The following is a 109,813-nucleotide window of genomic DNA, read 5'->3' on the forward strand; positions in this document are numbered from 1 at the left end:
TCCAAAGGAATCCCACCAGCCCAAACGGGCCGGACAGGGTTCAAAAAAATGGCATTGAACATAGTGCACGCTATTGAGTTCTCAAGGAACGGACGCTCCTCAGGTTCAGCCTCTCGACTTCCCCTCAGGGCAACCTCTCTACTGTATCACCCCTCGGCATCAGGCACAAACCGGCCTGATCCCTCTTCCAGGCGCAGCCTGAAGTGTCGCGGACCTAGAGGACCGCGGCGGTCGAGGTGATCGAATAGACATCCTAGGCGCTTCGAGAACGCCCGACAAGTGCCGGTCTTCGTTGCGCTGGATGGTCCCGCTTGAGGCCGGGAGGCTCTGCCGCTCTCCCGCACCTTTGGGGTGACGAGTAAGAACATTACGTGGCGCTCGGCGCTTCGCCAAAACGAGCGCGCAGGCCGGGCGTGTCGCGCGTGGCGACCTCGCCCGGCCGCGCATCGAAGGCGCTGTTCAGGGCGGGAATCAGGCCCCGACGGTCATCGGATCGGCGTGCTCGCCCGTCGGCGGCAGCGCGTCGAGCTGCGCGACCTCGGTGGGAGCCAGCTCGAACCCGAACACGTCGAGGTTCTGCTCCATGCGCTCGCGCGACGTCGTCTTCGGGAACACGATGTACCCGTGCTGGAGGTGCCAGCGCAGCAGCACCTGCGCCGGGCTCACGCCGTGCTGCTCGGCGATGCCCACGACCGCCGGGTCGCCGAGGAGGTCGGTCTTGCCCTGGCCGAGCGGCCCCCACGCCTCGACCGCGATGCCCTGCGCGGCGCAATACGCCGCCACTTCGCGCTGCTGGTGGTACGGGCTCAGCTCGATCTGGTTGACGGCCGGCGTCACGCCCGTCTCGGCGGCGAGCCGCTCGAGGTGCGGCACCAGGAAGTTCGAGACGCCGATCGAGCGCGCGCGCCCCGATTCCCGGATCGACTCGAACGCCGCCCACGTCTCGACGTACCGGTCCTGCGGCGGCACCGGCCAGTGGATCAGGTAGAGGTCGACGTACTCCAGGCCGAGTCGCTCGAGGCTGGCCTCGAACGCGGGCGCCGCGGTGTCGGCGCCCTGGTCGTCGTTCCAGAGCTTCGTCGTGATGAACAGTTCCTCGCGCGGGATGCCCGACGCGGCGACCGCGCGGCCGACGCCCTCCTCGTTGCCGTAGATGCGGGCGGTGTCGAGGTGCCGGTAGCCCGCCTCGAGCGCATCGGTCACGATGCGCTCGGTCTCGACGGGGTCGACCTTGAAGACGCCGAAGCCGAGCTGCGGGATGTCGCGCCCGTCGTTGAGGCGGACGCGAGGGACGAGTGAATCAGTCATGCGTCCATCCCATCACGCGTGCCGCACGCCGTCACCCGACCGGGGCGGGCTCCGCGCCCGCGTCGGCGCCCGGCGCACGGGTCCGCCCCTGCGCGTAGCGCTGTCGTGCGCGGTCGGCGTGCGACCCCACGGGCACGCGCTCGGTCGCGGCGGCGAGCCCGAACGCCGGCATGCCCACGTACAGCGTCTCGGCGCGCTCGACCTGGAAGGTCTCGTGCCAGATGCCCACGGCGCCGGGCGCCCGACGTGCCCGCCGGTTGAACGCCGCCCAGGCGGGACGGTGCTCCCCCGAGGCATCCGACGCGTACGCGTACAGGTGCTCGTGGCTGCTCCAGTACTGCACCACGTACGGCCCGTTCGCGCCGGCGAGCAGCCGGTACCCGAGGAACCCCGAGTCGGGCGTCGTCGAGAGCTCCCGGAGCATGCGCGGCATCGCCAGGAACGCGGGCAGCCAGAGGTCGGGCCGCCACCAGCGATTGACGCGCATGCCGATGAGGAACACGACGAGCTCGCCGTCGTACCGGTGGGTCATCCGACCCGGGGTGATCGTCGCCACGATGGCCTCCGTCTCCAGCATTGGATAGTTGCGATATCCAATACTAGATATCTGCACTATCCAACGCAAGGGCGAGCGGATGCCTCGAGCCGACCACGGCCCCGCGCGCCGCGTCGTACGATGGAGGGCTGTGCTTCCCACGATCACCTACCCCGCCGAGCTGCCGGTCTCCGGCATGCGCGACGAGATCGCGCGCGCCGTGCGCGACCACCAGGTCGTGATCGTCGCCGGTGCCACCGGATCGGGCAAGACCACGCAGCTGCCGAAGATCTGCCTCGAGCTGGGCCGCGAGTCGATCGCGCACACCCAGCCGCGCCGCATCGCCGCACGCACGATCGCCGAGCGCATCGGCGAGGAGCTCGGGTCCGAGGTCGGCGACCTCGTCGGCTACCAGGTGCGCTTCACCGACCGGGTGAGCGAGTCGACCCGCATCAAGGTCATGACCGACGGGATCCTCCTCAACGAGATCCACCGCGACCGCATGCTCCGCCGCTACGACACGATCATCATCGACGAGGCCCACGAGCGCAGCCTCAACATCGACTTCCTGCTCGGCTACCTGAAGCAGCTGCTGCCGAAGCGCCCGGACCTCAAGGTCATCGTGACCAGCGCCACGATCGACCCCGAGAGCTTCGCGAAGCACTTCGCGGATGCCTCGGGCGAACCGGCGCCCGTCATCGAGGTGTCGGGACGCACCTACCCCGTCGAGATCCGCTACCGCCCGCTCGTCGGCGAGGCCGGCGACGACGAGGAGGACGAGGGTGCCGCGGCCGACGACAAGGACGTGCAGCAGGGCATCCTCGACGCGCTCGACGAGCTCGAGCGCGAGGCGCCCGGCGACGTGCTCGTCTTCCTCTCGGGCGAGAACGAGATCCGCGACGCCGAGGAGGCGGTGCGCGGCCACGCCGCCCGCCGCGGTGGTGCCGGCGCGACCGAGGTCCTCCCCCTCTACGGGCGCCTGTCGGCCGCCGACCAGCACCGCGTGTTCGAGCCGTCGAAGGTCGCCGGGCTTCGCCGCCGGGTGGTGCTCGCGACGAACGTCGCCGAGACGAGCCTCACGGTGCCGGGCATCCGCTACGTCGTCGACGCGGGCACGGCGCGCATCAGTCGCTACTCGACCCGCGCGAAGGTGCAGCGGCTGCCGATCGAGCCGATCTCGCAGGCCTCGGCGAACCAGCGCTCGGGCCGGTCGGGCCGCACGAGCGACGGCATCGCGATCCGGCTCTACGCCGAGGACGACTACGGGAAGCGGCCCGAGTTCACCGACCCCGAGGTGCTGCGCACGAACCTCGCCGCGGTCATCCTCCAGATGGCATCGCTCGGCCTCGGGGCGGTCGAGGACTTCCCGTTCCTCACCCCGCCCGACGTGCGCGGCATCCGCGACGGGCTCGACCTGCTGCGCGAGCTCGGCGCGCTCGAGGACCGCGAGTCACAGGACGGCCCACGACTGACCCGCATCGGCCGCCAGCTCTCTCGCCTGCCGATCGAGCCGCGCTACGCGCGCATGGTCATCGAGTCGAAGGCGCAGGGCGTCTCGCGCGAGGTGCTCGCGATCGTGGCCGGCATGACCATCCAGGACCCGCGCGAGCGACCGCTCGAGAAGCGCGAGCAGGCGAACGCGATGCACGCGCGCTTCGTCGACCCGACGAGCGATTTCCTGACCCTGCTGAACCTCTGGAACCACCTCGAGGAACAGCAGCAGCAGCTCGGTTCGAGCGCGTTCCGGCGCATGTGCCGCACCGAGTTCCTGAACTACCTGCGCGTGCGCGAGTGGCAGGACCTCTACCGCCAGCTCGTGCGCCTCGCGAAGCCGCTCGGCCTGCACGTCGGCGAGCCGCGCATCAACGCCGACGGCATCCACCGGGCGCTCCTGTCGGGACTCCTCTCGCACATCGGGCTGCGCGACGACACCGCGACGGATGCCGCGCGCGGGCGCGGGAAGGGCCGCCCCGAGGCATCCGGCCGCCGACCCAGCCGCGAGTTCGTCGGGGCGCGCAACACGCGGTTCCAGGTGTTCCCGGGCTCGGCGCTCGCGAAGAAGCCGCCGGCCGCGATCATGACCGCCGAGCTCGTCGAGACGAGCCGCCTGTTCGCCCGCACCGTCGCGGCGATCGACCCGGCGTGGGCGGAACCGCTCGCGGGCTCGCTCGTGAAGCGCAGCTACGGCGAGCCGCGCTGGGACCCGAAGCAGGGCTCGGCGATCGCCGACGAGAAGGTGCTGCTGTTCGGCGTGCCGATCGTGCCGAAGCGACGCATGCAGCTGGCGAGGGCGGATGCCCCGCTCGCGCGGGAACTCTTCATCCGGCACGCGCTCGTCGACGAGGAGTGGGACACGTCCCGCCTCGACCGCCGCGTGTTCGGGTGGGTGCGCGCGAACCGGGCGCTGCGCGCCGAGCTCGGCGACCTCGAGGCGCGCACGCGTCGCCGCGACATCCTCGCCGGCGACGAGGCGGTCGTCGCGTTCTACGAGGCGCGCGTGCCGGCCGATGTGTCGACCACCCGCGGCTTCGAGAAGTGGTGGCGCACCGAGCAGCGCACCCGGCCCGAGCTGTTCACGATGCGGCGCTCCGACCTCGTCGGCGACGAGGCCGACGGGCGCGGCGACGGGTTCCCCGACCAGTGGCGGCAGGGCGACCAGACCATCCGCCTCGCCTACCGGTTCGACCCCGGCGCCGCAGACGACGGCGTGACCGCGACCGTGCCGCTCGTGCTGCTGCCGCGGCTCTCGCCGGTCGGGTTCGACTGGCAGGTGCCGGGGCTCCGCGACGAGCTCGTGCAGGCGATGCTGCGCACGCTGCCGAAGTCGATCCGCCGGTCGGTCGTGCCGGCCGCCGAGTGGGCGGCGCGCATCGGCGAGGAACTGCCCGCGGGCCCCGAGGACGGCGCGGAGCGCGAACCGCTCGCCGAGGTGGTCGCCGCGACCATCAAGCGACTCACGTTCACGCCCGTCACGGCCGACGACTTCGACCTCGAGCGCGTGCCCGCGCACCTGCGCATGACGTTCCGCGTGGTCGACGAGCGCGGCCGCCCGGCCGGCTCGGGCACCGACCTGGCCGAACTGCAGCGCCGGCTCGCCGACCGCACGCGCGCCGCCGTCGCGAACGCCGTCTCCGCCCCCGCACGACCGGGACGCTCGCGCGGGACGGGCAGCACCCCGGAAGACCGGGCGACGGATGCTCCGAGCCGGGCGAGCGCCGGGCCGTCGATCGCCGAGCGCTCGGGCATCACGGCCTGGGACTGGGACGAGCTGCCCCGGCACGTCGACACCCGGCAGGCCGGCAACGTGATCCGCGCCTACCCGGCGATCGTCGACGAGGGCGACCGGGTGGCGCTGCGGCTGGTCGCGACGGCGGCCGAACGCGACCGGGCGTCGCGGCGCGGCATCCGTCGCCTGCTCGTGCTGGCCACGCCCTCGCCCGTGTCCTACGTGCAGGAGCACCTGTCGAACCAGGAGAAGCTGCTGCTCGCGGCGAGTCCGTACGGCGGCACGCGCGCCCTGCTCGACGACTGCCTCGCGGCGTGCGTCGACGCCGTGCTGCGCGAGCGCCACCCCGACGGGCTGCTGTTCACGCGGGCCGAGTTCGAGGCGGCGCGCGACGCCGTGTCGGCGAGCGTCATGCAGCGCCTCGACGAGACCGTGGCGCTCGTCACCCGCGTGCTGCAGCGCTGGCGCGAGGCCGACAAGGCGATCCGCGGCGCGACCAGCCTGCCGCTCATGCATGCGCTGGGCGACGCCCGGGCGCAGCTCGACGGGCTCGTGCGGCCGGGGTTCGTGCTGGCGACAGGGCTCGAGCGCCTGGTGCACCTCCCCCGCTACGTCGAGGGCATCGTGGTGCGGGTGCGCAAGCTCCAGGAGGCACCGGGACGCGACCGGCAGTGGATGAACGAGCTCGAGAAGGCGACCGCCGCCTACGAGTCCGCAGGCGGGACCATCCCGCTCGCCGACGACTCCCCTGCCGAACTCGTGCGCGCCCGCTGGCTGCTCGAGGAGCTGCGGGTCAGCCTCTTCGCCCAGGAGCTGCGCACGGCCGAGCCGGTCTCGGTGCAGCGCATCGCCAAGGCGCTCGCCGGCTGATGGGCGAGGATGGAGGGATGACCACTCGATCCTCCGTCGCCATCGTCCACGGCACCGTGGTGCCCGTCGCCTCCGCGCCCCTCCAGGACGCCACCGTGCTCGTCGTCGACGGCCGCATCGCCGCGGTCGGCACCGACGTCGAGGTGCCGGACGGCGTGCCCGTCGTCGACGCGGGGGGCCGCTGGGTGCTGCCGGGCTTCATCGAGGCGCACGCCCACATGGGCGTCTCCGAGGAGGCGCAGGGCTGGGCCGGCGAGGACACCAATGAGATGACCGACCCGAACGGGGCGGCGCTGCGCGCGATCGACGCGATCAACCCCGAGGACGAGGGGTTCCGCGACGCGCTCCTCGGCGGCGTCACGAGCGCGGTCGTGAAGCCCGGCTCGGGCAACCCGATCGGCGGGCAGACCGTCGCGATCAAGACCTGGGGCGGCCGCACGGTCGACGAGCAGGTGATCCGCGAGGCGGTGTCGGTGAAGTCGGCCCTCGGCGAGAACCCCAAGCGCGTGTACGGCGACAAGAAGCAGCTGCCGTCGACCCGGCTCGGCGTGGCGAACGTGATCCGCAGCGCGTTCGTCGACGCGCAGAACTACGTCGCCCGCCGCGACGCCGCCGCCGCGAAGGGCGAGCCGTTCGACCGCGACCTCGCGAAGGAGACCCTGGCGCGCGTGCTCGCGGGCGAGCTCGCCTGGGACCAGCACGTGCACCGCGCCGACGACATCGCCACCGCGCTGCGCCTGGCCGACGAGTTCGGCTACCGGCTCGTGATCAACCACGGCACCGACGGCGCAGCCGTCGCCGACGTGCTCGCCGAGCGCGACGTGCCGGTGATCTTCGGGCCGATGCTCACCTCGCGCTCCAAGGTCGAGCTGCGCGACCGCGACATCGCGAACCTCGGGGCGCTCGCCCGGGCCGGCGTGCGCGTCGCGATCACCACCGACCACCCCGTCGTGCCGATCAACTTCCTCGTGCACCAGGCGTCGTTCGCGGTGAAGGAGGGCCTCGACCGCGAGACCGCCCTGCAGGCGCTCACCGTGCACCCGGCCGCGTTCCTCGGCCTCGACGACCGCATCGGCGCGCTCGCGCCGGGGCTCGACGGCGACGTCGTGATCTGGTCGGGCGACCCGCTCGACGTCACCTCGCGGGCCGAGCACGTCTACATCACGGGCACCGAGGTGTACCGCTGGGACGCCGCGGCGAACCACGGCCGCGGCGCCGGCCGCGTGACCGAGCGCCGGGAGCGCTTCGCCGGCTGAGGCATCCGTTCGGGTGCCCGGGGGACGGAGCGGATGCCGTCGCGGCGCGGCCGCATCGGGGTGCCGCTCGTCAGATCCGTCACGGCCGCAGCGCCGTCACGGCCGATGTGATTCGCACGCACTCCGCGGAAACGTAGAGTTCTCCTGTGAACCGCTACGCCGACCTGCTCCGCACTCCCGGAGTCGCTCGGATCATCGCGGCGCAGCTCACGGCCCGATTCCCGTCGGGCATGCTCTCGCTCGCGTTCCTGCTGCACGTCGAGCGCGAGACCGGCTCCTACGGGGCCGCAGGTCTCGTGCTGGCCGCCACGTCGATCGGCCAGGCCGTCGCCGGACCGCTGACGAGCCGCTTCATGGGGCGCTGGGGCATGCGACCGGTGCTCGTCACGACGCTCGTCATCTGCGCCGCATCCGTCGTCGCCATCGGCCTGCTCCCGCTCACGGTGCCGCTGTACATGGCCATCGGCCTCGTCTGCGGCCTCGCGACGCCACCCGTGCAGCCCGCCGTGCGCACGATCTACCCGAAGATGGTGAACTCGCGGCAGCTGACGCCCCTGTTCTCCCTGGACGCATCGGCGCAGGAGATCATCTGGGTCGTCGGCCCGGTGATCACCACGTTCATCTCGACCCAGGTCGGCACGACCTGGGGCATCCTCGCCGCGGCGGCGCTGATGATCGGCGGCGGCATCTGGTTCATCTCCTCCCCGGAACTCGGGCGGGTGCGCATCCCTCGCTCGAAGCGCCGGTTCGGCGTGGTGCTCGCACGGCCCGCAGTGCTGCTCGGCACGGTCGTCGGGTTCCTCCTGATCGGCGCGTGCGCCGCGGTGGAGGCGGGCGTCGTCGCCGTCTTCGGCCACGACGGCGCCGAAGCCGGCATCGTGCTGGCGATCTTCGCGATCGGCAGCCTCGCCGGCGGGCTGTTGTTCGGGCACATCCCGATCGGCCCGTGGGCGCTCGCCCGCCGCATGCTCATCGTGTTCGTCGGTGTCGCGGTGGCTGCGGCCGCGATGGAGTTCTGGTGGCTGTCGGTCACCCTGTTCGTCGCGGGCATCGGCATCGCCCCCGCACTGGCGGTGATCTTCGCGATCGTGTCGGCGAGCGTGAAGTTCTCCGACACCGCGGAGGCCTACGGCTGGGTCGGCACCGGCCAGCTCATCGGCGCGGCGCTCGGGTCGGCGCTCGCGGGCTTCCTGATCGACGGCTACGGCCCGGTCGGCGCGTTCGCGGCCGCCGCGGTGCTGGCGCTCGTCGGCTTCCTCGTGCCCACGATCGCGCGACGCTGGCACCCCGACCTGCGCGGCCGCGACGCGAGCCCGATCCCCGACACCGAGCCCGTGCAGATCACCCCGCACTGACCCCCTCGTACCGCGCTCGCGGCCCTCGCGAGACGCGCGTCGGGTCCAGAACGTTGTGCCGCCCCGGGAACCCGCCGGAAGTGCAATGCGATCGTGACCGGACTCCCAGACCGCTCGCAGTCACGGGACTCGCGCGCGCCGCTACCGTGTGTGCCATGAGACGCGTCGTGGCCGCCGCAGCCGGCATCCTGTTCACCGCCCTGGCCCTCACCGGGTGCTCCTTCGCCCAGAACGACCAGGCGTCGTCCGAGCCCGACATGTACGTCACCGACGGCGAGATGGCGACCCGGGACGGCGACATGATGGCTCCCGGCGACGACATGATGGCCGAGGAGTTCGCCGAGGAATCCGCGGGCGGCGCCGACGCCGTCGCATCCGACCGGGCCATGATCACGCAGGGCTCGCTCTCGATCACCGTGGACGACCCGATCGCCGCGGCGCAGCAGGCGACCGGCATCGTGACCGCCGCCGGCGGCCGCGTCGACAGCCGCAACGAGTACCCCGAGGCCGACGACCGTCGGGCGAGCGCCTCGCTCGTGCTGCGCATCCCGTCGGAGCGCGTCGACGCGACGATCACCGAACTCAAGGACCTCGGCACGGTCAACACCGTCTCGATCGGCTCCACCGACGTCGACATGCAGGTCGACGACCTCGACGCGCGCATCGGCGCACTCCAGACGTCGGTGAACCGCCTCACGCAGCTCCTCGCCGAGGCCGACGACATCTCCGACCTGATCACGATCGAGTCCGAGCTCACCACGCGCCAGGCGCAGCTCGACTCGCTCGTCAGCCAGCGCGCGGCGCTCGGCGACCGCGTCGCCTACGCCACGGTGTACCTCGAGCTCTACGCGCCGGGCATCGTCGCGCCGGCCGAGCCCGACACCTTCTGGGACGGCGTGGTCGCGGGCTGGAACGCGCTCTGGGGCTTCCTCGGCGGCCTCATGGTCGCGCTGGGCGTGCTCGCGCCGTGGCTGCTGTTCCTCGCCGTCATCGCGGCGATCGTGGTGGCGATCGTGGTCGTCTCGGTGCGTGCCGGACGGAAGCCGCAGCGAGCGCGGGCAGCGGATGCCCCGCAGGCACCGGATGCCCCGCAGGCGCCTCCGGCGGACGGCGGTGACGACTCCCGGCAGGCGTAGTCTGGCGGCGTGACCCCCACCGTCGACGACGTCCTGACCGACGAGTTGCTCACCCGCATCCGCGACCGCGCGGACGGGTACGACCGCGAGAACCGGTTCTTCGACGAGGACCTCGCCGAGCTCCGGGCCGCCGGGTACCTGCGGGCCCTCGTGCCCGAGGCACAGGGCGGGCTCGGCTGGAGCCTCGCCGACGCGGTCCGCGCCCAGTCGCGCCTCGCCGGAGCGGCGCCCGCGACCGCGCTCGGCGTGAACATGCACCTGGTCTGGACGGCGGTGGCGAAGATCCTCGCCGATCGCGGCGACGACGTGCTCGCGTTCCTCCAGCGGGAGGCCGCCGCCGACGAGGTCTTCGCGTTCGGCATCAGCGAGGGCGGCAACGACCTCATGCTGTTCGGGTCGCGTTCCGAGGCCCGGCCGCAGGACGACGGCGGCTATCGGTTCCACGGCCGCAAGATCTTCACGTCGCTGTCACCCGCGTGGACGCGCCTCGGCACGATGGCGCTCGACACCCGGTCGGCCGACGGCCCGAAGATCGTCTACGCGTTCATCGATCGCGAGGACCCCGACGTGTCGAGCCTCGACGACTGGGACACGATCGGCATGCGCGCCAGCCAGAGCCGCACGACGGTGCTCGACGGCGCGTACGCTCCGGCCGACCGGGTGGTGCGCCGGCTCGACCCGGGCCCGAACGCCGACCCGTTCGTGTTCGGCATCTTCGCGGCGTTCGAGCTGCTGCTCGCGGCCGTCTACACGGGCATCGGGGCCCGCGCGCTCGACCTCGCGGTGGCGGCGGCCCACCGCCGCACCTCGATGAAGTTCGACGGCCGGCCGCTGGCGCACGATCCGGACATCCGCCATCGCGTGGCATCCGCCGCCATCGCCCAGGACGCGCTGGCCCCCCAGCTGGCGGCACTGGCGCACGACGTCGACGCGCTGGCCGACCACGGCCCGCTGTGGTTCCCGAAGCTGTCGGGCATGAAGGTGCGCGCGACCGAGACGGCACGGATCGTGGTCGACCAGGCGGTTCGCGTCGCGGGCGGATCGAGCTACTTCGCCGGCAACGAGCTCGGCCGGCTCTCGCGCGACGTCGTCGCGGGCATCTTCCATCCGTCCGACGACGAGTCGGCGCACGCGACGGTGGCCAACGCCTGGCTCGGCCCGCTGCCCTCCTAGGCGCCGCCGCGCGGCCGACCGCTCGCTAGACTCGGGACGACCGCGCCCGCCGCGGCGGACCGACGACTCGAAGCTGAGAGGCCCCACCCATGAACGTGTTCGCATTCGTCATCGCCATGCTGCTCTTCCTGCTGGGCATGCTGGCGTTCGGCATGGCGTTCGTCGCCACCGGGTTCCAGGCCTTCGTCTTCGGCGGCGGCATCCTGCTCATCGCCCTCTCGCTGGCGATCCCCTTCCACCTGCTGGGTCGCGCAGACGGCGCCTGATGCACCGGTCGTGCAGCGCCTCGAGCCCCTCCCGCGCGGCTAGAGTCATATCGTGGGCGTGAGAATCGAGAAGGTCGACCTGCCGGGCATCGGTGTCCGGCACGACCTCGTGACCGAGGCGGGGCGGCGCATCAGCATCGTCTCGCTGCGCGACGGCGAGCACGACCTGGGCGTGTTCGACCGCGATGACCCCGACACGTGCCGCGACACGGTGGCCCTGAGCGATGACGAGGCGTCGGCGCTGGCCGACCTGCTGGGCGCTTCGGTGATGATGTCCCGCCTCACGAGCTTCGCCGACGGATCGACGGGCGTGTTCACCGAGCAGCTCGAGCTGCCGACCGACTCGCCCTACCTGAACGAGAAGCTCGGCGCGACCCAGATGCGCACCCGCACTGGTGTCTCGATCGTGGCGATCGTCCGCGACGGCACCGTGGTGCCCTCGCCGACGCCGGCAGAGGTGCTGCGGGCACGCGACGTGATCGTCGCCGTCGGCACGCGCGAGGGCCTCGACGCGGCATCCCGCCTCATCGCTCACGGTCCCGGCTGATTCGGGGGCGCCGATGCACGAGACCACGCTGATCCTCATCGAGGTCGGCGCGCTCCTGCTCGGCATGAGCCTGCTCGGGCGGCTGGCGATGCGCATCGGCATCAGCCCCATCCCGCTCTACCTGCTCGTCGGCCTGCTCTTCGGCGAGGGCGGGTTGCTGCCGCTCGAGGCGAGCGAGGAGTTCTTCCAGATCGGCGCCGAGATCGGTGTGATCCTGCTGCTGACGCTGCTCGGCCTCGAGTACACGGCGGAGGAGCTGTTCACCAACCTGCGCCAGTCGAAGTACGCGGGGCTCCTCGACGCCGTGCTGAACGCGACGCCGGGCGCGGTCTGCGCACTCCTGCTCGGCTGGAGCCCGGTCGCGGCGGTCGCGCTCGCGGGCGTGACCTGGATCTCCTCGTCGGGCGTGATCGCGAAGCTCATGCGCGACCTCGGTCGCCTGAGCAACCGCGAGACCCCGACGATCCTCGCCATCCTCGTGATCGAGGACCTCGCGATGGCCTTCTACCTGCCCGTGCTCTCGGCGCTGGTGGTCGGGGTCAGCCTGCTCGAGGGGGCCATCGCGGTCGCGGTCGCGGTGACGGTGGTCACGGTCATCCTCTACGTCGCGTTCCGCCACGGGCACGTCGTGTCGCGGTTCTTCTCCACCGAGCACGCGGAACCGCTGCTGCTCGGCGTGCTCGGGCTCACGATGCTCGTCGCGGGCCTCGCGGCACAGGTGAACGTCTCGGCGGCGGTCGGGGCGTTCCTCGTCGGCATCGCGCTCTCGGGGCGCGTCGCCCACTCGGCCTCGCAGCTGCTCACGCCCCTGCGCGACCTGTTCGCGGCGATCTTCTTCGTCTTCTTCGGCCTCGCGACCGATTCGAGCGAGCTGCTGCGGATGCTCCTGCCGGCCACGCTGCTCGCCGTCGCGACCATGGCCACCAAGACCCTGACCGGCTACCTGGCCGCCAAGCGCGCGGGCATCGGCCCGCTGGGGCGCTGGCGCGCCGGGTTCTCACTGACCCCGCGCGGGGAGTTCTCGATCGTGATCGCCGGGCTCGCGATCTCCGCGGGTGTGGCACCCGACATCGCACCGCTCGCGACGGCGTACGTGCTGATCACGGTGATCGGCGGCACGATGCTCGCCCGCCTGCCCGACGCGAACTGGTTCCGCACGCTGGTGCGCGCCGGAGCCTCGCGGGCGGCGGCGCGATAGCGTTCGACTCAGCCGGCGGCGGGCTGCTCGGCGAGCAGCTCGCGCACGCGCGGCACGACCGCCGTGCCGTAGCGCTCGATCGAGCCCATCATGAGCTCGTGCGGCAGCGTGCCGTTGGAGTACTTCAGGTCGAACCGGGCCGCGCCGATGGCGCGCACGGCGGCGGCGATCTTCTGCGCGACGGTCTCGGGGCTGCCCACGTAGAGCGCGCCGTGCGGGCCGGCCTCCTGCTCGAAGTGCTCGCGGGTGATCGGTCCCCAGCCGCGCTCGCGCCCGATGCGTCCCATGATCGCCGCGTAGTGCGGCCAGAGCTCGTCGCGCGCCTGCGCATCGTCGTCGCCGACGTAGCCGGGCGAGTGGACGGCGACGGGCAGCTCGGGCCGGCCGAACTGGCCGAGGGCCTTGCGGTAGAGGTCGGCGAGGGGTGCGAAGCGCGCGGGCGACCCGCCGATGATCGCGAGCACGAGCGGCAGGCCGTAGTGGGCGGCGCGCACGACCGACTCGGGGCTGCCGCCGACGCCGATCCAGGTGCGCAGCGGCGCGTGCTCCACGTGCGGGTAGACCGTGATGCCGTCGATCGACGGGCGGAGCGTGCCCTCCCACGTCACCGGTTCCTGCGCGAGCAGGGTCGTGAACAGCTCCACCTTCTCCTCGAAGAGGGCTTGGTACTGGCCGAGGTCGTAGCCGAACAGGGGGAACGACTCCGTGAACGAGCCGCGCCCGAGAATGACCTCGGCCCGCCCGCCGGTGAGCCCGTCGAGGGTGGCGAAGCGCTGGAACACGCGCACCGGGTCGTCGGAGCTCAGCACCGTGACGGCGCTGCCGAGGTGGATGCGCTCGGTGCGCGCGCCGATCGCGGCGAGCACGACCTCCGGCGCCGAGACGGCGAAGTCCTCGCGGTGGTGCTCGCCGACGCCGATGAAGTCGAGGCCCACGCGGTCGGCCAACACGCCCTGCTCGACGACGTTGCGCAGCACCTCCGCCTGGCTGAGCGGCGTGCCCGCGGCATCCGTCGTCACGTCGCCGAACGTGTCGACCCCGAACTCGACCTGCGTGTCCATCGTGCTCCCCTCCGCCGCGCGGGCGTTCCATGCGTATGCATATGACGGGAACGCCGCCCGCCCCGCGTCGTATTCCATCGTGGCAGGCGGGAGCCCGGGAATCACGGCAGGCACTCCACACCGCGCGGCCGATCGCCTACCGTGGAGTCGGGGGCACTCGTGCGCGACATCGTCATCTTCGCTCCCTCGCCGCTGCTCACCGTCACGGTCGAGGAGGACGAGGGCACCGACATCCACCTGCATGCCGGCGGGCAGGGGGTCTGGCAGGCGCGGATGCTGCGGGAGCTGGGCTGCTCCGTCACCCTGTGCGCCGTGCTCACGGGCGAGGTGGGACGAGCGCTCGGACACCTGCTGGAGGACGAGGGCATCGAGGTCGACGCCGTGGTCCGCGAGGGCAGCGGCGCGGCCTACGTGCACGACCGCCGCGAGGGCACCCGCACCGTCGTCGCGGAGACCGGTGGCGACGCCATCGATCGGCACGAGCTCGACGAGCTCTACGGACGCACGCTCACCGCCGCGATCGACGCCCGCGTCGTGCTGCTGAGCGGACCGCACGGCGAGGGCGTGGTGCCCGACGACGTGTACCGGCGCCTCGCGGCCGACGTCCGCGCCACGGGCGGCACCGTCGTCGTCGACCTCGCCGGCGGCAGGCTCGACGCCGCGATCGCGGGCGGCGTCGCCGTCGCGAAGGTGAGCGAGGAGGAGCTCCTGCGCGACGACCGCATCCCCGGCACCGATCGCGACGCCCTCCTGCGGGCGATGCGCGAGCTGCACGCCGCGGGCGCCGAGCGGGTCATCGTGACGTGCGCGGAACGTCCGGCGCTCGTCCTCCGCGACGGCGCGATCGCCCGCGTGGAGGTGCCGCGCATGGAGGTCGTCGACGCGGCGGGCTCCGGCGACTCGTTCGTCGCCGCCACGGTCGCGGCCCTCGCCCGGGGCGAGGAGTTCGACGAGGCGGTGGCGCTCGGGGCCGCCGCCGGTGCGATGAACGTCACCCGGCACGGGCTCGGCACGGCCGACGCGGCGGCGGTCCGGGCGCTGCGCCGCCGGGTGCGCATCGCCGAGTTCGCCGACATCGACGAGCACGCGATCACCACGTCGCCCGACGAGCTCGCCGCGGGCGTCCGGGACGGCGCATGACGACCGCACTCATCACGAACGACGACGGCATCGCCTCGCCCGGACTGCTCGCCCTCGCCCGCGCCGCCGTCACGGCGGGCCTCGACGTCATCGTGGCCGCCCCCGCCGGCGACGCGAGCGGCACGAGCGCGGCCATCACGGCGGCGCTGATGCCCGGTGCCGCGCACTCCGATGCGGTGCGCGTCGAGCGTCGACCGCTCGACGGGCTCGACGCCCCCGCGTACGCCGTGCACGCCGCACCCGCACTGATCGCGCTCATCGCCGCGCACGGCGCGTTCGACCGATCGCCCGACGTCGTGCTCTCGGGGGTCAACCGCGGCGCGAACATCGGCCACGCCATCCTGCACTCAGGCACCGTGGGTGCGGCGCTCACCGGCGGCGCGAGCGGCGCACGCGCCATCGCCGCGTCGCTCGACGTCGGCATGCGCCCCCGCCGCTACGCCTGGGACGAGGCGGCGGCCGCCACCGTCGCGCTCGTCCCGGCGCTGCTCGACGAGCCCGCCGGAACGGTGGTCAACCTCAACGTCGCCAATCGGCCGGGCGTGATGCCCACGGTGCGCGCCGCGACGCTCGCGCCGTTCGGCATCGTGCACACGACCCTGACCGAGCGGGGCGAGCACGAGGTCGAACTCACCGTCGCCGAACTCCCGGCGTCGCCCGATCCCGGATCCGACGCCGCCCTCCTGGCCGAGGGCTACTCCACCCTCACCGGGGTGACGGCGATCGCCGACTCCGGGGTCGCGTCGCGGCTCGTGGGATGACCGGGAATCCGGCGCCACCCGGTCCGGTTGCACCTCGTGTGCAGGAACGTCCCACCCCCCACTCCGCGTTCGGCCGCCGCGTCGTCGGCATCTTCGGCGTCGGCAAGGTCGGCAGCGCGCTCGCGCGCCTGGCACTCGCCGCGGGCTACGAGGTGCTCGTGCGCGGCTCGTCGCGCCAGCTGGCCCTCGACCTCCTCGTCGACACGATCGCCCCCGGCGCCCGGGTGGTGGATGCCGCGGAACTCGCGCGCCGCGCGGACCTCGTGATCGTTGCGGTGCCGTTCGGCAAGGTCGACACGGTGGAGTGGGAACTGCTCGACGACGTGGTCGTGGTGGACACGACGAACTACTGGCCGCCGATCGACGGGCACCTCGCCGACGTCGAGGCCGACGGCCGGTCGACCGCCGAGCAGCACGCCGACCTGAACCCCGCCGCGCGCGTGGTGAAGTCGCTGAACCACCTCGGCTACCACGACATGGAGGAGGACGAGCGCCCGGCGGGCGACCCCCTCCGACGCGCGATCGCGGTCGCGGGCGACGACGCCGACGCCCGGCGCGTCGTCGCCGACTTCGTCGACGCGATCGGCTTCGACCCGGTCGACGCCGGCCCGCTCGCATCCGGTCGCCTGCTGGAGCCCGGCCACCTCGTGTTCGGCCGCGAGCTCGACCGCGGCGAGCTCGAGCGCGCGCTCGCAGCGGAGTCCGCCCGCGCCTGACCCCGCCCGCCTGCCGAGACCCGTCGATCTCCTGCGTTCCCAGCGCTGGGAACGCAGGGAATCGACGGGTCTCGCGGCGGGACGGATGGTGGTCAGGCGGCTGGATTAGGGTGTGCAGGTGCCCGCAGCATCCGTCGACCCGCGCCCCGGCGCCGCCGAGCGGCTCGCCCGCATGATCGCGCTGCCGACGGTGTCGGCCGAGCTCGAGACGGTCGGGCGCGAGCCATTCCGGGCGTTCGAGCAGCTGCTCGCCGAGGAGTACCCGCTGGTGCACGCGCACCTCGAGCGCGAGCAGCCCGCCGAGTTCGGGCTGCTCTACCGCTGGCGCGGGCGCAGCGGCGAACGACCGACCGTGCTGATGGCGCACTACGACGTGGTGCCCGCGCGGGCCGGGGACGGCTGGACCCACGACCCCTTCGCGGGCGTGATCGCCGACGGCCTCGTGCACGGGCGCGGCGCGCTCGACGACAAGGGCCCGCTGCTCGTGGTCCTCGAGGCCGTCGAGAACCTGCTGGCCGCCGGGTTCGCGCCCGACCACGACCTCTACCTGTCGTTCGGCGGCAACGAGGAGTCGTACGGCGACGCGGCCCCGATCGCCTCGGACCTGCTGCACGCCCGGGGCATCCGCCCCTGGCTCGTGCTCGACGAGGGCGGCGCGGTCGTCGACGCGCCGCTGCCGTGGGTGCCGGTGCAGGCCGCCATGGTCGGCGCGGCCGAGAAGGGCATCATGACGGTGGTGCTGCGCGCCGACGGCGTCGGCGGGCACGCGTCCGCGCCGACCGGCATGACCGCGACCGCCCGCATCGCGCGCGCCGTGCGCCGCCTCGAGCGCAACCCGTTCCGGCCGCGGCTGCCGCGCTCGGCCCGGGACATGCTCGCCGGGTTCGCGACCCGCACGACCGGGTGGCCGCGGCTGCTGCTGCGCGTGCTCGCGGCCGTCCCGTGGCTCACCGCACGCGTGTTCGCGCGTCTCGGCGGCGAACCGGCCGCGATGGTGCGCACGACCCTCGCCGTGACGATGCTCTCCGGCGGCACGGCGCCGAACGTGCTGCCCGCCGGCGCGAGCGCCACCCTGAACCTCCGCCTCGCCCCCGGCACGACGACCGACCGGGTGCTCCGCACCCTGCGCCGGGCGATCCGCGACCGTGCCGTGCGCCTGGAGGTGCCCGAGGCGAGCGACCCGTCGCCCGAGTCGCCGACCGACGGGCCGCAGTTCGCGGCCGTCCGCGACGCCGTCGCCGAGGCGTACCCCGATGCGGTCACCGTGCCGTACCTCATGATGCAGGCGACCGACGCGCGCTGGTTCCACCGCTACGCGCCCGCGACGTTCCGCTTCGCGCCGCTCGCGATGGATGCGGCGCAGCGCGCGAGCATCCACGGCGTCGACGAGCGGGTGTCGATCGACAGCCTCGAGCGCGGAGAGCGATTCCACAGGGCGCTCATCACCGCGTTGCAGGATCGGACCGGTTCCGGACTAGGGTGATCGCACCCGATCCCCCAGCACACGCACAGGAGCACCGATGGCACGCGCCGTGAAGTTCGGACCCGTCGCCGCCGTCGTCGGCTTCCTCGCCTTCGTCGAGTTCACGAGCGGCATCATCCAGGGCTACTACACGCCGCTGCTGACCGACATCGCGCGCCACCTCGGCATCCACGACGCCGACGTGAACTGGCTCGAGGGCTCGCAGCTGATGCTCTCGGCGCTCGTCGTGCCGGCGCTCGCGAAGCTCGGCGACATGTTCGGGCACAAGCGCATCCTGCTCGTGTCGACCGCCGTGACCGCCGCCGCGAGCCTCGCGCTGGCGTTCACGAGCGACTTCGGCGTCTTCCTCGTCGCCTGGGCGCTCCAGGGCTTCTACGTGGTCTGGCTGCCGCTCGAGATCGCCCTCATCTACTCGCGGAGCCGCGGGCGCGACGCCCCCGCCGCGCTCACCCGCCGCGCCGCCGGCCTGCTCGTCGCCGCGCTCGAGCTCGGTGCCATCGCCGGCGCGCTCTCGGCCGGAGCGCTCGCCGACAGCGGCATCCCGATCCAGGTGCTGCTGCTCATTCCGGCGCTCGCGGTCTGCGCCTGCTTCTTCGTCATCCTCTTCGGCGTGCGCGAGTCGCCCGACCTCGCGGGCGGCCGCTTCGACACGGGCGGCCTGGTGCTCATCACGCTGGCGCTGCTCGCCTTCACCGGCGGGCTCAGCCTGCTGCGCCTCAACGGCCCGGGCGACCTGCTCTCGTGGGGCGTGGTGCTGCTCGGCCTCGTGCTCGTGGTGCCGTTCGTGCGCTACGAGTTGCGCCGGGACGACCCGCTGATCGACGTGCGCCTGTTCCGCTCCCCCGCACTCTGGCCGGTGTTCCTCACCGCGGGCCTGTTCGGCGTCAGCGTGCTCGGCGCGCAGGCGCCGCTGTCGACGTTCGCCCGCACCGACCCCGCGGAGGTCGGCTACGGCCTCGGCGCCAGCACGGGCGAGACGTCGATCCTGATCGGCGCCTACGTGCTCTCACTCGTCGTCGGCGCCCTGCTCTTCCCGCTCGTGACCCGGTGGGCCGCGCCGCGCCTGGCGCTCATCGGCGCGAGCCTCATGGTCGCGCTCGGCTACCTGCTGTTCCTGCCGTTCCACGACGGCTACGCGCAGGCCCTGACGAACATGGTCATCGCCGGCATCGGCTCGGGCGCGCTCGTGGCGGCGCTGCCCGCGGCGGCCGCGGCCGCAGCCCCGGCGCACCAGACGGGCGTCGCCACCGGGCTCACGAACTCGGTGAAGACGGTCGGCGGCGCCGTGGCATCCGCCGTCTTCGCCATCGCGCTGATCCAGCACCTCGGCGGCTCGGCGGGCGGGGGCACCGCGGGCAGCTTCTCGGGCTACGTCACGGTGTGGCTCGTGTGCGGGCTCACCGCGCTCGTCGCGGCCGTCAGCCTGTGGTTCGTGCCGAAGCTCGCGTTCTCCGACGCCCCGGAGGCCGTCGAGCCGACCGTGCGCTGACGCCGGGCGGCCCGGGCCTCCTCAGGCGTGCCCGCTCCCGAAGTCCTCGTCCTCCGTCCCCGCGTCGGGGTCGTCGCCGTTCGCACGTCGGACGCGCCGCGCCCGCACGCGTGCACCGAGGTCGACCACGCCGACGGTGAAGGCGAGGGCGAGCAGCACCGCCACCGCGAGCATGCCGGTGCCGTACGCGTGGTGGAACACCTCGAGGTCTGCGGCCTGCCCCGTCTCCCGGTAGATGGTGGAGTAGAACAGCGACAGCGCGACGGCCGTGCCGACCGCGGTGCCGATGCGCTGGCCGAGCTGGCCGACCGACCCTGCGAGCCCGCCGCTGCGCACGGGCACGTCCGCGAGGGTGAGGGTCTGGTTCGGCGAGACGACCAGGCCGCCGCCGAGCCCCGCGACGATCAGCGCACCCGCCATCGCCCACGGCGTCGCCGCCGACGGCGTGATGATCGCGAGCAGCACGAGCACCCCCACGCCGACGATGAGCACGCCGAGGCCGACCAGCACCAGCCCGCGCCCGTAGCGCGCGACGAGCACGCCGCCGCGCCACGATGCGAACGCACTCGTGAGTGCGTAGCCCATGGTCACCATGCCGGCGAAGACCGGCGCCACGTCGAGGCCGTCCTGCAGGTAGAGGGTCGTCAGCAGGAACGTCGACGGGATCGCCGCGAAGAAGATCGACTGCAGCAGCGCGCCGTTGCGGAACGACCCGATGCGGAACAGGCCGAGGGGCACGAGCGGCTGGCGACCGGATGCCTCGTAGCGGCGCTCCCACGCGACGAACGCGCTCACGCCGAGCACGAAGACCACGAGCAGCCACCACCGTGCGGGGTCGTCGTCGGGCGAGCCGGTCGTGAACAGGAACGGCCACATGAGCGCCAGCACGGTCACCCCGAAGATCGCGAGGCCCACCGGGTCGAGCTGCACCTTCCGGTGCGACCGGGTGCGGGTCTCCGGCAGCATGCGGATCGCGAGCACGATGGCGACGAGCCCGAGCGGCACGTTCATCCAGAAGATGCCGCGCCAGCCGTCCTCCGGCCCGCCGATGGCGATGATCAGGCCGCCGAGCGTCGGGCCGATCGCCGTGGTCACGCCGATCATCGCGCCGAACAGGCCGAACGCGCGGCCTCGCTCCGGCCCCTGGAAGAGCTGCTGGATGAGGCCGAGCACCTGCGGCATCTGGATGCCCGCGGCGACGCCCTGGAGCATCCGGAACACCAGCAGCCAGCCGGCGCTCGGCGCGAGGGCGCAGGCGAGGCTGGTGAGGGTGAACAGGCTGAGCCCCACGACGAAGAGCACCCTGCGCGACCGCTGGTCGCCGAGGCGCCCGGCCGGCACGAGGGTGAGGCCGAACGCGAGCACGTAGCCCGAGACGATGAGCTGCAGCTCGGTCGATGCCGCCCCGAACGCCTCCTCGATCGACGGGAGCGCGACGTTGACCTTCGACAGGTCGAGGATGGTGAGCCCCGCGACCGCGACGCAGACCCAGTACGCGCGCCACCGGTGCGAGTCGGGCAGGGGGATGTCTCGCGTGCGCGGCAGGTCGGTCATCGCCACGAGCCTACGCCCGCGGCATCCGACCGCTCGTCATCGCGAGACGACGACGGCGCGCCGCCCCCTGGGGAGCGGCGCGCCGTGACGTGTTGCGCGGGGCGGCCTCAGGCCTGGTCGCCGATGGCGAACCTGACCGTGCCGTCCTCGCCGACCTGTGCGTCGAGCACCTTGTCGTCGAGGGCGAGCGCGGCGAACTGGCCGAGGAAGACCTTGGCACCCTCCGCCTCGACGACGGCATCGCTGTCCTCGGGCGCGGGCGCGACCGACACGGCGAACTCGGTGCCGCCGGGCTGGTCGGTGTTGATGCGGAGGCCTCCGTCGTCCAGACCCGGGGTCTGGGCGACGATGGTCTTGACCACAGTGCTGGCAGTTTCGGTGAGCGTGAGCACGGGGGCTCCCTTCCTTGGCTGACGAGCGGAGTCCCCCACGATTCAGCATGCGCGCAGCCCGGTCAAGCCGACACGGGACGAACGCGTCACATTCCGCGACGGGCGAACCCCGGTCGGGACGGCGCGTCGCCGGGCGCGCGGCGCCCGGTCGCGCGGCGTGCCCGGTCCCGGTCGACGGCTCAGGCGGGCGCGGCGACGCGCGGGAGCGTGACGTCGAACCGGCACCCGCCGGGCACGTTGCGCACGCTCACGCCCCCGTCGTGCGCGGCCACGATGCCCTGCACGATCGCGAGGCCGAGCCCCGCGCCGGCGGCGCCGACCTCCTCGGCCGCCTCGCTCGGCGAGCGCGAGGGCGTGCCCCGCCAGCCCGCGCGGAACACCTTGCCGAGGTCCTCCTCGGGGATGCCGCCGCCCGCGTCGGTCACGCTCAGCGCCACGTGGGCGTCGCCGGTCTCGCGCGCGGTCACCTCGATGCGCGTGCCCGGCGGAGAGTGCTGGATGGCGTTCATGAGCAGGTTGCCGACCACGCGCGACAGCTCGCGCGCGTCGCCGGTCACCGTCAGGTCGCCCGCGCGCGACTCGACGATCGTGACGTCGCGCGAACGCGCCAGCGGCAGCAGCTCGGCCACCGCATCGCTCACCAGGTCGTAGAGCGAGACGGGCTCCATCTCGAGCGCGAGCGCGCCCGACTGGATGCGCGACAGCTCGAACAGGTCGTCGACCATGCTCGAGACGCGGTCGACCTGCACCCGCATCTGCGCGTGGTAGCGGGCCGGGTCGTCGACCATGCCGTCCTCGAGCGCCTCGGCCATCGCGCGCAGGCCCGCGAGCGGCGTGCGCAGGTCGTGCGAGATCCAGGCGATGAGCTCGCGCCGCGACTGGTCGATGCGGGCGACCTCGGCCCGCGAGTCGGCGAGGCGGCGGCTGGCGTCGGCGAGCTCCGCGGCGAGCTCGGCGAACTCGGCGCCCTCGCGCCCGCCGGCCTGCACGGTCTGGCCGTCTCCGACCGCGCGCGCGATCTCGCGCAGCCGGCGGGTGTTGCCGACGAGGGTGCGCCCGAGCACGGCGCCCACGCCGAGCGCGACGACGCCGCTCACGACCACCACCCAGCCGGTGACGAGCAGGTCGTGCTCCGACAGGTACATCGCGTTCGCCACGGCGATCGTGCCGGCGCCGACCGCGAGCACGGTGGAGAGCACGACGATCACGACCTGGAGCATGACCGAGCCGCGCCGGGCGGCGAGCAGGGCGAGCAGGCCCACGGCCCCCACGAGCAGGGCGGCGACGCCGGCGATGCCGACGATGGCGAGGAGGTCGGGCAGGGGGATCATGCGGCGAACCGGTATCCGACGCCCCACACGGTGGTCAGGTGCTGCGGCTCGGTGGGGTCGTCCTCGATCTTCTCGCGGAGCCGGCGCACGTGCACGGTCACGGTCGAGAGGTCGCCGAAGTCCCACTTCCAGACGGCCTTCAGCAGCTGCTCGCGGCTGAACACCTGGTGCGGATGCTTCAGCAGGAACGCCAGCAGCTCGAACTCGCGCACGCTCAGCGACAGCTCCTCGCCGTGTTTGGTGACCACCCGGTCGGCCGTCTCGAGGTGGAACGCGCCGAGGTCGAACGGCGCCTCGGGCGCGAAGTCGGGCAGGCTCCGGCGCAGCACCGACTGCACGCGCAGCACGAGCTCGCGGGGCGAGAACGGCTTGGCGATGTAGTCGTCGGCGCCGGCCTCGAGCCCCTCGATGCGGTCCTCGGTGGAGCCGAGCGCCGTGAGCATGATGACCGGCACCGGGCGCTCGGCCCGGATGCGGCGGCACACCTCGACGCCGTCGATGCCCGGGAGCATCCGATCGGCCACCACCAGGTCGGGCGGCACGCGATCGGCCTGGCGGAGGCCGGCGATGCCGTCGCGCTCGGCGTCGACGATGAACCCGGCCGCCCGCAGGTAGCGGCAGACGACCTCCAGCACGGTGGGGTCGTCCTCGATGACGAGCACGCGTCGGTCGACGAGTGCGTCGTCCGTCGCGGGCGCGTGATCCGCGGGCGGATCGGGGAGCGTTGCGGCCACGAGGCAAGGATAGGACGCCGCCTCGGGTGCCGCCCCCGATCGGCGGCGGATCCACCCGCCTGTCCCGGAATCGTAAGACTTGGCGTGCTGCGCGAAGCGCCCGGCCTCCCTAGTGTCGGTTCCGTGACCGATCAGGCCGTCGACGTCGTCCTCCCGTGCCTCGACGAGGAGGGCGCGCTCCCCCGCGTGCTCGCGAGCCTGCCCAACGGGTACCGGGCGCTGGTCGTGGACAACGGGTCGACCGACCGGTCGGCCGAGGTGGCGCGCGCCGCCGGTGCGACCGTGATCGCCCACCCCGTGCGCGGGTACGGTGCGGCGGTGCACGCCGGCCTCGAGGCATCCGTCACCGACGTCGTCGGCTTCGCCGACGCGGACGGCTCGCTCGACCTGGCCGAGCTGCCGCGACTCGTCGCGCTGGTCGACGCGGGCGAGGCCGACCTGGTGCTCGGGCGTCGCGTGCCGGTCGAGCGCGGCGCGATGCCGCTGCACGCGCGGCTCGGCAACGCCGTGATCGCCCGGCGCGTCAACGCGATCACGGGCACCTCGCTGCACGACATCGGGCCGATGCGGGCCGGTCACCGCGAGGCGCTGCTCGCGCTCGGGCTCGACGACCGGCGCAGCGGCTACCCGCTCGAACTCGTGCTGCGCGCCGCCGCCGAGGGACTGCGCATCGCCGAGGTCGACGTGGCCTACCGGCGACGCATCGGCGTCTCGAAGGTGACCGGCACCGTGCGCGGCACGATCACCGCCGTGCGCGACATGTCGGCCCGGCTGCGGGAGGCGGCGCGGTGACGGCCGTCGCGGTGATCGCCAAGGAGTGCCGGCCGGGGCATGCGAAGACCCGGCTGCACCCGCCGTACTCGCTCGCGCAGGCGGCCGAGATCGCGCAGGCGTGCGTCGACGACACGCTCGACCTCGTGCGCGGGCTGCCCGCGACGCGGCGCATCCTGTTCCACGACGGGCCGCTGGGGGCGACGGATGCCACCGGGTTCGAGGTGCTCGACCAACCCGGTGGCGGGCTCGACGCGCGGCTCGGGTTCCTCTTCGACGCGGTCGACGAGCCGCTGCTGCTCATCGGGATGGACACGCCGCACGCGCACGCCGCGATGCTCGCGCCGGCCTTCGACGACGCAGCCGGGGTCGACGCGTGGCTCGGGCTCGCGACCGACGGCGGGTTCTGGGCGCTCTGGCTGCGCACGCCCGACGGGGCCCTGCTGCGCGGGGTGCCCATGTCGGAGGACGACACGGGTGCGCGGCAACTCGCCCGGCTGCGCGGCTCCGGCCTCGCGGTCGGGATGCTGCCCGAGGCATCCGACATCGACACCGCCGACGATCTCGCCCCGGCCGTCGCCGCGGCGCCCGGCGGGCGGCTCGCGCGGGTGGTCGCGTCGCTCGTGCCCGAGGGGACGGGCTGAGCGTGCTCGCGCGGGTGACGCACCGGCACGCGCACGCTGCCGCCGTGCAGGTCGAGCCACGGTTCGGCGCCGGCGGCGCGGAGCCGTACGACCGGGCGCTGGGCGGCGGATCCGCCGCGCTCGAACTCGCCCACCTGGATGCCGCGGGGCGCCCCGCGACGACCCCGATCGACGTGGGCCGCTTCTCGGCGCCGGCCGACGAGGCCGACCGCTCGACGCTCGACGCGGTGCACGGCCCCGTGCTCGACGCGGGCTGCGGACCCGGGCGCATGGTGCTCGCCGCGATCCTCGCCGGGCACCTCGCCCTCGGCGTCGACGTGTCGGCAGCGGCCGTGGCGATCGCGCGGGCGCGCGGCCTGCCGGTGCTGCGGCGGTCGGTGTTCGACCGCCTCCCGTCGGAGGGCGGCTGGGGCGCGGTGCTGCTGCTCGACGGCAACGTCGGCATCGGCGGCAGCCCGGCGGCGCTGCTCGCGCGCTGCGCGGCACTCGTCGCCGCCCGCGGCCGGGTCGTGGTGGAGACCCACGTCGACCACGACGCCGACCACGCGTTCGAGGGCGTGCTGCACGATGCATCCGGTGGGCGCAGCCTGCCCTTCCCGTGGGCGCACCTCGGCGTGCGCGCCCTCCCCGTGCCGGCCGCGGCGGCCGGCCTGCGCGTCCGCGACGCCTGGACCGTCGGCGACCGCTCGTTCGCCGCCCTCGAGCCCGCCTGAGCCGCTGGTCGCGCGAGACCCGTCGATTTCCTGCACTCCCAGCCGCCATTCCGCAGGTTCTTGACGGGTCTCGGGTTGGACGGCGGTGCGCGGGTTCAAGACCCGTCAAGAAACTGCAGTTTCGCGCGCGAGAGCGCAGGTTCTTGACGGGTCTCGTGGTGGGACGGCGGGCGGGCGCGGGCGGTCAGGCGCGGGTGCGGCGGCGGGCGCGGAGCGCCGCGACGCCGACCGCGACGAGCACCACGATCACGAGCCACAGCAGCGCGAACGCGAGCGCGTAGTCGCCCGCGAGGATGGTCGGGTTGCGCGGGCCGCGCGCCTGCGCGATGAGCAGCGGCAGCACGATGACCCCGAACAGGCCGCCGATCACGAGGCCGGCCTCGACCAGCGTGACGGCCCCCCGGGGCATCCGCCCGCCCGCGCGCCGCAGGCCGCCGCCGACGACCGCCGTCGCGGGGGCGATGATCGCGTCGTGCAGCACGATCGCTCCGGCCAGCCAGATCACCACGGCGAGCACCTGGTCGAGGCGCTGCTCGGTGAACAGCAGGAACGCCCCGTACCCCGCGGCGCCGACCCCGGCGACCACGAGCGCGACCCGCCAGGCCCTCATGCGCGCACCTCGATGCGCTCGATCCACTTGGTCTGCCGCACGCCGGGGCGCGCCGGCGCGATGATACGCGCGGGGTACCCGTGCTCGACATCGAGCTCCTCGCCGTTCAGCTCGAGCGCGACGAGGGTGAGCGGGTCGCGCGCGAACTCCGGACCCATGTCGGAGGTGTGGAACGGGCCGCTCGCCTCGAGGCTCGAGATGTGCACGGATGCCCCCTCGGGCGCGCCGACCGCCGCGAGGAGGTCGGCCATGCGCACGCCGCGCCAGTGCGCGACCGTGCTCCACCCCTCGACGCAGGCGATCGGCAGCACGGACTCTGCCTGCGGCATCGCCCGGAGCTCGTCGCGGGTGAACGCCGTCTCGGTGCCGTTGTGCACGACCGTCAGGCGCCAGCCGGGATCGCGGGCGAGATCGGTCACGCCCGCCTGCGCGGCGGTGCGGTTCACCGGCAGGCCCTGCGGGCCGTCGCCGCGGCGGCGCGGCGCGAACACGTTGAACGGCTCGAGCCAGGTCCAGGTCTGGCCGGCGGTGGTCGCCACCAGCGCGATCGACGCGGTGGCGACGGTCGCGAGCAGCGCGCGACGGCTCATGCCGCGGTCAGCCATGGGAGTCCTCCCCCGTCACGGGCGGCGGCCCCGCAGCATCCGACCCCGCAGCGTTCGCCTCCGCAGCGTCCGCCTCGGGCGCATCCGACCCGCGCCGCCAGTACCGCACGATGTCGGGCAGCTTCACGGCGACGTGCACGGCGAGCGCGCCGACCAGCACCCACGCGAGCGCGAAGTGCGTGCGCCGGAACGAGAACTCCCACGGGTACCACTGGTACGTGTTGATGAGGCCGATCAGCGGCTCCATGACCGCGACCGCCACGAGCACCGCGATCGACGCGCGCTCGATCGCGTGCGGGATCGACCGCACCGGCGGCCACTCGAACAGCTTCGGGTAGACGGTCCAGAGCTTGGCGAACAGCAGTGGCAGCAGCGCCACGCCGACGGTCACGTGCACGCCCTGGGTCGCCTGGTAGAGCCAGGTGGGGCGGGTCGGGAAGACCATGCCGGGCAGCGGGTCCTGCAGCAGGTGGCTGTACAGCCCGGTGGCGAAGCAGACCAGGAAGGCGATGCCGAGCACCCGGCCGAGCACGACGGCGGTGCGCGGGTGCCGGGCCGGTGCGGCGAGCTCGCGCCGCACGCCGGCGAACCGTCGTTCCGCCACGACGGCGAGTCGATCCGTGACCCCGCTCATGCGTGCCATTCTCGTCACGTGCGCTCCCGACGCGAACCGTCATTCCTTACGGTCCGCGAACACGGGTCGCTCCGGCATCGCCGCCGCGGCCCGCGCACGGCAGCATCGAACCGCGAGGCCACGACGAGAGGACGACACCGATGACCGCATCCGCACCGGGCGCGCACCGCGCCGAGATCGGCGTCATCGGCGGCTCCGGCCTGTACGCCCTGCTCGACGACGACGCGACGCAGGTCGAGGTGGCGACCCCGTACGGCGCACCGTCGGGCCCGATCGCGATCGGCGAGCTCGCCGGTCGCCGCGTCGCGTTCCTCAGCCGGCACGGCGCCGGCCACGTCATTCCGCCGCACCGCCTGAACTTCCGTGCCAACGTCTGGGCGCTCGCGAGCCTCGGCGTGCGGGCGATCGTGACCTCGGCGGCCGTCGGCGGGCTCGTCCCAGAGGCGCGCCCGGGCCGCTTCGCGCTGCCCGACCAGTTCATCGACCGCACCTGGAACCGCCCCGACACGTTCTACGACGGGCCCTCGGTGCAGCACCTCGCGGCGGCCGACCCGTTCTGCCCGGAGCTGCGGCGGCACGCGGCATCCGCCCTGTCCGATCTCGGCGAGGACGCGATGACGGATGCGACGACGGTCGTGATCCAGGGCCCGCGTTTCTCGACGCGGGCGGAGTCGCGGATGTTCCGCGCGATGGGCGCGCACCTGGTGAACATGACGCAGTACCCCGAGGTCGTGCTCGCCGCGGAGCTCGGCGTGGGCGCCGTGAACCTCTCGTTCGTGACCGACACCGACGCGGGCGACGCCGCGGGCGAGGCCGACGCGGTCGACCCGCAGCTGGTGCTCGACCGCATGGCGGCCGCGGAGCCGCGCATCCGCGCCGCCATCACGGCGATGGTCGCCGCAGTGCCCGCCGACTACGCGGCCCGGCAGTTCGTCGACCCGGCCGCCGTCGCGGCCGTGCTGGCCCTGCCGCCCGCCGAGGGCTGAGCCGTGCTGCTCGTCACCGGGGGCGCGGGGTTCATCGGCTCGCACGTCGTCGAGGCGGCCGTCGCCCGCGGCGAGCGCGTGCGGGTGCTCGACGCGCTGCGCCCCGACGTGCACGGGCGCGCCGCGCCGGCCCTGCCCGCGGGCGTGGAACTGGTGCGGGCATCGGTGACGGATGCCCCGGCGGTGCGCGCCGCACTCGAGGGGGTCACCGTCGTGTGCCACCAGGCCGCGAAGGTCGGCCTCGGGGTCGACTTCGCGGATGCGCCCGACTACGCCGATGCGAACGTGACCGGCACCGCCGTGCTGCTCGCCGCGATGACCGCGGCCGGGGTGGACCGCCTCGTGCTCGCGTCGTCGATGGTGGTCTACGGCGAGGGCCGCTACCTCGACGGCGATCGCGTCGTGCTGCCGCCGCCGCGTGCGGTCGCCGACCTCGAGCGCGGGGTGTTCGATCCGCTCGGCGCCGACGGCCGGCCGCTCGAGCCGGTGCTCGTCGCCGAGGACGCCGCGCTCGACCCGCGCAACGTCTACGCCGACACGAAGCTCGCCCAGGAGCACCTGGCCTCGTCGTGGACGCGTGCGACCGGCGGCCGGGCGGCGATGCTGCGCTACCACAACGTGTACGGGCCGCGGATGCCGCGGGACACGCCGTACGCCGGCGTCGCGTCGATCTTCCGCAGCGCGCTGGAGCGCGGCGAGGCGCCGCGCGTGTTCGAGGACGGCGGGCAGCGCCGCGACTTCGTGCACGTGCGCGACGTGGCGCGGGCGAACCTCGCGGCGCTCGCCGGGCTGGCGGCGCGACCCGACGGCGACGCGCGCGCGTACAACGTCGGCAGCGGCACCCCGCGCACCGTGCGCGAGTTCGCGACCGCGCTGGCCGACGCGTTCGGCGGCCCCGCACCCGTGGTCACGGGCGAGTACCGGCTCGGCGACGTGCGCCACATCACGGCGTCGTCGGCGCGCATCGCCGAGGAACTCGGGTGGCGGGCGACCGAGGACTTCGCCGGGGCCGTGCGCGAGTTCTCGACCGCACCGCTGCGCGCGATCGACTGACGCGACCGGAGCAGGTCGCCGCAGGTGTCCGCCCCTCCAACGCAGCCGCAGACGCGACTAGAGTGTCCCCATCTCCGGCGCCCCTCGGGGCGATGGCCGAACGATGGGGGCGGACGGCATGCCGAAGACGGATCGGCCGCGGGCGACCGACGACGCACCGACGGGCCTCTGGCGCGCGACCATGCGCTACCTGCCGGTGGGGCTGGCACTGTTCGCGGTGCAGCTCGACTTCTTCGCGCTGAACCTCGCGCTGCCGACCATCGCGAAGGACCTCGACATCCCGGTCACCGACCTGCAGTGGATGCTGAGCGGCTACCTGCTGAGCCTCGGCTCGTGCTTCGTGCCCGCGGGCAAGCTGGGCGACACGATCGGCCGCAGGAAGGTGCTGGTCATCGGCACGATCGTGTTCGGCGGCACGAGCCTGGTCTGCGCGCTCGCATCCGCCGCGCCCGTGCTCATCGCGTTCCGCGTGCTGCAGGGGGTCGGGTCGGCGATGATCATGCCCAACGCGTTCGCGCTCATCGCCGCGACCGCGCGCCCCGAGCAGCGCGCGCGCATCATGGGCATCATGCTCGGCCTCTCCGGCTCGGGCACGGCGCTCGGCCCGGTGATCGGCGGTGGGCTCGCGTCGGTCGCCGGCTGGCGCTGGGTCTTCCTCATCAACGTGCCGGTCGCGATCGTCTCGGCGATCGCCGCCGCCCGACTGCCCGAGTCGACCGCCGAGGGCCGCACGACCGTGCGGAGCATGGACTGGCTGGGCGTGGTGCTCGTCACCACGGGGCTGGCGCTCGCGTGCGTCGGCATCGACAACACCACCAACCTCGGCGTCGCGTCGGTGCTCACCTGGGCGCCGGCGGCGATCGGCGCGGTGCTGCTCGTGTGGTTCTTCCGGCACGTGGCCCGCAGGGAGCATCCGCTCATCAACCTGCGGCTGTTCCGCGAGCGCGGCTTCGTCTTCGTGCTGCTCGCGGGCACCGCGCTGAACATCGCGTTCATCGTGTTCGTGTTCGCCGCGACCCTGCAGCTGCAGAACGTGCGCGGGCTCTCGCCCGCCGAGTCGGGGTTCGTGTTCATGCTCGCGGCGGTGGGCGTGGCCGCGTGCGGGCCGACCGCGGGGTTCCTCACCGACCGCTTCGGCGCCGGCTGGGTGCTGAGCGCCGCGTGCGTGCTCGCGACGGCCGCGGTCACGGGCATCGCGCTGGCCCAGAACCTCGTCGTCTACACGATCGCGCTGGCGTGCTGCGGGCTCGGGTGCGGCATGGGCTTCTCGGTGTCGCAGATCGGCGCTGCCGACATCCTGCCGGCCGAGCTCGCCGGCGAGGGCAGCGCGCTCGCCCTCACGTCGATGATCGCGCTCGGCGGCGTCGGTGCGGTGATCGCGGGAGCCGTGATCGAGGCGCTGTCGGGGACGCCGCAGGCGTGGTCGCTCACCGCGCTGCTGCTCGGCCTCGCCGTGCTGCTCGCGCTCACCGCGGTGGCGACGATCGCGAGCACCCTGCGGCGGCAGGGGTTCCGCTCGGCCGCGCCGTCGTCACCGGCGGCGTGAGCCGCGTTCAGCCGATCAGCGCGTCGAGCCCGTAGTAGACGGCGTACACCGGCCAGACGATCGCCTGCAGCAGGCCGAGCACGACGGCCCAGAAGCTGCCGTCGGAGACCGAGATGAAGTAGATCGCGGCACCGATGTAGGCGAGCAGGAAGAAGAAGCCCCACTGCCCGGCGGAGCCGTAGTTCATGTTGCGGTCGCTCATGACGTCCCCCTCCCGGGCCGGCTCCCGGTCGGCCCGACGCCGACAGCGTACGACCGAGGTATCGGGTGCGCAACGGTGCACGCCCCGAGGCTGCGCCGCCACTAGGTTGGCTGCATGCCAGCGCGCGCGACCGACCGGATCATCGGGGTCGCGTGCCTGGCCGCACTGCTCGTGACCGGTGCCGCGGCGGGGCAGCACAGCACCGAGGCGCGGGCGGATGCCGCTGCGCTCGCGTCCTACGACGACGCGGTCGCCGTGCTGGCCGACGCCCGCGAGGTCGCCGACGTGGGGCTCGCGGAGCTCGCCGACGCACGGGCACGCGCCGCCATCGTCGTCGACGACGCCGACGCGCTGCTCGAGGCGGTCGACGAGGACCTGCTCGACGACCCCGCCGACGCCAACGGGCTGGCGGCGGCGCGCGACGACCTCGCCGCGGCCGTCGACGCGGTCGCGGGGTACGTCGCCGAAGCGGCGCCCGGCGACGAGGCGGACCCCGCCGACGGCGAGCTGCTCGCCTCGCGCGACGAGCGGGTGGCTGAGGCCGTGCGCGCCCTGCTCGCGGCGGGTGCGCTCGAGGCCGTCGCGCAGACGGCGGACGACCTCGAGGGCTCCCTCGCCGAGCGGGCCGACGCGGTGACTGCGGCGACGGTCACCCTCGGGGCGTCCGCCCACCGGCATGGAGCGGCCACCGACGCACCCGAGCTGGCCGGCGACGAGGCGACGGACGCGTACACGGCCGCGGTGGCGGCGCTCGACGGCGCCGGGGCATCCGACGTGCCCGCACTCCTCTCGGCGTACCAGGACGCGTGGGCCGCCGCGGTCGCCTCCCACGAGGCCGCCGAGGCGGAGGCGGCCGCGCGGGCCGATGCGGTGGCGCCGCCCGCGGACGCCTCGGGCGGCGTGCAGCCGACGTACGTCCGGGGCATCCTCGTCGTCAACAAGACCTACGCGCTGCCGAGCTGGTTCGGGGCCGGCCTCACGGCCGAGACGAGCGCGGCCTTCGAGCGCATGCGCGCCGAGGCGGCGGCATCCGGCCTGGACCTGTACATCTCGAGCGGGTTCCGCTCGTACGCGAGCCAGAAGTCGATCTACGACCGCTACGTCGCGAACGAGGGCGTGGCCGGTGCCGACCGCCACTCCGCGCGCCCGGGCCACAGCGAGCACCAGTCCGGCCTGGCGTTCGACCTGAACACGATCACCGAGGCGTTCGGGTACACGGCCGAGGGCGAGTGGGTGGCCGCCAACGCGCACCGGTTCGGCTTCATCGTGCGCTACCCGCCCGGCAAGGAGGGCGTGACCGGGTACGTCTGGGAGCCGTGGCACCTGCGTTACCTGGGGGTCGGCGCGGCGAGCGACGTGTTCGCGAGCGGGCTCTCGCTCGAGGAGTACCTCGGCGTGACGTCCCGCTACGAGTGAGCGCGGGGCGGAACCTCAGGCGCCCCGCCGCCCCCGCCAGAGCACCGGCTCGACGTCGCCGGCCCCGTGGTCGAGCTGGTAGTCGAGGTTCACGGCCGCGTTGATGAGCGCGAGGTGGCTGAACGCCTGCGGGAAGTTGCCGAGCTGCTCGCCGGTGAGGCCGATCTCCTCGGCGAAGAGGCCCAGGTGGTTGGCGTAGGTGAGCATCTTCTCGAAGATGTAGCGGGCGTCTCCGGTGCGGCCCGAGCGCGCCAGCGCGTCGACGTACCAGAACGAGCACAGCGTGAACGTGCCCTCCGATCCGCGCAGCCCGTCGGGCGATGCGCTCGGGTTGTAGCGGTACACGAGGCTGTCGGACACCAGCTCCTCCTCCATCGCGGCCATCGTCGAGTGCCACATCGGGTCGCGCGGCGCCACGAACCCCATCAGCGGCATGAGCAGCAGCGAGGCGTCGAGGACCTCGGTGTCGACGTGCTGCACGAACGCGGCGCGCTCGGGGTTCCAGCCGCTGGCCATGACCTCCTCGTAGATGCGGTCGCGCTCGTCGGTCCACCGTGCGATCGATGCCGGACGGCCGCGACGCTGGGCGAGGCGGATGCCCCGGTCGAGCGCCACCCAGCACATGAAGCGTCCGTAGGTGAAGTGCTTGCGCCCGCCGCGGGTCTCCCAGATGCCCTCCTCGGGCTGGTCCCAGTGGTCGCAGACCCAGTCGAGCATGTCGCGGACCTCGTCCCACCCCTGGTGCGGCAGCTCCAGGCCATGGGTGTCCGCCAGGTGGATGGCCGACATCGCCTCCCCGTAGATGTCGAGCTGCAGCTGGTCGGCAGCGCCGTTCCCGATGCGCACGGGCCGCGAGCCCCGGTACCCGGCGTGGTCGTCGAGCGTCTCCTCGACGAGGTCGGACGACCCGTCGACCCGGTACATGATCTTCAACGGCCCCGAGTCGTCGCCGACGCTCTCGCGGATGCGCTCCATGAGCCAGCGCACGAACCCCTCGGCCTCCTCCAGGTAGCCCAGGCTGAGCAGCGCGTAGACGGAGAACGAGGCGTCGCGCACCCAGGTGTACCGGTAGTCCCAGTTCCGTTCGCCCCCCACCTGCTCGGGGAGCCCCGCGGTGGGCGCCGCCACGAGCGCGCCCGAGGGCGCGTAGGTCATGAGCTTGAGCGTGATCGCGGAGCGTGCGACGATCTCGCGCCAGCGTCCGGTGTAGGTGGAGCGGTCCGTCCACGCGCGCCAGAACTCGCGGGTCTCGTCGTAGAGGTCCTGCAGGTCGTCCGGCGACAGCTGGCGCGGTTCGACGTCGCCCGACGAGAGCACGACCCCGGTGTGCTCGCCCGCGACGAGCGAGATGGTGATGCGGATCCCGTCCCCTGCGGGCTCGATGCGACCGGCGCGCTCCCCGTCGTGCAGCACGGGGTCGCCGATGCGGTGCAGGGTCAGCTTCCCGGCATCCGAGGCGAACGTGATCGCGCCCGTCGCGGCGGCGACGGTGTGCGGCGCCCGGCCGTAGTCGAACCGGGGCTGGATCTCGCCGACGAAGGTCATCGACCCGCGCACGACGCGCACCATGCGCACGAGTCGGTGCACGTCGGTGGCCTCGCCGTCGGTGACCGGCATGAAGTCCACCACCTCGCCGACGCCCGCCTCGGTGAGGAACCGCGTCACGAGCATCGCCGTGTTGGGCAGGTAGAGCTGCTTGGTGACGAAGTCGTCCGATTCGGGGCGGATGCTGCAGAACCCGCCGCGTTCGGCATCGAGCAACGACCCGAAGACGCTCGGCGAGTCGAATCGCGGGCAGCAGAACCAGTCGACGGTGCCGTCGGTGTCGATCAGCGCGGCGGTCTGGAGATCGCCGATGATGCCGTGGTCGCTGATGTCCGGATATTCGCCAGTCATCGGAAGTCCCCGCTCCCGGGACGCCCCCGCGACCCTCGGGAGCAGGCTGGCACCACGGGAGTCCCGTCGTCAAGGGCTGCGCCCGGCCGGGATTTCCCGAATCGCGCACGAATAGTCGAATTCCCCCGCGGCCGGTAATTCCCGCGATGTGGATTCCGATTCGGATTTTCCGGGAATACACTTCGGATATGGCAAAACGCGTCATCGAACAATTCGTCGACGACCTCGACGGCACCGTCCTCGAGGACGACGCGGAGACCGTCCGCTTCGGCCTCGACGGCACCTCCTACGAGATCGACCTCTCCCCCGCGAACGCGGCCGCGCTCCGCTCCGACTTCGCGAAGTACGTCGGCGCGGCCCGCAGGTCGGGCGGCGGTGCGCCCGCACGCCGGCGGCGCACGGGCGGCGGCGCCGACACCGCGGCGATCCGCGAGTGGGCGCGCGAGAAGGGCATCGACGTGCCGACTCGCGGACGACTGCCGAAGAGCGTGCTCGACGCCTACGGCGCGGAGCACTGACCGCGCCGTGACCGATTCCGCGCGGTCGCGCGAATTCGGCACGCTGCTCGCAGAGCGGCGCGCCGACGTGGTCGCCGCCGTGGAGGCCCGCGAGACCGCCGAGCGCGAGCTCGTGGACGCCCGCGGCGACTCCATCGCCGACGACGAGCACGACCCCGAGGGCGTGACGCTCTCGGCGGAGTGGTCGCACCTCGCGGGCCTCCGCGAGGCCGAGCGCCGCGAGCTCGAGGAGATCGACGCGGCGTTCGCCCGCCTGGACGCCGGCACCTACGGCATCTGCGTCGACTGCGGCCGCCGCATCCCGGTCGGCCGGCTGCGCGCACGCCCGGAGGCCGCCCGCTGCGTGGAGGATGCGGCGCGCGCCGAGGGCCGCTGAGGACCGGTACCCCGAAGGCAGTTCTCTGACTAGAGTCAGAGAATGACCACCGACCCGCGCGTCGCGGCCATCCGCGCGTTCAACCGCACCGCCACCGAGCGCCTCGGCGTGCTCGAGGAGCAGTACCTCTCGCGTGGCCGGCCCCTCGGGCAGGACCGCATCCTCTGGGAGATCGGCACCGACGGCGCCGACGTCCGGGAGCTGCGTGCGCGCCTCGCCCTCGACTCGGGATACCTCAGCCGCCAGCTCCGCGCCCTGGAGGACGAGGGGCTCATCGCCGTCGAGGCGTCCGAGGCGGATGCGCGCGTGCGGCGCGCGCACCTCACCGACGCGGGCACCGCCGAGGTCGGCGTGCTCGACCGCCGCTCCGACGAGCTCGTGGGCGACATCCTCGCGCCGCTGAGCGAGCGTCAGCGCGATGCGCTGGCCGACGCGGCCGACACCGTGCGCCGACTGTTCACCGCGTCGGCCGTCGCCATCGCAGCGGTCGACCCCGCGGAGCCCGCCGCGCGCGCCGCCGTCGCGGCCTACCACCGCACCCTCGACGCGCGGTTCGACGGCGGGTTCCGCCCCGCGCGCAGCCGGCCCGCAGCCGACGACGCCTTCCGCGCGCCGCGGGGCGCGTTCCTGCTCGCCACCCACGGCGATCGCCCCGTCGGGTGCGTGGGCGTGACGCTCCCGGAGCCCGGTGTCGCCGAGCTCCGACGCATGTGGGTCGCCGACGACCTCCGCGGCGCCGGCATCGGCCGGAGGCTGCTGGCCGAGGCGGAACGCCTGGCGACCGACGCCGGCGCACGGAGCATCCGCCTGGAGACGAACGCGTCGCTCGCCGAGGCGATCGGGCTGTACCGGGCGTCGGGCTTCCGCGAGGTGCCCCCCTTCAACGACGAGCCGTACGCCCACCACTGGTTCGAGAAGCGCCTGGCGGGCGCTCGGGCGCCCACGCCACGCGTCGGCTTCATCGGGCTCGGCATCATGGGCCGGCCGATGGCGACGCGTCTCGCGGAGGCCGGCATCCCGCTCACCACCTGGACGCGCACGCCCACGGACGCACCGGAGCCCGCGGGAGCCGACGTCCGGCACGCCGCATCCGTCACCGAGGTCTTCGCGACGTGCGAGACCGTCTTCGTCATGCTGCGCGACGCGGCGGCCGTCGACGCCGTGCTGCGGGGCGCGCCGGGCGGGCTCGCCGCGCTCGTGGCGGGCCGAACGATCGTGCACACCGGCACGGTCGCACCCGGGTACTCGCGAGCACTGGCCGACGAGGTCGAGCAGGCGGGCGGATGCAACGTCGAGGCGCCCGTCTCGGGTTCGCGGGTTCCCGCAGAGCGCGGCGAGCTCGTGGCCATGGTCGCCGGTCGGCCGGGCGACGTCCGGCGCGTCCGGCCGCTGCTCGATCCGCTGTGCGCGCAGGTCACCGACTGCGGCGCGGTTCCGGCCGGGATCGAGATGAAGCTGGCCGCCAACGTGCTCGTGGTCGCCGTCATGACGGGCCTGGCCGAGGCGTTCGGATTCGCCCGCGCGCGCGGCCTCGACGTCGGGCGCCTGCGCGAGATCCTCGACGCCGGCCAGATGTCGTCGCCGATCTCGCGCGTGAAGACCGCGAAGCTCGTCGCCGGCGACCTCACCCCGCAGGTCTCCATCGCCGACGTGCTCGCGAACACCGAGCTCATCGTCGGCGCCGCGCGCGCCGCGGGCCTGCCGGTGCCGCTCACCGAGGCGAGCCGCGCCCTTTTCGCGGCCGCGGTGGCGCGCGGGGACGGCGCGCTCGACGGCATCGGCGTGATGCGACCGGCGGGGGCCGCTCCGCCGAGCTGATCCGCGGCGACCGTCAACCGCCGCCCGCACCCTCCACGTCGACCTCCGGCTCGCGGCGCGCCGACACCTCCGCCGGGAGGTTCCGGGAGAGGAACAGCGACAGCACGAGGAGCGCGAACACGATGAAGATCGCCTGACGCAGCGCCTCCAGCTGCGAGTCGGCGTAGTCCTGCGCGATCGACGCCGCCAGGTCCTCCGAGCCGCCGGCGTCGAGGACGAGCTGCTCCGCGCGCTCCTGCGAGATGACCGGCACCCCGGCCTCGACGCTCGCGATCACCCGCGTGCGCTCCTCATGGGAGATGTCGGCGTTGGCGTCGACGGCCGAGATGAGTCCGCTCCCGAGCAGCGTGATGAACACCGAGCCGACGATCGCGGTGCCGAACGACGATCCGAGGTTCTGGAACGTGCCCTGCAGCCCGCCGACCTCCGACGTGTCGCGCTGCTCGACCGCCGACATGTTCACGTTGCCGAGCTGCGACGCGAGGAGGCCGAAGCCCGCGCCGGCGACGAACATGCCGATCGCGAACGGCCACCCGGCCAGTTCGGGCTGCAGGGCCACGAGCACGAAGAGGAGCCCGACGGCCATGGTGACCTGTCCGAGCTGCGCGATGCGGCGCGCGGAGCGCCGCGCGGTGAGCCACGACCCCACGGCGGAGCACACCACGAGGCCCAGCGAGAGCGGCAGGATCCGCAGCCCCGTGCCGAGCGCGTCGTACCCCTGCATCGTCTGCAGGTACACGGGGATGACGAAGAACATCGCGGCGACGGCGAAGTACTGCACCAGGAACCCGGAGAGCCCGCTGCGCAGTGCCGCGATGCGGAAGAGGCGCACCTGCAGCAGCGGAATCCGTCCGCGGTCGACGAGCCTGCGCTGCCGGAGCAGGAACCACCAGAGCACCATGACGCCCGCGAAGATGAGGTAGGTGACCGGGGAGATGCCGAGCGGTGCGATCTCGACACCGCCGATCTCGGGCGGCGCGATCGGCACGAACCAGCCCCACGTCTTCGACTGCAGCACGCCGAACACGAGCATGGCCATGCCCCCGGCGGAGAGCAGCACGCTCGGCACGTCGATGCGCAGGCCGCGGTCGGCCGCGACGTCCCTGATGCGTCCCGAGACGAGGAGGATGACGACCATGACGATGGTCTCGCCGACGAACACGTACCTCCACGACGAGTACGTGGTCACCAGCCCGCCGATGAGCGGCCCCGCGGCGGCGGCGAGGCCGGTGACCGCACCGAGGATGGAGAATGCGACCACGCGGGCGCGGCCCTCGGAGTTGATCGCGGCCAGCGACGCGATCGCGGGGATCACGAGCACCGCGCCGAGTCCCTCGACGAGCGACCAGCCCAGGAGCAGCACCGTGAGGTTCGGGCTCAGCGCGGTCACGAGCGACCCGATGCCGTAGACCACGACGCCGATGCGGAACGTACGCGAGCGCCCCCACTTGTCGCCGAGCTTGCCACCGGTGAGCATGAGCGCCGCCATGGTCAGCGTGTAGCAGGTGATCGCGGCCTGCATCCCGGTGATCGAGGTCCCGAGGTCGGCGGCCACCTGCGAGATGGACACGTTCATGACCGTGCTGTCGAGCACCATCACGAACTGGGCCACGGCGAGGATCGCGATCACGAACCCGTGCTTCACAGCACCGACACTAGCGCTGCGGACATGGGCGGCGCACGACCCGCCGGACGACGAAACCCCCGGCGCGTACCGGGGGTTTCGTCGTGCTTCGGTGGACCCAGGGGGATTCGAACCCCCGACCTTCTCATTGCGAACGAGACGCGCTACCAACTGCGCCATGGGCCCGAGCGACATTCACCATATCACCACGGCGAGCGCAGTCCGAATCGAGCGGCGGCGGCTGCGACCCGGGCGCCCCGACGACGTGAGGCGGGTGCTCAGCCCGCGACGCGACGGCGCCGCAGCACGGCATCGAGGTCGGTGAGCGCGGGCTGCGCGTCGCCGACGACGCCCATCGCGGCGTAGCGGTTCGGGGCGGCCGCGGCCGGCTCCGACGCGGCCGCGGCGGGCGCATCGACGTGCGGGCGCGGCGGCGCGACCGGCGCCGCATGGCCGCCCCCTCGAGCCGAAGCACCCGTCTCACGGCCGGCGATGCGTGCGCCGTAGCCGCTCGTGACGCGCGCGGCGATCGTCGTGACGTCGGGCTGCAGTTCGGCGGCCCGCTGGGCGAGCTCCGCCTCGCTCGCGGCGCGGCGCAGTTGCTCGGCGGCCTCGATCGACGCCATCGCGGTGGCGGCGATGGTGCCGCGCGAGAGCACCAGGGGCTTCGGCAACGGACGCGGGGTCCACCCGTCCTCCGCGAGCGTCGCACCCTCCTGGCGGAGCTCGATCGGCTCGAACGCGGTCGCCGGAGCGGCGGGCGGGTCGGTCGCCTCGGCGGGCGCCGCCACGGCGACGGATGCGAGCGGGCGACGCGCGAGCGCCACGATGCCGCCGAACGACGCGACCATTCCGGCGCCCCCGGCGAGTGCGACGAACTCGCTCATGCCGAACGCGAGGCCGACGAGCCCCACGATCACGGTGATGAGCGAGACGAGCAGGCCGAGCGAGCACGTCGCCCGTCTCCGGCGGAGGCGACGGCGGGCGGCTCCCCCGGCGTCGCGCACGGTCGCGGCGGCGGTGCGGCGGGCCTCGGCTGCGCGCAGCCGCGCGGCCTTCTGCTCCGCCTCGGCGAGTGCACGGCGCGCCTCGGCCTCGTGCGCGGCGGCGCGCTGCTGCTCGCGCAGCACCTTCTGCTGCGCGGCGACGGCCCGGGCACTGGCCTCGACGGTCACCGGCTCGGGCGTCTCGGAGGTCTCGGCGAGGATGCGCAGCGTCTGCTGCAGGCGCACGGTGTTGCGCTCGGTCGCGAGGTACTGGCCACGTCGCACCCAGCTCGGGAGCAGGTACGCGATCCAGAGCACGGCGGCGACGGCCAGAAGGATCCCCCCGCCGAGCACGTCCATGGGCCCAACGGTACGGCCGCGCGGTTCCGGCCGACCTCAGCCCCCGCGGCGTGTCCGTGCGATCGGCGCGCGCGGGGCCGGCCCCGGGCGGCGGCGCGTCCGGGCACGGCGACGTGCGTCAGCGCCCCGGCTGCAGCGGATGGGCCGCGGCGGCGCGGTCGTCGGGGGTGATCCGCGCGGCATCCGCCGGCACGCGCCCCTCGCGCCAGCGCCGCAGCACGCCCCCGCGCACCTCCTCGGCGACGAGGGCGAAGCAGAAGTGGTCGCGCCAGTCGCCGTCGATGTGGATGTACCGTCGGCGCAGTCCCTCGTAGCGGAACCCGAGCTTCTCGACGACGCGCAGGGACGCCTGGTTCTCGGGGCGGATGCAGATCTCCATGCGGTGCAGGCCGAGCTCGAAGAAGCAGTGGTCGGTCGCGAGCGCCACCGCGGTCGGCGTGATGCCGCGCCCGGCGGAGCGTTGCACCACCCAGTAGCCGATGGTGGCCGACGACACCGAGCCGTAGGTGATCGACGACACGTTCAGCTGCCCGACGAGCGCGCCCGACTCCTCGATGAGGAACGGCAGCGCCGAGCCCGCGCGCGCGTGGGCGAGCAGGTTGCGGATGCTCCCCCGCGTGTCGAGGCTCGAGGAACCGGCCGGGTGGGTCGCCTCCCAGCGACGCAGCCAGGAGCGGTTGTCGATGAGCTCGCGCTCGAGCGCCCGCGAGTCGCGCACGCGGATCGGCCGGAGCGTCACCGCGCCGTCGCGCAGGCTCGGCAGCGCGGGCCCGGCCACGCCGCTAGCCCTCGGCGAGGCCCGCGGCGTACTCGCGCAGCCACGGGCGCAGCTCGGGTCCGAGGTCGTCGCGGTCGGCGGCGAGCTGGATGACGGCCTTGATGTAGTCGAGCTTGTCGCCGGTGTCGTAGCGGCGCCCGCGGAAGACGACGCCGTACACGCCGCCGGTGGTCTCCGCGTCGTCGGCGAGCTCGAGCAGGGCGTCGGTGAGCTGGATCTCGCCGCCCTTGCCGGGCTCGGTGTGCTCGAGCACGTCGAAGATCTCGGGCTTCAGCACGTACCGGCCGATGATCGCGAGGTTCGACGGGGCGACCTCCGCTGCGGGCTTCTCGACGAGGCCGGTGACCTTCACCACGTCGGGGTCGTCGGTGGCCTCGACCTCTGCGGCGCCGTACATGTGGATGGACTCGGGGTCGACCTCGAGCAGCGCGATGATCGTCGCATCCCGCTTCGCGTGCTCGTCGAGCATGCGGCTGAGCAGCGGGTCGCGCTCGTCGATGAGGTCGTCGCCGAGCAGCACCGCGAACGGCTCGTGGCCCACGTGCTTCTTCGCACGCAGCACCGCGTGGCCGAGGCCCTTCGGGTCGCCCTGGCGCACGAAGTGGACGTCGGCGAGGGCGCTCGACTCCATGACGCGCGAGAGCTTGGACTCGTCGCCCTTGGTCTGCAGGGTGTGCTCGAGCTCGGTGACGCGGTCGAAGTGGTTGGCGAGGGCGTTCTTGTTGCGGCCGATGATCATGAGCACGTCGTCGAGCCCGGCCTCCACGGCCTCCTCGACGACGTACTGGATGGCGGGCTTGTCGACGACCGGCAGCATCTCCTTCGGCATCGCCTTCGTTGCGGGGAGGAACCGGGTGCCGAGCCCTGCGGCAGGGATGACGGCCTTCGTGATGCGCTGGGACATGCGCACCAGCGTATCGGCTCGCACCGTGAACAGCCCACGGATGCCACGCACGGCACGCCCATAGGATGGGGGCCATGTCGGCCGACCCCGAGCATCGCAAGCGCACCCTGCGGGCCGAGCTGCGCGAGCGGCGACGCACGCTCACCCTCACCGAGCGCGCCGCAGCATCGGACGGCTTCACGGTGCAGCTCACCGAGCTGGTCGAACGGCACGGTGCGCGCTCGCTCGCCTGCTACCTGTCGATGCCCGACGAGCCCGACACCCGGCCCTTCGTGCGATGGGCGGAGGATGCCGGCATCCGCGTGCTGTTCCCGATCAGCCGGGAGGACGGCCTGCTCGACTGGACGGTCGGCGAGGACCGCTCGGAGGTCACCGGCCTGCACGGCATCCCCGAGGCCGTCGGCGAGCTGCTCGGCCCCATCGCGATCAACGACGTCGACCTGATCGTCGTGCCGGCCGCCGCGGTGGACGCGACGGGCACCCGATTGGGCTGGGGCCGGGGCTATTTCGACAAGACCCTCGGATCGATGGGACAATGTCCCCCGGTCTACGCCGTCGTCTACGACACCGAGTTCGTGGACGACGTTCCGCGTGAGCGACACGACCAGCCCGTCGACGGCGTCGTGACGCCCACGCGCATCGTCTCCTTCTGACGGCGAGACTTCCCCGAACGAGAGAACGCCCGTGCCCACCTACGCCTACCGTTGCACCGAGTGCGACACCGCCTTCGACATCCAGCAGGCCTTCTCGGACGCCTCGCTGACCGAGTGCCCCGCGTGCGGCGGCCGCCTGCGCAAGGTGTACGGCTCGATCGGCGTCACCTTCAACGGATCGGGCTTCTACCGCACCGACTCGCGCTCGGGCGGCTCCGGCTCCGGGGCCCCGAAGGCGACGGATGCCCCGGCGAAGTCGGACTCCGCCGCGAAGTCGGAGTCCGGCACGTCGTCCGCCGCGTCCTCCACCCCCGCGAAGGCGCCGGCCGCAACGAGCTCGTCATCATCGTGAGCTAGCGTGTGCTGACGGACCGCGCGATCGGCGCGGTCCGATGCGTACGGGGAGGGTGCATGCTCAAGGGTTTCCGCGACTTCATCATGCGGGGCAACGTCATCGACCTGGCGGTCGCCGTGGTCATCGGCGCGGCGTTCACGGCGATCGTCAACGCCGTCGTCACGGGGCTGATCAATCCGGTGATCAGCATGTTCTTCCAGGCGGACTCGCTGAACGAGGCGATGAAGGTGCCGTTGCTCGGCGGGTCCGAGCTCTCGCTCGGCCTCATCCTGGGAGCGATCATCAACTTCCTGGTCGTCGCCGCGGTGGTCTACTTCGTGTTCGTGATGCCGGTCAACCACATGAAGGCACGCGCCGAGGAACGCATCCGGTCGGGCGAGCCGGCAGCGGCCGGCGACCCGCCCGCGCCGTCGGAGGTGGAGCTGCTCGGCCAGATCCGCGACCTGCTCGTCGAGCAGCGCCAGGACGCGCCGTCGACCGGCGGGAAGCACGCCGACTCCTGAGCCGACCCGGCGGCAGCGGGGAGTTCGCTACCAGTGCGGCGGGCGCTCGCGGGTGATGCGCTCGTCGTCGCCGGACGCCCCGGGCTTCGGCGCGCGAACGGGCTCATCGTCGCGCGTCGGCGCCTCGGGCGAGGGATCGCTGCCCGGCGCCGGCGTCAGCCGCGCTCGTCGGGCCCCGGTGCGCTCGACCCGCTGCCGCGCCGGGCGCGCCGGAGCGTCGTCGTCGTCGTGCGCGTCGGCGGCGGGCGTCTCGGTGCCGCCCGCGCTCACGACGGCAGGTCGCTGAGGTCGATCGGCTGCGTGTCGAGGGGGTCGGGGTCCTTCGGCACGGCGCCCAGCAGCGTGGCGACCCGGCGTGCGACGGCGTCGGGGTTGCCGAACAGCTCGAAGCTGTGCACGCGCAGCACGTGCCAGCCGAGCCGGCGCAGCACGTCGGGCCGCAGGCGCAGCGACTCGCGCAGGCTCGCGCCGACGAGCGCGGGGTCGGTCTCGACGACGACCGCGCGCCCGGCACGGGCGGCGGCGAGCGCGAGCTTCCCGCGGTGCCCGAGGGCGACCCGGATGTCGAGCTTCGCGAGGCGCGCGGCCAGGTCGATGAGCATCGGGTCGGTGGTCTCGGCGACCGGCGGCGAGGCGATGCGCTCCTCGGTCTGCTCGAGCACGTTCGCGAGGGCGAGCACGCCGTGGCCCTGGCGCTCGTCGTCGATCTCGTCGGGCCGGAAGCACGCGACGATGTCCATCGAGCGCCGGGCCCGGGTCATTCCCACCGCCAGCAGCCGGTCGCCGCCCGGCTCGCCGAGCGGTCCGAAGTTCGACAGCAGCCGGCCGTGCGGGGTGCGGGCGTAGCCGACCGAGAAGATGACGCGGTCGCGGCTCTGCGCGACGGCCTGCTCGAGGGTCAGCACCGTGAACGGCTCGCCGCGGTCGGTCAGGATGAAGTCGGAGAGGTCGGTGCGCTTGGCGAACGCGGCGAGCACGGCCTGGTGCACGCGGGCCGCGTGCCGGGCGCTCGCGGTGATGACCATGAGGGACTCGCGCGGGCGCTTGACGGCATGCTCCATCACGAGCTCGACGACCTTCGCGACCTCGGCGTCGACGCTCTCGACGGTGCCGGTCTGGGGGTCGGGCAGGCCCGACCCGTCGAGGTAGTGCAGGTTCAGGCTGCCGTGGCCGAGGAAGCTGCCCGCCCAGGGCAGGGAGTCGATGCGCCCGCCGTAGAAGCGCCGGTTCACGAGCTCGGCGAGGTCCTCCCCGCCGGCCCGGTAGCTGCGCGTGAGGGTCAGGGTCGGCAGCAGCTCGCCCAGACGCGACAGGGCCGACTCGGCGTGGCGGGCGTCGGGCTCGTCGGCGGCCGCCGCGACCGCGGGCGCGGCCTCGTCGAGGTCGGGGTCGACGATGCCGGTCTCGAACGGGGTGGGCGTCTGCGTGACCGGGTCGCCGAAGGCGACGACCTGCGTGGCGCGGCGGATGGCGCCGAGGTTCTCGGCGAAGGTCGTCGCGCCCGCGTCGACCAGCACGACCGCGTCGAACGCGATGCGGTCGTCGATCGCGCCGACGTCGTACGGCGACGCGAGCCAGACCGGCGCGAGGGCGCGGAACAGGTGCGGGGCGGCCTCGTGCAGGCGGCCGGGCGTCGCCCGGTCGGCGCGCAGCAGCGTGCGCAGCTGCTCGGCCTCCTCGGGCCAGTCGACGACGCCGACCTTCCACGACTCGGCGAGCTGCCAGGCGAGCTGCGGGCCCGCGCTCGACGCGTGCGCCTCGTCGACGAGCCGGAAGTCGGCCTCGAGCCGGTCGAGCACCTCGGTGTTGGCGCCGAGCAGCGCCTTGTCGCCCGCGAGCAGCGACTCGAGCACCGACTGCCACCAGGCCAGCTCGAGTTCAGACGCGACGCCCTCCTGCGGCACATGGCGACGCGACAGGTCGACGAGCAGCGGGTCGAGCTCGAGCTCGCGCAGTCGGCCGAGCACCGCCGTGCGCTCCTGCAGGTTCGCGAGCACCTCGGACTCGGCGGCGAGTCCCGACATCGTCGTGACCAGCTCGCGTATGGGCCGCTGCGCCAGTTCGCGGTCGGTGCCGTGCGCGCCGAGCGGCACGTCGAGGGTCGCGAGGTCGGTGGCCACGTTCTGGAAGAGCACGTGGAGGTCGGCGATGCCGACCGGCACGCCCGGGATCGACCCGGCGGTCGAGTAGCGGTTCCAGAGCGTGCGCTGCTGCTGGATGCGACGCAGCGCCTCGTTCATGTCGCCCACGTGCACGCCGGGGCGCACGAACTCGGTCGCGTGCTTGCGGAGCCGGCGCCGGTTCGCCGCGGACATGCCGCGGGACTCGCGCCGCGGGGCGGTCGCCGCGATGAGCTCGCCGAGCGGGCGGTCGTAGACCGACGGCTGGAAGCGGTCGAGGGTCTCGCGGATGTCGAGCAGGAGCCGCAGGAACACGCCGAGTTCGGCCACCGACTCGAACGGCCGCAGGCTCGTGGACGAGATCACCGCGCTCGCGCGTTCGAGCAGCCGGGGCAGGTCGCTGGACTGCAGGCGCTTGGCGAGCTCGTGCGCCGCGGTCGCCTCCTCCGAGGAGGTGAACGAGGCGCCGTACCAGGGCGAGTCGCCCGGACCGTAGCGGAACTCGCCGAGCTCGGCCGCGCGCACGAGGTCGGCGGCGACCTGCGTGCGGTCGCCGGCGAGCGTCTCGAGGGCGGCGCGGTCCAGGCGTGCGGTCGTCGACGGCGGGTCGGCCATGAGCGACAGCCGCGCGAGCTCGCCGAGCGCGTCGAGCACCGAGACCCGGAAGCCGGGGTCGCGGCGGGTGAGCGCGCCGCGGTAGTCGAGCAGCACCTTGCGGAGGCGCACGAGCGCGTCGTCGACGTCGGCGACGCGCGGCTTCTCCGCCTTCTCATTGCGCGAGATCGAGCGGATCAGGTCGCGCCGCAGGGTCGACGTCGTGACCGCGGCGCCCGCGAGCCCCACCTGCTCCAGGCGGTGGGCGATGCCGTCCAGGCTCGCCCGGCGCGCGCCGACGACGAGCACGCGGCGGTGCCGCTGCACGAGCGCGCCGATCGCGTTCACGATGGTCTGCGACCCGCCGGTGCCGGGCAGCGTCTTCACCACGATCGAGGAGCCGGCCTCGATCTGCGCGATGACCTGCTCCTGCTCGGGGTCGGCGTCGTGCAGCAGGGTGTCGGTCGCGGGCGACCGGCGGTCCTGCCCGACCGAGGTGACGGGCTCGTAGGCCGCCTCGACGGAGGCGCGTGCCGAGGCGTTGCCCGCCACGGCGTCGATCACGGGGTGGTCGAGCTCCGAGGCATCCGCCGCCATCGCCGGGCCGACCTCGGCGAACGTCGACACGACGAGCCGGGGCGACACGCTGAACCAGGGCAGGTGCGAGGTGAGCCCGCGCAGCCGGTCGATCACGGGCTGGGGCTTGAACACGCCGTTGGTGATCGCGAGGGCCACGAACGCATCGGCGTCGAGCGTGATCTGGAACTGCTCGCGCAGCGCGCGCGCGAGCGCGGGGTTCAGGAACGGCTGGCCCTTCAGCTTCAGCTCGAAGTCGCGGCCGTAGCGGCGGATCGCGAGCGGGCGCAGCAGCACGGGCGCGAGGTGCTCGGCGCCGTCGAACCGCCACTTCGCGAGTCCGATCGCGAGGTGCACGCCCTCGATGCCGCGCACGCTCCGGAGCTCGATGCCCTTCTGCGTGATCTCGGCCGCCGCGAGCCGCGCGTTGCGCAGCGCGAGCTCGTCGCGGATCAGGCTCGACAGCAGGGTCGACTTGCCGGTGATGAACTGCGGAAGGCCGCCGGGGTGCGTCGTGGAGAGCTCGATGCGGGTGCGCGGCGTGTCGACGAAGCGCAGCAGCGGCGAGCGTCCGCCGGCGCGGGCGAGCTCGTCGCGCCAGCGACGCCACTCGGGCTCGGCGATGTTGCCGGCGGTGAAGGCGGGGTCGCCGACGCTCACGGCGTCGGCGGAACTCGCCTCCGAGACGGGTTCGGGGTGCGCGAAGCCGGGCGCGCCGTCGCCCGACGCGCCGACGAGTCCCTCGTCGTCGTCATGCATGTCGAGGCGGCGCACACCGACACCATACGGTCGCCTCGACGGGATTCCGGGGAGCATCGCCGCATTCCCGGGCACGGATTTGGATACCCACGAGGTATGGCGATACCCTAGGGGTATGCATTCGTCGTCCCCCGCACCCGAGCCCGCGCACCGCACGATCATCGTCGGCGGCGTCGCGGGCGGCATGTCCGCCGCCACGCGCCTGCGACGCAACGACGCGCGGGCCGACATCATCGTGGTCGAGCGCAGCGGGGCCGTGTCGTTCGCCAACTGCGGCCTGCCGTACCACGTCTCCGGCACCATCGCCGAGCGTTCGGCGCTCGAGCTGCAGACCCCCGAGCGCCTGCGCGACCGGTTCGGCATCGACGCCCGCGTGCGGCACGAGGCGGTCGCGATCGACCGCACGGCGAAGACCGTCGCGATCCGCTCGCTCGACACCGGCCACGTCGAGCACGAACCGTACGACTCGCTCATCCTGTCGCCCGGCGCCGCCCCGGCGATCCCCGCGGTGCTGCGCGGTCGCCCGGGCGTGTTCGCACTGCGCACGCTGGACGACCTCGACGGCATCATGTCGCACCTCGGCGGCACCCGCGTCGCGGACGCCGTCGTCGTCGGCGGCGGCTTCATCGGCATCGAGATGGCCGACAACCTGCACCGGCGGGGCATCCGCACCACCATCGTCACCCGCGGCGACCGGCTCCTGCCCGCGCTCGACCCCGAGATGGCGGCGCCGCTCGCCGACCACCTGGAGGCCGAGGGCGTGGGCGTCGAACTGCGCCGCACGGTGACCGGCCGCGACGAGCGCACCGTCACGCTCGACGACGGCCGGTTCCTGCACGCCGACCTCGTGATCGCCGCGACCGGCGTCGTGCCCGAGACCGGCCTGGCCACCGCCGCCGGGCTCGCGCTCGGGACCTCCGGCGGCATCGCCGTCGACGAGCTGCACCGCACCTCCGACCCGTCGATCTACGCCGTCGGCGACGCCGCCGAGAAGCAGCACCGCGTCTCGGGCGACGCACGTCTCGTGACCCTGGCCGGCCTCGCGAACCGCCACGGCCGCGCGGTGGCCGACACGATCACCGGCTCTGCCGCGCCCGCGACGCCCGCGCTCGGCACCGCGATCATCGACGTGCTCGGCGTGACCGCCGCGAGCGTCGGCCTCGGCGAGCGCGAGCTCCGCGCCGCGGGCCGCGAGCTCCGCGTCATCCACTCGCACCCGCTCTCGCACGCCGGCTACTACCCCGGCGCCGAGTCGATGTCGCTGAAGCTGGTCGTCGACGCGACGTCCGACGCCATCCTCGGCGCGCAGGCGGTCGGCGGGCAGGGCGTCGACACGCGCATCGACGTGATCGCCACGGCGATGGGCGCCGGCGTCACCGCCTCCGGCCTGGCCGAGCTCGAGCTCGCCTACGCGCCGCAGTACGGCTCGGCGAAGGACCCGGTGAACATGCTCGGCTACATCGCCGAGAACCGCGCGTCGGGCGACTCGCCCACCGTGCAGTGGCACGAGCTCGAGGACGAACTCGCCGGAGGCGCCGTGCTGCTCGACGTGCGCGCCCGCGGCCAGCTCGCCGAGGGCCTCATCCCGGGCGCCGACTGGATCCCCGTCGAGGCGCTGCGCGCCCGCCACGAGGAGCTCCGTGGCCGCCCCGTCATCGTGCACTGCCGCGTCGGGCAGGGCGCCCACACCGCCCAGCGCCTCCTGGTCGAACTCGGCCATGACGTGCGCAACCTCGATGGCGGCTACCTCACCTGGCGCGACGGCATGCGCGCCCGCGAACTGGCGTCGGAGCTCGAGCTCGCCGCCGCCTGACCCCGAACATCCCACGGAAGGAACCCCATGCGATCCATCACCCCCACCGCCCTCGCCGCGATCGACGGGCCCACCATCATCGACGTCCGCGAGGTCGAGGAGGTCCAGGCGGCCAGCGTGCGCGGCGCCCGGAACATCCCCATGAGCGTCCTCGGCGAGCGCGTCGGCGAGGTTCCGCGCGACGAGACGGTCTACGTCATGTGCGCGTCGGGCGGCCGCAGCGCGCGCGTGACCGAGTACCTCGAGCAGCAGGGATATGACGTCATCAACGTCGCCGGCGGCATCACCGAGTGGTACCGTGACGGGCTGCCGGTCGAGCTCGGATCGGCGAACTGACCATGTTCGGCAACGGGCGCACGGCAGGAGAGCAGGCATGACCACCACCACCGAGTACTCCGCGACGACCCCCGGTTCCGACGCGCAGCGGCGCATCGCCAACCGGCTGAAGCGCGCACGCGGGCAGCTCAACGCCGTGATCGAGGCGGTGGAGTCGGGCGGCGACTGCCGCACCGTCGTCACCCAGCTCGCCGCGGTGTCGAGCGCGCTCGACAAGGCGGGCTTCGCGATCATCTCGCAGGCGATGCGCGACTGCGTGGTGCTGGGCGACGAGGCGGATGCCTCGGGCGAGGCGTCCGACCCGCACCGGCTCACGCCCGACGAGGTCGAGAAGCTCTTCCTCTCGCTCGCCTGACGGGCCGCGGCGGACGGGCCGCGCGCGGCCGCGCCGCTGCGGGCGACGGCTCAGGCGCTCGCGAGCTCGATGCCGTGCGCGCGCGCCACGCTCTCGTTGACGAGGCGCCCGGCGGTCGTGTTGAGGCCCTTCGCGAGGGCCGCGTCGCGCGCCATGGCGACCTCGGCCCCGTGCTCGGCGATCGCCAGCGCGTAGGGCAGCGTCGCGTTGGTGAGCGCGGGCGTCGACGTCGCCGGCACCGCGCCGGGCATGTTCGCGACGCAGTAGAACACGGCGTCGTGCACCCGGTAGGTGGGCTCGGCGTGGGTCGTGGGGCGTGACCCCTCGAAGCAGCCGCCCTGGTCGATCGCGATGTCCACGAGCACCGCGCCCGGCTTCATGGTCTTCACCATGTCGTCGGTGACGACCTTGGGCGCCGCGGCGCCCGGCACGAGCACCGCGCCGATCACGAGGTCGGCGTCGCGCACCTGGCGCGCGACCTCGTACGGCGACGAGGCGAGCGTGCGGATCTGGCCGTGATAGCGGGCGTCGAGCTCGCGCAGGCGCGGCAGCGACAGGTCGAGCACCGTGACGTCGGCGCCGAGGCCGAGCGCGGTCATGGCCGCCTGCTCGCCGGCGACGCCGCCGCCGATGACGACGACCTTCGCCTTGGCGGTGCCGGGCACGCCCGCGAGCAGCACGCCGCGGCCGCCCTTCGAGGCGTGCAGGTGCGCGGCGCCCTCCTGCGGGGCGAGCCGGCCGGCGACCTCGCTCATGGGGGTCAGCAGCGGCAGCGAGCGGTCGGGCAGCTGCACGGTCTCGTAGGCGATGGCGGTCGTGCCGGCGGAGATGAGCGCCTCGGTCAGCGGCCGGTCGGCGGCCAGGTGCAGGTAGGTGAACAGCACGAGGTCGGGGCGGAGGAAGCCGTACTCCGACGCGACCGGCTCCTTGACCTTCAGCACGAGCTCGGCCGCCCACGCCTGGTCGGCGGTCGCGACGATCTCGGCGCCCGCGGTGCGGTACTCGTCGTCGCTGTACCCGGCGCCGACGCCGGCTCCCGCCTGCACGCTGACGCGGTGCCCGCGCTCGCCGAGCGCGTGCGCGCCCGCGGGGGTGACCGCGACGCGGAACTCGTTGTTCTTGACCTCAGCCGGGACGCCGACGTGCATGCCTACTCCGAATCTCATGGGGGAATGTGGGTTCATCATCCTCTGATGTTCGCCACTTGTGAAGATCCACCGCATATCATTCGGTAGGGCACGGATGCATCGCGCAGATGTGCGGATTGGATGGATCGCATGACCGACGCACCGCAGATCCGGCAGGAGCCGGTCACCACGCTCGACGACGTCGACCGCGAGATCATCGCCCGGCTGCACGACAACGCGCGCATCTCGAACGTCGACCTGGCCCGCACGGTCGGCATCTCCCCCTCGACCTGCCTCGCCCGGGTGAAGTCGCTCCGCGACCGCGGCGTGATCGTGCGCTACACCGCCGAGATCGACCCGGCGGCGCTCGGCTACACGCTGCAGGCGCTCGTCAGCGTGCGCATCCGCGCCGGCGCCCGGCACCTCATGGGGCAGATCTCCGACGAGCTCCGCCGCCAGCCCGAGGTCGCGCAGCTGTTCTTCCTCGGCGGCGCCGAGGACTTCCTCATCCACGTGCGGGTGCGCGACAGCGAGCACGTGCGCCAGTTCGTGCTGCACAACCTGTCGGCGAACCCGGCCGTCGCGCTCACCGAGACCAACCTCGTCTTCGAGCACCACAGCGCCCTCTCGGCGGGCCTGCGCACCCCGCTCTGAGCCCGGCGTCGCACGATGTCAAGTCCCTGTGCCCCGTTCGGGGGACGACGTATCGTCGGACCCGTCGCCGCGCACGAGGGGGTGCGGGCGACGCACCGCCGGTCCGGCGGCGCACGCACCACGAGGGGGAACCATGACCCGCAGGCACGCGACCGGCACAGGCGGCGCAGCCCGATGATCGGCACTGCCGGAAGCACGTCCGGCGCCCACGCACCGCACGATCGCAGCGCGAGCCTGCCGCCGGTGGGCCTCTGGTGGCCCATGCTCGACGCCCGCCTCCGCCGCGAGGTGCTCGAGGACCTCGACGCCCCGCTGCCGGAGTGGCTCGTGCGCCGCATCCTGGAGCTCTGCGAGGTCGAGGGCGATGCGCGCGCGCTTCGCGGCGTGCGCCTGCGCGAGCACGACAAGGCGTACATCGCGGGGTGGACGCACGCCATCGGCTGGAGCTGAGTCGGGGCGGCGTCGGGGGTGCCGACGTAGAATCGACTCGCGCGGGCCGGCGCGCTCCGAACGGTCGAGACGACGAGGAGCATGCGTGCCCGAGGCCCCTCCGCGATGGCATCCCATCCTCGCGGCATCCGAGCCGGCAGCCGGCCACTGGGTGCTGATCGACTCGCTCGGCCGCGAGTACGGCCGGGTGACGATCGTGCGCCGCGGCGACGAGGTGGGCTACCGCGCCTGGTTCGGCGAGGTGTCCGTCGGCTCCTTCACGACGCTGCGCCGCTCGTGCGAGGCCGTGCACCGGGCGTTCCTCGACGCCCACGGGCCGGGCGGGTTCGCTCCCCTCCCCTGGCACTCCTGAGCGGATGCGCTGAGCGGATGCCCCGGGCGGACGCGCCCCGACTCAGGCCTCCGCCTCCTCGACGCCGGGCCGCTCGGCGCGCGCCGCGAGCCACACCGCGCGCGCGGCATCCGCGTTCAGCAGGCCGATGCCGATGCCCACGACGATGTCGGGCCAGCCCGACTGCCAGACCAGCGTCACGAGCGCCGCGGCGATGATGGCGAGGTTCGCGAGCGCGTCGTTGCGCGCCGACAGCCAGGCAGCCTTCGGCAGCGACCCCGCGTGATGGCGGTGCCGCACCAGCAGCACGGCACTCAGCAGGTTGATCGCGAGCGCGCCGGCGGCGGCGAGGCTGAGCGCGCCCACCTCAGGCGGCTGCGGGTCGAGGATCTTCGCCACGGCGATCCAGATCGTCGCGAGCGCCGGCACGAGGATGAGCACGGCGAGGCCGCGACCCACGAGCGAGCGCGTCCGCGCCGCCCAGGCGATCGCGAAGAAGATGAGCAGGTTGACGCTCGCGTCCTCGAGGAAGTCGACGCTGTCGGCGAGCAGCGACACCGAGCCGATCGCCACCGCGACCGCGAACTCGATGCCGAAGTACGCGCCGTTCAGGATCGCGACGACGAGCACGGCGCGTCGCAGGCCCGCGTCGGGGGCGTCCGTCGGGGTCATCCGTCCAGTATCGCGGCCCGACCCCGACGCGCCCTGCACCCTGTGGGTGCGGATGCCGCTCAGCCGATCGCGCGCGCCACCAGCTCGCGGAGCGCCTGCTCCACGTCGGCGTTCACCTCGATGACCGCGAACGACGTCGGCCACATCGCGCCGTCGTCGAGCTTGGCGTGCTCGTCGAAGTTCACGGTCGGGTAGCGCGTGTCGAACTTCGACTTGGGCTGCACGAACATCACGACCTTGCCGTCGGCGTCGGCGTACGCCGGGAAGCCGTAGAACGTCTTCGGGTTGAGGTCCGGCGCCTCCTCGGAGACGATCCGGTGGAAGGTCGTCGCCACGGTGCGGTCGATGCCGGCGAGCGCCTCGATCGCGTCCATGCACGCCTCGAGCTCCCGGGCGAGCTTCGCGGCCCCCTTGAGCCCCTTCGTCGACCTGAGCTCCTCGGCGCGCTGCTGCATCGCCGCCTTCTCCTCGGCGGAGAACCCGCCCTGTTCCTCGGCCATGCGCCGTCGTCCTTCCGTTCCTGCGTTCCGGGGCCGTGCCCCGGCGTGACGGATTCAGGCTACGCGCGGCCGGCTCCGCGGACTTCTCGAATCCTGCCCGGTGCGGATGCGACGACGCCGCGTCAGCCGAACACGAGGGTCATGAGTCCGCTCAGCACGTTCACCACGACGAAGCCGCCGATGACGACGAGGGCGACGAGCATCGGCATCCGCGCCCGGGGTGCGCCGAGGGCTGCGGCCCGGTTGCTGAAGACGACCGTGACGACGAGCGGTGCGGCCAGCACGAGCACCGCGAGCGTGAAGGCGACCACGACCACCCACGCCGGTGTCGTGACGGCCGACGCGTCGGGGTGGCCGAGCAGCGCGGGCACGCACTCGCCGACGAGGAACGCGGAGACGAACGACACCGGGAACAGCGCGAGCGACCACCATGCCAGCAGGCGCGAACGGGTCGCCTCGGTGTCGCCAGGTCGTGCATCGGTGGTCATGTCGTCCGTTCCCGTGTCGGTGTCGCGTACATCGAGCATCCCGCCCCGTGCGACGCCGGGCGGGGACCTACGTCCCGAGGTTGTCGACGGCGAGCCGCTCCAGCAGCCAGTCCCCGCCGGGCGGCACCGCACCGCCGCGCGCCGCGATCCACGCGCGCGCCTCGGCGAGCGTCTCGGCGACCATCTCGTCCTCACCGCCGGACTCGAGCTCGGCGATCACCTTGCGCAGCTCGTCGACCGTGTACCCGCGGAACCGGCGGTCTCCCTCGGGGTGGCGGGCGTCGATCGCGGCCGCGACCGCCTCGACGACCTCGCGCGAACCGTAGGGGTTGCCCACCCAGAGGTTGGCGCGCGCCGGGCGGAACTCGACGAGGTGCAGCCCGAGGAACTCGTCGCCGTCGTACTCGCGGAGGCTCAGCTCGACGCCCGGGCGCGGACCGGTCGATCGGGAGTCCCCGGTCGTGACGAACGACGGGGCGCAGCGCGCGACGAGGCGCCACGGCACGTGGTACTGCCGCCGGGGGCGCAGGCCGCCGCGCCAGAACCCGATGCCGTCGGCGTCGACGAGCAGGGTGAATATCCGGGGCAGGCCGACCCGCCACCACGCCCGCCCGGCGTCGGTGACCTGGTCGAGCACTCCACCCGATGAGATGCCGTCGGAGGAGCCCTGGTACCCGGTGAGCACGAGGGCATCCGGATGCCTCGCGGCGAGCCGCGCGTTCCGCGCGAGCACGGGTCGCATCCAGACGAACTGGGCCGCGACCATGAACCAGCCGACGGCGATGACGACTGCGAGGAGCTCGTACGGCAGCAGCGTCGAGGAGACGGAGAACCCACCGGCGCCGATGAGCACCGCGAACCCCCAGACGACCGCGGCACCGCTGCCGAGCACCAGGGCCCACCAGACGATCGCGAGTCCTCGACGACGCTCGAGCCGGTCGGGCGGCGTCAGCGCCGACGCCGGCAGCTCGCCCGCCGCCTGCAGGGTCGGCGCCTCGTAGTGCCGCGCGGCATGGTGCCGACGGTACGACGCCAACGCGAGCCCGAGCGTGACGACGAGGACGCCCGCGCCGATGAGCGCGATCCCGACAGGCTCGGCCTCGGTGAAGAGACCGGCGAACGGCGAGATCAGCACCGGGATCACGTACCCGCCGCGCAGGTAGAAGCGCAGGAACCCGCCCGGGCTCATCGGCTCCGGTGTCGAGTCGTCCGGCATCCTCGCTCCGTCCCGCGGCGCCAGGGGTCGACGGCCGCCCGGTCAGCCTAGGCAGCGGATGCCGCGAGGCGTGCCGTATCCACAGACCGAGCGCGTCAGAGCGGCCCGTCGCCGAACTGCATGCCCGTCCACGCGAGGTTGATCCAGAGGAAGTACCCCACGACGCCGAACACGATCGTGAGGATGCCGACCGTCAGGGCCGCTCCACGCGCGCCGACCTTCCGCAGCCGCAGGAACGCCAGTATCGCGACGACGCTCGACACGACGACGGGCAGTGCGAACACGAGGGTGGCGCTCGCGGGCCCGAGCCCGACGAACGCGGCGATCGCGAACAGCCAGACGGGTGCGAGCGCGCACACGATGCCGGCGATGAGCCACGTCGTCGTGGCGGCGGCCGGCCGTGCCGGCGCAGGGGTCTCTGTCATGTGCGGAACTCGGCGACCGGGGCGGGACGTCCCGTCCCGAGCGTTGGGCCGGGACGGGACGCGATGGACTTCCCCCGTGACCCGCTTCGCCGTTCCCTCCTCGTGGAGCGGGTCAGGGGAACGCTATCGCATGGGTCAATAGTTGACACCCCTTCGCCGCGCGCCCATTCGACAATCCACCGCCCCGCGAACCGCATCGGGGACCCCGCCTAGACTCGTCGCATGGATGACCCCGGCGGATCGGGCGAGATCGGAGCGCGCGCGCTCGTGCTCGCCGCGCGGATCACCGGTCACCTCAACGCCGTCTCGCCGCCCGCGATCGCCGGCTCGCCCGCCTCGAACCTCACCCATCGCATCCTCGTGCAGCTCGACGCGAACCCGGCCGGCATCGCGCCGAGCGTCCTGGCGGAGCTCCTGGAGGTCGATCGGAGCGTCATCTCCCGCGCGCTCGCGGATCTCGATCGCCATCGCATCGTGACCCGGCGCGTGGAGGCGCACGATCGCCGCTACGTGCGAGTGCGCCTCTCCGCTCGTGGCCGACGCGAGATGGCCACGTACTCTGAGTCGATCCGGTCGGTGCTGCCGGTGATCGCGCCGCTCGCGGACGAGTTGCTCACGATCGTCGGCGACGAGGGCTCGGACGCCCCCACACCCGTGACGCCCGCAATCGCTGCGGACCGTCTCGCTGCGTACGGCGTGGGCGTCGTCCCGCGCCTGGTCGAGGAGGAACGCGAGCGCGGGGTCACGCACTGGTCGCAGCGGTTCGCGCTGTGGGTGGTCTGCGACCTGCGCTCCACGTCGCCCGCTCGGATCGCCGAGTTGCTGCTGCTCCCGCGCGACACCATCGAGGTCGCGCTCGCCGCACTCGAAGAGCGGGAACTGGTCGAACCGGTCGGCGCATCCGAGCCGACCTTCCGCGCGACCGACCGCGGAAACGCACTCACCGCGGCGCACGCCGACATCGTCCTGGACCCTCGTGGAGGCCTGCGAGCTGCCCTGGCGTCGGTGCACGCCGCGGCCGCGATGCCTGCCTAGCAGCACCATCCGTGCTCTGGCGGCGAGTCTTCCGCGGCAGATTTCACACGCCGTTCACACGACAATAGTTGCAGCAGTGGACAGCCCTGATAGCGTTCCAATCCGTCAACTATTGACGAACGGACCATCAGTGGGTCTGCATAGTTGACACAGCCTGCTCACTCGAAAGTCAGAGGTTCCAGATGAACGGCTCCGCAAACTCGCACGACTCCGTCCACGTTTCCCGCCGTACCGTGGCGAAGGCTGCGGCGTGGTCGGTTCCCGCCATCGCAATCGCCGCAACCGTGCCGGCACTCGCTGCGAGCATGCCGGTGGTCGGCGGAGTCTACGGGCATTGCGCCGAGGAAGTAGACACGCGCACGTACAACGGGAACTACACGATCAGCGTCACGGGTGCGACGCCGAACTCCGTGCTTCAGCTCATCGTCGAGCATGACGGAAGCTCCAACTCGGTCGACGCGGTCTCGTCCTCCGGACCGATCACGTTGACCGGGTCGTCCTCGAATAGCTACACGTTCTCCGTGGTGGTGGATGCGACAGGCAACGTCAACGGACAGCTGAACGTCCAGATCCAGGCCTTCGTCACGCAGACGATCACCTCCAGGGCAACCCTGTCTTCGACCTCGGGCGACACCTTCGCCCACCCGCAGGGCGTCATCGTAGTGCGGCATCCCCTACCCGGTCAGGGTGCCTTTCGCTGCAGCGCCTCGTGATCGCATGTCGCGCACGCTGACCGACCCTGTTGGGAGCGCATCAGACGGGCGATGGCGTCATCACTCGCACGATTCAATCGCAAGCTGCGGCGCGGTGGCCCGGTCGGGCGGATCGACGGCACCGAGGGTGACCGACGCCGAGTCCCGGCGATTGGGGGCGCGAACTGGGGATACTCTCACCGTTGGCGGAGTCCGCGAGTGAGTGTCGCGTGGATCGCGTGCGCGACGCACGCCCGTGGCGCTCGGGGCGATCACCCACCCTCGTGCTTGTTCTCGCCTGCGTCGAGGTCGGCGCGTCAGGGAAGGCCCCGTCGCACGGCCGCGGCCACCTCGTCGCGCGCAGCGGCGTCGGTGCCGGCGACGACGATCGCCACGACGGCTTCGTCCAGGCTCGCGTCTCCTGCTTCGACGGCTGGGGGTCGGTCAACATCCGGCACGCGAACGCGGTCTTCAGCTGCACGCACACCTGATCTGACGGTGCCCCTGGAGGGACTCGAACCCCCAACCGTTTGCTTAGGACGCAACTGCTCTTCCATTGAGCTACAGAGGCTGGCGCGACGAGTCTACCCGCGGCCGGGCGGGCGTCAGGACACGCGACGGGCCGCCCCAGGCGCATCCGCCCGACACGCCTCGAACGTTCACACGATCGTGACACGAACCCCCGCGGCCCAGACGTAGACTCCGAAAATGGAGCACCCCACCGCAACCACCGTCGTCCTGGTCGGCGATGCTGCGGGCGCGGCGCTCGGCGAGCTCGACGGGTTCGCCAACGTGCGCAGCGCCAGCCTCGCGGGCCGCAGCGACGAGGAGGTCACCGCCTGGACCGCCTCGTCGTCCACGCCGTACGTCCTCCACGACCACGATCCGCTGCAGCACGTCGCGAGCGCGTGGCGCGAGTTCTACGACGACCTCGCCACGCTCGGCGTGCTCGAGCTCGAGATCGAGCGCACGGTCGACGCCCTCGACCGCGAGGCGATCGCGATCCCCGACTACTACGTCGTGCTCGACCCGTACGCACTCGCGCCGACGGTGCGGCACTGGTGGCTCGGCGTCATCGCCTCGGCCTCGCCCATGCGGGTCATCCCCTGGGGCAGCGATGCGGATGCCTCCCTGGCCGGCCTCCTGCGCCGCCTGCCGACCGGCCGGCCGTGGCCCGACCCGTCGTCCTGGCTGCCGGGCGTCGTCACCGCGGTGCCCGATCGGGTCGGCCTCGGCGACTGAGCGCGGCGTACCGGGCGCCGACGCACGGCGATGCGAGGATCGTGTGATGAGCACCTCCGCGACGCCCTCGTTCTGGCTGGGGGCGTCGACCTCCGGCATCCTCGGCTCCCCCGCCGCCGGCATCCGCCCGGTGACCGTGGACGGGGCCGGTGCGCTGACCCTGGGCGATCCGGTCGACGTGGGCCCCGACCCCATGTACCTCGCGCGCCACGGCGACACCCTCGTCGTCGCCCACCACCTCGACGCGGGCGCGGTCTCGGCCCACCGGCTCGGCGCCGACGGCCCGGAACCGCTGGGCGAGCGGCAGGCGACCCTCGGCGCCGACTCGTGCCACGTCTCGGTGCACCCCGACGGGCGCTGGGCGTACGTCGCCGACTACACGAGCGGCAGCCTGTCGGTGCATCCGCTCGGCCCGGGCGGCGTGGGCCCGCAGCACCTGCGCGTCGCGTATGCGGGCAGCGGTCCGGATGCCTCGCGGCAGGAGGCTCCCCACGCGCACCAGGCCGTGGTCGACGCGGCGCGGGGGCGGCTGCTCGTGGTCGACCTCGGCGCCGACCGCCTGCGCGGGCACGACCTGGCGGCGCTCGCCGCAGGCGACGACGCGCACGGCGACGTGCACCTGCGGCCCGGCTCCGGCCCGCGACACCTCGTGGTGCTCGGACGGCACGCGGTCGTCGCGTACGAGCTCGACGGCACGCTCGGCATGGTCGACCTCGACGCGCCCGAGGCCGGCGAGACGACGGCCATCGTCTCGACCATGGCGGGGCGCGATGCCGCCACGTCGGCGATCCGGCGGGCGCCGAACGGCCTGCTGGCGGTCGCCAACCGCACCCCGAACACGGTGAGCACGATCCGCGCGGACGACGCTGCCGGCACGCTCGAGCTGCTCGACGAGCATCCGGTGGCCGGCGACCACCCGCGCGACATCGAGTTCACCGCCGACGGGCGGTTCCTCGTGATCGCGAACCAGGCGTCCGACTCGCTCTCGGTCGTCGCCGTCGACCCGGAGTCGGGACGCATGTCGCCCGTGGGCGACCCGGTCGGCACGCCGTCGCCGGCGTGCCTGCTGCGCATGGACTGAGCGCGCCGCGCCCGGGCGGTGCGGGCTACTTCGGCGGGTAGAGGTAGATCGCGTCGCCCCAGGCGATCGTGCGCACGTGGTACGAGTGGTCGCTGTTCCAGTTGTACTCCTCGAGCACGACCGTTCCGTCGCCGACCGACTGCACGTACGCCACGTGGTTGTACGGGAACCACGCCACTGCGCCGGTCACGGGCTCGCTGCTGACGACCCAGCCGTGGTTGCGCCACTCGCTCTCCCACTTCCAGGCGCTGCCCGACGCGAGGTTCGCCCAGACCCAGCGCCACGGGGCACCGGTCGACCCGGCGTCGCGGTTCATGCGCCACGCCACGAAGTCCACGCACTCGCGGTAGTAGTAGCCGAGCGGCGAGAGCCCGCCGCCGTAGTCGTTCGGGGTCTGGTTCCACCAGGGGTAGTCGTCGCCCTCGGCCTGCTCGGCGACCACCGAGAAGCCGCCCGCGGCACGCGCGGCGGCGGCCTGCGCCTCCCAGGCGGCGCGCTGGTCGGCGAGTCGCTGCGCCTCCAGGTCGGCGGCACTGACGGCGGCGTAGCCGTCACGGGAGACCGACGAGGTCGTGGCGAGGTCGGAGACGACGATGTCCTGCGCCTCGGCCTGCGACTGGTTGAACGCATCCGACGACGCGAATCCGGCGTCGCCCGGCACGAGCGCGTACGCGGGCAGCGCCAGGGTGCCGACGAGCGCCGGGACCACCAGCATCGTCGCCACCGTGCGGCCGGCGCCGCGCATGCCGCGCCGAGCGGCCGGCGCTCCTGCGGGCGGACGGGTCGTGCCGCCGGCACCGGTCGTCGGCCTCGTCGACCGTCGGACGGCGGACGGGGTGTGTGACGGCGCCGGGGCGGGCCGCGGCGCGGGGGCCGGAGCTGCGAGCACGGGGTCGTCGGCGGGCGCCGTGCTGATGCTCGGCTCGGGAACGGAGCGAGAGGAACTGCGGGCCGCACTGCGTCCGCCACGCGACCGGCGCGGGCCGCGGCGCTCGGCGGTGCGCGCCTCGCGGCGGCTCGCGAAACCGGCGTTCGGGTCGGGGACGGCGGGTTCCGGCGCGAGTGCAGCGAAGGGCCAGGGCTCTGCGCCACTCGTCTCGGGTTCGGCCACGCTCTTCGTCCTCCGATGGGCACCCTCGATCGCGCGGCGGACTCGCGGAGCGGGGGAACTCAGGTTGTCGTCACGGGTGCTGGGGGCATCGCGACGGATTCCCACTGTACGGCACGTCCGCCGCGGAAGTCACGATCGGGACACGCCGCGTCGCGACCTTGTGGAGAACTCCGTGCAGCCGCTGGTCAGGCCGCCTCGAGGTACTCGCCCCACTGCGGCAACGGGCGCTCGAACCCGCGCACGAGCCAGCTCCGGCCGTTCGGCATGCGCGGGGTGAAGCGCAGCTCCCAGCCCATCTCGGCCGGCGTGTGGTCGCCCTTGACGTTGTTGCAGCGCAAGCAGCACGCCACGAGGTTCTCCCACGTGTCGCGTCCGCCGCGCGAGCGTGGCAGCACGTGGTCGATCGTGGTCGCCGACCGTGCGCAGTAGGCGCACCGGTGCTCGTCGCGCCGCAGCACGCCCCGGCGGCTGACCGGGATGGGACGCGAGTACGGCGTGCGCACGTACCTGGTCAGGATGATGACCGACGGGCGGTCCCACGTGCCGCTCGTCGCGAGCACCGGGTGCTCCTCGTCGCTGCGGATCACGGTGGCCTTCTCGTTCATCACGAGCATGAGCGCGCGCTTGAACGAGACGACCGCCAGCGGCTCATAGCCGGCGTTGAGCACCAGGGTGCGCATGGAGTGCCTTTCGATCGGGGCTGGATGGCTCCCAGCCGCGTGAACGGTTCCGGCGCCCCGGTCGCGGGAGGCGGTCGCAGGCATGCAAAAAGGGCATCGTCTGCACGACGATGCCCTGATCTTGCGGCGCATGGCTCAGCGAGCCGGCGCATTGCTGCGTACTGCTGTGTCGCAGGTCGAATTGCACGCGCTCATCCGCGGTGTGGATGCTGCGTACCTCGATCATGCGGCTACTCCCGATCGGATCGACTCGAGACGTCAGGGCTTCAGGCTAACCCACGCACGGCACGGGGCGGCCCCGAGGCGCGCCGATTCGGCGTCTCGTCACGAGGTGTTCACAATCGCGGGCGCCGCCCGCCGGCCTCAGCCGTTGATGCGGACGATGTAATAGCTGGTGGTCCAGATCGGCTGGATCCGCACGGAGGTGCCCGGGTACGGGGCGTGCAGGATGTTGCCGTTGCCGGCGTAGAAGCCGTCGTGGCCCGACATGATCACCAGGTCGCCGGGCTGCGCCTCGGAGAGCGGGATCCGGGTGCCGGAGGCAGCCTGGCCCGACGAGGAGTGCGGCAGCGAGATGCCGTACTGGGCGAAGACGTACATGACGAAGCCCGAGCAGTCGAAGCCGGCGGGCGTCGCGCCGCCGTACACGTACGGGACGCCGATGTACTGCGAGGCGGTCGCGAAGACCGCGGCGGGGCTGTAGCTGGTGGTCGGCGCGGCGTAGGTCGTCGATGCGACGGCGGCGGTCTGGCCGTACGAGGTCATCGCCGCATTCGCGGCGGCCCGGGCGGCGGCGGCCTCCTCGGCGGCCCGTCGGGCGGCCTCGGCGGCCTCGCGCTCGGCGCGCTGCCGGTCGATCTCCTCCTTGGTGACGGCCTCGTAGCTGTCGGTGGTGATCTCGGCGGCGACGGCCTCCTCGTCGACGTCGACGCTCTGCGCCTCGGCCTTGGTGAGCAGTGCCGCCTCGCTGGCGCCGAACTGCGGGTCGTTCGAGCCGGGGGCGAAGGCGTAGGCGGGGAGGGCGAGGGTGCCGACGATGCCGGCGGCGACCGACATCACGATGACGTTCGCGAATGCGCCGCGGCGCAGGCCCCTGGTCGACGCGAAGGGAGCGTCGGGCGTGGCGACCTCGTTGCCCGAGCGGGCGATCCGGGTGGATCCGTTCGTGCGGTCCTTCGTGGAACCGGTGCGAGTCTTCCGAGCCAAGTCGTACCTCCGGCGCCCCCGCGGTGCTTGTGGCAACCACCCCGTCCATGTGCGCTCACGCGTACGTTTCACGAGGCAAGAGACAGACAGGGGGACGTCTTGACTCGTGTGCGCCATCCGGCTTCGTGATGGCGACTGAGAGGTGACGCTACGTCATTCGCGCGCGTATGTCACATTCCGAGTCGGAATTTCTCACGATTGGGTAACGAAAACCTGCCCCCAGATCGGGGGGCAGCCCACCCCGGGATCCGCGTCAGTCCGCGGATCCCGCCCACCGAGGTCAGGTCGCGATGAAAATGTGGCCCGCGACCTCGATCGGCAGCTCCAGGCCGGGCTCCACGCCCTCGACATCGACTGCGACGTACCCGTCACTCATCGAGAAGGTGGCGGATGCCCCGGGCACGACGCCCGCCTGCTTGAGCTGGGCCAGCAGTTCGGGGTCGAACTGCACGGGCTCGGCCAGGCGGCGGATCATGCCGGACACGGGGTCGGCACCCGCCTGCAGCTCCCGCACGACGTTGACGACCCCGTGCATGAACGGCGCCGCCGGCTCGACGCCGAGCTCGGCGAGCCCCGGGATGGGGTTGCCGTAGGGCGACTCCGTCGGGTGCCCGAGGATCTCGATGAGGCGACGCTCGACGTGCTCGCTCATCACATGCTCCCACCGGCATGCCTCGTCGTGGACGTACTCCCAGTCGAGCCCGATCACGTCGGCGAGCAGGCGTTCCGCCAGGCGGTGCTTGCGCATCACGTGGACCGCCTTCTCGCGGCCGTCGGCGGTCAGCTCGAGGTGGCGGTCGCCCGAGACGACCACGAGCCCGTCGCGCTCCATGCGGGCGACGGTCTGCGACACGGTGGGGCCGGAGTGCCCGAGGCGCTCCGAGATGCGCGCGCGCAACGGCACGATGCCCTCCTCCTCGAGGTCGAGGATGGTGCGGAGGTACATCTCCGTCGTGTCGATGAGATCGGTCACCGGTCCTCCTGCTCCCGCCGCCCAGCGCGCCGTCACACAGCCTACCGTCGCGCACGCGCTGGCTAGACTCGGGGCATGCCGAACCTCGTCATCCCCGAGTCGCTCCTGCCCGCCGACGGACGCTTCGGATGCGGGCCCTCCAAGGTGCGGCCCGAGCAGCTCGACCACCTTCTCGCGGCGGGTGCCGGCGTGATCGGCACGAGCCACCGCCAGGCGCCCGTCAAGCAGCTCGTCGGCCGCGTGCGGTCGCACCTCGCCGATCTCTTCCAGGCGCCCGACGGCTACGAGGTCCTCGTCGGCAACGGCGGTTCCACCGCCTTCTGGGACGCCGCCGCCTTCGGCCTGATCGAGCGCCGCAGCCAGCACCTGTCGTTCGGCGAGTTCGGCGGCAAGTTCGCCAAGGCGGCCGCCGCCCCGTGGCTCGAGTCGCCCGACGTGCGCAGCGCCGACGGCGGCTCGCGCAGCACCCCCGAGCCGGTCGAGGGCGTCGACGTGTACGCCTGGCCCCACAACGAGACCTCCACCGGCGTCATGGCGCCGGTCCGCCGCGTGCACGGCGACGCGGGCGCGCTCACCGTGATCGACGCGACCAGCGCGGCGGCCGGCATCGCCTTCGACCCGCTGGAGTGCGACGTGTACTACTTCGCGCCGCAGAAGAACCTCGCCTCCGACGGCGGACTGTGGTTCGCCCTCGTCTCGCCCGCGGCCATCGAACGCATCGAGCGCGTCGCGGCGTCGGGCCGCTACATCCCCGAGTTCCTGAGCCTGGCGAACGCGCTCTCGAACTCGCGCCTCGACCAGACCCTCAACACCCCCGCCATCGCCACCCTGCTCCTGATGGAGAGCCAGCTCGACTGGATCAACGGCAACGGCGGCCTCGCCTGGGCCGCTGCCCGCACGCGCGAGTCGAGCGGCATCCTCTACGACTGGGCCGCCGCCTCGCCGGTCGCGACGCCGTTCGTCGCGGATCCCGACCACCGCTCGCAGGTGGTCGTCACGATCGACTTCGACGACTCGACGGATGCCGCCGCCATCGCCCGCACGCTGCGGGAGAACGGCGTGGTCGACACCGAGCCGTACCGGAAGCTCGGTCGCAACCAGCTGCGCGTCGCGACGTTCACGGCGATCGAGCCCGATGACGTGCGCGCGCTGACCGCGTGCATCGACCACGTGCTGGAGCACCAGGGCTAGGCACCCATGCGGTTCTGGCTGAGCGAGGACGAACGGCGCCCCGACCCGGAGCCGGTGCGCACCGACGCCCGGAAGGCCGTGCTCGTCGGCACGTCGGTCTGGGCGCTCGTGCTCGTCGGCGTGCTGGTCTGGCGCGAGCCGATCGCCGCGGCGGGCATGGCGTGGCTGGTGCCGACGGCGATCGTGGGCATCGCGCTCGGCGTGGTCGCGCTCGTCGTGGTGCAGGTGCAGCGCAGCCGTCGACGGTGAGCCCGCCGGGCTAGCGCAGGTCCGGGACCCGGGCGACGTCACTCATCGGACTCGTCGTCGTCCTCGTCCTCGTCGTCGTCGTCGTCGTCGTCGTCGTCGAAGTCATCGTCGTCGTCCGATTCGTCGTCCTCGTCGACGTCATCCGATTCGTCGTCCTCGTCGACGTCATCCGACTCGTCGTCGTCGTCATCCGACTCGTCGTCCTCGTCGACGTCATCCGACTCGTCGTCCGCCTGCGCGTCGGCGAGCCCGTCGATGTCGACGCCGTCGTACGCGTCGTCGCCGTCCTCGGCGTCGTCGTCGAGGTCGTCGGGGTCGTCGATGCCCTCGGTGCCGGTCGCATCGTCGACGTCGTCCGCCTCGTCGCCGTCCGCGTCCTCGCCGGCGGCGGCGCGCTCCTCGGCGGCGCGCTCCGCGGCCTCCGCCTCGGCACGCGCCTGCGCGGCGCGGTACTCGGCGAGCCGGTCGGCCCACGGCACCCACTCGGGCGCGAGGAGCGCACCGGCGCCCGGCACGAGCTGGCTCTCGAGGACCTGTGCCTCGCCGCCCTCGTCGGCGCGCGCGACCGTCACGCTCCACTTCCAGCCGGGGTACCCGGTCACGCGCGCGTCGAACAGCAGCGACAGCAGGTGCGCGCCGTCGACGACGTGGCCGGCCGGGGCGCCGACGGTCTCGGCGGGCGCGGCCTCGAGCAGCGCGGAACGCGCCAGGTCGACCGCCGCCAGCAGCACCTCGTCGGCAACCGACGGCTCCACGGGCTCGGGGGCGGGCTCGGTGGCATCCGCTCCCTCGGCTTCCGCACGGTCATCCGTCACCTCGGCCTCAGCCTCGGTGCCGCCGTCCGGCGCCTCGGCCGGCTCGGCGGCGTCCGCCGCGGCGGCATCCGCCATCATCGTGTCCTGCTCCACGGACTCGCCGGCGCCCTCGGCGCCCGTCTCGTCAGGCATCGAGATCGTCGGCGACCTTGCGCAGCACCGCCGCGATCTTGCGCCCCTCGGCACGGTCGGGGTAGCGCCCCTTGCGCAGCTTCCCGCCGGTGATGTCGAGCCACTTCACGAGGTCCTCGACGATGATCGCCATCTCGTCGGCGGGACGACGCTGCAGCTTCGTCACGCTCGGGCCGGCGTCGAGCACCCGCACCGACAGCGCCTGCGCACCGCGCTTGCCCTCGGCGACGCCGTACTCGACGCGGGAACCGGAACGCACCGCGGCGCCCGCGGGCAGCGCGGACGCGGGCAGGTGCACCTGCTGTCCGTCGTCTCCGGAGATGAAGCCGAAGCCCTTGTCCTCATCGAAGAACTTGACCTTGCCGGTTGGCATTGCTGACCCTCATTCGTATCGTCGTGCGGGCGCGCGGCAGTGCCGCGGCCCCGACCCCCCAGTCTAGTGCGAGGCCGATCCGGCCCTGCCCTATCCTTGGTCATGTGACGACGAGCACCCCACCCAGCGACCATCGCGCCGAGCGCGTCCTGGCCTACATGGTCGCCGGGACGGTCGGCTTCTCCATCCTCGCGTTCTTCGCGGTCATGATCGCCACGCTGGCGGGGGTCGGCGACGACGACGGCTTCAGCCAGGGCATCTGGCCGTTCATCATCGTGCTCCCGTTGATCGGCCTCCCGATCGGGTTCCTGCTGCTCGTCGCGCTCCTCATCGTCAACGGCGTTCGACGGGCACGTGAGTCCCGCCGGGGTTCGGCCTGATCCCGGCCGATGCTCCCACTGGCCACTCGACTGCGCGCGATGGAGCGCGAGTCGGTCGCGGCCGCGATCCGCTCGCGCGAGATCGACCCCTCGGGCATCGACGACGTCTTCGACCTCGCCGAGGCGCTGCTCGCCGATGACGCGCTCGACCGTGCGTTCGCGCGGCTCGACCGGCGACTCCTCGCCTTCCTCGCGATCGCCGTGGAGGTCGCACCCGACGACGGCCGCACCGACCTCGAGCACATCCTCGACGGCTGGCCGTCGGTGGCGCCGGGCGTGCCCGGCTCCGATGACGCCCGCCGCAGGCTCGACGAGCTCGACGCGCGCCTGCTGCTCCTCCGCGACGAGCACGGCCTGCTGGTGCAGCGCGAGGTCGGGGCGCGGCTGCGCGCGCGCATCGCCGCCGACCTGCCGAGCGCATCCGAGCTCGCCGCGCCGCCACCGCCAGGGCTCGTGCGCGACGACGACCTCGACACGGGGCTCGTGGACCGCCTGGCCGCCGAACGCGCCTTCCGCACCATCGCCGCGTTGGCCGAGGTCGTCGCCGCCGTCAGCCTCGAGCCGGCGCGCGAGCTGGTGCGCGGCGGCCTCGCCCTGCCCGATGCCAAGCGCCTCTCCGCCGCGGCGGGCATCGAGCTCGACGACCTTCCCGCCCTCATGGACCTCGCCGCGCGCAGCGAGTTGGTCACGCGCGACGGGGGGCACTGGCTCGAGACGCCCCGCGGGGAGGACTGGCTCGAGTCGGACACCGCGGAGCGCTGGCGCCGCCTCGCCGCCGCGTGGCGCGATCGCCTGCCCGACGAGCTGCTCGACCTCATCGCCGGCCGCTCGCGCCTCGGCGGCCCGGCACCGCTGATCGAGGAGGCGCGCTGGTTCTTCCCGGCCGGCGGCGCGTGGCTCGACGAGCGCGCACGGGTCGTCACCGCGGAGGCGGACGCGCTGGGCCTCACGGTCGCGGGCGTTCCCGTGCCCGCGGGTCGCTCCGTCGTCGCCGGCGACCTCGACACGGCCGTGGCCGCCACCAGCGCGCTGCTCCCCGGACACGTCGAGCAGGTGTACGTGCAGCACGACCTGTCGATCGTCGCTCCCGGGCCCCTCGCTCCCCCGCTCGACGCGCGGCTGCGGGTGCTGGCCGACGTGGAGGCGCGCGAGCTCGCGTCGAGCTATCGGGTGTCGGCGGCATCCGTCAATCGCGCACTGGCATCGGGCGAGACCGCCGAGACGCTGCTCGAGTTCCTGCACCGCATCTCGCTGACGGGCGTGCCGCAGCCGCTGGAGTACCTGGTGACCGAGACCGCCGCGCGCTACGGCCGCCTGCGCGTGGGCTCGGTGGCCCCCGACGAGATGCCCGCCCGCAGCTACGTGCGCAGCGACGACGACGCGCTGATCGGCACCGTCGCGGTCGACCAGTCGCTGCAGGCGCTCGGCCTGGTGCGCACCGGGACGCATCGACTCACCAGCCGGTTCGGCGCCGACGTCGTGTTCTGGGCGCTGAGCGACGCGCGCTACCCGGTCGCGGCCGAGGACGCCACCGGCGAGATCGTCGTGCTCCGGCGGCATCGCGTCGCGCGCGTGGCCGACACGCGACCGCCGCGCGACCGCATCGCCGAACTGGTCGAGCGCGTGCTCGGCGGCGCCGACGACCGCAGCACCGAGCAGGCCTGGCTCTCGCGCCGCCTCGAGACCGCCGCACGCGTGCGCGAGGCGGTCACCGTGAGCGTGCGGATGCCCGGCGGCGACATCGTCGACTTCGTGCTCGAGCCGACGAGCGTCGCGAACGGGCGCATGCGGGCCCGCGACCGCGCGACCGACATCGAGCGCACGCTGCCGATCTCCGCCATCGCGGGGGTCGCCGACGCGCCGTCGGACTGAGCGCCGGGGCATCCGCCTCCCCAGCCGCCCGCACGGCCCGCCACCGCGGATGCCCGCCGACCGCCCCCGTGCGCCGCGAGGCGGGTAGACTGGACCGCTATGTCCGACGGCCCTCTCATCGTCCAGAGCGATCGCACGGTGCTCCTCGAAGTCGCCAACCCGCTCGCCGAGGACGCACGCCACGACCTCGCGGTCTTCGCCGAGCTCGAGCGCGCGCCCGAGCACATCCACACGTACCGCATCACGCGGCTCGGGCTGTGGAACGCCCGCGCGGCGGGCCACGACGCCGATGACATGCTCGGCACGCTGGAGCGCTACTCGAAGTTCCCCGTGCCCACGACGGTGTCCGTCGACATCCGCGAGACCGTCGGCCGGTACGGCCGCCTCGTGATCGACCGCACCGACGACGGCGACCTGCGCCTGCGCAGCGACGACCTCGCGGTGCTCACCGAGGTCAGCGGGGCCAAGCGCATCGCACCGCTGCTCGCGGAACGCATCGACGACACCGGCTTCCTCGTCGCGCCGTGGGCGCGCGGGCAGCTCAAGCAGGAGCTCGTGAAGCTCGGCTGGCCCGCCGAGGACCTCGCGGGCTACACGCCGGGCACGCCGCACGACATCGACCTCGCCGAGGACGGCTGGCACCTGCGCGACTACCAGCGCAAGGCCGTCGACAACTTCTTCGACGGCGGCTCGGGCGTGGTCGTGCTGCCCTGCGGCGCGGGCAAGACGCTCGTCGGCGCGGGCGCCATGGCCACCGCCAAGACCACCACGCTCATCCTGGTCACCAACACCGTCTCGGCGCGCCAGTGGCGCGACGAGCTGCTGCGCCGCACCTCGCTCACGCCCGAGGAGATCGGCGAGTACTCGGGGCAGGTGAAGGAGGTCAAGCCGGTCACCATCGCGACCTACCAGATCCTCACCGCGAAGCGGAAGGGCGAGTACGCGCACCTCGCGCTGCTGGACGCGCTCGACTGGGGCCTCGTGGTCTACGACGAGGTGCACCTGCTGCCCGCGCCGGTGTTCAAGCTCACCGCCGAGCTGCAGGCCCGGCGCCGCCTCGGCCTCACCGCGACCCTCGTGCGCGAGGACGGCCGCGAGGGCGACGTGTTCTCGCTGATCGGCCCGAAGCGCTTCGACGCGCCGTGGAAGGAGATCGAGGCCCAGGGCTTCATCTCCCCCGCCGCCTGCTACGAGGTGCGCATCGACCTGCCGCAGTCGGAGCGGCTCGCCTACGCCGCATCCGCCGACGACGAGCGGTACCGGCTCGCCGCGACGGCGCCGGCCAAGCTCGACGTGGTGCGCGAGCTCGTCGCCAAGCACGCGGGCGAGCGGATCCTCGTGATCGGCCAGTACCTCGACCAGATCGAGGAGCTCGCCGACGCGCTCGGCGCCCCGCAGCTGACCGGCTCGACCCCGGTCGACGAGCGCGAGCGCCTGTTCCAGGAGTTCCGCGAGGGCACCACGCAGGTGCTGGTCGTGTCGAAGGTCGCCAACTTCTCGGTCGACCTGCCGGAGGCGACCGTGGCGATCCAGGTGTCGGGGTCGTTCGGCTCCCGCCAGGAGGAGGCGCAACGCCTCGGCCGGCTGCTTCGGCCGAAGGAGTCGGGCCTGTCGGCGAACTTCTACACGCTCGTCTCGCGCGACACGGTCGACCAGGACTTCGCGCAGAACCGCCAGCGCTTCCTCGCCGAGCAGGGCTACAGCTACACGATCCTCGACGCGCACGCGTTGGCCGCGTAGCGACGACCTCCCCGGTCCTACGCGGAGCGGTAGCGCAGGAACACGAGGTCGCCCGACGGGAGGGCGTGCACGAGGTGCATCCGCCTGGCCCGCTCGGCCGCGTGCACGACGATGCGGCCGGCGTCGCCGCCCGCGACGACCGGGCCGAGGGTGAGGCACAACTCGTCCACGAGGCCGGCGTCGACCAGTGCCCCGAGCAGGGTCGGGCCGCCCTCGCAGAGCACGCGCCCGTGTCCGATCCGGCGCAGGGCCGCGACGGCGGCGGGCAGGTCGACCGCGTCCTCGCCGAGCACCAGCACGTCGGCGACCTCGGCGAGCGCGGCGCGTCGGTCCGCGGGCGATCCGGCGTGGGTGAGCACGACGGGTCGCGCCGGGGCGTCGGCGAAGATCGGGTCGGATGCCTCGAAGGCGAGGCTCGACGACACGATCGCGAGCCGCGGGTGCGCCGGCTCCCCGACCGAGCGGCGCCACGCCGCGTGCTCGGGACCGAGCCGGAGCGCCCCGTACCCCTCGTGCCGGAGCGTGCCGCCCGCGACGAGCACGACGTCGGCGACCGCGCGGAGCACGCCCATCAGCTGCTGGTCGTCCTCGCCGCCGAGCCCGCCCGACCGCCCGTCGAGCACGGCCGCGCCGTCGAGGCTCGAGATCATGTTCGCCCGCAGCGCCCCGCCGTCGGGGTACGCGTAGGCGGTGCGCATGGCGTCGCGGTCGATCATCCGGCGTCCTCCTCGTACTCCTCGGGCAGGTTGTGCCGCAGCGGTCCCGCGGGCTCGCGCCAGCCGAGGATCGCCTCGGTCATGCGCATCGCGTCGACCGACTCGCGCACGTTGTGCACCCGCACGAGCCGCGCTCCCTGCGTGACGCACCAGACCGCTGCCGCGAGCGACCCCGCCACCCGGTCGCCGCGCTCTCGCGCGAGCGTCTCGCCGACGAAGTCCTTGTTCGAGAGGGCGACGAGGGTCGGATGACCCAGGGCGACGATGTCGCCGAGGCGGCGGGTCAGCTCGAGCGAGTCGCGGGTGTGCTTGTTCAGGTCGTGGCCCGGGTCGACGATGATGCGCTCCGGGGGCACGCCGTGCGCGAGCGCGACGTCGACCCGGCGGCGCAGGAAGTCGGCCACCTCGCCGACGACGTCGCCGTACGTGGGCGCCGGGTGGGGAGTGCGCGGTGCGGCGAGGCTGTGCGTGATCACGATGGTCGCGTCGCTGTCGGCCACGACGTCGGCCATGGCGGGGTCGTGGATGCCGGTCGTGTCGTTGATCACGTGCGCGCCCGCGTCGATCGCCGCCCGCGCCACGTCCGGGTGGAACGTGTCGACCGAGATGCCCCCCGTGCCGGCGAGCTCGCGCACGACCGGCACGACCCGGTCGATCTCCTCGGCGACCGGTATCGCGGGCCCCGGCGCGAACTTCGCCCCGCCCACGTCGACCCAGTCGGCGCCGTCGGCGTACGCGGCGAGCGCCGCGCCCACGGCGGCGTCGAGCGCGAAGGTCGCGCCGCGGTCGTAGAACGAGTCGGGCGTGCGGTTCACGATCGCCATGACCACGACCCGGCGGGCGAAGTCGATCTCGCGGCCGGCGATGCGGCGCACCTGCGCGGCGCTCACGCGGCGAGGTCCTCGCCGGCCGCGCCGGCCGCCCGGGCTGCCCGGGCCGCCCGGGCCGCCGCGAGTCCGCCGCCTACGATGATCGCCCGCCCGGTGGTTCCCATGTGCCGAGTCTTCCACGCGCTCCTGCCCCGTGCACCGGAACGGGCGCGATGCACCGGCGACGCATGGCTGCGCCACAGCCGCCCATCGACGCGCGTTCGACGGACTCACAGCCAAGTTCCAGTGAATCCGCAGATACTGGGATCATGAGCGACGGACCACGCATCCTCATCGTCGACGACGAGCCCAACATCCGAGACCTCCTCACCACCAGCCTGCGCTTCGCGGGCTTCGCGGTGCGCGCGGTCGGCAACGGCGCGCAGACCATCTCCGCGGTGATCGAGGAGGAACCAGACCTCATCATCCTCGACGTCATGCTGCCCGACATGAACGGCTTCGGCGTCACCAAGCGCCTCCGCTCGGCCGGGTACACCGCGCCGATCCTCTTCCTCACCGCCAAGGACGACACGGAGGACAAGATCACCGGCCTCACCGTCGGCGGCGACGACTACGTCACCAAGCCGTTCAGCCTCGACGAGATCGTCGCGCGCATCCGCGCCATCCTGCGCCGCACCATGCACGCCGACGAGGACGCGGTGATCCGCACCGGCGAGCTCACCATGGACCAGGACACGCACGAGGTGCTCGTCGGCGACGTGCCGATCGAGCTCTCCCCCACCGAGTTCAAGCTGCTGCGCTACCTCATGCTGAACCCGAACCGCGTGCTGTCGAAGGCGCAGATCCTCGACCACGTCTGGGAGTACGACTTCAACGGCGACGCGGGCATCGTCGAGAGCTACATCTCGTACCTGCGGCGCAAGCTCGACCAGCACTCGTCCGAGCCGCTCATCCAGACCAAGCGGGGCTTCGGGTACATGCTCAAGGCCTCCAAGGCCTGACTCAGGAACGCGCACGTAGACTCACGGCGCCATGCATCAGACACTCACCGACCGTTGGAGCCGCGTCTCGCTGCGCTCCAAGATCACGGGTGTCACGGTGCTCATGCTCACGCTGGGCCTGCTCGTGTCGGGCGTCGGCACCATGACGATGCTCGGCGGCTGGGTGGAGGACCAGCAGGACAAGAAGCTCGAGGCCATCGCGCGCGGCGACCTGGAGAAGTACTTCGTCGGCGGCGACGCGGGCACGACGCTCGAGGGCGAGGACCTGCGCCTCGACACCACCGACGACGTGTTCATCGCGGTCTACGACGGCGAGGGCGCCTTCGTCGCGCACAACTGGCTGCTGCACGATCGCGACTCCTGGCCCGAGATCCCGTCGGAGCTGACGCTCACCGACGTGGCACTGCTGAACTCCGGCAGCGGCTACACGGTGCGCACGCTGAACGACGTGAACGGCGACCCGAACTTCCACGCGATCGCGCTCGTCGCCACCGCCGACCAGCACGGCAACTTCGCGCCGGTGCTCGTCGCGGTGTCGATGACCGAGTCGCGCAACCTGCTCGCCGCGTACCTCACGATCTTCCTCGGCTTCGGCATCGGCGTCGTGCTGGTCGGGGCCCTCCTGACGCGGATGCTGGTGACCACGACGTTCGCCCCGCTGCGCGAGGTGGAGCACACGGCCGCCGCGATCGCCGACGGCGACTTCAGCCAGCGCCTCGGCGGCGCCACGCCGAACACCGAGGTCGGGCGACTGAACCGCTCGCTCAACACCATGCTGAACCGCATCGACCGCGCGTTCCGCGATCGTGCGCGCACCATCGACCAGATGCGCCGCTTCGTCGGCGACGCCTCGCACGAGCTGCGCACCCCGCTCGTCTCGGTGCGCGGCTACGCCGAGCTGTACCGCATGGGCGCGCTGCAGTCGCCCGACGACGTCGGCCAGGCGATGGACCGCATCGAGAAGGAGGCGATCCGCATGGGCGGGCTGGTCGAGGACCTGCTCGAGCTGGCGCGCCTCGACGAGACCAAGCCGCTGGCGCTCGCGCGGGTCGACCTGCTGCCGCTCGCGCGCGACGCCGCGCTCGACGCGATGGCGATCTCGCAGGGCCGAACGGTGTCGGTGCTCGCGCGCGGCATCGACGGCGACGAGACGACGGATGCCACGAGCCTGCCGTCCCGCCAGCAGGGCGACGCCGCCTCGCGGCCGGCCACCGGCTCCGGGCCGATCGCGTTCGCCGGCGCGACGCTCGCGCGCCTGCGCCGCCGCCCGCGGCGCGGGGTGACGCCCGACGCGGCATCCGTCGCCGAGCCGGAGCCGCTGTTCGACCTCGAGGGCGCCGACGCGGACCTGTCGGACGACCTGCCCGAGGCCGTGCCGGCGATCGTCATGGCCGAGGAGAACAAGCTCCGCCAGGTCATCACGAACCTCATGGCGAACGCGATGCGCTTCACCCCCGACGACAGCCCGATCGAGATCGTCGTGTCGACCGACCGCGCGAGCGAGTCGGCGACCATCGAGATCGTCGACCACGGCGAGGGCATCCCGCCGCAGATCCGGGAGAAGATCTTCCAGCGCTTCTGGCGCGCCGACACGTCGCGCACGCGCGAGACCGGCGGCTCGGGCCTCGGGCTGGCGATCGTCGCGTCGATCGTCGCCGCGCACAACGGCGCGGTCGGCGTGGTCGAGACGCCCGGCGGCGGTGCGACCTTCCGCGTCACCCTGCCGCTGGCCGACTCGGCGCGCGCGCCCCGGTCGCTCGCCGCGGGCGACACCCCGGCCTGACCCGCGCCGTCGCGCCGCGTCGCCCGGGTGGGTGACGCGTCTCAGGAACCCCGCTCCCCGGGTGCGGGTGTCCCTTTTCAGGAACCCGGCTGCGGCGGGTACGGATTCGTGCTCGTCATCGACCGAGGATGCACGGTTCTTGCGTCCCCGCCTCCCGGGCGGCGAGTTTCACCGCGCCGACTGCCAGGGCTCCTGAGAAGTGACCACCCTGCGGGAGCGATCGCGCACCGGGGCGACGCAGCGGGCGCGCGTGCGTCCTCCACAAGGGGGGACGGGGCGACGTTCGGATGCGACGCCGAGACGGGTGCGTCCGCGCAGGCCGGGCGAACCTACGGTCGGATGCACCGAGCGAGAGGATGCCCCATGACCACGTTCCACGTCGACAGCGACCAGGTGCTGACCACCGCGTCCGCGGCGCAGGCCACGATCGAGCGGCTGATGGCCGACACCGCCGGGCTGAACGCCCAGCTGACCGGGCTGCAGGGCGCCTGGTCGGGCCAGGCGTCGCTGGCGTTCCAATCGGCGGTCGCCGAGTGGCGCGCCGTGCAGCAGTCCGTCGAGCAGACGCTCGCGGGCGTGCAGCAGGCGCTCGGCGCCGCAGGCGCGCGCTACGCCGAGGTCGAGCAGGCGAACGCGGCGCTGTTCGTGCGCTGAGCCGAGGGCCGCGGTCAGGCGCGCTCGGCGAGCGCCGTGCTCGCCCGCGCGGCGGCTCCGGCGATGGCAGCGGCATCGGTGGTGACGAGCTCGCCGTCGGCGACGACCGTGCGGCCACCGACCACGAGCCGCGCGAGCGGCGGCAGCGCCGCGAGGCCGAGCGCCGCGACCGGGTCGGCGATGCCGGCGTGCTCGACGCCGTCGATGCGCCAGAGGGCGAGGTCGGCGAGCTTGCCGGGCTCGATCGAGCCGAGCTCGTCCTGCCGGCCGAGCACGCGCGCCCCGCCGATCGTGGCGAGGCGCAGCGCCGTGCGCACGTCCATCGCGCCGGCGCCGTCGCGCAGGCGCGCGAGCAGCACCGCCTGGCGGATCTCGTCGCCCAGCCGGCCCGACTCGTTCGACGCCGCGCCGTCGACGCCGAGCCCGACCGGGGCGCCCGCGTTCACGAGCGCGCGCACCGGCGCGATGCCCGCCGCGAGCCGCGCGTTCGACGACGGGCAGTGCGCGACCCCGGTGCCGGTCTCGGCGAAGCGGCGCACGTCGGCGTCGTCGAGGTGCACGCAGTGCGCCATCCAGACGTCGTCGCCCAGCCAGCCGAGCGACTCGAGGTAGCCGGCGGGCGAGGTGCCGAACCGCTCGCGGCAGAACGCCTCCTCCTCGACCGTCTCGGCGCCGTGGGTGTGCAGGCGCACGCCGAGGTCGCGCGCGAGCGCGGCCGACTCCCGCAGCAGGTCGGCGGTCACCGAGAACGGCGAGCACGGCGCCGCAGCGACGCGCACCATCGAGGAGAATCCCGGGTCGTGGTACGCCTCGACCGCCCCGCGGGTCGCCGCCAGGGCGGCATCCGTCGTCTCCACCGCGAAGTCGGGCGGCAGTCCGCCGGCGCTCCGTCCGAGGTCCATCGACCCGCGCGTCGCGTGCAGGCGGATGCCCACCTCCGACGCGGCCTCCACGATCGCGCCGACCAGGTCGCCCGCGCCCGCCGGGAACACGTAGTGGTGGTCGGCGAGCGTCGTGCAGCCCGAGCGGGCGGCCACGGCGAGCGCGCCCGCGGCCCCCGCGCGCACGAGGTCGGCGTCGATGCGCGACCACATCGGGTACAGCGCGACGAGCCAGTCGAACAGGATGTCGTCCTGCGCGAGCCCGCGCGTGAGCCACTGGTACAGGTGGTGGTGCGTGTTCACGAGCCCCGGCGTGAGCAGGTGCCCGCGCCCGTCGACGCGCTCATGGGCGGATGCCGCGAGCTCGCCGGGCACCGGCCCGGCGCCGACCGCGGTGATGCGGTCGCCGTCGACGACGACCCAGCCGTCGGCGTGCTCGGTGCCGGCGGCGTCGACGGTCGCCACGTGGCATCCGTCGATCACGACCCGGCGAGCGCCCGCCGCCGGAGCCGCGCCCGGAGCCGCAGCCGCCATCAGACGAGCCCGGTGTAGTGGTCCCAGGCCGGGCCGGCGTCGGGTGCGTCGTCGCGCGTGACGGTCGCCTGGATCAGGCCGTACGGCCGGTCGTCGGCGTGGAAGACCTCGTTGTCGTTGGCGATGCCGAACGGCGCGAGGTCGTAGAGGAAGTGGTGCTTGTTCGGCGCCGACATGCGGATCTCGACGATCTCTGGGTACGCCTCGAGCACGGCGCTGCCCATCGCGTAGAGGGTCTGCTGCAGGGCGAGCGAGTGCACGTTCGCGAAGCGCTCGATCATCACGGCCTTCACGCCGTCGTACACCGCGTTCCAGTCGACCTCGGTGGTGCCGAACCGCCAGGTCGCGACCAGCGAGGTCGCCATGATGCGGTCGTTCGTCGGCTGCAGCACCGTGTACTCGTCCTCGAGGAAGCCGTGGAACTCCGAACCGGTCGACTTCAGGATCACGAGGTCCTTGAAGCCGCCGGTCACCCAGGTCTGCTGCGCGTCGCCCGAGCCCGCGACGGTGACCGACGCGAGGCGCACCTCCGAGCCGTTGCGCGTCCAGGTGTGGTCGTGCGGGGCGCCGTCGGCGACGACGCGGTCCCACGCGAACTCCTCGATCTCGATGCGGGCGGATGCCACCGGTGCGACGTCGTCCACGAAGTGCCGCGCGAGCACGAGGCCGTACGCCTCGAGCTCGGCGAGGCCGTGGAGCTTGGCGTACGCGTACGCGGTCTGCTTCTGCGTGTCGGTGGGCAGCACGTTGCCCTGGTCGCCCTCGAGGTGGGCCGCGGCGAAGTCGCCGCGCAACGCGGTCGACACGTTCACGTCGCGGATCTCGTGGCGCGGACTGTCGCGCACGATCCGCACGATGCGGTTCTCCGCCTTGCCGTACCGGTCGTCGCCGAGGATGATCGCCATGTCGTGCTCCCTGCTTCCTGAATTGCCTGTCGAGTTCCTGAATTGCGTGGGTCGGTTGCTGATTGCGTGCGTCGGTTCCTGAGTTGCGCGGGTCGCGTTCCCGAGGTGCGCGGCGTGTTGCCGAGGAGGCTCACGTGGTCGCTGCGAGCCGCCAGACGCGGTCGCGCGAGAACGGCAGCTCGTGGGGCCTCGCGCCGATCGCCCGGCGGATCGCATTGCCCATCGCCGCCGCGACCGGGTTGTACGGGCTCTCGCTCATCGACTTCGCGCCGAACGGCCCGAGGTCGTCGCTCGTCGAGGCGAAGTACACCTCGGTGTCGGGCACGTCGGCCATCTGCGGTACGCGGTAGAGGCGGAAGACCGGCGTGGTGACGCGCCCCTCGTCGAGCATGACCTCCTCGTAGAGCGCCCCGCCGATCGCCTGGGCGACGCCGCCCTCGACCTGGCCGCGGCACTGCTCGGGGTTCATGACGGTGCCCGCGTCGGCCGCCTGGATCGACTGCAGGATGCGGACGGTGCCGGTGCGCACGTCGACCGCGACCCGGAACGCGTGCACGTTGTAGGCGAGCGAACGTCGTTCGCCGTACTCGGCGCCGCGCGCGAACGCACCCTCCGGCGAGCGGTGGTCGGCGGGCACGGCGGCGACGAGCTCGGCGAAGCCGACGCGGCGTCCCCCGGCGAGCGCCCCATCGCGGTCGAGCACGACCGCATCCGGCGCGCACCCCGCGATGCCCGCCGCCGCGACGGCCAGCACCTCGCGCAGCGCGAGCGCGGCGGCGTGCACCGCCTTGCCGGCCACGGTCGTGCCGGCCGACGCGAACGCGCCGGTGTCGTGGCTCGTGGCATCCGTGTCGGCCTGGTGGATCGCGATGCGGTCCGTGCCCGTGCCGAGGTCGGTCGCGACGATCTGCGCGTGCACGGTCGTGGTGCCGTTGCCGAACTCGCTGGTGCCGACGCCGAGGAGGTAGGTGCCGTCGGGGCGGAGCGTGACGGTCGTCTCCGCGATGTGCCCGCGCGGGGCCATGGTCGCGATCATCGCGGCGGCCATGCCCTCGCCGACGCGCCACTCGGGCCCCTCGGGTGCGGCGACGCCGTTGCCGCGCCGCAGCGCCTGCTCGGCGAGGTCGAGGCACTGGTCGATGCCGTAGCTGCCGTGCTGCAATTCGGCCTCGGGCTCGTCGTGCCAGGCGAAGGGCGGTTCGCCGTCGCGGATGACGTTGCGGCGGCGCAGCTCGAACGGGTCGATGCCGAGTTCGAGCGCCAGTTCGTCGAGCGCCGACTCGACGCCGAAGATCACCTGCCCGAGCCCGTATCCGCGGAACGCGCCCGACGGCGGGTTGTTCGTGTAGACCGCCTCGGCGTCGACGCGCTTGACCGGGCTGCGGTAGAGCGAGATCGACTCGGAGCAGGCGTGGAACAGCACGCCGCGGGAATGGTTGCCGTAGGCGCCGGTGTCGCTCAGCACGTCGACGTGCATGGCGGTGAGCAGGCCCTCGCGGCTCGCGCCGAGCCGCACCGAAACGCGCATGGGGTGCCGCAGCGTCGTGCGCGTGAACTCCTCGGTGCGGGTGAGCTCCCAGCCGACCGGCCGCCCCAGCTCGAGCGCGGCGACCGCGACGAGGTCCTCGGTGAGCAGCTCCTGCTTGCCGCCGAATCCGCCGCCCACGCGGGCGGCGTGCACGCGCACGCGCTCCGCCGGCAGGTCGAGAATGCGTGCGAGTTCGGCGCGCACGAGGAACGGCACCTGCGTGCTGGAGCGCACCACGAGCCGGCCGTCGTCGTCGATCCAGGCGATGCTGCCGTGGGTCTCGAGCTGCGCGTGGCTCTGGCGCTGCGTCCGCCAGGTGCCCGAGACGGTGACCTCGGATGCCGCGAGCGCCGCCTCGACGTCGCCGCCGAAGCCCGCGTGCAGCGCCGCGATCACGTTGCGGTCGGCCTCGTCGACGCGGTCGTCGGGCGTGCGGCCGGGGTGGATCACCGGCGCGCCCGGTTCGCGTGCCGCATCCGGGTCGAAGACGGCGGGGAGTTCCTCGTACTCCACCTCGATCGCGCGGCACGCCTCCTCGGCCGCGGCGGCGGTCGTGGCGACGACTGCCGCGACCCGCTGGCCGACGAACCGCACGACGTCGTCGAGCATGCGGGTGTCGTCGGGGTCGTCGGTGCGGTGCTGGTGGCGTCCGGTCGAGAACCGCGTGCCGGGTACGTCCTCGTGGGTGAGCACGAGCTCGACGCCCTCGATCGCGCGGGCGGCCGCGGTGTCGATCGAGACGATGCGCGCGTGGGCGTGCGGCGACCCGAGCACGCGCAGGTGCAGCATGCCGGGCACCGCGGCGTCGAACGTGAACGGCTCGGTGCCGGTGACCACGCGCCGGGCGGCCGGCGGGTGCGCCGACGTGCCGACCGCACCGGTCGAGCCCAGGTTGCGCGCACCGCCGCGCGCGCCCGCCGCGACGCCCGCGTGGATCGACTCGCGGATGCTCCGGTACCCCGTGCACCGGCAGAGGCTCCCCTTCATGCGACGGGGCAGGTCGTCGAGATCGTCCTCCCCGAGCGTCGAGGCGGTGACGATCATGCCGGCCGTGCAGAAGCCGCACTGGAAGCCGAAGTGCTCGACGAACGCCTCCTGCATGGGGTGCAGCGCGTCGGGCGTCCCGAGCCCGGCGACCGTGGTGACCTCGGCCCCCTCGGCCCGGTGCGCCGGCGTGATGCAGGAGTGCACGGGCACGCCGTCGACGAGCACCGCGCAGGCGCCGCAGTCGCCCGCGTCGCAGCCCTTCTTCACCTCGACGTGCGCGTGCTCGCGCAGGTAGGTGCGCAGGGACTGCCCCGCCCGGGGCTCGCCGTCCTCCGGGTGGCCGTTCACGATGGTCCTCATGCGGCCAGCTCCTCGCGCACGTCCTCCAGCAGGGCGACGCTCACGGCGCGACGCCAGTCCGCCGTGCCCAGCGGGTCGGTGTAGTACCCGGGTGCGTCCTCGACCGCGCGGCGCAGCGTGGTCGCGTCCGGGATGCGATCGAAGCGCAGCACCGTCGGGCGCTCGGTGGCGGCGGTGATCGCGAAGGTCGCACGGCCGTCGTCGTCGACGCGGCCGGTGAGCACGGCGCCCGAGCGTCCCAGCTCGGCGAGCGCGATCTTGCGGAACGCCGTGCGGGCGGCCAGCGCGTGCGCGGGCAGGTCGATCGCACGCAGCACCTCGCCCGCGCCGAGGTCGTTCGTGCCGTTGCCGGTCACGAGGTCGGCGACCGGCCGCCGCAGTTCGCCGCCGTCGGGCGCCCAGACCACGGCCTCGCCGTCGAGCGTGACCGCGAGCGACACCATGCCGGCCGCGGCGAACGACCGGCAGACGTTGCCGCCGACGGTCGCGGCGTTCCAGATCTTGAACGACGCCAGCAGCGCCGACGCGCACTGGAACACGAGCGGATGCGACGGGTACGGCGCCCATGCGGGGTGCGCGACGAGCTCGGCGATGGTGCACGTCGCGCCGATCCGCAACCCGCCGTCGACCTCCTCGAGCGGCGCCCAGCCCATCGTCGTGAGGTCGACGAGCCCGGTGGTGCCCACCTGCGGCTCGGAGTACAGCCAGGTGCCGCCGGCGACGAACCGCTCACCCGGCGCGAGCGCGAGGTCGTCGCGGGTGGTGGCGCGGCGGTAGGCGCGCACGGTCTCGAGGTCCATCGGCGCCGCCTCAGTGCGCGGGACGGCCGGCGTGCACGACCGTCGAGGGCGTCGGTGCGGGGGCATCGTCGCCCTCGCGGGTGGTGCAGTGGATCGGGCCGCGCACGTCGCGCAGCGGCAGCCCCGAGGCGCCGGTACGTGCGGCGACGACCTCGGCGAGGATCGACACGGCGGTCTCGGCGGGCGTCGCCGCCCCGAGGTCGAGGCCGATCGGCGAGTGCAGGCGGGCGAGCGCGGCGTCGTCGACGCCCGCCTCGCGCAGCAGCCGCAGCCGCTCGTCGTGGGTGCGGCGCGAGCCGAGCGCACCGACGAACGCGATCGGGAGCCGCAGCGCTGCGGCGAGCACGGGCACGTCGGTGCGCGCGTCGTGCCCGAGCACGCACACGACGGTGCGCGGGTCCGTCGCGGTCGCCGCGAGGTGCTCGACGGGCCGCGCGACGACGACCTCGTCGGCGTGCGGGAACCGCTCGGGCGCGGCGAAGACGGGTCGCGGATCGCAGACGGTCACGCGGTAGCCGAGCGGGCGCGCGGCGGCGGCGAGCGCGTCGCCGAATGCGACGGCGCCGTAGACGAGCAGTCGGGGCGGGGCGAGGCGGCTCTCGACGAACAGCCGCAGCACGGCCTCGTCGCACTCGACCTCGACGGGCCCGGTGCGGCCGGTCGCGACCGTCCGGTCGACCTCGGCGCGCAGGCGCTCGGCGCGGAGCGAGCGGATGCCGGCGGCGACCAGGTCCGCATCGGTGATCGCCGCGGCCGGCACGCCCGCCGGGAGCACGCGGCCGATGAGCGGCGGCGGCCCCGCGACCACGACGGCGACGCCCGCGTCGGAGCCCGCCAGCGCGGCGTGGAACGGCCCCGCCGCGGCATCCGCCCCCGAGTGCCGCCCCGGGAACGGCTGCACGAACACGTCGAGCTCGCCGCCGCAGCTGAGGCCGACCGCGAACGCGGTCTCGTCGTCGATGCCGAAGCGCTCGGTGCGCGCGACGCCGTCCTCGAGGGCGAGGCCGCACAGCTCGAACACGGCGCCCTCGACGCAGCCGCCCGACACGCTGCCCGCGACCCGGCCGTGCGCGTCGACCAGCATCGACGTGCCCACCGGCAGCGGCGCGGAGCCCGTGATCGCGGTCACCGTCGCGAGCGCGAACGACTCCCCGCGGCCGAGACGGGCCACGACGTCCTGCGCCAGTTCGAGCATCGATACCTCACTTCGCAAACGGGTGCGGATCACGTCCGTACGATCGGGTGATCCTATGCGCGACGCGTTAACCCGGTGTTTCGATCCTGCCCCCATCCGGCGCCGAGCGCACGGGACCTTCGCCGCATGCACGCAACCGGCGCGAAATGCGACGCTGTTAACGTCAGCCGTGGAGGAACCATGCCCGATACCCCGCTCCACGACCTCGTCGTGCGCGCCGATGCCGCGCTCGTCGACGGCCGCCTCGCCCCTGCCGAGATCGGCGTCGACGACGGCGTGATCACCGCCGTCGCCGCCGCCGGCAGCGGCCTGCGCGGCCGCGAGACCGCACGGGTCGACGGCGGCCGCGTGCTGCTGCCGGGCGTCGTCGACGCCCACGTGCACGTGAACGAGCCCGGCCGCACCGAGTGGGAGGGCTTCGCGACCGCGACCCGCGCCGCCGCGGCCGGCGGGGTCACGACGATCCTCGACATGCCGCTCAACAGCATCCCGCCGACGATCGACCCCGGCGCACTGCGCGTGAAGCGCGAGGCGGCGGGCCGCGCGGCACACGTCGACGTCGGGTTCTGGGGCGGCGCGGTGCCCGGCAACCTCGGCGCGGGGGCGCTCCGCGCCCTCCACGACGCCGGCGTCTTCGGCTTCAAGGCGTTCCTGTCGCCGTCGGGCGTCGACGAGTTCCCGCCGCTCGACGCCGCGGGCCTCGACGCCGCGCTCGACGAGCTCGCCGCGTTCGACGGCCTGCTCATCGTGCACGCGGAGGACCCGGACGTGCTCGACGCGCACGCGAACGACGGCGGGCCGAGTCCGCGCCGGTTCGCCGAGTCCCGGCCGCCGCAGGCCGAGCTCGACGCGGTGCGCCGGGTCATCGCGGGCATCCGTCGCACCGGGGGCCGCGCGCACATCCTGCACGTGTCGTCGGCCGCGGTGCTGCCGCTCGTCGCCGAGGCCAAGGCCGAGGGGCTGCGCCTGACCGCCGAGACCTGCCCGCACTACCTGACGCTCGACCTCGAGCACATCCCCGACGGCGCGACGGCGTTCAAGTGCTGCCCGCCCATCCGCGACGAGGGCAACCGCGACCTGCTCTGGCAGGGGCTCGTCGACGGCACGCTCGACTGCGTCGTCTCCGACCACTCCCCTGCGACCGCCGACCTGAAGCTCGGCTTCGACGGCGACTTCGGTCGCGCCTGGGGCGGCATCTCCGGGCTCCAGCTCTCGCTCGCGAACGTCTGGACCGACGCGCGCCGCCGCGGCATCGGGCTGGAGCTCGTGCTCGACCGGATGTCGCGCGCCACTGCCGACCTGGCCGGCCTGCCGCACAAGGGGCGCATCGCCGTCGGCGCCGACGCCGACCTGGTCGCCTTCGACCCCGACGCGGCGTTCACCGTCGAGGCGGCCGCGCTGCGGCACCGCAACCCGGTCTCCGCCTACGACGGCAGGACGCTCACGGGCGTGGCCGACGCGGTGTGGCTGCGCGGCACGCCGATCCACCCCGACGGTCCGCCCACCGGGCACCTGATCGACCGTCCCGCCGAAGGGAGCACCCGATGACCCACGACGCACCGAGCCCTGCGCCGGCCTCCGCCGAACCAGGCCGCGACGACCGCTACTGGCTCGAGCAGGCCGTCGAGCTGGCCGTCGAGAACGTCGGCGACGGCGGCGGACCCTTCGGCGCCGTCGTCGTGCGCGACGGCCGGCTCCTCGCCGCGGGCGGCAACCGCGTGACCCGCGACCTGGACCCCACGGCGCACGCCGAGGTGTGCGTCATCCGCGAGGCGTGCCGCAGCATCGGCGACTTCTCGCTGGCCGGCGCCACGCTCTACTCGTCGTGCGAGCCGTGCCCGCTGTGCCTGGCCGCGGCGCTCTGGGCCCGTGTCGACCGGGTGGTGTACGCGGCCGACCGCGACGACGCCGCCGACGGCGGGTTCGACGACCGGGAGTTCTACGAGCTCTTCGCGCGCGACCGCGCCACCTGGGACACGCCCGTCGAGCAGCTCCGCACGGACGGCGCGACGACTCCGTTCGACGCCTGGCACGGCAAGGACGACCGCACCGACTACTAGCGCCCGTCGCGCCTGGCTGCCTGCTCGCCCACCGCGCCTAGCTGCCGCGGTACGTGGAGTACGCGAACGGGCTGAGCAGCAGCGGGATGTGGAAGTGCTGCGCGGGGTCGTCGAGCAGGAAGTCGATCGCGACCTCGGCGTAGAAGGTCGGCCGGTCGCCGAAGTACGCGGCCGTGTCGAAGACCACGCGGTAGCGCCCGGCGGGCAGCTGCTCGGGCCCGAGCGTGCCGACCCGCCCGTCGGCGTCGGTGATGCCGGTGCCCACCGTGCGCCAGCCGACGGCATCGGATGCCTCGAGCCGCACCCCGACCCCGGGCGCCGGGCGCCCGGTGGTGGCGTCGAGCACGTGCGAGGTGACGTGGCTGCGGCCGGTCATGCCGCCGCTCCGATCGGTGCCGACGCGCCGCCGTAGAGCTGCTCGAGCCGCAGCAGCGCGATCTGGGCGAGCTGGTCGGCCACCGTCTCGAGCTCGCTCGCGTCGTCGAGTTCCAGACGTCGCCGCAGCTCGGACAGGATCTCGGCCCGGCTGCGGCCGGCGGCGCGGATGAGGAAGACGCGGCCGAACCGCTCCTCGTAGGCCCGGTTGCCGTCGGCGATGGCGCGGGCCAGGTCCTCGTCCGATGCGTCGGCCGACGCCTGCTCGGCGCGCGAGAACGACTGGGCCGCCCCCTCGCCGGTCGGCCGCTCGCCGATGCGGGGGTGGCTCGCGAGCGCCTCGTCGACCTCGGCGGCGTCGAGCCGGGCGGCCGATGCGGACGCGGCGGTGCGCAGGGCGTCGAACGAGTCGTACGGGGCGCCGGCGGCCACGTCGTCGACGAACCGGGCGACGTGCAGGCACGCGGCGAGGTCGGCGCGGAAGGCGTCGGGCGCGGGCGTCTCGGGCATGTGGTCCACTGTAGTGATGACCGGTCAGGTGCTCGGCGTGGTGCTCGCCGCGGGGGCCGGCGCCCGCATGGGCCGCCCGAAGGCGCTGGTGCGCGAACCCGACGGCACGCCGTGGGTGGAGCTGGCGGTGCGGATGCTGCGCGAGGCCGGCTGCGCGTCGGTGCTCGTCGTGCTCGGGGCCGAGGCGGATGCCGCGCGCGAACTGGTGCCGGAGGGCGCCCGGGTCGCGGAGCATCCGGGCTGGCGCGACGGCCTGGGCTCGACCGTGCGCCGTGCGCTCGAGGTCGCGGCCGACGCCCCGGCCGACGCCGTGCTGCTCACGCTCGTCGACCTGCCGGGCCTGCCCGCGAGCGTCGCGCGGCGGGTGCTCGCCGCCGCGCCGGACGACCTGCGCGCGTCACTGGCCCGTGCGGTCTTCGGCGGCCGGCCCGGCCATCCGGTGCTCGTCGGACGCGACCACTGGGCGCGGCTCGCCGAGACGCTGCACGGCGACGCGGGCGCGAGCGCCTACCTGCGCGCCCACGACGCGCGCGCGGTCGAGTGCGGCGACCTCGCCGGCGGCGAGGACCGCGACCGGCCCGGGCCGGGCTGAGCGGCGGGCGTGGGCGGATGCGCCGCCCGGCCTACGGCGCCTCGACCTCGCCGAGACGCGCGTAGGCGTCGTCGATCCGCGCGATGCGCGTGCGGCCCGCGCGCATGTCGCCCGCGAGCACCGCGCTCGCGACCAGGCTCGCGAGGCTCATCGCGCTCGCGTAGCTCGAGAACGCGCCCGCGCCGTCGACCGGGCACGCGATGACGGTCCCGGCACCCGCAGCCGCCTCCGCGCCCGCGGGGTCCACGATCGCGATCGTCTCCGCGCCGGTGGCCGCGGCCGCCGCGACGAGCTCGGCGAACCCCTCGGGGCGCCGCCGCAGCCCGACCAGCACGGCCGCGTCGCCCGGGCCGAGGTCGGCGAGCTCCTCCCCCACCGACTGGCCCGGCTGCGGCGCGACGCGCACCCCCGGGCGGCACTGGGCGAGCTGCTCGCGCAGGTGCAGCGCGACCGGGTAGCCGTTGCGGTACCCGGCGACGAGCACGGTCCCCGCCTCGCGGAGGAGCGTCGCCACGCGCTCGAGCACGCCGTCGGCGAGCCCGTCGAGCAGGCGCGAGAGGTTCGCCCGCTCGGCCTCGAGCACGGCGGCCATGCCCGCGGGGGCGGTGGCCGGCACGCCCGCGTGCCCGAGCGGCGTGCCCGAGCTGCGGAGCGCGCGCACGTGGTCGCGCACCTCCGCCGACCCCGAGAAGCCGAGCCGCCGGTAGAGGCGGCTGACCGTCGCCTTGGACACCCCGGTCATGCGCGCGAGCTCGCTCGAGTTGTAGACGGCGAGCTCGGCCGGGTGGTCGAGCATGAACTCCGCGACCCGTCGCTCCTGCGGCGTCAGCACGTCGAGCGCGCCGTCGATCCGCTCGGCGATGGTGCGGGGCATCCGCTCGGTCATGCGTGGTGCCCGACCCCGTGCGGCTCGGGCGGCGCGGGCGTGACCAGCCGGTCCGGCTCGGCGCGCACGCGGTCGGCGACCGCGAGCACCGCGGCCTCCATCGCGTCGAGCGCGAGCGCCACGTCGCGCCGGGCCACGGTCTCGTCGGGGTGGTGGCTGATGCCGCCGCGGCCGCACCGGATGAACAGCATCGCGATGTCGGTGACGGCCTGCACGGCCATGCCGTCGTGGCCGGCCCGGCTCCAGATGCGCATCGGGTCGTCGTCGCCGGTCGAGCGGATGCCGGCCTCGACCGCGTCCTGCAGCCAGTCGGCGCACGGGGTCGCGTCGGCCCGGTAGCGCTCGTCGGCGGTGAAGGCGAGGCCGCGGCGCGACGCGATCTCCGCGGCCGTCCGCTCGATCTCGGCGAACGCGGCGTCGCGCGCCTCGTTCGTCTCGGCGCGCAGGTCGAGGCTGAACTCGGCGCGGCCCGGGATGACGTTCACGCCGCCCGGGAAGGCCTGCATCCGGCCGACGGTGGCGATGGTGCCCGACTCGATGCCGATGCGCTCGATGGCGGCCACGAGCTCGCTCGCACCGACCAGCGCGTCGCGGCGGCGCGCGTAGGGCGTGCCGCCGGCGTGCCCGGCGACGCCGGTCATCGTCAGGGCGAAGCGGCGGGCACCGGCGATGGTCGGCACCACGGCGAGCGCCCGGTCGGCGTCCTCGAGGTAGGGGCCCTGCTCGATGTGCGCCTCGAGGTAGCCGACGAGCGCCTCGGGCCGACGCGCGGCGGCACCGATGCGACCCGGATCGAGCCCGAAGTCGATGCTCGCGTCGGCGTAGGTGAGCCCGTCGGCCCCGCGGTACTCCCACCAGTCGTGGGAGAAGTGCCCGGCGAGCGCGCGGCTGCCGGCGAGCGCGCTGCCGAAGCGGGTGCCCTCCTCGTCACTGAACCCGACGACCTCGAGTGCGAACGGCAGCGGCTCGTCGCGGGCCGCGATGCGCGCGGCCACCTCGATCGCGAGCAGCACGCCGAGCATGCCGTCGTAGCGGCCGGCGTCGCGCACCGTGTCGAGGTGCGAGCCGAGCAGCAGCGCCGGCAGGCCGTCGACCGCGCCCTCGAGGCGGCCGCACTGGTTGCCCGCGGCGTCCTGCCAGGCCTCGAGCCCGGCCTCGGCGATCCACCCGGCCGCGAGGTCGTTCGCCTCGCGGTGCTCGGGCGAGAGGTGCACGCGCTCGATCATGCCGGGCATCGAGGTGATGGTGCCGAGCCGGTCGCAGCGGTCGAGGATGCGCTCGGCCACTGCCAGGGACCCGGTGCGGAGCCGGTCGCTCATGCGCCCGCCCCGGTGGCCGCGTCGGCGGCAGCGGCAGCGTCGGCGTAGGAGTCGCGCGCGGCGCCCACGCCCGCGCCCGCGGTCAGCGGGTGCCCCTCGGCCCGCAGCACCTGCTCCAGGGCGGCGAGGGTCGTGAGCACGGCGTCGCGGCGGGCGTTGTATCCCATGGTGCCGATGCGCCAGATCCTCCCGTGCAGCGGGCCGAAGCTCGTGCCGATCTCGATCGCGAAGTCGTCGATGAGGGCCCCGCGCACGCGTTCGCCGTCGACGCCGTCGGGGATGTGCACGCCGACCACGTTGTGCATGCGGTGCGCCTGGTCGCCGAACAGGTCCAGGCCCATCGCCGACAGGCCCGCGGCGAGCGCGGCGCCGTTCACGCGGTGCCGGTCGATCGCGTGCTCCATGCCCTCCTCGAGCAGCAGGCGCGCGCACTCGCGGGCGCCGTACAGCATCGTGGTGGCCTCGGTGTGGTGGTTGAGGCGCTTCTCGCCCCAGTAGTCGAGGATCATGCCGAGGTCGAAGTAGTTCGACCGGATGGGGTCGGCGCGCACGGCGTCGCCGGCCGAGCGGATGCCCGCCTCGATGCTCTTGCGCGACTCGATGCGCTCGACCGCGCGCGGCGAGAGGCTGATCGGCGCGCTGCCCGAGGGGCCGCCGAGGCACTTCTGCAGGCCGGCGGTGGCGGCGTCGAGGCCCCAGGCGTCCATCTCGAACGCGTTGCCGCCGAGCGAGGCGGTGACGTCGGTGTAGAACAGCGCGCCGTGCTCGGCGCAGATCGCGGCGAGCTCGTCGAGCGGCTGGGCGACCGTCGTGGAGGTGTCGCCGTGCACGATCGCGAGCAGGTGGGGGCGCACCTCGCGCATGGCGGCCTCGATGCGCTCGGGGGGAACGACCTCGCCCCACTCGACCTCGATCGTGTGCACCTCGGCGCCGCAGCGACCGGCGATCTCCGCGAGGAGGTGGCCGAACCGGCCGAAGATCGGCACGAGCACCCGGTCGCCCGGCTCCAGCAGGGAGACGAGCGCCGCCTCGATGCCCGCGCGCGAGGTGCCGTCCACGAGCAGCGTCGCCTCGTTCCGGGTGCGGAACACCCCGCGGTAGAGCGCCATGGTCTCGTTCATGTACGCGGTCATCGACGGGTCGTACTGGCCGACGAGCTGCGCCGACATGGCGCGCAGCACGCGCGGGTCGGCGTTGACGGGGCCGGGTCCCATGAGCAGGCGGGTGGGCGGGTTGATCGGTGCGGCGTGGATGGCATCCTCCTGAATCGTCTGTTTCAGAAGACCATCATACGCAACGCGTGTTTCAGTCGCGTTGCATGATCGCCTCGTGCCAGCGCGCCGCGGCCGAGACCAGCGCGAGGTCGCCGCCGCGCGGCCCGACCACGCACGTGCCGAGCGGCGCGCCGTCGACCTCCGCGCCCGGGACCGACAGCGCCGGGCGACCCGTCGCCCCGGCGACCGCCGTCATCCGCAGCGTCGCCGTCCGCACCGCCTCGATGTCGGCGCCCTCGGCGTCGAGCGCCGGCGCGACCGACGCGGCCGACGGCAGCAGGAGCAGCCCGTCGCCGAGCGCCGCGTCGATGTCGCGACGGGCCGCGTCGAGCACCGCGATCGCCGCGGCCTCGTCGTCGGCGGTCACCTCGGAGGCCCAGGCGAAGCGCGCGGCCACGTCCGGGGCGAGGGCGTCCGGGTGCGCGGTGATCCACGTCCCGTGCGCGCGCCACGCCTCAGCGGCCTGCGCCGTGCGGAACGCCGCGAACAGCGCGTCGAGCGCCGCCGCGCCCAGGGCTGGCACGTCGAGCCCGCGCACCTCGCATCCCGAGGCGCCCAGCGCTCGGACGGCCGCCTCGAACGCCTCCCGCACACCCGGCCCGAGCCCCTCGAGGAGGGCCGGCGCCACGCGCAGCACGGCGTCGTCGAGGGGGCGCGCCCCACCGGCCGCATCCGCCCCCGCGGCGCGCGGCAGGCTCGCCCGTGCCGCGGCCTCGAGCGTCGCCCGGTCGCGCGCCAGCCAGCCGACGGTGTCGAATCGCGGCGCGAGCGGCAGCACCCCGGCGCGGTCGACCGCCCCGTGGGTCGTGCGGAGGCCCCACAGGCCCTGGTACGACGCCGGCACCCGGATCGATCCCGCGGTGTCGGTGCCGAGCCCGAGGTCGGCCTGCCCCAGCGCCACCGCCGACGCCGGCCCGCTGGTCGAGCCGCCCGAGACCGCGCCCGGCACGGCGGGGTTCGGCGGGGTGCCGTACGCGGGGTTGCGCCCGGCGATGCTGTACGCGAACTGGTCCGTGCGCGCGATGCCGCGGATCGCGGCACCGGCGGCCCGCAGCGCGTCGACGGCCGCGGCCGAGCGCGGTTCGACCGGCGCCTCATCGAGGTACGCCGGGATCCCCGCGCCGATCGGATGCCCCGCCACGGCGAACACGTCCTTGACCGCCACCGTCCGCCCGTCGAGGGCGCCCGATGCGGTCGGCGGCAGCAGCGGGTCGCCGAGGGTGCGCCAGGTGCGCCGGTCGAACGCGGGCGCGGGGGCGGTCACGTGCGCCGCCGCGATGCGCCACCGCCCCTGCCCGCGGCGCCAGAGCTGGCTCACCGTGCCGCGTCCGCCGGCGCCCGGCGCGTGCGCGACCACGACGTGCGCGACGCCGTCCGCCACGGGCAGCACGTGCACCGCAACGACGCGTCGCGCGCCCGCACCACCGCGCCGGCCGCGGAAGCGCGTGATGGCGTCGTGTCCGACGAGCAGCCCCGAGGCATCCGCCCGCATCGTGTCGTCGCCGGGCTCGAACCAGTCGGCCAGGGCATCGAGGTCGTCGGCCATGAGCGCGGCCTCGTACCCGAGCACGGCGCCGAGGAGCCCCTCGGGGGCGTCCGCCCCGCCCGCCACCCGAACCCGCGGCCCGCCGGCGTCAGCCACGCCGCACCGCCCCGAAGTCGGAGGTGCGGATGCGGGCGTGCACGCCCTTCACCAGGTCGACCACCTGGGAGATGTCGAAGTCGGTCGCCGCGCTGAGGTACGCGTAGGCGAGGTGCGGCGCCATGCCGTACCGCGCGCCGAGCAGCGCGATGGCGTGCCGCACGCAGTCCTGCATCGCGAGGTCGAGGTCGGGGTCCATGCCGGTGGGCACGAGGTAGTCGCCCGTCTCGGCGAGCGGGGTCGCCACGTCGCCGAACGCGCGCACCGCGTCCTCCCGGGCGACCACGTCGAAGCGCAGCGTGCCGCGCAGCGACGCCTCCAGCGCCGTGAGCGCGACCTCCCCGTCGCCCTGGGCGAAGTGCGGGTCGCCGACGTACGCGAGCGCACCGGGCACCTGCACCGGCAGGTACAGCGACGCGCCCTCGGTGAGCAGGTTGATGTCGATGTTGCCGCCGTGCGGCCCGGGCGGCACCGAGTGCGGACGCTCGTCGGCATCGACGGCGACGCCCATGATGCCGAAGAAGGGTGCCAGCGGGAACCGCACGACCCGCTCGCCGCCGTCGACGAGCGGGAGGCCGCCCGACCACTCTCCCGCGTCGTCCTGCGCGATCGGGGCGAAGACGCTCACGTTCCCCGGCGCCTGCGGGTACTCGCCGGGCAGCGCGCCCCGCCCGTGCCGGTTCGAGATGACGCCGTACGGCACCCGCGGCGTGGTGTCGAGCACCGTGATCTTCAGCAGGTCGCCGGGCTCGGCACCGCGCACCCGGATCGGGCCGGTCACGACGTGGGGCCCGTCGGTCGCCGGGTCGCGCGAGCGGTCGGATGCCGCGAGCGCGACCGCCTCCGCGAGCACCGCCTCCCGATCGACGCCCTCGGCCCCGAAGAACGCGAGCGGGTCGCGCCCCTGGTCCTCGAGGAGGCCCTCGTGGCTGACGGTGTCGATGACGACCACGGCGCCCGGATCGACGGTCAGCACGGGTGCGTCCGCGCGCGATGGCAGGCGCCCCCAGTGCAGGGCCCCGGGCTCGGCGGGCAGGTAGGCCGTGCCGCCGTCGATCCCCGCGCCCGCCTGGAGCACTCCTCGATATCCGCCCATGCACGCACTCCGTCCCGATCCGCGTCGCCTGTCGGTCGAGCGTACCGACCGCGCCGCGGTCAGGCGTACTCGGCGTGCAGCGCCGCGATGCGCGCGCGCCCGGGGCCCATCGCCTGGCGCATCCGCGCCACGGCCGCGACCACGGCCGGGTCGTCGGCCCGGTCCGGCAGGATGCGGCCGGGGTTCAGGGCGGTGGTGTCGGCCCATGCCCGTACGTCCCGCGCGGCGCCCAGCGCGCGCGAGGACTCGGAGCCCGCCACCTGCATCGCGAGCCAGTCGACGGGCGTGTTCGCGTACGGGGTGGGGATGCAGATCGCGTTCTTCCCGGCGTCGTCCTGCCGGGTCGCCTCGACGTAGCCGCAGATCGCCCCGCCGAGGCACGGGAACCCGATGCGGGGCGACTGGGGGCGGATCGCGTCGGGCTGCCAGATGGGGACGGGCGCGTACGCCCGAGGCAGGCCCGGCGCGGCGCAGTGCACCACGAGCGCGTCGTCGTCGATGCGCAGGTCGCCGTCGGCGAAGCGCAGGCGGCCGGGCGCGACCGCGCGCAGGTGCCCGCGGCGCACCACGTCGGTGATCGTGCACAGCAGGTCGACCTCCCACCGCGCGATCGTCGGGGTCTTCGCCATCGTCGGGACGACGTCACGGTCGATCCGCACCATGACCCCGCGCTCCTCGAGCCGCAGGAAGACGTCGTCGGGCGAGGTCGCCTCGGCCGCAGCCTCCATCGTGTCGGCCGCCATGCCGAGGAAGATCGCCGGGTCGGGCTGGATGACCGCACGGTCGAGCATCCACGCGTCGCGCGGTCGCACCCAGGTGATCGCCCCGGGGTCGACGCCCTGCTGCAGCAGCCACACGCAGGCGTCCATGGCGGTCTTCCCGGCCCCGGCGACGACGAAGCGGCGCGGCGCGTGCGTGAGCCGGGCGAGCTCGCCGACCGGCACGACCCGTGCGCCCGGCTCGACGAGGAACGGCGGGGGCGACTCCGACGGGATGCTGCCCGCGAACGTCGTCGCGTCGACGAGCCGCGCCCCGGCGGCCGTGGTCGACCGGCCGCTCACGAGGGAGCGGAACGTCGTGCCGCCCGTGTACTCGCAGCCCGGGAAGAAGCGCACCCGCCCGCTCGCCTCGTGCCGGTCGAGCACCCGTCGGTAGTACGCCTGGATCTCCGGCGCCGTCGCGCGCTCCTGCAGGCCGGCCTCCGGGCCGCGCTCCTGCAGCCGGCCCTCGCCCAGCAGGGTGGACGCGACCCCGTACAGGGCCGACGCCTGGTGCAGCCGCACGAACGGGTAGGCCCCCAGCCAGTGCCCGCCGGGCGCGTGCCGGCGATCGACGAGGGCGACCGACGCCTCGGAGTGGTCGACCAGGGCGTCGACGAACGCCATCCCCATGGCGCCGGCGCCGACGACGAGGTAGTCCGCGTCGACCGCGTCCGGCATGGACTCACGACAGCACGCGCGGCGGCCGGCGTCAAGTGCGGGCGCCGCCGGACGCGCGAAGGGCGCCTCCCCAGCGGGGAGACGCCCTTCGCGGATGCCGGCGTGCGCCGGCGGGTGGGACTAGAAGTCCATGCCACCGGTCGGGTCGGCCGGGACGGCCGGAGCGTTCTTCTCCGGCTTGTCGGCGACGACCGCCTCGGTGGTGAGGAACAGCCCGGCGATCGACGCGGCGTTCTGCAGCGCCGAGCGGGTGACCTTGGCCGGGTCGATGATGCCCTGCGCGACGAGGTCGCCGTACTGGCCGGTCGCGGCGTTGAGGCCGTGGCCCGCGGGGAGCTCGGCGACCTTGGCGGCCACGACGCCCGGCTCGAGGCCGGCGTTGAGGGCGATCTGCTTCAGCGGGGCCTCGATCGCGACGCGCACGATGTTGGCACCGGTCGCCTCGTCGCCCTCGAGCGCGAGGGTCTCGAACGCCTTGGCGCCCGCCTGGATGAGGGCGACGCCACCACCGGCGACGATGCCCTCCTCGACGGCGGCCTTCGCGTTGCGGACGGCGTCCTCGATGCGGTGCTTGCGCTCCTTGAGCTCGACCTCGGTGGCCGCGCCCGCCTTGATGACGGCCACGCCGCCGGCGAGCTTGGCGAGGCGCTCCTGCAGCTTCTCGCGGTCGTAGTCGGAGTCGGTGTTCTCGATCTCCGAGCGGATCTGGGCCACGCGGCCGGCGATCTGCTCGGTGTCGCCGGCACCCTCGACGATCGTGGTCTCGTCCTTGGTGATGACGACCTTGCGGGCCTGGCCGAGCATGTCGAGCTCGACGTTCTCCAGCTTGAGGCCGACCTCCTCGGCGATGACCTGGCCGCCGGTGAGGATCGCGATGTCCTGCAGCTGCGCCTTGCGACGGTCGCCGAAGCCGGGGGCCTTGACGGCGACCGACTTGAAGATGCCGCGGATCTTGTTCACGACGAGCGTGGCGAGCGCCTCGCCGTCGACGTCCTCGGCGATGATGAGCAGCTGCTTGCCGGTCTGGATCACCTTGTCGACGATCGGCAGCAGGTCCTTGATGTTCGAGACCTTGCTGTTGACGATCAGGATGTACGGGTCCTCGAAGACCGCCTCCTGGCGCTCCGGGTCGGTCACGAAGTACGCCGACAGGTAGCCCTTGTCGAAGCGCATGCCCTCGGTCAGCTCGAGCTCGGTGCCGAAGGTGTTCGACTCCTCGACGGTGACGACGCCCTCCTTGCCGACCTTGTCGATGGCCTCGGCGATGATCTCGCCGATCTGGGCGTCGGCGGCCGAGATGGACGCGGTGGCCGCGATCTCGTCCTTGGTCTCGATCTCCTTGGCGGCGTTCAGCAGCTCGGCCGAGACGGCGTCGGTGGCCTTCTCGATGCCGCGCTTGAGGCTGATCGGGTCGGCGCCGGCGGCGACGTTGCGCAGGCCCTCGCGCACGAGCGCCTGGGCGAGCACGACGGAGGTGGTGGTGCCGTCACCCGCGACGTCGTCGGTCTTCTTGGCGACCTCCTTGACGAGCTCGGCACCGATCTTCTCGTACGGGTCGTCGAGCTCGATCTCCTTGGCGATCGACACGCCGTCGTTCGTGATGGTGGGCGCGCCCCACTTCTTCTCGAGCACGACGTTGCGACCGCGCGGGCCGAGGGTCACCTTGACGGCGTCGGCGAGCGTGTTGAGGCCACGCTCGAGACCGCGACGGGCCTCTTCGTCGAAAGCAATGATCTTTGCCATGTGGTTCTCTCGTCCTTTCTCGGACGTTGGAAGATTCGATGGTTTAGCACTCGAATGGCACGAGTGCCAGACACGATTCTGGCACTCTGAACCTGAGAGTGCAAGCGAGCGGATGCCTCGGCCGGGCCGTGCGCGCACAGCACGGCGCGCCGTCGAGGGACTCGACGGCGCGCCGGACGTTCTGGGGTGCGGAGGTCAGGCCGGGCGGACCGACTCCGCCTGGGGGCCCTTGGCTCCGGTGCCCACCTCGAAGACGACCTGCTGGCCCTCCTCGAGCACCTTGTACCCGGCCATGTCGATCGCGGAGTAGTGGACGAACACGTCCTGCCCCCCGCCGTCGACGGTGATGAACCCGTAACCCTTTTCAGCGTTGAACCACTTGACGGTTCCGTTCGCCATGCCTTGCTCCTGATTGCCGTGGTCGTGCAGCACGTGCCTCTCGCCTGTACCGGGCCGAACGATCGTGCTGGACGAGCCCCCCGCGTCACCCCGGGAGCCTCGCACGGAAGGTGCGACCAAGCCAGATACTAGCCAGCGGGATGGGTGCCGAACCGGTTCCCACAGGCCCGCAGGTCGCAGAACGGCAACAATTTACGTGATGGTTACGGGGCGGCGGTCTCGGCGTGGTCCGCACCGAGCACGGCGACCAGGTCGGCACCCGTCTGCGCGAACTCCTCGGAGAGGCGCACCTCGCTCGTGCCGATGGCCTGGGCGACCCCGCGGGCGGCGCCCTCGAGCTCCGCGCTCGCGTAGTAGACGACCGTGGTCTGGATGTCGTTCTCGCTGGCGTTGGCGGTCGTGCCCACCGTGAAGCCCGCCTCCGCGATGATCCCCGCCGCCGACGCCGCGAGCCCGGCCTCGGAAGTGCCGTTGAGCACGGTCACCGGCACGCTCGGGTCGACGGTCGGCTCCGCCGTCGCGACCGCCTCGGTCGACTCGACCGGCAGGGGGACGTCCTCCGGGAACAGCCGGTCGTCGAGCGCCATGACCGCGGCGATGCCGAAGCCCGCGAGCACCACGGTGGCGAACGCCGCCCACGCGAACCCCGCCCACGCGGAGCGACGGCGGACCGGCGCGCGGTGCGCGCCCACGCGGTGCAGCGCGTCGGGGATCTCGTCGAACCGGTCTCGGGGGTACTTCTCTGCCATCGGGGTCCAGTCGGGTCAGCGGTCAGTCGCCGGTGCGGCCGTACGACAGCGCACGGCGCGACCTGGCCCGCGCGCGCGCGTCCCGCAGGCGCTGCAGCCGCTTCACCAGCATCGGGTCGTGGCGCAGCGCGTCGGGCGAGTCGATGAGTGCACCGAGCACCTGATAGTACCGGGCCGGACCGAAGCCGAACGCGTCGCGGATCGCCTCCTCCTTCGCGCCGGCGTGCGACCACCACTCGCGCTCGAACTCGAGCACGCGCACCTCGCGCTCCGAGAGCCCGCCCGAGTGGTCGGCGGCGTCCGGCATCCGCACTCCCTCCACCCGATCGTCCGGCGCAATCCTAGGCGCGCGAGACCGCACCGCCGCGGGAACATGCCGACGCCGCAGGATGTTGCGTTCGAAGACGTCACGCGACGGCGCCGGGCCGGCGCCCGCGTAGGATGACGCCGATGAAGGGAGCACGATGAGCTACGAGGTCCGCAAGTCCGACGACGAGTGGCGCGAGGAGCTCGGCAGCGAGCGGTACTCGGTGCTGCGCGAGGCGGGCACGGAGCGACCGTGGACCGGTGAGCACCTCGACGAGGAGCGCGCGGGTGTCTACACGTGCGGCGCGTGCAACGCGGAGCTGTTCCGCAGCGGCACGAAGTTCGACTCCGGCTGCGGCTGGCCGAGCTTCTACGAGTCCGTGCGCCCCGACGCGGTCGAGCTGCTCGAGGACCGCTCGCTCGGCATGGAGCGCACCGAGGTGCGCTGCGCGGGGTGCGGCTCGCACCTCGGCCACGTCTTCCCCGACGGCTTCGGCACGCCGACCGGCGACCGCTACTGCATGAACTCGATCGCGCTCGACTTCACCCCGGAGGACGGCCCGGCGGCGTAGCCCGCGGGCCCGGGGCATCCGCCGGCCGATCGCCGCGTCAGGGGCTCGCACCACGGAGCCGACTGCGGGACTCGAACCCGCAACCTACGCTTTACAAGAGCGTTGCGCTACCGATTGCGCCAAGTCGGCCTGGGCCCTCGCGGAACCCACGGTCATGATACGGCAGGGGCCCGGCTCGCGCCGGGCCCCTGCCGTTCACCCGGACGAGCTCACCCGTCCTCGGGCTCGGGCGTCGGCGTGGCCGTCGCCTCGGTGTACGTGTCGGCCGTGGCCTGCAGCACGAAGGAGGCGAACTCCGCCGGGTCGGTCAGCGACCCAGAGTACTGCTTGCCGTTGACGACGACGGTCGGCGTGCCGCGCTGCTGGGTGTCGATGTCGGAGTTCGGGATCGGCTCGGAGAGGAAGCGGTTCGTGGCGTCCTGCACCCAGCTCTTGAACTCGGTGTCGTCGATGCACTGCTCGACGGTGGAGATCGAGCTCACGCCGGCCTCGGCCGCGAACGCCTTGAGCTCGTCGTTGCTGAGGCCCGTCGAGCCCTCCTCGGGCTGGTTCGCGAACAGCAGCGCATTGAAGTCGTAGAAGGCCTCCGGCGAGGTGTCGGCGACGCAGCCGGCGGCGTTGGCCGCGCGCAGGGAGTACTGCGTGCCGGCCGACCGGTTCGTCAGGATCGCCACCGGGTGGATCTCGATGGTCGCCGCGCCCGACTCGACCATGGTGCGGATCTGGTCGCCGTTGGTGGTCTCGAACTGGCCGCAGAACGGGCACAGGTAGTCGACGTACGTCACGATGTTCGCGATGGTGCCGCTCTCGTCCTGCGTGGTCGCGGTCGGCTCCTCCTCGGGCTGGAGCGCGACGGTCTCGACCGGCTCCATGCCGACGTCGAAGAGGATGCCGTCGCTGGCCATGTTGCGCGGCCCCGGGCCCTCGGGCTGGATGTTCTGCCAGATGAGCGTGCCGATGAGGGCGGCGATCGCGATGACCGCGACGATGACGCCGCCCTGGATCAGGAACTTGTTGCGCCGCTCGCGCTTGCGCTGCTCCTCGCGCAGCAGGCGGGCCTTCTCACGCGCCGCCTCGCGCCGTTCGTTCTTGGTGGGTCGGTCCGATCCGCCGTAGGTCATCGATGAGTCTCCGTCTGCTGTGGGCGCGCAGGAATGCTGCGAACGCAAGAGACGATCGTAGGGCCGCACGCTGGGAATCGTCCAAATGCCCACGGCATGGGGACAACACGAGCATTCCTCGACGGTGATGTGCGCATCGCACCCGCGGCATGGCATACTGGGGCGCGTGTCGATGCCACGGCGGCGTCGACGCATTCCATTCACAACGGATCGTCCGGCACGTACCTGCCGGTGAAGGAGCAGTAGAACAATGGCGTCTGTCACATTCGACAAGGCAACCCGCCTCTACCCGGGCGGCACCCGCCCCGCGGTCGACAAGCTGGACCTGGAGGTGGCAGACGGCGAGTTCCTCGTCCTGGTCGGCCCGTCCGGTTGCGGCAAGTCCACCTCCCTGCGCATGCTCGCGGGTCTCGAGGAGGTCAACGAGGGCAACATCTTCATCGGCGACCGCAACGTCACCGACGTGCCCCCGAAGGACCGCGACATCGCGATGGTCTTCCAGAACTACGCGCTGTACCCGCACATGACCGTGGCCGAGAACATGGGCTTCGCGCTCAAGATCGCCGGCGTCGGCAAGGACGAGCGCGCCGCCCGCGTGCTCGAGGCGGCGAAGCTGCTCGACCTCGAGCCGTACCTCAACCGCAAGCCGAAGGCCCTCTCGGGCGGCCAGCGCCAGCGCGTCGCCATGGGCCGCGCGATCGTGCGCCAGCCGCAGGTGTTCCTCATGGACGAGCCGCTGTCGAACCTCGACGCCAAGCTCCGCGTGCAGACCCGCACCCAGATCGCCTCGCTGCAGCGCCGCCTCGGCGTCACCACGGTCTACGTCACCCACGACCAGACCGAGGCGCTCACCATGGGCGACCGCATCGCCGTGCTGAAGGACGGCCTGCTCCAGCAGGTCGGCACCCCGCGCGACCTGTACGAGAAGCCGTCCAACGTGTTCGTGGCCGGCTTCATCGGCTCGCCCGCGATGAACCTCTTCCACGCCGACGTCGCCGACGGCGGCGTGCTGTTCGGCTCGGCCGTGGTGCCGGTCGAGCGCGACGTCCTCGCCGACGCCAGCGGCCCGACCGTCACGGTCGGCGTGCGCCCCGAGGACATCGTCGTGTCGACCACGCAGGGCGAGGGCCTCGAGGTCGACGTCGACCTGGTCGAGGAGCTCGGCGCCGACGGCTACCTGTACGGCCACTCGACCGTCGAGGGCAAGCGCACCGACATCGTCGCGCGCGTCGACGGCCGCACCCACCCCGAGGCCGGCGACAAGGTCTACCTGATGCCGACCCCGCGCCACGTGCACGTGTTCGACGCGGAGAGCGGCGAGCGCCTCGGCCACCAGGCCGTGGTCAGCTGACCGGTCCCGCACCGTACCGACGACGCCGGTCGGGACCCTCGGGTCCCGGCCGGCGTCGCCGTTCGGGTCCAGTACGGTTGCAGCAATGAGCGCCTCACTCTCCATCACCTCCGCCACGGTCGACCCGGCCCTGCTCGACCTGCCGTGGGACCTGCCCCTCGACGCCTGGCCGAGCGAGACCATCGCGGCGTTGCCCAAGGGCATCTCGCGACACCTGGTGCGCTTCGCCCACTTCGGCGGCTACGTCGTCGCGGTCAAGGAGACCACCGCGGAAATGGCGCGCGGCGAGTACGAGATGCTCCGCACCCTCCAGCGCCTCATGGTGCCGTGCGTCGAGCCGGTCGCCGTCATCTCGAACCGCGTCGACGCCGACGGCGAGCCGCTGCGCCCCGTGCTGGTGACGCGTCACCTGCGGTTCTCGCTCCCCTATCGCGCCCTGTTCTCGCAGACGCTGCGCCCGGACACCGCGACGCGCCTGGTCGACGCCCTGGCGGTGCTGCTCGTGCGGCTGCACATCATCGGGTTCTTCTGGGGCGACGTGTCGCTGTCGAACACGCTCTTCCGGCGCGACGCCGGCGCGTTCGCCGCCTACCTGGTCGACGCCGAGACCGGCAAGCTCTACGAGGGCGGGCTCTCCAACGGCCAGCGCGAGAACGACCTCGAGATCGCGCGCGTGAACATCGCCGGGGAACTGCTCGACCTCGAGGCGGGCGGTCGCGTCGCCGACGAACTCGACCCGGTGCGCATCTCCGACGGCATCGTGGACGCCTACCGGAGCCTCTGGAGCGAGCTGACCGGCACCGAGTCGTTCTCGAGCGCCGAGCGCTGGCGCATCAACGAACGGGTGAACCGCCTGAACGCGCTCGGCTTCGACATCGAGGAGCTCGCGATCCGCACCGACGACTCGGGCACGACCGTGCGCATCCGACCCAAGGTGGTCGACGCCGGCCACCACCATCGCCGGCTGCTGCGCCTCACGGGCCTCGACGCACAGGAGAACCAGGCGCGCCGGCTGCTCAACGACCTCGACAGCTACCGCGCCGTCTACGGCCGGCCCGACACCGATGAGGAGATGATCGCCCACGAGTGGCTCGTGCGGGTGTTCGAGCCCGTGATCCGCTCGATCCCCTCCGACCTCAAGGGCAAGCTCGAGCCGGCGGAGATGTTCCACCAGCTGCTCGAGCACCGCTGGTTCATGGCACAGGAGGCGGGCCACGACATCCCGCTGGCCGAGGCGATGTCGTCGTACGTCAACACGGTGCTGCGCCACCGGCGCGACGAGGCGACCGTGATCGCACCGCCGACCGAGGCGATCACCATGCCCACGACCATGATCGGCCAGGCGACCGGGCCGATCTCGACGCTCGGCGACGAGGACGGCGACTGGCGCTCGCGGGTCTAGCCGGCTAGTCCTGGGCGCGCAGCTTGGCCACCTCGTAGAGCGTGACCGACGCCGCGATGCCGGCGTTCAGCGACTCGGTGGACGCGTGGATCGGGATCGACACGATCGCGTCGCAGGTCTCGGTGACCAGGCGCGACAGGCCCTTGCCCTCACTGCCGACGACGACCACGATCGGGCGGTCGGCGAACGACAGGCCGGGCAGGCTCACGTCGCCGCCGCCGTCGAGTCCGAGCACGAAGACGCCGCGCTCCTTCAGTGCCTTGAGCGTCTGGGTGAGGTTCGACGCCATCGCGACCGGCACCCGCGCGGCGGCGCCGGCCGAGGTCTTCCACGCCGAGGCGGTGACGCCGACGGAGCGGCGCTGCGGCACGATGACGCCCTGGCCGCCGAACGCGGCGGTGGAGCGGATGATGGCGCCGAGGTTGCGCGGATCGGTGATGCCGTCGAGCGCCACGAACAGCGGCAGCTCGTCGCGGTCCAGCACCTCGTCGAGCAGTTCGACCGGGTGCGCGTACTCGTACGGCGGCACCTTGAGCGCGAGTCCCTGGTGCACCCCGCCCTCGCCGGCGAGCCGGTCGAGCTCGGGCCGCATGACCTCCATGATCGGGATGCCGCGGTTCGTGGCGACCTTCAGCGCCTCGCGCACGCGATCGTCCATCTCGACCCGCGCCGCGACGTAGAGCGTCGAGGCGGGGATGCGGGCGCGCAGCGCCTCGACCACGGCGTTGCGCCCGGTCACGATCTCCGACTCGTCGCCGGACTTCGACCTGCGCGAGGCGCCCGAGGCGCCGCGGGGGGCGCCCTGAGGGCCACCGCGACCACCCTGCTTGGCGGCACGACGCTCGGCGGCGGCCTTGCGCTTGTGCGCGGCGTGGTACTCGCGGTCCTCGGCCTTGGGGGTCGGGCCCTTGCCCTCGAGCGCCTTCCGCCCGTGCCCGCCGGTGCCGGCCTGGGGGTTCTTGCCCTTCTTGCGCACGGCTCCCGCGCGCGGCTTTCCGCTGCTGCCCTTCATGTGCCGAGACTCCAATGCGTTCCGTGGGCGGTGTCCTCGAGCATGATGCCCGCACCGGTCAGTTCGGCGCGGATGCGGTCGGCCTCGCCGTAGTCCTTGGCCTCGCGCGCCGCGTGGCGATCGTCGAGCAGGCGCGAGACGAGCGCGTCGAGCGCCGAGGCCGCCGCCGACTCGTCGTGGCCGCCGGCGTGCACCGCCTCGCGCGGGTCGATGCCGAGCACCTCGGTCATCGCGCGCACCTCGGCGTGGGCCTGCGCCGCCGCGGGCAGGTCGGCCGCGTCGAGGGCCTGGTTGCCGGCGCGCACGGCGTCGTGGAGCACGGCGAGTGCCTGCGGCACTCCCAGGTCGTCGTCCATCGCGAGGCCGAAGGCCTCGGGCACGACCTCCGCGCCGGTGCCGACGAAGCGGGTGCCGGTGAGGCGCCGCTCGGCGCGCTCGAGGAACCCCGTGATGCGCTCGAGCGCGGCCTCCGCCTCGCCGATCGAGGCCGGGCTGTAGTCGAGGGTGGAGCGGTAGTGCGCCTGGCCGAGCAGGTAGCGCACGACGAGCGGGCGGGCGAGCCCGAGCAGGTCGGCGGCGTAGACCGAGTTGCCGAGCGACTTCGACATCTTCTGGCCGGAGACGTTCACCAGCCCGTTGTGCACCCAGTAGGCGGCGAACGCGTCCCCGGCGGCGGTCGACTGCGCGAGCTCGTTCTCGTGGTGCGGGAAGCGGAGGTCGAGCCCGCCGCCGTGGATGTCGAAGTGCGCACCGAGGTACCGCTTCGACATGGCGGAGCACTCGATGTGCCAGCCGGGACGGCCGCGGCCCCACGGCGACTCCCACGCGGCATCCGCGGGTTCCTCGGGCTTGTGGCCCTTCCACAGGGCGAAGTCGCGCTCGTCGCGCTTGCCGCGCGGGTCGGCGTCGGCGGCGGCCTCCATGTGGTCGCGGCTCTGCCGGGTGAGCGCGCCGTAGTCGGGCCACGACGACGTGTCGAAGTACACGTCGCCCGAGTCGTCGGGTGCCGGGTACGCGTGCCCGCGCGCGATGAGCTCGGCGATGATGTCCTGCATCTGGGTGACGCTCGCGGTCGCCCGGGGCTCGTAGGTCGGTGCGAGGATGCCGAGGCGCTGGTAGGCGGCCGTGAACTCGAGCTCGTACCGGTACGCCAGCGCCCACCAGCGCTCGCCCGACTCCGAGGCGTTGACGAGGATCTTGTCGTCGATGTCGGTGACGTTGCGCACGAAGGTCACGTCGTACCCGCGGTAGGTGAGCCAGCGGCGCAGGATGTCGTACACGAGCGCGCTGCGCAGGTGCCCGATGTGCGGGCTCGACTGCACGGTCGGGCCGCAGACGTACATGCCGACGTGCCCCTCGCGGAGGGGCGCGAAGTCACGCAGCGACTGTGCCTTCGAGTCGTAGATGCGCAGTGTCACGCGAGCAAGCCTACCGGCGCGCCCGCCGCGTCACTGTGGCGTGACGAGCGCCGTCGCGATCGCGGCCACGCCCTCGCCGCGGCCGGTGAACCCGAGCCCGTCGGTGGTGGTCGCCGACACGCTCACCGGGGCGCCGACGATCGCCGAGAGGACGCGCTCGGCCTCCGCGCGACGCGGCGCGAGCTTCGGCCGGTTGCCGACGACCTGCACGGCCACGTTGCCGACCCGCCAGCCCGCCGCATCGAGGCGTCGCACCGTCTCGGCCAGGAAGATCTCGCCGTGCGCGCCGGCCAGCCGCGGGTCGTCGGTGCCGAACATGCCGCCGATGTCGCCGAGGCCCGCGGCCGACAGCAGGGCGTCGCAGACGGCGTGCGCGACCGCGTCGCCGTCGCTGTGGCCCGACAGCCCGCGCTCGCCGGGCCAGTGCAGCCCCGCGAGCCGGAGCTCGGCGGCGGGGTCGTCGTCGAACGCGTGCACGTCGACGCCCTGGCCGACGCGGGTCGCGGGCGCGGTCGGGGCCGCGAGCTGTTCCGCCCGGCGCAGGTCGGCCGGCACGGTGATCTTGAAGGAGCGCGCGTCGCCGGGGACGACCTCGACCTCGAGGCCGGCGGATGCGACGAGTGCGGCGTCGTCGGTGTGCTCGGCCCCCGCGGCGGCGTACGCCCGTGCGAGTTCGTCCCGCGGGAAGCCCTGCGGCGTCTGGACCGCCGCGAGCTGCGAGCGGTCGACGGTCTCGAGCACGCGTCGCCCGTCGACCCGCTTGATCGTGTCGATGACGTCGAGCACCGGGATCACGCCGCAGCCGCGCGCGCGCACGGCCGCGACCACCTCGTCGAACACGGCGGCCGGCGTGAAGGGGCGCGCGGCATCGTGGACGAGGACCGTGTCGACGGGATCGGGCAGCGCCGCGATGCCCGCGGCGACGGACGCCTGGCGGGACGCGCCGCCCGCGACCACGCGCGCCGGCGTCGCGTCGCCCAGCACGCCCGCGCAGATGTCGCGGGCGCGCTCGACGTGGTCGGCGGGAGCCACCACGACGACGGCGGCGGACTCGGCCATGCCGGCCACGGCATGCAGCGCGCGTCCGAGGATCGTGCCCGCGCCGAGCGGCACGAATGCCTTCGGCACGTCGGCGCCCAGGCGCGTGCCGCTGCCGGCGGCGACGACGATGACTCCCACGGTGGCGGTGCGCTCGATCACGTGTCGAGCGTATCGCTGCCGACGGGGAGCCCGGCGTGCGGTGCGACTAGGAGGCGAGGACCTCGTCGAGGACGGTCGACGCCTGCTCCTCGTCGGTCTTCTCCGCGAGCGCGAGCTCCGAGATGAGGATCTGGCGGGCCTTGGCGAGCATGCGCTTCTCACCCGCCGAGAGGCCGCGGTCCTGGTCGCGGCGCCAGAGGTCGCGCACGACCTCCGAGACCTTGATCACGTCGCCCGACGCGAGCTTCTCCAGGTTCGCCTTGTAACGGCGCGACCAGTTGGTGGGCTCCTCGGTGAACGGGGCGCGCAGCACCTCGAAGACCTTGTCGAGGCCCTCCTTGCCGATCACGTCGCGGACGCCGACCAGGTCGACGTTCTCGGCGGGGACCTCGATGACCAGGTCGCCCTGCGTGACGTTCAGCTTGAGGTAGAGCTTCTCTTCACCTTTGATGATCCTCTTCTTCACCTCGGTGATGGTTGCGGCTCCGTGGTGGGGATAGACGACAGTCTCGCCGACCTCAAAAAGCATGAATATATGTCCTTTCGGCAACGTTCAGGATACCACAGCACCTCCGTGCTAGGGTTCGCTCCCCCACCTCCGGCGGACCCGGGCGGCACCGCCGGCGGGGTCGCACGGGCACCATCGGCTAGACTCTGATGCGTTCTCGCGCGCGCGCACGTCGTGCGCGCGCACCCCGGACTTGGAGGTTCAGTGAAGGCGCGTCACGCGGCATCCGTCGCCCTTGCCCTCGGCATCGCACTCGCGGGCACGGGATGCTCGATGATCACCTACCAGGCGACCACCGAGCCCTACGACGCCAGCGACGGCGTGAGCGCCGACGTCGGCGAGCTCGACATCCGCAACGCGCTGGTCGTCTCGGAGGACGGCCAGGACGGCAACCTCCTCATGACCGTCGTCAACAACGGCGACGACGACGTCGACCTGTCCGTGCAGTACGGTTCGGGTTCCTCGCGGTCCACCGAGATCGTCGCGATCGACGGCGGCGCGACCGTGGTCTTCGGCACGGGCGACTTCGAGGTCGAGGACGTGACGGAGCCGACGCTGCTGAGCGGCATCGACACGCCGCCCGGCGACCTGCTCGAGGTCTACTTCCAGTACGGCGGCGAGCCGGGCGTCGACGCGCTCGTGCCGGTGCTCGACGGCGGCCTGCCGGAGTACGCCCCCTACGTGCCGTAGCCGGGCACGCCCGTAGCCGTGCGCACGCCCGAAGCCGGGCGCACGCCCGAAGCCGGGCACGCCCGAAGCCGGGCACGCCCGAAGCCGGGCGCGGCCGGAAGCCGGGCGCCGTTGGCCCGGTCAGCCCTCGAACCGGTATCCGAGCCCCCGCACCGTCACCAGCATCACCGGCTCCGACGGCGTGAGCTCGATCTTCGAGCGGATGCGCTTGATGTGCACGTCGAGCGTCTTGGTGTCGCCGAAGTAGTCCGACCCCCACACCCGGTCGATCAGCTGGCCGCGCGTCAGCACGCGGCCGGCGTTGCGCATGAGCAGCTCGAGCAGCTCGAATTCCTTCAGGGGCATGGAGATCTCGTCGCCGTCGACTGCGACGGTGTGCCGCTCGACGTCCATGCGCACCCGGCCCGCCTCGAGGATGCGCTCGTCGAGGTCGTCCTCGTCGACCCGCCTGCGGAGCACGGCGCGGATGCGCGCCAGGAGCTCGCGCGTCGAGTAGGGCTTGGTGACGTAGTCGTCGGCGCCGAGTTCCAGGCCGACCACGATGTCCACCTCGGAGTCCTTGGCGGTGAGCATGATGATCGGCACCGACGACCGCGTCCGCAGCTCGCGGCAGACCTCCGTGCCCGACAGCCCGGGGAGCATGAGGTCGAGCAGCACGAGGTCGGCGCCCGCGCGATCGAAGGCGGCCACGGCGTCGGCGCCGTCGTCGGCGACCTCCACCTCGTAGCCCTCGCGCTCGAGCAGGTAGCTGAGCGGTTCGCTCAGCGCGACCTCGTCCTCGACGAGCAGGATGCGTGTCACGTGCGTGTCTCCTCGGGTACGCGCGGAGCGGCCTCCGCGGGCGTGGACGGACCCGGCTCGGGCGCCGGGTCCTCGGCCGCCTCGGGGAGGCGGATGGTGAACGTGGAGCCGCGGCCCGGCTGCGACCAGACGCGCACCTCCCCGCCGTGGTTCTGCACCGTGTGCTTGACGATGGCGAGCCCGAGGCCGGACCCTCCGGTGTCGCGCGCACGTGCCTGGTCGACGCGGTAGAACCGCTCGAACACCCGGTCGAGGTCGGCCTCGGCGATGCCGATGCCCTGGTCGGTGACGACGACCTCGACGACGCCGTCGCCGGCACGCAGGACCGCGACGCCGACCCGCGATCCCTCGTTCGAGTAGGTGAGCGCGTTCGCGACGAGGTTGTGCACGGCCACGCGCAGCAGCGCCTCGTCGCCGTAGACCGATGCCTTCGACTTCGCCTTGACCACGATGTCGACGCGCTTCGAGGCGGCGATGACGCGGTTCTGGTCGACGGCCTGCCGTACGAGGGCGTCGAGGTCGACGCGCGACGCGGACTCCACGGCCTCGTGCGCCTGGAGCCGCGAGAGCTCGATGATCTCGCTGGTGATGCGGGCCAGTCGGGCCGACTCCACGCCGAGGCGGTGCGCGAAGCGCCGCACCTGGTCGGGATCGCCCGCGGCGTGGTCGAGCGCCTCCGCGAGCAGGCTCACCGACGCGATCGGCGTCTTCAGCTCGTGGCTGATGTTCGCCACGAAGTCCCGGCGCACCTGGTCGAGGCGGTTCGCCTCGGTGCGGTCCTCGGCGAGGAGCATGACGTATCGCGTGCCGAGCCGTGCCACCCGCACCCGCAGCTGCAGCGTGGTGTCGCCGATCGGGCCGCGCGTCACCGTCACCTCGTCGCCCATCGCGTCGCCGGTGCGGCGCACCGCGTCGACGAGGGCGACGAGTTCGCCGTGCACGAGGGCGCGGTCCCAGACGAGGCCCATGGCGAGCGCGCCGGGCGAGGCCTTCAGCACGTTGTTCGACGGGTCGAGCACGACGCCGGCGGTCTCGAGCGCGTCGAGCATCTGGTCGATGCCGTCGGGGATGGTGGGATTGACCACCTGCGCGGCCGACGACCCACGACGCTCGGCGATCAGGAAGAGGACCACGAACGCCGCCCCGATGAGGGTGCCCAGCGCGAGTGCCGCCAGCACCAGCCAGGTGGAGTCCATGTGCTCAGCGTAACGACCGCGCACCCCGCCCATCGCTCGGCGGACGCCGGACGCCGCTACTTTAGAGTGTGTTCAGGGTCCCGGCACCTGCTGTTCACCTCCGACCGACAGCATGTCGGAGGCGGGCGAGGTTCGCCGTGCCCGAGTATCGAACCCGAGAAGTGAGGGATGACGCAGCATGCGCGAGGTCTTCCAGCAGGAGATGCGTGACGTCCAGGAGCGCCTGGTCGAGATCGCCGAGCGCGTCGTGGAGTCGATCGAGAAGGCGACGCGCGCGTTCAACGAGTCGAACGTCGCGCTCGCCGAGGAGGTCATCGCCAACGACCCGATCATCGACGAGGCCGCGCACGAGCTCGACGAGCACGCGATCACGATCCTCGCCCGGCAGCAGCCGGTCGCCCGCGACCTGCGCATCACCGTGAGCGCGCTGCGCATCAGCGCGTCGCTCGAGCGCATGGGCGACATCGCCCGGCACATCGCCCAGCTCGCCCGCTACCGGTTCCCGGACAAGGTCGTGCCGAAGTCGCTCCGGCCGACGTTCGCCGAGATGGGCCGCATCGACGTCGAGCTCGCTCGCAAGCTCGTCGAGATGCTGCGCACGCAGGACGTCGAGATCGCCGAGGCGATCCGCGCCCAGGACGACGAGCTCGACGAACTGCACCTCAGCGTCTTCGACAAGGTGCTGAGCGACACGTGGAGCGGCGAGACGGCCTCGACCGTCGACTCGACGCTCGCGAGCCGCTACCACGAGCGATTCGGCGACCACGCCGTGTCGATCGCCAAGAAGGTGCAGTACCTCGCGACCGGCGACTGGGACGTCGATCGCATCAGCGAGGCCTAGGCCGTCCGGCCGGCCCGGAGGGATTCCAGGGGGAAGGCGAAGGGCGACGGATGCATCATCCGTCGCCCTTCGTCGTGTGTGCGTCGCGCTACTTCTTGCCCTGCGCGGCCACGGCGGCGGCACCCGCGGCGGCGGCCTCGGGGTCGAGGTACTCGGCCGGCTTCAGCGGCATGAGGTCCTCCCCCAGCGTGTACACCAGCGGGATGCCGGTGGGGATGTTGAGCCCGGCGATGTCGTCGTCGGAGATGCCGTCGAGGTGCTTGACGAGGGCGCGGAGCGAGTTGCCGTGCGCGGCGACGAGCACGGTCTTCCCGGCGCGGAGGTCCTCGGCGAGCGGGCCCTCCCAGTACGGCATCATGCGGGCGATGACGTCCTTCAGGCACTCGGTGCGCGGCAGTTCGTCGTCGGCGAGGCCGGCGTAGCGCGGGTCGCCGACCTGCGACCACTGGTCGTCGTCGTCGATCGGG

Annotated in this window: 110 protein-coding genes and 3 tRNA genes (1 of these 113 cut by a window edge); 53 read left to right on the forward strand and 60 right to left on the reverse strand. The window is 73.3% G+C overall.

Annotated features, from left to right (window positions below; translation table 11 throughout):
* Positions 1-471 precede the first annotated feature (471 nt).
* Both ABZK10_RS00005 and ABZK10_RS00010 read right to left on the reverse strand, forming a co-directional pair.
* The gene (locus ABZK10_RS00005) at positions 472-1,308 is read right to left on the reverse strand and encodes an aldo/keto reductase (protein ID WP_353807131.1); all 837 of its coding nucleotides are present in this window, start codon (positions 1,306-1,308) and stop codon (positions 472-474) included.
* 31 nt (positions 1,309-1,339) lie between these two features.
* Positions 1,340-1,885, reverse strand: a complete 546-nt coding sequence (locus ABZK10_RS00010; RefSeq protein WP_353807132.1) for a DUF4188 domain-containing protein — start codon at positions 1,883-1,885, stop codon at positions 1,340-1,342.
* Positions 1,886-1,943: 58 nt separating this feature from the next.
* Here ABZK10_RS00010 and hrpA point away from each other — a divergent pair, with 58 nt between their 5' ends.
* From hrpA to ABZK10_RS00050, 8 genes are all read left to right on the forward strand, one after another.
* A complete protein-coding gene (gene hrpA / locus ABZK10_RS00015; protein WP_353807133.1) occupies positions 1,944-5,939 on the forward strand; it encodes an ATP-dependent RNA helicase HrpA in 3,996 nt (1,331 codons plus the stop codon).
* Positions 5,940-5,956: 17 nt separating this feature from the next.
* Positions 5,957-7,195, forward strand: a complete 1,239-nt coding sequence (locus ABZK10_RS00020) for an amidohydrolase (RefSeq protein ID WP_353807134.1) — start codon at positions 5,957-5,959, stop codon at positions 7,193-7,195.
* A gap of 146 nt (positions 7,196-7,341) precedes the next feature.
* Positions 7,342-8,550, forward strand: coding sequence for an MFS transporter (locus ABZK10_RS00025; protein WP_353807135.1), 1,209 nt, complete (start codon positions 7,342-7,344; stop codon positions 8,548-8,550).
* Between the two features lie 155 nt (positions 8,551-8,705).
* Positions 8,706-9,686: a DUF4349 domain-containing protein gene (locus tag ABZK10_RS00030; protein ID WP_353807136.1), complete on the forward strand. Its 981-nt coding sequence runs from the start codon at positions 8,706-8,708 to the stop codon at positions 9,684-9,686.
* A gap of 9 nt (positions 9,687-9,695) precedes the next feature.
* On the forward strand, positions 9,696-10,859 hold the full coding sequence (locus ABZK10_RS00035; protein WP_353807137.1) for an acyl-CoA dehydrogenase family protein: 1,164 nt from the start codon (positions 9,696-9,698) through the stop codon (positions 10,857-10,859).
* An 89-nt stretch (positions 10,860-10,948) separates the two neighbouring features.
* Positions 10,949-11,125, forward strand: a complete 177-nt coding sequence (locus tag ABZK10_RS00040; protein WP_353807138.1) for a hypothetical protein — start codon at positions 10,949-10,951, stop codon at positions 11,123-11,125.
* A gap of 52 nt (positions 11,126-11,177) precedes the next feature.
* Positions 11,178-11,672, forward strand: coding sequence for a cation:proton antiporter regulatory subunit (locus tag ABZK10_RS00045; protein ID WP_353807139.1), 495 nt, complete (start codon positions 11,178-11,180; stop codon positions 11,670-11,672).
* Positions 11,673-11,685: 13 nt separating this feature from the next.
* Positions 11,686-12,870 (forward strand): cation:proton antiporter, encoded by a 1,185-nt coding sequence (locus ABZK10_RS00050; RefSeq protein WP_353807140.1) that lies wholly within the window; start codon positions 11,686-11,688, stop codon positions 12,868-12,870.
* An 8-nt stretch (positions 12,871-12,878) separates the two neighbouring features.
* Here ABZK10_RS00050 and ABZK10_RS00055 read toward each other — a convergent pair whose 3' ends face one another.
* On the reverse strand, positions 12,879-13,931 hold the full coding sequence (locus ABZK10_RS00055; protein WP_353807141.1) for an LLM class flavin-dependent oxidoreductase: 1,053 nt from the start codon (positions 13,929-13,931) through the stop codon (positions 12,879-12,881).
* A gap of 141 nt (positions 13,932-14,072) precedes the next feature.
* Here ABZK10_RS00055 and ABZK10_RS00060 point away from each other — a divergent pair, with 141 nt between their 5' ends.
* The 5 genes from ABZK10_RS00060 (at position 14,073) to ABZK10_RS00080 (ending at position 19,520) form a co-directional block, all read left to right on the forward strand.
* Positions 14,073-15,071, forward strand: a complete 999-nt coding sequence (locus tag ABZK10_RS00060; RefSeq protein ID WP_353807142.1) for a PfkB family carbohydrate kinase — start codon at positions 14,073-14,075, stop codon at positions 15,069-15,071.
* On the forward strand, positions 15,068-15,832 hold the full coding sequence (surE, locus tag ABZK10_RS00065) for a 5'/3'-nucleotidase SurE (protein WP_353807143.1): 765 nt from the start codon (positions 15,068-15,070) through the stop codon (positions 15,830-15,832). The genes ABZK10_RS00060 and surE overlap by 4 nt, the downstream gene beginning before the upstream one ends.
* A 38-nt stretch (positions 15,833-15,870) precedes the next feature.
* Positions 15,871-16,548, forward strand: coding sequence for an NADPH-dependent F420 reductase (locus ABZK10_RS00070; protein WP_353807144.1), 678 nt, complete (start codon positions 15,871-15,873; stop codon positions 16,546-16,548).
* A gap of 118 nt (positions 16,549-16,666) precedes the next feature.
* The gene (locus tag ABZK10_RS00075; RefSeq protein ID WP_353807145.1) at positions 16,667-18,031 is read left to right on the forward strand and encodes a M20/M25/M40 family metallo-hydrolase; all 1,365 of its coding nucleotides are present in this window, start codon (positions 16,667-16,669) and stop codon (positions 18,029-18,031) included.
* 37 nt (positions 18,032-18,068) lie between these two features.
* Positions 18,069-19,520 (forward strand): MFS transporter, encoded by a 1,452-nt coding sequence (locus tag ABZK10_RS00080; protein WP_353807146.1) that lies wholly within the window; start codon positions 18,069-18,071, stop codon positions 19,518-19,520.
* Between the two features lie 21 nt (positions 19,521-19,541).
* Here the strand turns inward: ABZK10_RS00080 and ABZK10_RS00085 are convergent, their stop codons facing one another.
* The 4 genes from ABZK10_RS00085 to ABZK10_RS00100 form a co-directional block, all read right to left on the reverse strand.
* Positions 19,542-21,074, reverse strand: a complete 1,533-nt coding sequence (locus tag ABZK10_RS00085) for an MFS transporter (RefSeq protein ID WP_353807147.1) — start codon at positions 21,072-21,074, stop codon at positions 19,542-19,544.
* 107 nt (positions 21,075-21,181) lie between these two features.
* Positions 21,182-21,466, reverse strand: a complete 285-nt coding sequence (locus tag ABZK10_RS00090) for an iron-sulfur cluster assembly accessory protein (RefSeq protein ID WP_353807148.1) — start codon at positions 21,464-21,466, stop codon at positions 21,182-21,184.
* A gap of 179 nt (positions 21,467-21,645) precedes the next feature.
* On the reverse strand, positions 21,646-22,797 hold the full coding sequence (locus ABZK10_RS00095) for a sensor histidine kinase (RefSeq protein WP_353807149.1): 1,152 nt from the start codon (positions 22,795-22,797) through the stop codon (positions 21,646-21,648).
* Positions 22,794-23,531: a response regulator transcription factor gene (locus ABZK10_RS00100; RefSeq protein ID WP_353807150.1), complete on the reverse strand. Its 738-nt coding sequence runs from the start codon at positions 23,529-23,531 to the stop codon at positions 22,794-22,796. Before ABZK10_RS00100 ends, ABZK10_RS00095 begins: the two co-directional genes overlap by 4 nt.
* Before the next feature lie 123 nt (positions 23,532-23,654).
* Here ABZK10_RS00100 and ABZK10_RS00105 point away from each other — a divergent pair, with 123 nt between their 5' ends.
* Genes ABZK10_RS00105 through ABZK10_RS00115 form a run of 3 tightly spaced genes read left to right on the forward strand, consistent with a single transcriptional unit; the run spans position 23,655 to position 25,659 of the window.
* Positions 23,655-24,323 carry a glycosyltransferase family 2 protein gene (locus ABZK10_RS00105; RefSeq protein ID WP_353807151.1) on the forward strand — a complete coding sequence of 223 codons (669 nt, stop codon included), beginning with the start codon at positions 23,655-23,657 and terminating at the stop codon, positions 24,321-24,323.
* Positions 24,320-24,946 (forward strand): TIGR04282 family arsenosugar biosynthesis glycosyltransferase, encoded by a 627-nt coding sequence (locus tag ABZK10_RS00110; protein WP_353807152.1) that lies wholly within the window; start codon positions 24,320-24,322, stop codon positions 24,944-24,946. The genes ABZK10_RS00105 and ABZK10_RS00110 overlap by 4 nt, the downstream gene beginning before the upstream one ends.
* A 44-nt stretch (positions 24,947-24,990) precedes the next feature.
* The gene (locus tag ABZK10_RS00115; RefSeq protein WP_353807153.1) at positions 24,991-25,659 is read left to right on the forward strand and encodes a class I SAM-dependent methyltransferase; all 669 of its coding nucleotides are present in this window, start codon (positions 24,991-24,993) and stop codon (positions 25,657-25,659) included.
* 184 nt (positions 25,660-25,843) lie between these two features.
* On the opposite strand, the gene ABZK10_RS00120 is transcribed toward ABZK10_RS00115, so the two are convergent.
* Genes ABZK10_RS00120 through ABZK10_RS00130 form a run of 3 tightly spaced genes read right to left on the reverse strand, consistent with a single transcriptional unit; the run spans position 25,844 to position 27,508 of the window.
* A complete protein-coding gene (locus ABZK10_RS00120; RefSeq protein ID WP_353807154.1) occupies positions 25,844-26,269 on the reverse strand; it encodes a hypothetical protein in 426 nt (141 codons plus the stop codon).
* On the reverse strand, positions 26,266-26,874 hold the full coding sequence (locus ABZK10_RS00125; RefSeq protein ID WP_353807155.1) for a molybdopterin-dependent oxidoreductase: 609 nt from the start codon (positions 26,872-26,874) through the stop codon (positions 26,266-26,268). The genes ABZK10_RS00120 and ABZK10_RS00125 overlap by 4 nt, the downstream gene beginning before the upstream one ends.
* Positions 26,867-27,508, reverse strand: a complete 642-nt coding sequence (locus ABZK10_RS00130) for a hypothetical protein (RefSeq protein ID WP_353807156.1) — start codon at positions 27,506-27,508, stop codon at positions 26,867-26,869. The genes ABZK10_RS00125 and ABZK10_RS00130 overlap by 8 nt, the downstream gene beginning before the upstream one ends.
* A 140-nt stretch (positions 27,509-27,648) precedes the next feature.
* Between ABZK10_RS00130 and ABZK10_RS00135 the strand changes: the two genes are divergently transcribed.
* From ABZK10_RS00135 to ABZK10_RS00145, 3 genes are all read left to right on the forward strand, one after another.
* Entirely contained in the window at positions 27,649-28,494 is an 846-nt protein-coding gene (locus tag ABZK10_RS00135) for an MTAP family purine nucleoside phosphorylase (protein ID WP_353807157.1), read from the forward strand.
* 3 nt (positions 28,495-28,497) lie between these two features.
* Positions 28,498-29,547, forward strand: a complete 1,050-nt coding sequence (locus ABZK10_RS00140; RefSeq protein ID WP_353807158.1) for an NAD-dependent epimerase/dehydratase family protein — start codon at positions 28,498-28,500, stop codon at positions 29,545-29,547.
* A 118-nt stretch (positions 29,548-29,665) separates the two neighbouring features.
* The gene (locus tag ABZK10_RS00145; protein ID WP_353807159.1) at positions 29,666-31,093 is read left to right on the forward strand and encodes an MFS transporter; all 1,428 of its coding nucleotides are present in this window, start codon (positions 29,666-29,668) and stop codon (positions 31,091-31,093) included.
* Between the two features lie 7 nt (positions 31,094-31,100).
* Here the strand turns inward: ABZK10_RS00145 and ABZK10_RS00150 are convergent, their stop codons facing one another.
* Positions 31,101-31,295 carry a hypothetical protein gene (locus ABZK10_RS00150; RefSeq protein WP_353807160.1) on the reverse strand — a complete coding sequence of 65 codons (195 nt, stop codon included), beginning with the start codon at positions 31,293-31,295 and terminating at the stop codon, positions 31,101-31,103.
* A gap of 114 nt (positions 31,296-31,409) precedes the next feature.
* On the opposite strand from ABZK10_RS00150, the gene ABZK10_RS00155 reads away from it, so the two are divergent.
* Positions 31,410-32,711, forward strand: a complete 1,302-nt coding sequence (locus ABZK10_RS00155) for a M15 family metallopeptidase (protein WP_353807161.1) — start codon at positions 31,410-31,412, stop codon at positions 32,709-32,711.
* Positions 32,712-32,726: 15 nt separating this feature from the next.
* Here ABZK10_RS00155 and ABZK10_RS00160 read toward each other — a convergent pair whose 3' ends face one another.
* Complete coding sequence (locus ABZK10_RS00160; RefSeq protein WP_353807162.1) at positions 32,727-34,607, reverse strand: glycoside hydrolase family 15 protein; 1,881 nt, start codon at positions 34,605-34,607, stop codon at positions 32,727-32,729.
* 188 nt (positions 34,608-34,795) lie between these two features.
* On the opposite strand from ABZK10_RS00160, the gene ABZK10_RS00165 reads away from it, so the two are divergent.
* From ABZK10_RS00165 to ABZK10_RS00175, 3 genes are read left to right on the forward strand one after another with little or no spacing between them, the layout of a single operon-like run.
* Entirely contained in the window at positions 34,796-35,125 is a 330-nt protein-coding gene (locus ABZK10_RS00165; protein WP_353807163.1) for a histone-like nucleoid-structuring protein Lsr2, read from the forward strand.
* Between the two features lie 7 nt (positions 35,126-35,132).
* Positions 35,133-35,501: a TraR/DksA family transcriptional regulator gene (locus tag ABZK10_RS00170; RefSeq protein WP_353807165.1), complete on the forward strand. Its 369-nt coding sequence runs from the start codon at positions 35,133-35,135 to the stop codon at positions 35,499-35,501.
* A gap of 42 nt (positions 35,502-35,543) precedes the next feature.
* Positions 35,544-37,319, forward strand: a complete 1,776-nt coding sequence (locus ABZK10_RS00175) for a GNAT family N-acetyltransferase (protein WP_353807166.1) — start codon at positions 35,544-35,546, stop codon at positions 37,317-37,319.
* 13 nt (positions 37,320-37,332) lie between these two features.
* On the opposite strand, the gene ABZK10_RS00180 is transcribed toward ABZK10_RS00175, so the two are convergent.
* From ABZK10_RS00180 to galU, 5 genes are all read right to left on the reverse strand, one after another.
* On the reverse strand, positions 37,333-38,964 hold the full coding sequence (locus tag ABZK10_RS00180; RefSeq protein WP_353807167.1) for an MFS transporter: 1,632 nt from the start codon (positions 38,962-38,964) through the stop codon (positions 37,333-37,335).
* A 92-nt stretch (positions 38,965-39,056) separates the two neighbouring features.
* Positions 39,057-39,129: transfer RNA gene (locus ABZK10_RS00185), tRNA-Ala, on the reverse strand.
* A gap of 92 nt (positions 39,130-39,221) precedes the next feature.
* Positions 39,222-40,289, reverse strand: a complete 1,068-nt coding sequence (locus ABZK10_RS00190; RefSeq protein ID WP_353807168.1) for a hypothetical protein — start codon at positions 40,287-40,289, stop codon at positions 39,222-39,224.
* Positions 40,290-40,407: 118 nt separating this feature from the next.
* Positions 40,408-41,067 carry a GNAT family N-acetyltransferase gene (locus tag ABZK10_RS00195; RefSeq protein ID WP_353807169.1) on the reverse strand — a complete coding sequence of 220 codons (660 nt, stop codon included), beginning with the start codon at positions 41,065-41,067 and terminating at the stop codon, positions 40,408-40,410.
* 4 nt (positions 41,068-41,071) lie between these two features.
* On the reverse strand, positions 41,072-41,971 hold the full coding sequence (gene galU / locus ABZK10_RS00200) for a UTP--glucose-1-phosphate uridylyltransferase GalU (RefSeq protein WP_353807170.1): 900 nt from the start codon (positions 41,969-41,971) through the stop codon (positions 41,072-41,074).
* Between the two features lie 74 nt (positions 41,972-42,045).
* Between galU and ABZK10_RS00205 the strand changes: the two genes are divergently transcribed.
* The 3 genes from ABZK10_RS00205 to mscL are packed head-to-tail and all read left to right on the forward strand — an operon-like array spanning position 42,046 to position 43,482.
* On the forward strand, positions 42,046-42,624 hold the full coding sequence (locus tag ABZK10_RS00205) for a 5-formyltetrahydrofolate cyclo-ligase (RefSeq protein ID WP_353807171.1): 579 nt from the start codon (positions 42,046-42,048) through the stop codon (positions 42,622-42,624).
* Between the two features lie 31 nt (positions 42,625-42,655).
* Complete coding sequence (locus tag ABZK10_RS00210; RefSeq protein WP_353807172.1) at positions 42,656-42,976, forward strand: FmdB family zinc ribbon protein; 321 nt, start codon at positions 42,656-42,658, stop codon at positions 42,974-42,976.
* 59 nt (positions 42,977-43,035) lie between these two features.
* On the forward strand, positions 43,036-43,482 hold the full coding sequence (gene mscL / locus ABZK10_RS00215) for a large conductance mechanosensitive channel protein MscL (RefSeq protein WP_353807173.1): 447 nt from the start codon (positions 43,036-43,038) through the stop codon (positions 43,480-43,482).
* A gap of 27 nt (positions 43,483-43,509) precedes the next feature.
* Here mscL and ABZK10_RS00220 read toward each other — a convergent pair whose 3' ends face one another.
* Both ABZK10_RS00220 and ABZK10_RS00225 read right to left on the reverse strand, forming a co-directional pair.
* Positions 43,510-43,752: a hypothetical protein gene (locus tag ABZK10_RS00220; protein ID WP_353807174.1), complete on the reverse strand. Its 243-nt coding sequence runs from the start codon at positions 43,750-43,752 to the stop codon at positions 43,510-43,512.
* A complete protein-coding gene (locus ABZK10_RS00225; protein ID WP_436408519.1) occupies positions 43,749-47,531 on the reverse strand; it encodes an AAA family ATPase in 3,783 nt (1,260 codons plus the stop codon). The genes ABZK10_RS00220 and ABZK10_RS00225 overlap by 4 nt, the downstream gene beginning before the upstream one ends.
* Before the next feature lie 115 nt (positions 47,532-47,646).
* On the opposite strand from ABZK10_RS00225, the gene ABZK10_RS00230 reads away from it, so the two are divergent.
* From ABZK10_RS00230 to ABZK10_RS00240, 3 genes are read left to right on the forward strand one after another with little or no spacing between them, the layout of a single operon-like run.
* Positions 47,647-49,344, forward strand: a complete 1,698-nt coding sequence (locus ABZK10_RS00230) for an FAD-dependent oxidoreductase (RefSeq protein WP_353807177.1) — start codon at positions 47,647-47,649, stop codon at positions 49,342-49,344.
* A gap of 27 nt (positions 49,345-49,371) precedes the next feature.
* On the forward strand, positions 49,372-49,680 hold the full coding sequence (locus tag ABZK10_RS00235; RefSeq protein WP_353807178.1) for a rhodanese-like domain-containing protein: 309 nt from the start codon (positions 49,372-49,374) through the stop codon (positions 49,678-49,680).
* Positions 49,681-49,717: 37 nt separating this feature from the next.
* Positions 49,718-50,035 carry a metal-sensitive transcriptional regulator gene (locus ABZK10_RS00240; RefSeq protein WP_353807179.1) on the forward strand — a complete coding sequence of 106 codons (318 nt, stop codon included), beginning with the start codon at positions 49,718-49,720 and terminating at the stop codon, positions 50,033-50,035.
* A 50-nt stretch (positions 50,036-50,085) separates the two neighbouring features.
* Here the strand turns inward: ABZK10_RS00240 and ald are convergent, their stop codons facing one another.
* A complete protein-coding gene (gene ald, locus ABZK10_RS00245; protein WP_353809574.1) occupies positions 50,086-51,183 on the reverse strand; it encodes an alanine dehydrogenase in 1,098 nt (365 codons plus the stop codon).
* A gap of 129 nt (positions 51,184-51,312) precedes the next feature.
* On the opposite strand from ald, the gene ABZK10_RS00250 reads away from it, so the two are divergent.
* From ABZK10_RS00250 to ABZK10_RS00260, 3 genes are all read left to right on the forward strand, one after another.
* Positions 51,313-51,816, forward strand: a complete 504-nt coding sequence (locus tag ABZK10_RS00250; RefSeq protein ID WP_353807180.1) for an Lrp/AsnC family transcriptional regulator — start codon at positions 51,313-51,315, stop codon at positions 51,814-51,816.
* Between the two features lie 174 nt (positions 51,817-51,990).
* A complete protein-coding gene (locus ABZK10_RS00255) occupies positions 51,991-52,266 on the forward strand; it encodes a hypothetical protein (protein WP_353807181.1) in 276 nt (91 codons plus the stop codon).
* An 85-nt stretch (positions 52,267-52,351) separates the two neighbouring features.
* The gene (locus ABZK10_RS00260; protein WP_286310110.1) at positions 52,352-52,618 is read left to right on the forward strand and encodes a hypothetical protein; all 267 of its coding nucleotides are present in this window, start codon (positions 52,352-52,354) and stop codon (positions 52,616-52,618) included.
* A 42-nt stretch (positions 52,619-52,660) separates the two neighbouring features.
* Here ABZK10_RS00260 and ABZK10_RS00265 read toward each other — a convergent pair whose 3' ends face one another.
* From ABZK10_RS00265 to ABZK10_RS00285, 5 genes are all read right to left on the reverse strand, one after another.
* The gene (locus ABZK10_RS00265; RefSeq protein WP_353807182.1) at positions 52,661-53,269 is read right to left on the reverse strand and encodes a cation efflux transmembrane domain-containing protein; all 609 of its coding nucleotides are present in this window, start codon (positions 53,267-53,269) and stop codon (positions 52,661-52,663) included.
* A gap of 59 nt (positions 53,270-53,328) precedes the next feature.
* Positions 53,329-53,769 (reverse strand): hypothetical protein, encoded by a 441-nt coding sequence (locus ABZK10_RS00270; protein WP_353807183.1) that lies wholly within the window; start codon positions 53,767-53,769, stop codon positions 53,329-53,331.
* 122 nt (positions 53,770-53,891) lie between these two features.
* Positions 53,892-54,257 carry a hypothetical protein gene (locus tag ABZK10_RS00275; protein ID WP_353807184.1) on the reverse strand — a complete coding sequence of 122 codons (366 nt, stop codon included), beginning with the start codon at positions 54,255-54,257 and terminating at the stop codon, positions 53,892-53,894.
* 67 nt (positions 54,258-54,324) lie between these two features.
* Complete coding sequence (locus tag ABZK10_RS00280) at positions 54,325-55,473, reverse strand: hypothetical protein (RefSeq protein ID WP_353807185.1); 1,149 nt, start codon at positions 55,471-55,473, stop codon at positions 54,325-54,327.
* Between the two features lie 95 nt (positions 55,474-55,568).
* Positions 55,569-55,898 carry a hypothetical protein gene (locus tag ABZK10_RS00285; protein ID WP_353807186.1) on the reverse strand — a complete coding sequence of 110 codons (330 nt, stop codon included), beginning with the start codon at positions 55,896-55,898 and terminating at the stop codon, positions 55,569-55,571.
* A gap of 222 nt (positions 55,899-56,120) precedes the next feature.
* On the opposite strand from ABZK10_RS00285, the gene ABZK10_RS00290 reads away from it, so the two are divergent.
* The 3 genes from ABZK10_RS00290 to ABZK10_RS00300 all read left to right on the forward strand — a co-directional run bounded on the left by ABZK10_RS00290 (position 56,121) and on the right by ABZK10_RS00300 (position 58,116).
* On the forward strand, positions 56,121-56,933 hold the full coding sequence (locus ABZK10_RS00290) for a MarR family winged helix-turn-helix transcriptional regulator (RefSeq protein ID WP_353807187.1): 813 nt from the start codon (positions 56,121-56,123) through the stop codon (positions 56,931-56,933).
* 182 nt (positions 56,934-57,115) lie between these two features.
* Positions 57,116-57,646 carry a hypothetical protein gene (locus tag ABZK10_RS00295; protein WP_353807188.1) on the forward strand — a complete coding sequence of 177 codons (531 nt, stop codon included), beginning with the start codon at positions 57,116-57,118 and terminating at the stop codon, positions 57,644-57,646.
* A gap of 218 nt (positions 57,647-57,864) precedes the next feature.
* Positions 57,865-58,116: a hypothetical protein gene (locus ABZK10_RS00300; RefSeq protein WP_353807189.1), complete on the forward strand. Its 252-nt coding sequence runs from the start codon at positions 57,865-57,867 to the stop codon at positions 58,114-58,116.
* An 8-nt stretch (positions 58,117-58,124) separates the two neighbouring features.
* Here the strand turns inward: ABZK10_RS00300 and ABZK10_RS00305 are convergent.
* Positions 58,125-58,196 (reverse strand) — tRNA-Arg (locus ABZK10_RS00305).
* Between the two features lie 137 nt (positions 58,197-58,333).
* Here ABZK10_RS00305 and ABZK10_RS00310 point away from each other — a divergent pair.
* Together ABZK10_RS00310 and ABZK10_RS00315 are read left to right on the forward strand one after the other, a co-directional pair.
* Positions 58,334-58,867, forward strand: coding sequence for a hypothetical protein (locus tag ABZK10_RS00310; protein WP_353807190.1), 534 nt, complete (start codon positions 58,334-58,336; stop codon positions 58,865-58,867).
* Between the two features lie 46 nt (positions 58,868-58,913).
* Complete coding sequence (locus tag ABZK10_RS00315; protein WP_353807192.1) at positions 58,914-59,948, forward strand: lactonase family protein; 1,035 nt, start codon at positions 58,914-58,916, stop codon at positions 59,946-59,948.
* A 25-nt stretch (positions 59,949-59,973) separates the two neighbouring features.
* Here the strand turns inward: ABZK10_RS00315 and ABZK10_RS00320 are convergent, their stop codons facing one another.
* The 4 genes from ABZK10_RS00320 to ABZK10_RS00335 form a co-directional block, all read right to left on the reverse strand.
* Positions 59,974-60,663, reverse strand: a complete 690-nt coding sequence (locus ABZK10_RS00320) for a CHAP domain-containing protein (RefSeq protein WP_353807193.1) — start codon at positions 60,661-60,663, stop codon at positions 59,974-59,976.
* A 581-nt stretch (positions 60,664-61,244) separates the two neighbouring features.
* Positions 61,245-61,739: an HNH endonuclease gene (locus ABZK10_RS00325; protein WP_353807194.1), complete on the reverse strand. Its 495-nt coding sequence runs from the start codon at positions 61,737-61,739 to the stop codon at positions 61,245-61,247.
* Between the two features lie 363 nt (positions 61,740-62,102).
* Entirely contained in the window at positions 62,103-62,945 is an 843-nt protein-coding gene (locus ABZK10_RS00330) for a C40 family peptidase (protein WP_353807195.1), read from the reverse strand.
* Positions 62,946-63,225: 280 nt separating this feature from the next.
* Complete coding sequence (locus tag ABZK10_RS00335) at positions 63,226-63,918, reverse strand: iron-dependent transcriptional repressor DtxR (protein WP_353807196.1); 693 nt, start codon at positions 63,916-63,918, stop codon at positions 63,226-63,228.
* Positions 63,919-63,993: 75 nt separating this feature from the next.
* On the opposite strand from ABZK10_RS00335, the gene serC reads away from it, so the two are divergent.
* Both serC and ABZK10_RS00345 read left to right on the forward strand, forming a co-directional pair.
* A complete protein-coding gene (gene serC / locus ABZK10_RS00340; protein WP_353807197.1) occupies positions 63,994-65,109 on the forward strand; it encodes a phosphoserine transaminase in 1,116 nt (371 codons plus the stop codon).
* Between the two features lie 6 nt (positions 65,110-65,115).
* Positions 65,116-65,358 (forward strand): DUF2530 domain-containing protein, encoded by a 243-nt coding sequence (locus ABZK10_RS00345; protein ID WP_353807198.1) that lies wholly within the window; start codon positions 65,116-65,118, stop codon positions 65,356-65,358.
* Between the two features lie 38 nt (positions 65,359-65,396).
* On the opposite strand, the gene ABZK10_RS00350 is transcribed toward ABZK10_RS00345, so the two are convergent.
* The gene (locus tag ABZK10_RS00350; RefSeq protein WP_353807199.1) at positions 65,397-66,305 is read right to left on the reverse strand and encodes a DUF3027 domain-containing protein; all 909 of its coding nucleotides are present in this window, start codon (positions 66,303-66,305) and stop codon (positions 65,397-65,399) included.
* Complete coding sequence (locus ABZK10_RS00355; RefSeq protein ID WP_353807200.1) at positions 66,298-66,678, reverse strand: cold-shock protein; 381 nt, start codon at positions 66,676-66,678, stop codon at positions 66,298-66,300. Before ABZK10_RS00355 ends, ABZK10_RS00350 begins: the two co-directional genes overlap by 8 nt.
* 104 nt (positions 66,679-66,782) lie before the next feature.
* On the opposite strand from ABZK10_RS00355, the gene ABZK10_RS00360 reads away from it, so the two are divergent.
* The 3 genes from ABZK10_RS00360 (at position 66,783) to ABZK10_RS00370 (ending at position 70,670) form a co-directional block, all read left to right on the forward strand.
* Complete coding sequence (locus ABZK10_RS00360; protein ID WP_353807201.1) at positions 66,783-67,058, forward strand: hypothetical protein; 276 nt, start codon at positions 66,783-66,785, stop codon at positions 67,056-67,058.
* Positions 67,059-67,097: 39 nt separating this feature from the next.
* A complete protein-coding gene (locus ABZK10_RS00365; protein WP_353807202.1) occupies positions 67,098-68,930 on the forward strand; it encodes a helicase-associated domain-containing protein in 1,833 nt (610 codons plus the stop codon).
* Positions 68,931-69,029: 99 nt separating this feature from the next.
* Positions 69,030-70,670 carry a DNA repair helicase XPB gene (locus ABZK10_RS00370; protein ID WP_353807203.1) on the forward strand — a complete coding sequence of 547 codons (1,641 nt, stop codon included), beginning with the start codon at positions 69,030-69,032 and terminating at the stop codon, positions 70,668-70,670.
* Positions 70,671-70,687: 17 nt separating this feature from the next.
* On the opposite strand, the gene ABZK10_RS00375 is transcribed toward ABZK10_RS00370, so the two are convergent.
* Positions 70,688-71,386, reverse strand: coding sequence for a pyrimidine reductase family protein (locus ABZK10_RS00375; RefSeq protein ID WP_353807204.1), 699 nt, complete (start codon positions 71,384-71,386; stop codon positions 70,688-70,690).
* Positions 71,383-72,210, reverse strand: a complete 828-nt coding sequence (gene folP / locus ABZK10_RS00380) for a dihydropteroate synthase (RefSeq protein WP_353809575.1) — start codon at positions 72,208-72,210, stop codon at positions 71,383-71,385. The genes ABZK10_RS00375 and folP overlap by 4 nt, the downstream gene beginning before the upstream one ends.
* 314 nt (positions 72,211-72,524) lie before the next feature.
* Between folP and ABZK10_RS00385 the strand changes: the two genes are divergently transcribed.
* The 3 genes from ABZK10_RS00385 to ABZK10_RS00395 all read left to right on the forward strand — a co-directional run bounded on the left by ABZK10_RS00385 (position 72,525) and on the right by ABZK10_RS00395 (position 75,654).
* A complete protein-coding gene (locus ABZK10_RS00385; RefSeq protein ID WP_286310138.1) occupies positions 72,525-73,217 on the forward strand; it encodes a response regulator transcription factor in 693 nt (230 codons plus the stop codon).
* A gap of 31 nt (positions 73,218-73,248) precedes the next feature.
* Positions 73,249-75,000 carry a sensor histidine kinase gene (locus ABZK10_RS00390; RefSeq protein ID WP_353807205.1) on the forward strand — a complete coding sequence of 584 codons (1,752 nt, stop codon included), beginning with the start codon at positions 73,249-73,251 and terminating at the stop codon, positions 74,998-75,000.
* A gap of 363 nt (positions 75,001-75,363) precedes the next feature.
* The gene (locus ABZK10_RS00395) at positions 75,364-75,654 is read left to right on the forward strand and encodes a WXG100 family type VII secretion target (RefSeq protein WP_353807206.1); all 291 of its coding nucleotides are present in this window, start codon (positions 75,364-75,366) and stop codon (positions 75,652-75,654) included.
* 14 nt (positions 75,655-75,668) lie between these two features.
* Here ABZK10_RS00395 and ABZK10_RS00400 read toward each other — a convergent pair whose 3' ends face one another.
* From ABZK10_RS00400 to ABZK10_RS00420, 5 genes are all read right to left on the reverse strand, one after another.
* Entirely contained in the window at positions 75,669-77,069 is a 1,401-nt protein-coding gene (locus tag ABZK10_RS00400) for an 8-oxoguanine deaminase (RefSeq protein WP_353807207.1), read from the reverse strand.
* Positions 77,069-77,974 (reverse strand): factor-independent urate hydroxylase, encoded by a 906-nt coding sequence (pucL, locus tag ABZK10_RS00405; RefSeq protein ID WP_353807208.1) that lies wholly within the window; start codon positions 77,972-77,974, stop codon positions 77,069-77,071. Before pucL ends, ABZK10_RS00400 begins: the two co-directional genes overlap by 1 nt.
* Positions 77,975-78,104: 130 nt before the next feature.
* Positions 78,105-80,849 carry a molybdopterin-dependent oxidoreductase gene (locus ABZK10_RS00410; RefSeq protein WP_353807209.1) on the reverse strand — a complete coding sequence of 915 codons (2,745 nt, stop codon included), beginning with the start codon at positions 80,847-80,849 and terminating at the stop codon, positions 78,105-78,107.
* A complete protein-coding gene (locus ABZK10_RS00415; RefSeq protein ID WP_353807210.1) occupies positions 80,846-81,649 on the reverse strand; it encodes an FAD binding domain-containing protein in 804 nt (267 codons plus the stop codon). Before ABZK10_RS00415 ends, ABZK10_RS00410 begins: the two co-directional genes overlap by 4 nt.
* 10 nt (positions 81,650-81,659) lie before the next feature.
* Positions 81,660-82,844 carry an XdhC family protein gene (locus tag ABZK10_RS00420; RefSeq protein ID WP_353807211.1) on the reverse strand — a complete coding sequence of 395 codons (1,185 nt, stop codon included), beginning with the start codon at positions 82,842-82,844 and terminating at the stop codon, positions 81,660-81,662.
* A gap of 180 nt (positions 82,845-83,024) precedes the next feature.
* Here ABZK10_RS00420 and allB point away from each other — a divergent pair, with 180 nt between their 5' ends.
* Positions 83,025-84,392: an allantoinase AllB gene (gene allB, locus ABZK10_RS00425; RefSeq protein ID WP_353807212.1), complete on the forward strand. Its 1,368-nt coding sequence runs from the start codon at positions 83,025-83,027 to the stop codon at positions 84,390-84,392.
* Positions 84,389-84,904, forward strand: coding sequence for a nucleoside deaminase (locus tag ABZK10_RS00430; protein WP_353807213.1), 516 nt, complete (start codon positions 84,389-84,391; stop codon positions 84,902-84,904). Before allB ends, ABZK10_RS00430 begins: the two co-directional genes overlap by 4 nt.
* Positions 84,905-84,941: 37 nt before the next feature.
* On the opposite strand, the gene uraH is transcribed toward ABZK10_RS00430, so the two are convergent.
* Both uraH and uraD read right to left on the reverse strand, forming a co-directional pair.
* Positions 84,942-85,280: a hydroxyisourate hydrolase gene (gene uraH, locus ABZK10_RS00435; protein ID WP_353807214.1), complete on the reverse strand. Its 339-nt coding sequence runs from the start codon at positions 85,278-85,280 to the stop codon at positions 84,942-84,944.
* Complete coding sequence (uraD, locus tag ABZK10_RS00440) at positions 85,277-85,789, reverse strand: 2-oxo-4-hydroxy-4-carboxy-5-ureidoimidazoline decarboxylase (protein ID WP_353807216.1); 513 nt, start codon at positions 85,787-85,789, stop codon at positions 85,277-85,279. The genes uraH and uraD overlap by 4 nt, the downstream gene beginning before the upstream one ends.
* Before the next feature lie 16 nt (positions 85,790-85,805).
* Between uraD and ABZK10_RS00445 the strand changes: the two genes are divergently transcribed.
* The gene (locus ABZK10_RS00445) at positions 85,806-86,381 is read left to right on the forward strand and encodes a nucleotidyltransferase family protein (protein WP_353807217.1); all 576 of its coding nucleotides are present in this window, start codon (positions 85,806-85,808) and stop codon (positions 86,379-86,381) included.
* Between the two features lie 31 nt (positions 86,382-86,412).
* Here ABZK10_RS00445 and ABZK10_RS00450 read toward each other — a convergent pair whose 3' ends face one another.
* From ABZK10_RS00450 to ABZK10_RS00495, 10 genes are all read right to left on the reverse strand, one after another.
* Positions 86,413-87,267, reverse strand: coding sequence for a MurR/RpiR family transcriptional regulator (locus ABZK10_RS00450; RefSeq protein WP_353807218.1), 855 nt, complete (start codon positions 87,265-87,267; stop codon positions 86,413-86,415).
* Positions 87,264-88,586, reverse strand: coding sequence for an allantoate amidohydrolase (locus ABZK10_RS00455; RefSeq protein ID WP_353807219.1), 1,323 nt, complete (start codon positions 88,584-88,586; stop codon positions 87,264-87,266). The genes ABZK10_RS00450 and ABZK10_RS00455 overlap by 4 nt, the downstream gene beginning before the upstream one ends.
* Entirely contained in the window at positions 88,583-89,800 is a 1,218-nt protein-coding gene (locus tag ABZK10_RS00460) for a pyridoxal-phosphate-dependent aminotransferase family protein (protein ID WP_353807220.1), read from the reverse strand. Before ABZK10_RS00460 ends, ABZK10_RS00455 begins: the two co-directional genes overlap by 4 nt.
* 91 nt (positions 89,801-89,891) lie before the next feature.
* Positions 89,892-91,502 (reverse strand): AtzH-like domain-containing protein, encoded by a 1,611-nt coding sequence (locus ABZK10_RS00465; RefSeq protein ID WP_353807221.1) that lies wholly within the window; start codon positions 91,500-91,502, stop codon positions 89,892-89,894.
* A complete protein-coding gene (locus ABZK10_RS00470) occupies positions 91,495-92,598 on the reverse strand; it encodes an acetamidase/formamidase family protein (protein ID WP_353807222.1) in 1,104 nt (367 codons plus the stop codon). Before ABZK10_RS00470 ends, ABZK10_RS00465 begins: the two co-directional genes overlap by 8 nt.
* A gap of 59 nt (positions 92,599-92,657) precedes the next feature.
* Entirely contained in the window at positions 92,658-94,037 is a 1,380-nt protein-coding gene (locus tag ABZK10_RS00475) for an NAD(P)-binding protein (protein WP_353807223.1), read from the reverse strand.
* A gap of 120 nt (positions 94,038-94,157) precedes the next feature.
* Complete coding sequence (groL, locus tag ABZK10_RS00480; protein ID WP_353807224.1) at positions 94,158-95,780, reverse strand: chaperonin GroEL; 1,623 nt, start codon at positions 95,778-95,780, stop codon at positions 94,158-94,160.
* Between the two features lie 195 nt (positions 95,781-95,975).
* On the reverse strand, positions 95,976-96,179 hold the full coding sequence (locus tag ABZK10_RS00485; protein WP_153685455.1) for a cold-shock protein: 204 nt from the start codon (positions 96,177-96,179) through the stop codon (positions 95,976-95,978).
* Between the two features lie 203 nt (positions 96,180-96,382).
* Entirely contained in the window at positions 96,383-96,928 is a 546-nt protein-coding gene (locus ABZK10_RS00490) for a LytR C-terminal domain-containing protein (RefSeq protein WP_353807225.1), read from the reverse strand.
* Between the two features lie 22 nt (positions 96,929-96,950).
* A complete protein-coding gene (locus ABZK10_RS00495; RefSeq protein ID WP_353807226.1) occupies positions 96,951-97,235 on the reverse strand; it encodes a DUF3263 domain-containing protein in 285 nt (94 codons plus the stop codon).
* A gap of 157 nt (positions 97,236-97,392) precedes the next feature.
* Between ABZK10_RS00495 and msrB the strand changes: the two genes are divergently transcribed.
* The gene (msrB, locus tag ABZK10_RS00500; protein WP_353807227.1) at positions 97,393-97,806 is read left to right on the forward strand and encodes a peptide-methionine (R)-S-oxide reductase MsrB; all 414 of its coding nucleotides are present in this window, start codon (positions 97,393-97,395) and stop codon (positions 97,804-97,806) included.
* Between the two features lie 56 nt (positions 97,807-97,862).
* Here msrB and ABZK10_RS00505 read toward each other — a convergent pair.
* Both ABZK10_RS00505 and ABZK10_RS00510 read right to left on the reverse strand, forming a co-directional pair.
* Positions 97,863-97,935: transfer RNA gene (locus ABZK10_RS00505), tRNA-Thr, on the reverse strand.
* Between the two features lie 80 nt (positions 97,936-98,015).
* Positions 98,016-98,927, reverse strand: a complete 912-nt coding sequence (locus tag ABZK10_RS00510; RefSeq protein ID WP_353807228.1) for a DsbA family protein — start codon at positions 98,925-98,927, stop codon at positions 98,016-98,018.
* A 250-nt stretch (positions 98,928-99,177) separates the two neighbouring features.
* Here ABZK10_RS00510 and ABZK10_RS00515 point away from each other — a divergent pair, with 250 nt between their 5' ends.
* A complete protein-coding gene (locus tag ABZK10_RS00515) occupies positions 99,178-100,278 on the forward strand; it encodes an ABC transporter ATP-binding protein (protein ID WP_353807229.1) in 1,101 nt (366 codons plus the stop codon).
* An 85-nt stretch (positions 100,279-100,363) separates the two neighbouring features.
* Entirely contained in the window at positions 100,364-101,680 is a 1,317-nt protein-coding gene (locus ABZK10_RS00520) for a DUF4032 domain-containing protein (protein WP_353807230.1), read from the forward strand.
* A gap of 4 nt (positions 101,681-101,684) precedes the next feature.
* Here the strand turns inward: ABZK10_RS00520 and rlmB are convergent, their stop codons facing one another.
* Genes rlmB through ABZK10_RS00540 form a run of 4 tightly spaced genes read right to left on the reverse strand, consistent with a single transcriptional unit; the run spans position 101,685 to position 105,839 of the window.
* Positions 101,685-102,692: a 23S rRNA (guanosine(2251)-2'-O)-methyltransferase RlmB gene (gene rlmB, locus ABZK10_RS00525; RefSeq protein ID WP_353807231.1), complete on the reverse strand. Its 1,008-nt coding sequence runs from the start codon at positions 102,690-102,692 to the stop codon at positions 101,685-101,687.
* The gene (gene cysS / locus ABZK10_RS00530) at positions 102,689-104,110 is read right to left on the reverse strand and encodes a cysteine--tRNA ligase (RefSeq protein WP_353807232.1); all 1,422 of its coding nucleotides are present in this window, start codon (positions 104,108-104,110) and stop codon (positions 102,689-102,691) included. The genes rlmB and cysS overlap by 4 nt, the downstream gene beginning before the upstream one ends.
* 30 nt (positions 104,111-104,140) lie before the next feature.
* Positions 104,141-105,310: a 2-C-methyl-D-erythritol 4-phosphate cytidylyltransferase gene (ispD, locus tag ABZK10_RS00535; protein ID WP_353807233.1), complete on the reverse strand. Its 1,170-nt coding sequence runs from the start codon at positions 105,308-105,310 to the stop codon at positions 104,141-104,143.
* Between the two features lie 46 nt (positions 105,311-105,356).
* Positions 105,357-105,839: a CarD family transcriptional regulator gene (locus ABZK10_RS00540; protein WP_056734541.1), complete on the reverse strand. Its 483-nt coding sequence runs from the start codon at positions 105,837-105,839 to the stop codon at positions 105,357-105,359.
* 183 nt (positions 105,840-106,022) lie between these two features.
* Here ABZK10_RS00540 and ABZK10_RS00545 point away from each other — a divergent pair, with 183 nt between their 5' ends.
* On the forward strand, positions 106,023-106,508 hold the full coding sequence (locus ABZK10_RS00545) for a hypothetical protein (RefSeq protein ID WP_353807234.1): 486 nt from the start codon (positions 106,023-106,025) through the stop codon (positions 106,506-106,508).
* Between the two features lie 120 nt (positions 106,509-106,628).
* On the opposite strand, the gene ABZK10_RS00550 is transcribed toward ABZK10_RS00545, so the two are convergent.
* Entirely contained in the window at positions 106,629-107,309 is a 681-nt protein-coding gene (locus ABZK10_RS00550) for a response regulator (RefSeq protein ID WP_353807235.1), read from the reverse strand.
* On the reverse strand, positions 107,306-108,505 hold the full coding sequence (locus tag ABZK10_RS00555) for a sensor histidine kinase (RefSeq protein ID WP_353807236.1): 1,200 nt from the start codon (positions 108,503-108,505) through the stop codon (positions 107,306-107,308). The genes ABZK10_RS00550 and ABZK10_RS00555 overlap by 4 nt, the downstream gene beginning before the upstream one ends.
* Positions 108,506-108,683: 178 nt before the next feature.
* Here ABZK10_RS00555 and phoU point away from each other — a divergent pair, with 178 nt between their 5' ends.
* Positions 108,684-109,346 (forward strand): phosphate signaling complex protein PhoU, encoded by a 663-nt coding sequence (gene phoU, locus ABZK10_RS00560; RefSeq protein WP_353807237.1) that lies wholly within the window; start codon positions 108,684-108,686, stop codon positions 109,344-109,346.
* 88 nt (positions 109,347-109,434) lie between these two features.
* Here the strand turns inward: phoU and ABZK10_RS00565 are convergent, their stop codons facing one another.
* Positions 109,435-109,813, reverse strand: the 3' portion of a protein-coding gene (locus ABZK10_RS00565) for a phosphoglyceromutase (RefSeq protein ID WP_353807238.1). 374 nt of this gene lie beyond the right edge of the window; only the last 379 of its 753 coding nucleotides appear in the window; its start codon lies beyond the right edge, outside the window — the gene reads right to left on this strand; it ends in the stop codon at positions 109,435-109,437.

The sequence above is a fragment of the Agromyces sp. SYSU T00194 genome (assembly GCF_040496035.1).
GTDB lineage: Bacteria > Actinomycetota > Actinomycetes > Actinomycetales > Microbacteriaceae > Agromyces > Agromyces chitinivorans.

Bases quoted from the DNA above. Each gene is read 5' to 3' on its own strand.
- ABZK10_RS00555 (WP_353807236.1), bottom strand. From the start codon at position 108,505: ATGGACTCCACCTGGCTGGTGCTGGCGGCACTCGCGCTGGGCACCCTC.
- ABZK10_RS00255 (WP_353807181.1), top strand. From the start codon at position 51,991: ATGATCGGCACTGCCGGAAGCACGTCCGGCGCCCACGCACCGCACGAT.
- ABZK10_RS00345 (WP_353807198.1), top strand. From the start codon at position 65,116: ATGCGGTTCTGGCTGAGCGAGGACGAACGGCGCCCCGACCCGGAGCCG.
- ABZK10_RS00250 (WP_353807180.1), top strand. From the start codon at position 51,313: ATGACCGACGCACCGCAGATCCGGCAGGAGCCGGTCACCACGCTCGAC.
- ABZK10_RS00415 (WP_353807210.1), bottom strand. From the start codon at position 81,649: ATGGACCTCGAGACCGTGCGCGCCTACCGCCGCGCCACCACCCGCGAC.
- ABZK10_RS00510 (WP_353807228.1), bottom strand. From the start codon at position 98,927: ATGACCTACGGCGGATCGGACCGACCCACCAAGAACGAACGGCGCGAG.
- pucL (WP_353807208.1), bottom strand. From the start codon at position 77,974: ATGGCGATCATCCTCGGCGACGACCGGTACGGCAAGGCGGAGAACCGC.
- ABZK10_RS00085 (WP_353807147.1), bottom strand. From the start codon at position 21,074: ATGACCGACCTGCCGCGCACGCGAGACATCCCCCTGCCCGACTCGCAC.
- ABZK10_RS00370 (WP_353807203.1), top strand. From the start codon at position 69,030: ATGTCCGACGGCCCTCTCATCGTCCAGAGCGATCGCACGGTGCTCCTC.
- ABZK10_RS00175 (WP_353807166.1), top strand. From the start codon at position 35,544: ATGACCACCGACCCGCGCGTCGCGGCCATCCGCGCGTTCAACCGCACC.
- galU (WP_353807170.1), bottom strand. From the start codon at position 41,971: ATGTCCCAGCGCATCACGAAGGCCGTCATCCCTGCCGCAGGGCTCGGC.
- ABZK10_RS00430 (WP_353807213.1), top strand. From the start codon at position 84,389: ATGACCCACGACGCACCGAGCCCTGCGCCGGCCTCCGCCGAACCAGGC.
- ABZK10_RS00445 (WP_353807217.1), top strand. From the start codon at position 85,806: ATGACCGGTCAGGTGCTCGGCGTGGTGCTCGCCGCGGGGGCCGGCGCC.
- ABZK10_RS00375 (WP_353807204.1), bottom strand. From the start codon at position 71,386: ATGATCGACCGCGACGCCATGCGCACCGCCTACGCGTACCCCGACGGC.
- ABZK10_RS00135 (WP_353807157.1), top strand. From the start codon at position 27,649: ATGACCGCATCCGCACCGGGCGCGCACCGCGCCGAGATCGGCGTCATC.
- ald (WP_353809574.1), bottom strand. From the start codon at position 51,183: ATGCACGTCGGCGTCCCGGCTGAGGTCAAGAACAACGAGTTCCGCGTC.
- ABZK10_RS00355 (WP_353807200.1), bottom strand. From the start codon at position 66,678: ATGCCAACCGGCAAGGTCAAGTTCTTCGATGAGGACAAGGGCTTCGGC.
- ABZK10_RS00020 (WP_353807134.1), top strand. From the start codon at position 5,957: ATGACCACTCGATCCTCCGTCGCCATCGTCCACGGCACCGTGGTGCCC.
- ABZK10_RS00125 (WP_353807155.1), bottom strand. From the start codon at position 26,874: ATGGCTGACCGCGGCATGAGCCGTCGCGCGCTGCTCGCGACCGTCGCC.
- uraH (WP_353807214.1), bottom strand. From the start codon at position 85,280: ATGACCGGCCGCAGCCACGTCACCTCGCACGTGCTCGACGCCACCACC.
- ABZK10_RS00095 (WP_353807149.1), bottom strand. From the start codon at position 22,797: ATGATCCCCCTGCCCGACCTCCTCGCCATCGTCGGCATCGCCGGCGTC.
- ABZK10_RS00275 (WP_353807184.1), bottom strand. From the start codon at position 54,257: ATGACCACCGATGCACGACCTGGCGACACCGAGGCGACCCGTTCGCGC.
- ABZK10_RS00190 (WP_353807168.1), bottom strand. From the start codon at position 40,289: ATGGACGTGCTCGGCGGGGGGATCCTTCTGGCCGTCGCCGCCGTGCTC.
- ABZK10_RS00320 (WP_353807193.1), bottom strand. From the start codon at position 60,663: ATGCTGGTGGTCCCGGCGCTCGTCGGCACCCTGGCGCTGCCCGCGTAC.
- ABZK10_RS00455 (WP_353807219.1), bottom strand. From the start codon at position 88,586: ATGAGCGACCGGCTCCGCACCGGGTCCCTGGCAGTGGCCGAGCGCATC.
- ABZK10_RS00080 (WP_353807146.1), top strand. From the start codon at position 18,069: ATGGCACGCGCCGTGAAGTTCGGACCCGTCGCCGCCGTCGTCGGCTTC.
- ABZK10_RS00235 (WP_353807178.1), top strand. From the start codon at position 49,372: ATGCGATCCATCACCCCCACCGCCCTCGCCGCGATCGACGGGCCCACC.
- ABZK10_RS00040 (WP_353807138.1), top strand. From the start codon at position 10,949: ATGAACGTGTTCGCATTCGTCATCGCCATGCTGCTCTTCCTGCTGGGC.
- ABZK10_RS00395 (WP_353807206.1), top strand. From the start codon at position 75,364: ATGACCACGTTCCACGTCGACAGCGACCAGGTGCTGACCACCGCGTCC.
- folP (WP_353809575.1), bottom strand. From the start codon at position 72,210: ATGGCGATCGTGAACCGCACGCCCGACTCGTTCTACGACCGCGGCGCG.
- ABZK10_RS00385 (WP_286310138.1), top strand. From the start codon at position 72,525: ATGAGCGACGGACCACGCATCCTCATCGTCGACGACGAGCCCAACATC.
- ABZK10_RS00400 (WP_353807207.1), bottom strand. From the start codon at position 77,069: ATGGCGGCTGCGGCTCCGGGCGCGGCTCCGGCGGCGGGCGCTCGCCGG.
- ABZK10_RS00350 (WP_353807199.1), bottom strand. From the start codon at position 66,305: ATGCCTGACGAGACGGGCGCCGAGGGCGCCGGCGAGTCCGTGGAGCAG.
- ABZK10_RS00230 (WP_353807177.1), top strand. From the start codon at position 47,647: ATGCATTCGTCGTCCCCCGCACCCGAGCCCGCGCACCGCACGATCATC.
- ABZK10_RS00160 (WP_353807162.1), bottom strand. From the start codon at position 34,607: ATGACTGGCGAATATCCGGACATCAGCGACCACGGCATCATCGGCGAT.
- mscL (WP_353807173.1), top strand. From the start codon at position 43,036: ATGCTCAAGGGTTTCCGCGACTTCATCATGCGGGGCAACGTCATCGAC.
- ABZK10_RS00470 (WP_353807222.1), bottom strand. From the start codon at position 92,598: ATGGGCGGATATCGAGGAGTGCTCCAGGCGGGCGCGGGGATCGACGGC.
- ABZK10_RS00150 (WP_353807160.1), bottom strand. From the start codon at position 31,295: ATGAGCGACCGCAACATGAACTACGGCTCCGCCGGGCAGTGGGGCTTC.
- ABZK10_RS00155 (WP_353807161.1), top strand. From the start codon at position 31,410: ATGCCAGCGCGCGCGACCGACCGGATCATCGGGGTCGCGTGCCTGGCC.
- ABZK10_RS00290 (WP_353807187.1), top strand. From the start codon at position 56,121: ATGGATGACCCCGGCGGATCGGGCGAGATCGGAGCGCGCGCGCTCGTG.
- ABZK10_RS00420 (WP_353807211.1), bottom strand. From the start codon at position 82,844: ATGCTCGAACTGGCGCAGGACGTCGTGGCCCGTCTCGGCCGCGGGGAG.
- ABZK10_RS00280 (WP_353807185.1), bottom strand. From the start codon at position 55,473: ATGCCGGACGACTCGACACCGGAGCCGATGAGCCCGGGCGGGTTCCTG.
- ABZK10_RS00325 (WP_353807194.1), bottom strand. From the start codon at position 61,739: ATGCGCACCCTGGTGCTCAACGCCGGCTATGAGCCGCTGGCGGTCGTC.
- ABZK10_RS00285 (WP_353807186.1), bottom strand. From the start codon at position 55,898: ATGACAGAGACCCCTGCGCCGGCACGGCCGGCCGCCGCCACGACGACG.
- ABZK10_RS00315 (WP_353807192.1), top strand. From the start codon at position 58,914: ATGAGCACCTCCGCGACGCCCTCGTTCTGGCTGGGGGCGTCGACCTCC.
- ABZK10_RS00490 (WP_353807225.1), bottom strand. From the start codon at position 96,928: ATGGCAGAGAAGTACCCCCGAGACCGGTTCGACGAGATCCCCGACGCG.
- ABZK10_RS00265 (WP_353807182.1), bottom strand. From the start codon at position 53,269: ATGACCCCGACGGACGCCCCCGACGCGGGCCTGCGACGCGCCGTGCTC.
- msrB (WP_353807227.1), top strand. From the start codon at position 97,393: ATGAGCTACGAGGTCCGCAAGTCCGACGACGAGTGGCGCGAGGAGCTC.
- ABZK10_RS00515 (WP_353807229.1), top strand. From the start codon at position 99,178: ATGGCGTCTGTCACATTCGACAAGGCAACCCGCCTCTACCCGGGCGGC.
- ABZK10_RS00005 (WP_353807131.1), bottom strand. From the start codon at position 1,308: ATGACTGATTCACTCGTCCCTCGCGTCCGCCTCAACGACGGGCGCGAC.
- ABZK10_RS00495 (WP_353807226.1), bottom strand. From the start codon at position 97,235: ATGCCGGACGCCGCCGACCACTCGGGCGGGCTCTCGGAGCGCGAGGTG.
- ABZK10_RS00390 (WP_353807205.1), top strand. From the start codon at position 73,249: ATGCATCAGACACTCACCGACCGTTGGAGCCGCGTCTCGCTGCGCTCC.
- ABZK10_RS00295 (WP_353807188.1), top strand. From the start codon at position 57,116: ATGAACGGCTCCGCAAACTCGCACGACTCCGTCCACGTTTCCCGCCGT.
- ABZK10_RS00450 (WP_353807218.1), bottom strand. From the start codon at position 87,267: ATGACCGAGCGGATGCCCCGCACCATCGCCGAGCGGATCGACGGCGCG.
- ABZK10_RS00270 (WP_353807183.1), bottom strand. From the start codon at position 53,769: ATGGCCGAGGAACAGGGCGGGTTCTCCGCCGAGGAGAAGGCGGCGATG.
- ABZK10_RS00240 (WP_353807179.1), top strand. From the start codon at position 49,718: ATGACCACCACCACCGAGTACTCCGCGACGACCCCCGGTTCCGACGCG.
- serC (WP_353807197.1), top strand. From the start codon at position 63,994: ATGCCGAACCTCGTCATCCCCGAGTCGCTCCTGCCCGCCGACGGACGC.
- surE (WP_353807143.1), top strand. From the start codon at position 15,068: ATGACGACCGCACTCATCACGAACGACGACGGCATCGCCTCGCCCGGA.
- allB (WP_353807212.1), top strand. From the start codon at position 83,025: ATGCCCGATACCCCGCTCCACGACCTCGTCGTGCGCGCCGATGCCGCG.
- ABZK10_RS00055 (WP_353807141.1), bottom strand. From the start codon at position 13,931: ATGGACACGCAGGTCGAGTTCGGGGTCGACACGTTCGGCGACGTGACG.
- rlmB (WP_353807231.1), bottom strand. From the start codon at position 102,692: ATGAAGGGCAGCAGCGGAAAGCCGCGCGCGGGAGCCGTGCGCAAGAAG.
- ABZK10_RS00520 (WP_353807230.1), top strand. From the start codon at position 100,364: ATGAGCGCCTCACTCTCCATCACCTCCGCCACGGTCGACCCGGCCCTG.
- ABZK10_RS00310 (WP_353807190.1), top strand. From the start codon at position 58,334: ATGGAGCACCCCACCGCAACCACCGTCGTCCTGGTCGGCGATGCTGCG.
- hrpA (WP_353807133.1), top strand. From the start codon at position 1,944: ATGCCTCGAGCCGACCACGGCCCCGCGCGCCGCGTCGTACGATGGAGG.
- ABZK10_RS00365 (WP_353807202.1), top strand. From the start codon at position 67,098: ATGGAGCGCGAGTCGGTCGCGGCCGCGATCCGCTCGCGCGAGATCGAC.
- ABZK10_RS00030 (WP_353807136.1), top strand. From the start codon at position 8,706: ATGAGACGCGTCGTGGCCGCCGCAGCCGGCATCCTGTTCACCGCCCTG.
- phoU (WP_353807237.1), top strand. From the start codon at position 108,684: ATGCGCGAGGTCTTCCAGCAGGAGATGCGTGACGTCCAGGAGCGCCTG.
- ABZK10_RS00165 (WP_353807163.1), top strand. From the start codon at position 34,796: ATGGCAAAACGCGTCATCGAACAATTCGTCGACGACCTCGACGGCACC.
- ABZK10_RS00010 (WP_353807132.1), bottom strand. From the start codon at position 1,885: ATGCTGGAGACGGAGGCCATCGTGGCGACGATCACCCCGGGTCGGATG.
- ABZK10_RS00485 (WP_153685455.1), bottom strand. From the start codon at position 96,179: ATGGCGAACGGAACCGTCAAGTGGTTCAACGCTGAAAAGGGTTACGGG.
- ABZK10_RS00205 (WP_353807171.1), top strand. From the start codon at position 42,046: ATGTCGGCCGACCCCGAGCATCGCAAGCGCACCCTGCGGGCCGAGCTG.
- uraD (WP_353807216.1), bottom strand. From the start codon at position 85,789: ATGCCCGAGACGCCCGCGCCCGACGCCTTCCGCGCCGACCTCGCCGCG.
- ABZK10_RS00130 (WP_353807156.1), bottom strand. From the start codon at position 27,508: ATGAGCGGGGTCACGGATCGACTCGCCGTCGTGGCGGAACGACGGTTC.
- ABZK10_RS00050 (WP_353807140.1), top strand. From the start codon at position 11,686: ATGCACGAGACCACGCTGATCCTCATCGAGGTCGGCGCGCTCCTGCTC.
- ABZK10_RS00225 (WP_436408519.1), bottom strand. From the start codon at position 47,531: ATGCATGACGACGACGAGGGACTCGTCGGCGCGTCGGGCGACGGCGCG.
- ABZK10_RS00410 (WP_353807209.1), bottom strand. From the start codon at position 80,849: ATGAGGACCATCGTGAACGGCCACCCGGAGGACGGCGAGCCCCGGGCG.
- ABZK10_RS00145 (WP_353807159.1), top strand. From the start codon at position 29,666: ATGCCGAAGACGGATCGGCCGCGGGCGACCGACGACGCACCGACGGGC.
- groL (WP_353807224.1), bottom strand. From the start codon at position 95,780: ATGGCAAAGATCATTGCTTTCGACGAAGAGGCCCGTCGCGGTCTCGAG.
- ABZK10_RS00540 (WP_056734541.1), bottom strand. From the start codon at position 105,839: ATGCTTTTTGAGGTCGGCGAGACTGTCGTCTATCCCCACCACGGAGCC.
- ABZK10_RS00460 (WP_353807220.1), bottom strand. From the start codon at position 89,800: ATGGGACCCGGCCCCGTCAACGCCGACCCGCGCGTGCTGCGCGCCATG.
- ABZK10_RS00475 (WP_353807223.1), bottom strand. From the start codon at position 94,037: ATGCCGGACGCGGTCGACGCGGACTACCTCGTCGTCGGCGCCGGCGCC.
- ABZK10_RS00120 (WP_353807154.1), bottom strand. From the start codon at position 26,269: ATGAGGGCCTGGCGGGTCGCGCTCGTGGTCGCCGGGGTCGGCGCCGCG.